The sequence below is a fragment of the Arthrobacter sp. HMSC06H05 genome (assembly GCF_001807395.1).
GTDB lineage: Bacteria > Actinomycetota > Actinomycetes > Actinomycetales > Micrococcaceae > Pseudoglutamicibacter > Pseudoglutamicibacter albus.
Window position 1 is genome coordinate 1 of record NZ_KV788980.1, and the last position, 90,782, is coordinate 90,782.

Annotated in this window: 81 protein-coding genes and 1 tRNA gene; 29 read left to right on the forward strand and 53 right to left on the reverse strand. The window is 59.9% G+C overall.

The window, feature by feature from the left end; all coding sequences use genetic code 11:
- Positions 1-104: 104 nt before the first annotated feature.
- From HMPREF3160_RS09610 to HMPREF3160_RS04165, 4 genes are all read right to left on the reverse strand, one after another.
- Entirely contained in the window at positions 105-203 is a 99-nt protein-coding gene (locus HMPREF3160_RS09610) for a 30S ribosomal protein bS22 (RefSeq protein WP_009882927.1), read from the reverse strand.
- 145 nt (positions 204-348) lie between these two features.
- Complete coding sequence (locus HMPREF3160_RS04155) at positions 349-576, reverse strand: helix-turn-helix domain-containing protein (RefSeq protein ID WP_070492015.1); 228 nt, start codon at positions 574-576, stop codon at positions 349-351.
- Positions 577-793: 217 nt separating this feature from the next.
- Positions 794-1,339 (reverse strand): ArsR/SmtB family transcription factor, encoded by a 546-nt coding sequence (locus HMPREF3160_RS10065; protein WP_083285410.1) that lies wholly within the window; start codon positions 1,337-1,339, stop codon positions 794-796.
- Positions 1,340-1,443: 104 nt separating this feature from the next.
- Positions 1,444-2,631 (reverse strand): acetoin utilization protein AcuC, encoded by a 1,188-nt coding sequence (locus tag HMPREF3160_RS04165; protein WP_370977438.1) that lies wholly within the window; start codon positions 2,629-2,631, stop codon positions 1,444-1,446.
- Positions 2,632-2,736: 105 nt separating this feature from the next.
- Here HMPREF3160_RS04165 and HMPREF3160_RS04170 point away from each other — a divergent pair, with 105 nt between their 5' ends.
- Both HMPREF3160_RS04170 and HMPREF3160_RS04175 read left to right on the forward strand, forming a co-directional pair.
- Positions 2,737-4,161, forward strand: coding sequence for a TrkH family potassium uptake protein (locus tag HMPREF3160_RS04170; RefSeq protein ID WP_070507225.1), 1,425 nt, complete (start codon positions 2,737-2,739; stop codon positions 4,159-4,161).
- Positions 4,154-4,825 (forward strand): potassium channel family protein, encoded by a 672-nt coding sequence (locus HMPREF3160_RS04175; protein ID WP_070507227.1) that lies wholly within the window; start codon positions 4,154-4,156, stop codon positions 4,823-4,825. The genes HMPREF3160_RS04170 and HMPREF3160_RS04175 overlap by 8 nt, the downstream gene beginning before the upstream one ends.
- Positions 4,826-4,838: 13 nt before the next feature.
- Here HMPREF3160_RS04175 and proC read toward each other — a convergent pair whose 3' ends face one another.
- From proC to HMPREF3160_RS04205, 6 genes are all read right to left on the reverse strand, one after another.
- Entirely contained in the window at positions 4,839-5,663 is an 825-nt protein-coding gene (gene proC, locus HMPREF3160_RS04180) for a pyrroline-5-carboxylate reductase (protein WP_070507228.1), read from the reverse strand.
- On the reverse strand, positions 5,660-6,499 hold the full coding sequence (locus HMPREF3160_RS04185; protein WP_035757839.1) for a sugar phosphate isomerase/epimerase family protein: 840 nt from the start codon (positions 6,497-6,499) through the stop codon (positions 5,660-5,662). Before HMPREF3160_RS04185 ends, proC begins: the two co-directional genes overlap by 4 nt.
- A gap of 8 nt (positions 6,500-6,507) precedes the next feature.
- Positions 6,508-7,524 carry a Ppx/GppA phosphatase family protein gene (locus HMPREF3160_RS04190; protein WP_035757837.1) on the reverse strand — a complete coding sequence of 339 codons (1,017 nt, stop codon included), beginning with the start codon at positions 7,522-7,524 and terminating at the stop codon, positions 6,508-6,510.
- Between the two features lie 8 nt (positions 7,525-7,532).
- Positions 7,533-10,370 carry a type I DNA topoisomerase gene (gene topA / locus HMPREF3160_RS04195; protein WP_070507230.1) on the reverse strand — a complete coding sequence of 946 codons (2,838 nt, stop codon included), beginning with the start codon at positions 10,368-10,370 and terminating at the stop codon, positions 7,533-7,535.
- A gap of 173 nt (positions 10,371-10,543) precedes the next feature.
- Positions 10,544-11,353 (reverse strand): winged helix-turn-helix domain-containing protein, encoded by an 810-nt coding sequence (locus HMPREF3160_RS04200; protein ID WP_256173951.1) that lies wholly within the window; start codon positions 11,351-11,353, stop codon positions 10,544-10,546.
- A 129-nt stretch (positions 11,354-11,482) separates the two neighbouring features.
- Positions 11,483-13,114 (reverse strand): DUF7059 domain-containing protein, encoded by a 1,632-nt coding sequence (locus HMPREF3160_RS04205; protein WP_070507231.1) that lies wholly within the window; start codon positions 13,112-13,114, stop codon positions 11,483-11,485.
- Between the two features lie 98 nt (positions 13,115-13,212).
- Between HMPREF3160_RS04205 and HMPREF3160_RS04210 the strand changes: the two genes are divergently transcribed.
- A complete protein-coding gene (locus HMPREF3160_RS04210; protein WP_052048754.1) occupies positions 13,213-13,911 on the forward strand; it encodes a GNAT family N-acetyltransferase in 699 nt (232 codons plus the stop codon).
- Positions 13,912-14,117: 206 nt separating this feature from the next.
- Positions 14,118-16,517, forward strand: coding sequence for a DEAD/DEAH box helicase (locus tag HMPREF3160_RS04215; RefSeq protein ID WP_070507378.1), 2,400 nt, complete (start codon positions 14,118-14,120; stop codon positions 16,515-16,517).
- Positions 16,518-16,552: 35 nt separating this feature from the next.
- Here the strand turns inward: HMPREF3160_RS04215 and HMPREF3160_RS04220 are convergent, their stop codons facing one another.
- From HMPREF3160_RS04220 to nth, 9 genes are all read right to left on the reverse strand, one after another.
- Positions 16,553-17,014 carry an Rv3654c family TadE-like protein gene (locus tag HMPREF3160_RS04220; protein WP_083285412.1) on the reverse strand — a complete coding sequence of 154 codons (462 nt, stop codon included), beginning with the start codon at positions 17,012-17,014 and terminating at the stop codon, positions 16,553-16,555.
- Positions 17,001-17,600 carry a TadE family type IV pilus minor pilin gene (locus HMPREF3160_RS09615; RefSeq protein ID WP_083285413.1) on the reverse strand — a complete coding sequence of 200 codons (600 nt, stop codon included), beginning with the start codon at positions 17,598-17,600 and terminating at the stop codon, positions 17,001-17,003. The genes HMPREF3160_RS04220 and HMPREF3160_RS09615 overlap by 14 nt, the downstream gene beginning before the upstream one ends.
- Positions 17,601-17,632: 32 nt before the next feature.
- Positions 17,633-17,878, reverse strand: a complete 246-nt coding sequence (locus HMPREF3160_RS04230; protein WP_035757832.1) for a DUF4244 domain-containing protein — start codon at positions 17,876-17,878, stop codon at positions 17,633-17,635.
- Between the two features lie 255 nt (positions 17,879-18,133).
- The gene (locus HMPREF3160_RS04235; RefSeq protein ID WP_070491994.1) at positions 18,134-18,784 is read right to left on the reverse strand and encodes a type II secretion system F family protein; all 651 of its coding nucleotides are present in this window, start codon (positions 18,782-18,784) and stop codon (positions 18,134-18,136) included.
- The gene (locus HMPREF3160_RS04240; protein WP_141742513.1) at positions 18,781-19,461 is read right to left on the reverse strand and encodes a hypothetical protein; all 681 of its coding nucleotides are present in this window, start codon (positions 19,459-19,461) and stop codon (positions 18,781-18,783) included. The genes HMPREF3160_RS04235 and HMPREF3160_RS04240 overlap by 4 nt, the downstream gene beginning before the upstream one ends.
- Before the next feature lie 188 nt (positions 19,462-19,649).
- Positions 19,650-20,858: a TadA family conjugal transfer-associated ATPase gene (locus tag HMPREF3160_RS04245; RefSeq protein WP_070507237.1), complete on the reverse strand. Its 1,209-nt coding sequence runs from the start codon at positions 20,856-20,858 to the stop codon at positions 19,650-19,652.
- Positions 20,858-22,015, reverse strand: a complete 1,158-nt coding sequence (locus tag HMPREF3160_RS04250; RefSeq protein WP_141739827.1) for a hypothetical protein — start codon at positions 22,013-22,015, stop codon at positions 20,858-20,860. The genes HMPREF3160_RS04245 and HMPREF3160_RS04250 overlap by 1 nt, the downstream gene beginning before the upstream one ends.
- A 313-nt stretch (positions 22,016-22,328) precedes the next feature.
- Entirely contained in the window at positions 22,329-23,075 is a 747-nt protein-coding gene (locus HMPREF3160_RS04255; RefSeq protein ID WP_070507240.1) for an NUDIX hydrolase, read from the reverse strand.
- A complete protein-coding gene (gene nth, locus HMPREF3160_RS04260; protein WP_370977441.1) occupies positions 23,072-23,896 on the reverse strand; it encodes an endonuclease III in 825 nt (274 codons plus the stop codon). Before nth ends, HMPREF3160_RS04255 begins: the two co-directional genes overlap by 4 nt.
- 335 nt (positions 23,897-24,231) lie before the next feature.
- Here nth and acs point away from each other — a divergent pair, with 335 nt between their 5' ends.
- The gene (gene acs / locus HMPREF3160_RS04265) at positions 24,232-26,238 is read left to right on the forward strand and encodes an acetate--CoA ligase (RefSeq protein WP_035757826.1); all 2,007 of its coding nucleotides are present in this window, start codon (positions 24,232-24,234) and stop codon (positions 26,236-26,238) included.
- Between the two features lie 175 nt (positions 26,239-26,413).
- On the opposite strand, the gene HMPREF3160_RS04270 is transcribed toward acs, so the two are convergent.
- Complete coding sequence (locus HMPREF3160_RS04270) at positions 26,414-27,634, reverse strand: MarP family serine protease (protein ID WP_052048739.1); 1,221 nt, start codon at positions 27,632-27,634, stop codon at positions 26,414-26,416.
- A 270-nt stretch (positions 27,635-27,904) separates the two neighbouring features.
- Between HMPREF3160_RS04270 and HMPREF3160_RS04275 the strand changes: the two genes are divergently transcribed.
- On the forward strand, positions 27,905-28,582 hold the full coding sequence (locus HMPREF3160_RS04275; RefSeq protein ID WP_070491989.1) for a Crp/Fnr family transcriptional regulator: 678 nt from the start codon (positions 27,905-27,907) through the stop codon (positions 28,580-28,582).
- A gap of 13 nt (positions 28,583-28,595) precedes the next feature.
- Here HMPREF3160_RS04275 and HMPREF3160_RS04280 read toward each other — a convergent pair whose 3' ends face one another.
- Genes HMPREF3160_RS04280 through HMPREF3160_RS04290 form a run of 3 tightly spaced genes read right to left on the reverse strand, consistent with a single transcriptional unit; the run spans position 28,596 to position 30,364 of the window.
- The gene (locus tag HMPREF3160_RS04280) at positions 28,596-29,606 is read right to left on the reverse strand and encodes an NUDIX hydrolase (protein ID WP_141739829.1); all 1,011 of its coding nucleotides are present in this window, start codon (positions 29,604-29,606) and stop codon (positions 28,596-28,598) included.
- The gene (locus HMPREF3160_RS04285) at positions 29,603-30,097 is read right to left on the reverse strand and encodes a RidA family protein (protein ID WP_052048736.1); all 495 of its coding nucleotides are present in this window, start codon (positions 30,095-30,097) and stop codon (positions 29,603-29,605) included. Before HMPREF3160_RS04285 ends, HMPREF3160_RS04280 begins: the two co-directional genes overlap by 4 nt.
- Before the next feature lie 57 nt (positions 30,098-30,154).
- Positions 30,155-30,364 (reverse strand): DUF4177 domain-containing protein, encoded by a 210-nt coding sequence (locus HMPREF3160_RS04290; RefSeq protein ID WP_070491983.1) that lies wholly within the window; start codon positions 30,362-30,364, stop codon positions 30,155-30,157.
- A 152-nt stretch (positions 30,365-30,516) separates the two neighbouring features.
- Here HMPREF3160_RS04290 and HMPREF3160_RS04295 point away from each other — a divergent pair, with 152 nt between their 5' ends.
- On the forward strand, positions 30,517-32,922 hold the full coding sequence (locus HMPREF3160_RS04295; RefSeq protein ID WP_070507244.1) for a transglycosylase domain-containing protein: 2,406 nt from the start codon (positions 30,517-30,519) through the stop codon (positions 32,920-32,922).
- A gap of 4 nt (positions 32,923-32,926) precedes the next feature.
- Entirely contained in the window at positions 32,927-33,946 is a 1,020-nt protein-coding gene (locus tag HMPREF3160_RS04300) for a metallophosphoesterase (protein WP_141739830.1), read from the forward strand.
- Between the two features lie 9 nt (positions 33,947-33,955).
- Here HMPREF3160_RS04300 and HMPREF3160_RS04305 read toward each other — a convergent pair whose 3' ends face one another.
- Complete coding sequence (locus HMPREF3160_RS04305; RefSeq protein WP_070507246.1) at positions 33,956-34,903, reverse strand: phosphoribosylaminoimidazolesuccinocarboxamide synthase; 948 nt, start codon at positions 34,901-34,903, stop codon at positions 33,956-33,958.
- Positions 34,900-36,219 carry a phosphoribosylamine--glycine ligase gene (purD, locus tag HMPREF3160_RS04310; RefSeq protein WP_052048731.1) on the reverse strand — a complete coding sequence of 440 codons (1,320 nt, stop codon included), beginning with the start codon at positions 36,217-36,219 and terminating at the stop codon, positions 34,900-34,902. Before purD ends, HMPREF3160_RS04305 begins: the two co-directional genes overlap by 4 nt.
- A gap of 159 nt (positions 36,220-36,378) precedes the next feature.
- Between purD and HMPREF3160_RS04315 the strand changes: the two genes are divergently transcribed.
- From HMPREF3160_RS04315 to purM, 5 genes are all read left to right on the forward strand, one after another.
- Positions 36,379-37,446, forward strand: coding sequence for an asparaginase (locus tag HMPREF3160_RS04315; protein ID WP_070507248.1), 1,068 nt, complete (start codon positions 36,379-36,381; stop codon positions 37,444-37,446).
- A 129-nt stretch (positions 37,447-37,575) separates the two neighbouring features.
- Complete coding sequence (locus HMPREF3160_RS04320; RefSeq protein ID WP_070507386.1) at positions 37,576-37,956, forward strand: sterol carrier family protein; 381 nt, start codon at positions 37,576-37,578, stop codon at positions 37,954-37,956.
- A 75-nt stretch (positions 37,957-38,031) separates the two neighbouring features.
- The gene (locus HMPREF3160_RS04325; protein WP_052048729.1) at positions 38,032-38,433 is read left to right on the forward strand and encodes a DUF2207 domain-containing protein; all 402 of its coding nucleotides are present in this window, start codon (positions 38,032-38,034) and stop codon (positions 38,431-38,433) included.
- A 5-nt stretch (positions 38,434-38,438) separates the two neighbouring features.
- Positions 38,439-39,968 (forward strand): amidophosphoribosyltransferase, encoded by a 1,530-nt coding sequence (gene purF, locus HMPREF3160_RS04330; RefSeq protein ID WP_083285417.1) that lies wholly within the window; start codon positions 38,439-38,441, stop codon positions 39,966-39,968.
- Positions 39,969-40,018: 50 nt separating this feature from the next.
- Positions 40,019-41,161, forward strand: a complete 1,143-nt coding sequence (purM, locus tag HMPREF3160_RS04335) for a phosphoribosylformylglycinamidine cyclo-ligase (protein ID WP_070507250.1) — start codon at positions 40,019-40,021, stop codon at positions 41,159-41,161.
- Position 41,162: 1 nt separating this feature from the next.
- Here purM and HMPREF3160_RS04340 read toward each other — a convergent pair whose 3' ends face one another.
- From HMPREF3160_RS04340 to clpB, 3 genes are all read right to left on the reverse strand, one after another.
- Positions 41,163-42,176 (reverse strand): Sir2 family NAD-dependent protein deacetylase, encoded by a 1,014-nt coding sequence (locus HMPREF3160_RS04340; RefSeq protein ID WP_256173959.1) that lies wholly within the window; start codon positions 42,174-42,176, stop codon positions 41,163-41,165.
- 112 nt (positions 42,177-42,288) lie between these two features.
- Positions 42,289-42,519, reverse strand: coding sequence for a DUF3073 domain-containing protein (locus HMPREF3160_RS04345; RefSeq protein WP_070507251.1), 231 nt, complete (start codon positions 42,517-42,519; stop codon positions 42,289-42,291).
- A 176-nt stretch (positions 42,520-42,695) separates the two neighbouring features.
- Entirely contained in the window at positions 42,696-45,284 is a 2,589-nt protein-coding gene (gene clpB, locus HMPREF3160_RS04350; RefSeq protein WP_070507254.1) for an ATP-dependent chaperone ClpB, read from the reverse strand.
- A gap of 212 nt (positions 45,285-45,496) precedes the next feature.
- On the opposite strand from clpB, the gene trmB reads away from it, so the two are divergent.
- Both trmB and HMPREF3160_RS04360 read left to right on the forward strand, forming a co-directional pair.
- Positions 45,497-46,345, forward strand: a complete 849-nt coding sequence (trmB, locus tag HMPREF3160_RS04355; RefSeq protein WP_035757793.1) for a tRNA (guanosine(46)-N7)-methyltransferase TrmB — start codon at positions 45,497-45,499, stop codon at positions 46,343-46,345.
- A gap of 89 nt (positions 46,346-46,434) precedes the next feature.
- A complete protein-coding gene (locus HMPREF3160_RS04360; protein WP_070507256.1) occupies positions 46,435-48,504 on the forward strand; it encodes a BCCT family transporter in 2,070 nt (689 codons plus the stop codon).
- 114 nt (positions 48,505-48,618) lie between these two features.
- Here the strand turns inward: HMPREF3160_RS04360 and HMPREF3160_RS04365 are convergent, their stop codons facing one another.
- From HMPREF3160_RS04365 to dnaK, 4 genes are all read right to left on the reverse strand, one after another.
- A complete protein-coding gene (locus HMPREF3160_RS04365) occupies positions 48,619-49,116 on the reverse strand; it encodes a heat shock protein transcriptional repressor HspR (RefSeq protein ID WP_070507257.1) in 498 nt (165 codons plus the stop codon).
- A 97-nt stretch (positions 49,117-49,213) separates the two neighbouring features.
- Positions 49,214-50,185: a DnaJ C-terminal domain-containing protein gene (locus HMPREF3160_RS04370; protein ID WP_035757791.1), complete on the reverse strand. Its 972-nt coding sequence runs from the start codon at positions 50,183-50,185 to the stop codon at positions 49,214-49,216.
- A gap of 165 nt (positions 50,186-50,350) precedes the next feature.
- A complete protein-coding gene (locus HMPREF3160_RS04375) occupies positions 50,351-50,956 on the reverse strand; it encodes a nucleotide exchange factor GrpE (protein ID WP_083285418.1) in 606 nt (201 codons plus the stop codon).
- Positions 50,957-50,967: 11 nt separating this feature from the next.
- Positions 50,968-52,821, reverse strand: a complete 1,854-nt coding sequence (dnaK, locus tag HMPREF3160_RS04380) for a molecular chaperone DnaK (protein ID WP_070507259.1) — start codon at positions 52,819-52,821, stop codon at positions 50,968-50,970.
- Between the two features lie 213 nt (positions 52,822-53,034).
- On the opposite strand from dnaK, the gene HMPREF3160_RS04385 reads away from it, so the two are divergent.
- Together HMPREF3160_RS04385 and HMPREF3160_RS04390 are read left to right on the forward strand one after the other, a co-directional pair.
- Positions 53,035-53,595, forward strand: coding sequence for a low molecular weight protein-tyrosine-phosphatase (locus tag HMPREF3160_RS04385; RefSeq protein ID WP_083285419.1), 561 nt, complete (start codon positions 53,035-53,037; stop codon positions 53,593-53,595).
- A complete protein-coding gene (locus HMPREF3160_RS04390) occupies positions 53,571-54,194 on the forward strand; it encodes a nucleoside/nucleotide kinase family protein (RefSeq protein WP_070507261.1) in 624 nt (207 codons plus the stop codon). The genes HMPREF3160_RS04385 and HMPREF3160_RS04390 overlap by 25 nt, the downstream gene beginning before the upstream one ends.
- A gap of 5 nt (positions 54,195-54,199) precedes the next feature.
- On the opposite strand, the gene cls is transcribed toward HMPREF3160_RS04390, so the two are convergent.
- Positions 54,200-55,678: a cardiolipin synthase gene (cls, locus tag HMPREF3160_RS04395; protein ID WP_083285420.1), complete on the reverse strand. Its 1,479-nt coding sequence runs from the start codon at positions 55,676-55,678 to the stop codon at positions 54,200-54,202.
- Between the two features lie 162 nt (positions 55,679-55,840).
- Between cls and HMPREF3160_RS04400 the strand changes: the two genes are divergently transcribed.
- Together HMPREF3160_RS04400 and HMPREF3160_RS04405 are read left to right on the forward strand one after the other, a co-directional pair.
- Positions 55,841-56,806: an aminotransferase class IV gene (locus tag HMPREF3160_RS04400; RefSeq protein WP_070507263.1), complete on the forward strand. Its 966-nt coding sequence runs from the start codon at positions 55,841-55,843 to the stop codon at positions 56,804-56,806.
- Between the two features lie 10 nt (positions 56,807-56,816).
- On the forward strand, positions 56,817-57,086 hold the full coding sequence (locus HMPREF3160_RS04405; protein ID WP_070491942.1) for a DUF4235 domain-containing protein: 270 nt from the start codon (positions 56,817-56,819) through the stop codon (positions 57,084-57,086).
- Positions 57,087-57,319: 233 nt separating this feature from the next.
- Here the strand turns inward: HMPREF3160_RS04405 and mnhG are convergent, their stop codons facing one another.
- From mnhG to HMPREF3160_RS04435, 6 genes are read right to left on the reverse strand one after another with little or no spacing between them, the layout of a single operon-like run.
- Positions 57,320-57,742, reverse strand: coding sequence for a monovalent cation/H(+) antiporter subunit G (gene mnhG / locus HMPREF3160_RS04410; RefSeq protein WP_052048780.1), 423 nt, complete (start codon positions 57,740-57,742; stop codon positions 57,320-57,322).
- A 5-nt stretch (positions 57,743-57,747) separates the two neighbouring features.
- Positions 57,748-58,143: an MrpF/PhaF family protein gene (locus tag HMPREF3160_RS10300; protein WP_070507265.1), complete on the reverse strand. Its 396-nt coding sequence runs from the start codon at positions 58,141-58,143 to the stop codon at positions 57,748-57,750.
- Positions 58,140-58,793 (reverse strand): Na+/H+ antiporter subunit E, encoded by a 654-nt coding sequence (locus HMPREF3160_RS04420; RefSeq protein WP_070507267.1) that lies wholly within the window; start codon positions 58,791-58,793, stop codon positions 58,140-58,142. The genes HMPREF3160_RS10300 and HMPREF3160_RS04420 overlap by 4 nt, the downstream gene beginning before the upstream one ends.
- Complete coding sequence (locus HMPREF3160_RS04425; protein ID WP_070507269.1) at positions 58,790-60,538, reverse strand: Na+/H+ antiporter subunit D; 1,749 nt, start codon at positions 60,536-60,538, stop codon at positions 58,790-58,792. The genes HMPREF3160_RS04420 and HMPREF3160_RS04425 overlap by 4 nt, the downstream gene beginning before the upstream one ends.
- A complete protein-coding gene (locus HMPREF3160_RS04430) occupies positions 60,538-61,125 on the reverse strand; it encodes a Na(+)/H(+) antiporter subunit C (protein WP_070491930.1) in 588 nt (195 codons plus the stop codon). The genes HMPREF3160_RS04425 and HMPREF3160_RS04430 overlap by 1 nt, the downstream gene beginning before the upstream one ends.
- Positions 61,122-64,214: a Na+/H+ antiporter subunit A gene (locus tag HMPREF3160_RS04435; protein WP_070507271.1), complete on the reverse strand. Its 3,093-nt coding sequence runs from the start codon at positions 64,212-64,214 to the stop codon at positions 61,122-61,124. The genes HMPREF3160_RS04430 and HMPREF3160_RS04435 overlap by 4 nt, the downstream gene beginning before the upstream one ends.
- A gap of 102 nt (positions 64,215-64,316) precedes the next feature.
- On the opposite strand from HMPREF3160_RS04435, the gene HMPREF3160_RS04440 reads away from it, so the two are divergent.
- A complete protein-coding gene (locus HMPREF3160_RS04440; RefSeq protein WP_070507273.1) occupies positions 64,317-65,684 on the forward strand; it encodes an MFS transporter in 1,368 nt (455 codons plus the stop codon).
- A gap of 79 nt (positions 65,685-65,763) precedes the next feature.
- Here HMPREF3160_RS04440 and dcd read toward each other — a convergent pair whose 3' ends face one another.
- Complete coding sequence (gene dcd / locus HMPREF3160_RS04445) at positions 65,764-66,345, reverse strand: dCTP deaminase (RefSeq protein WP_070507275.1); 582 nt, start codon at positions 66,343-66,345, stop codon at positions 65,764-65,766.
- 218 nt (positions 66,346-66,563) lie between these two features.
- Between dcd and HMPREF3160_RS04450 the strand changes: the two genes are divergently transcribed.
- The 3 genes from HMPREF3160_RS04450 (at position 66,564) to HMPREF3160_RS04460 (ending at position 68,492) form a co-directional block, all read left to right on the forward strand.
- Positions 66,564-67,490, forward strand: coding sequence for a M15 family metallopeptidase (locus HMPREF3160_RS04450; protein WP_070491917.1), 927 nt, complete (start codon positions 66,564-66,566; stop codon positions 67,488-67,490).
- A 46-nt stretch (positions 67,491-67,536) separates the two neighbouring features.
- A complete protein-coding gene (locus HMPREF3160_RS04455; protein ID WP_070507277.1) occupies positions 67,537-68,283 on the forward strand; it encodes an SseB family protein in 747 nt (248 codons plus the stop codon).
- Positions 68,284-68,418: 135 nt separating this feature from the next.
- A tRNA-Gly gene (locus tag HMPREF3160_RS04460) sits at positions 68,419-68,492 on the forward strand.
- Positions 68,493-68,641: 149 nt separating this feature from the next.
- On the opposite strand, the gene HMPREF3160_RS04465 is transcribed toward HMPREF3160_RS04460, so the two are convergent.
- The 7 genes from HMPREF3160_RS04465 to HMPREF3160_RS04495 all read right to left on the reverse strand — a co-directional run bounded on the left by HMPREF3160_RS04465 (position 68,642) and on the right by HMPREF3160_RS04495 (position 76,992).
- Entirely contained in the window at positions 68,642-70,033 is a 1,392-nt protein-coding gene (locus HMPREF3160_RS04465) for an ABC transporter ATP-binding protein (RefSeq protein ID WP_070507279.1), read from the reverse strand.
- Entirely contained in the window at positions 70,030-70,716 is a 687-nt protein-coding gene (locus HMPREF3160_RS04470) for an energy-coupling factor transporter transmembrane component T family protein (RefSeq protein WP_035757771.1), read from the reverse strand. The genes HMPREF3160_RS04465 and HMPREF3160_RS04470 overlap by 4 nt, the downstream gene beginning before the upstream one ends.
- Complete coding sequence (locus HMPREF3160_RS04475) at positions 70,709-71,305, reverse strand: MptD family putative ECF transporter S component (RefSeq protein ID WP_035757768.1); 597 nt, start codon at positions 71,303-71,305, stop codon at positions 70,709-70,711. The genes HMPREF3160_RS04470 and HMPREF3160_RS04475 overlap by 8 nt, the downstream gene beginning before the upstream one ends.
- Before the next feature lie 36 nt (positions 71,306-71,341).
- Positions 71,342-72,934: an ABC transporter ATP-binding protein gene (locus tag HMPREF3160_RS04480; protein WP_256173969.1), complete on the reverse strand. Its 1,593-nt coding sequence runs from the start codon at positions 72,932-72,934 to the stop codon at positions 71,342-71,344.
- Positions 72,935-73,086: 152 nt separating this feature from the next.
- Positions 73,087-74,874, reverse strand: a complete 1,788-nt coding sequence (locus HMPREF3160_RS04485; protein WP_070507282.1) for an ABC transporter ATP-binding protein — start codon at positions 74,872-74,874, stop codon at positions 73,087-73,089.
- An 85-nt stretch (positions 74,875-74,959) separates the two neighbouring features.
- Complete coding sequence (locus HMPREF3160_RS04490) at positions 74,960-76,537, reverse strand: recombinase family protein (protein ID WP_070507283.1); 1,578 nt, start codon at positions 76,535-76,537, stop codon at positions 74,960-74,962.
- On the reverse strand, positions 76,534-76,992 hold the full coding sequence (locus tag HMPREF3160_RS04495) for a recombinase zinc ribbon domain-containing protein (RefSeq protein WP_256173970.1): 459 nt from the start codon (positions 76,990-76,992) through the stop codon (positions 76,534-76,536). The genes HMPREF3160_RS04490 and HMPREF3160_RS04495 overlap by 4 nt, the downstream gene beginning before the upstream one ends.
- A gap of 1 nt (position 76,993) precedes the next feature.
- On the opposite strand from HMPREF3160_RS04495, the gene HMPREF3160_RS04500 reads away from it, so the two are divergent.
- From HMPREF3160_RS04500 to HMPREF3160_RS04520, 5 genes are all read left to right on the forward strand, one after another.
- Entirely contained in the window at positions 76,994-77,182 is a 189-nt protein-coding gene (locus tag HMPREF3160_RS04500; RefSeq protein ID WP_256173971.1) for a hypothetical protein, read from the forward strand.
- A 31-nt stretch (positions 77,183-77,213) separates the two neighbouring features.
- A complete protein-coding gene (locus HMPREF3160_RS04505) occupies positions 77,214-78,134 on the forward strand; it encodes a HamA C-terminal domain-containing protein (protein ID WP_070507285.1) in 921 nt (306 codons plus the stop codon).
- Positions 78,127-80,769, forward strand: a complete 2,643-nt coding sequence (locus HMPREF3160_RS04510) for a DEAD/DEAH box helicase (RefSeq protein ID WP_218078960.1) — start codon at positions 78,127-78,129, stop codon at positions 80,767-80,769. Before HMPREF3160_RS04505 ends, HMPREF3160_RS04510 begins: the two co-directional genes overlap by 8 nt.
- A gap of 547 nt (positions 80,770-81,316) precedes the next feature.
- Positions 81,317-82,468, forward strand: coding sequence for an NRAMP family divalent metal transporter (locus HMPREF3160_RS04515; RefSeq protein ID WP_141739836.1), 1,152 nt, complete (start codon positions 81,317-81,319; stop codon positions 82,466-82,468).
- A gap of 83 nt (positions 82,469-82,551) precedes the next feature.
- Complete coding sequence (locus HMPREF3160_RS04520; RefSeq protein ID WP_070507289.1) at positions 82,552-83,382, forward strand: putative hydro-lyase; 831 nt, start codon at positions 82,552-82,554, stop codon at positions 83,380-83,382.
- Positions 83,383-83,693: 311 nt separating this feature from the next.
- Here HMPREF3160_RS04520 and HMPREF3160_RS04525 read toward each other — a convergent pair whose 3' ends face one another.
- The 5 genes from HMPREF3160_RS04525 to HMPREF3160_RS04545 form a co-directional block, all read right to left on the reverse strand.
- Positions 83,694-84,695 (reverse strand): siderophore-interacting protein, encoded by a 1,002-nt coding sequence (locus tag HMPREF3160_RS04525; RefSeq protein WP_070491729.1) that lies wholly within the window; start codon positions 84,693-84,695, stop codon positions 83,694-83,696.
- Positions 84,696-84,726: 31 nt separating this feature from the next.
- The gene (locus tag HMPREF3160_RS04530; RefSeq protein WP_070491727.1) at positions 84,727-85,530 is read right to left on the reverse strand and encodes an ABC transporter ATP-binding protein; all 804 of its coding nucleotides are present in this window, start codon (positions 85,528-85,530) and stop codon (positions 84,727-84,729) included.
- Between the two features lie 104 nt (positions 85,531-85,634).
- Positions 85,635-86,690 carry a FecCD family ABC transporter permease gene (locus HMPREF3160_RS04535; RefSeq protein ID WP_070507291.1) on the reverse strand — a complete coding sequence of 352 codons (1,056 nt, stop codon included), beginning with the start codon at positions 86,688-86,690 and terminating at the stop codon, positions 85,635-85,637.
- Complete coding sequence (locus tag HMPREF3160_RS04540) at positions 86,687-87,727, reverse strand: FecCD family ABC transporter permease (protein ID WP_083285423.1); 1,041 nt, start codon at positions 87,725-87,727, stop codon at positions 86,687-86,689. The genes HMPREF3160_RS04535 and HMPREF3160_RS04540 overlap by 4 nt, the downstream gene beginning before the upstream one ends.
- Before the next feature lie 2 nt (positions 87,728-87,729).
- Positions 87,730-88,800 carry an iron-siderophore ABC transporter substrate-binding protein gene (locus tag HMPREF3160_RS04545; RefSeq protein WP_035758110.1) on the reverse strand — a complete coding sequence of 357 codons (1,071 nt, stop codon included), beginning with the start codon at positions 88,798-88,800 and terminating at the stop codon, positions 87,730-87,732.
- Between the two features lie 339 nt (positions 88,801-89,139).
- Between HMPREF3160_RS04545 and HMPREF3160_RS04550 the strand changes: the two genes are divergently transcribed.
- Positions 89,140-90,084, forward strand: a complete 945-nt coding sequence (locus HMPREF3160_RS04550) for an AEC family transporter (RefSeq protein WP_256173972.1) — start codon at positions 89,140-89,142, stop codon at positions 90,082-90,084.
- Between the two features lie 66 nt (positions 90,085-90,150).
- On the opposite strand, the gene HMPREF3160_RS09830 is transcribed toward HMPREF3160_RS04550, so the two are convergent.
- Positions 90,151-90,782, reverse strand: a 632-nt coding sequence (locus HMPREF3160_RS09830; RefSeq protein WP_176744702.1) for an MFS transporter, incomplete at its 5' end; no start/stop codon positions are given.

Consider the following 90,782-nt stretch of genomic DNA (forward strand, 5'->3'; position numbering starts at 1 on the left):
AACCAGACACACATTTTGACCCTTAACCCATTAAACATCCCGACCGTTAAACACAACGTGGGCCACACCCACAGGGTGGACCCACGTAGAAAGCTCAAAGCTACTTACTTCTTATTGCGACGCTGGTGGCGAGTCTTACGCAACTGCTTACGGTGCTTCTTCTTCGACATACGCTTACGGCGCTTCTTAATGACGGAACCCATCGATGCTCCTTTCCGTCCCACATCGGCCTGACAAGAATCGTGGCACCGCGCGGGCACCATTCACCCTAGTTTACAGGAAGTTCATCGCGGTGCGACTCGACGCCTCAACGCTACCCCTGCGCACGAATCAGCGCCTGCGCACGAATCAGGCAGTACCCGTCTGGCGGTTCCCCTGAAAGTTCTGCGTCATGGCCTGGCCAAGATAGTGCTGCACAGCAGACTCCGGAACGCGGTAAGAGCGACCAAACTGAACCGCAGGCAACTCGCCAGAATGAACCAGACGATACACAGTCATCTTGGATACACGCATTACGTCCGCGACCTCTGCAACGGTCATGAAACGAGCATCAGAGAAGTTGCTGGGTTCAGTCATGAAGTGGACCTCTGCTTCCTAGTGAAGTGACAAAGCCGCGCCGCTGACCAAAAGAAACGAAAACGAAGCGTTCCACCAACATCAGGGCGACTCTACACAACAGTTTACGTTGCAGAAGTGCCAAGTGTGAATTCAGTTATCTGGTGTGTCGGATGAGAAAACCCTTAGAAAGCCTTCCAATCTGCGCCTGAACCCCGCGTAAACATGCGGGAATCCGCTACTTACGGCGCCCGAAGCGCTGGAAAAACGTCTGTGCCTTCTCCGTCACAGACTCGATCTGACGGCCCACATTCTGCACAATCCGGTGAGCCGCATCATCAGCAACGCTCTCGGCCTCACCCGCGGCCCTACTCTCAGCCTCAGCGACCTCAAGCTCAGCGCCTTCAGCGACCCCCGAGCGCTCGATACTCTCGGCCGACTCATCCGACCCTTCCGCCTCGCCGGATTCAGTGGCATCCGAGCCTGTCCCCGCCGCCGCACCATGAACGCTCGTCAGCCACTCCAGCGCACCCAGCAACGAATCCGGCACCAGAGAATACAAACGCCGTTGCCCGTCAGCCCGCGTCTGGACCACGCCCGCATCACGCAGCACCTTCAAATGCTTCGACACCGTCGGCTGACTCGCCTCAACCGAGGCCACCAAATCAGACACACTCAACTCATCCGCTTCAGACAACAACTCCACAAGCTGCCGTCGAGTCGGATCACTCACAACATGAAAAATATCCTGCACCACACACCCAGCATATTCCTGGGTAGGCATGGAAAAGGGAGGGCGACACGCGTGCCACCCTCCCAAAATTCAAATCACTGGGGTTATTTTCCCATCAAGTTACCCAAAAACACTGGGTTAATGGAACTGCAGGGTTAATCGAACCATGGATCCAACCCCAAGCCAGGGAACGCTTCCTTGCGAGTAGCCATGATCGCACGATCAACCGGGTCAGCCGGGTCATAGCCCATCTCCCAGCCACGCCACCACAACTCGGCCTCATCCCCCATCTTCTCCGGGGCATCAACCCCATATCGCTCCGAAATATAATCACGGAACTTCTGCGGCACCGGCGTCTGAACATCCAACGGCTTACCCGCTGCCACCGCAACCAAATGCGTCCACGCTCTCGGCACCGTCCGCGCAATGTCATAACCGCCACCACCCGTGGCAAGCCAACGGTTCTCCGTCAGCTCCTGCGCAAGGTAAGCAATCTCAATCGCTGTCTGCCGCTGGCCATCAATACTCAAACGCAGATTAGTCAACGGATCCAACTCATGCCCGTCACAACCATGCTGGGAAACAATCACCTCAGGCTCAAAAGCACGCGCAACAGCCGGAACAATCGCAGTGAACGCACGCAACCAGCCGTTATCCCGAATACCAGCCGGCAACGCGACATTCACCGCCGAATTCGGTGCATTCGGCCCACCCGTCTCGTTCGGGAACCCCGTCCCCGGAAACAGTGAACGCCCCGACTCATGCAAAGACACCGTCATCACACGCGGATCATCATAGAAAATACCCTGCACACCATCACCATGGTGAGCATCCACATCGATATACATCACCTTCTTCACACCCGAAGAAAGCAAACGCAAAATAGCGGCAGCCGCATCGTTATAGATACAGAAACCACTCGCACTGCCCGAATGCGCGTGATGCATACCGCCACCAAAATTCACCACCGGCACACCCGAATCACCCAAAACCAGGGCAGCCCCCATCAACGAAGCCCCATACAACCTCGCCGCCGCATCATGAATATCCGGGAAAATCGGGTTATCTTCCGTACCCAAACCAAAAGCCTCATCCGCGTGCCCCTCACCCGCACGCTTCACCGCCTCAACATATTCAGGCGTATGAATCTGAAAAAGCTCATCATCAGAAGCCGAATACGAAGACGAAAACCGGCCACCCACCTGCTCCATCACATCCAACTGCTCCAACAAATCAGCAGTCATCCGCATCCGTTCAGGGTTCATAGGGTGATTGTCAGAAAACCGGTACGCACTCATATGCCGGTCATAAACAACAGTCACCGAAGGGTTCGCTGAAGACATCACACTCATCACCTTAATTGTCATGGCCCAAGGTGGTTCAATGGAACCGGTAAGCACGCCTATTATGACGCGCGCGAGCGTACCGCACCCCCGCAGAAGGCCTCCATGACACCACGCTACATCCGCACCCCCCAAGACAGGCAACACAATGTCCTGTTACGCGGTATGCAACAAGCGCGGAACCACACCAACCGGCTCATCGCCAGCTCCCCCGCCCGGCTCACCATCCTCGTCTTCGCCGTCGGCATCGCCTTCTTCACGACCCTGCTATCGCTACCCATCGCATCCCGCACCGGCGAACCGACCCCACTCGCTGACGCGATGTTCACCGCCGTATCCGCGTTCTGCGTCACCGGCCTCACCACCGTCTCAACCGCCGGGCACTGGACCTTCTTCGGCCAGCTCATCATGATCATCGCCGTATTCGTAGGCGGCCTCGGCATCATGACACTCGCCTCAATGCTCTCGATGGCGGTATCCCGCAAACTCGGCGTCCGAGGCAAACTCATGGCGCAAACCGCGATGTCCCAAACCGCATCCTCAAAACTCGGCGAAGTCGGCTCCCTACTCCGCGTCGTCATCACAACAGCAGTCAGCATCCAGTTCGTGATCGCTCTCTGCCTCACCATCCGGTTCTGGGTCCGCGGCGAAGATTTCTCCCGCGGGCTATGGCACGGCATCTTCTACGCCGTATCCGCATTCAACAACGCCGGATTCACCGCCCACCTCGACGACCTCAACAGCTTCAGCCACGACCTGTGGATCCTCTTCCCCCTCATGATCGCCGTGTTCACCGGCGCACTCGGTTTCCCCGTCATGCTCGTGCTCGTACGCCACCACTTCCACGCGCGCAAATGGAACCTCCACACCAAACTCACCGTCACCACCGCGCTCATCCTCGTCGCAGCCGGCTGGATCGTGTGGGGCGGCATCGAATGGAACAACAAAGCCACCATCGGAGACCTACCGGTAGGCGAGAAAATAGTCCACGCCCTCTTCGCTTCCATCATGACCCGCTCAGGCGGCATGGCGTTGGTCAACCAAACCGACCTCCACCCCGCAACCATGGTCGTCACCGACGCCCTCATGTTCATCGGCGGCGGCTCCGCCTCCACCGCAGGCGGCATCAAACTCACCACATTCGCGATCCTCTTCCTCGCGATCCTCGCCGAAGCCCGCGGCACACAACACGTCCACGTCTACGGCCGCAGACTCCCCGAAGCCGCCCTGCGCATCGCGATCGCCGTCACCGCACTCGCCGCCACCGCCGTAACCCTCGGGATCACCCTCATCCTCTTCGCGAAACCCGACGCACCCCTGGAACACGTACTCCTCGAATCGATCTCCGCATTCGCTACCGTAGGACTATCAACCAACCTCTCCGCAGAACTCCCCGACTTCGGCAAATACGTCCTCTGCGGACTCATGTTCACCGGACGCCTCGGGACCGTAACCTTCGCAACCGCGCTCACCCTGCGGCAAAGCCGCCAGCTCTACCAGCTGCCAGAAGAAAGGCCAATCATTGGCTGACCAACAAACACCCAAGCACTCCCCCGTACTCGTGATCGGGCTCGGCCGGTTCGGCGCCGCCGTAGCCGAACAACTCGTGAGCATGGGCCGCGAAGTCCTCGCAGTAGAACGCAGCCCTGAACTCGTCCAAAACTTCGCCGACCGCGTGACCCACGCCGTCGCAGCTGATGCCACCAACATCGAAGCCCTCCGCCAACTCGGCGCCAGCGACTTCAGCTCCGCGGTAGTCGGCGTCGGAACCTCCATCGAATCGTCCGTACTCACCACCGTGAACCTCGTAGACCTCGGCGTGGAACACATCTGGGCCAAAGCCATCACCCCAGCCCACGGGAAAATCCTCTCCCGCATCGGCGCAACCAACGTCATCTACCCAGAAGCCGACGCCGGGGTACGCACCGCCCACCTCGTAGGCGGCCGCATGATCGACTTCATCGAATTCGAAGACGACTTCGCAATCGTGAAAATGCAGCCACCCAAAGAAACCCAAGGATTCACGCTCGCCCAATCACGCGTACGTGAAAAATACGGCGTCACCGTACTCGGGGTGAAATCCCCCGGCGAAGAATTCGCCTACGCCGCGCCCGACACCCTCATCACGCCCCGAGACATGCTCATCGTCTCCGGACACGTAGACCTCATCGAACGCTTCGCCGGGCGCCCCTAGCCAGCGCGCAGCTTCAGCCGGCCATGTCAGCGGCGCGGTCAGCGCACGCCTTCTGCCCTGCCACGACAGCCTCGCTGAAACCCTCGCGCCCCATCGTATTAATCGCGGCCTCCGTGGTGCCGCCTGGAGAAGTCACCGCCTGCCGCAACTGCGCGGGCTCACGCTCATCTTGGGCCAGCATCGCACCAGCACCAGCAACCGTAGCGGCAGCAAGCTCACGGGCAAACTCAGGATCCAGGCCCAGTTCCACCCCGCCCTGAGCCATAGCCTCAGCCAAGAAAAACGCGTACGCCGGGCCCGAACCCGAAACCGCCGTCAACGCATCAATGTGCGATTCCGGGATCTCAAACACCTGGCCCGCACCCTCGAAAATGCTAGAGACCAAACGTACGTGCTCATCCGTGGCGTTGGTTCCGCGCACCAAACCCACCACACCAGAACCATACTGAAGCGGTGTATTCGGCATAGTACGGATCACAGGCTGTCCCTTAGCCACGGCCGCCTCAAGCTGTTCCACACTCACCGCGGCAGCAATCGAAACCACCACTGCTTCCGGCTTGAGCTGCGGGGCAAGCTCCCCCAAAACATCAACCATCATGTGCGGCTTGACACCCATCAACACGACATCCGCGTCAGAAACCGCCTGCAGGTTAGCCCGCTCATCTTCGCGCTGGGACAACGCCTCAATGCCCTGATTCTTCCTCCACGCTTCAGCGCTCTCAACGCTGCGTGTGGTCACCACCACCGAATCCTTCGAAACACCAGCCTTCAGCGCGCCCTCAAGGATCGCGCCATTCATGTTCCCAGTTCCGATAAAAGCAATCCGCGTATCAGTCATGGGCCCAGTATGTCATTCGAGGCAGGGCGTTGCAGGTGGGTTCGCGTGAAGTCCAGACATTGGGCCAGGACCTGCTCAACACCATCGGGCTCTTTGCGCCAACGCCGCGTAGTGACCTCAACCGTGGCGGAGCCGCGCCAACCTGTTTCCCCCAGGTATTGCAGGGTCTCAGCGACCGGTTGGGTGCCCATCCCCGGCGGAAGGTGCTCATCCTTGCCGTTGTCGGTGCCATCGCACACGTGCAGGTGGGTCAACCGGGAACCTAACGCCTGGACTGCGGCCAGAGAATCCGCACCGGCAATTGCGGCGTGCGAGAAATCCCAGGTCACAAAGTCATAGTCCAACGGGACCGGATCATAATGTGGACGATACATTTTGCTGTTCTGCTGCCCCGCGGCACGCCACGGGTACATGTTCTCCACCGCAATCACTACGCCGTATTCCTCGTTGGAGCGGCGCACACCTTCGGCGAAACCCGTCGCATACTTACCCTGCCAACGGAACGGCGGATGCACAACAATTGTGCGAACCCCCAGCTCATGCGCCAACAGAACAGAGCGCTGAATTTTCTTCCACGCACCACCCCACACTTGTTGTGTGAACAGCAGCGTCGGCGCGTGAATCGCGGCGACCGGCACCTGATACCGCTGCATCAAGGCATACAGCTCGTCCCCGGTGCGGGTCGTGGAATTGCCGGTCACCAAAACCTCGATGCCGTCATAGCCAAGATCCCGCGCCAACTGGAACGCCCGCTCAGGCCCCTTCGGGAACGCGCACGTAGTGGAAAGATAAACAGGAACTCGTTCGGATGCAGATGACTTCGGGTCAACAGACATCGTAGCTCCTAGCGTGCCGGTGGGACCAGGTGAAGGTTCTCCTTGAGGGCATCAACATCACCCACACCAGCGTACTCGTCATCGATCACATCGTGATCCCGCAACAGGCGATCAAAGCGGTGCATCAAAAGGCCTTCGCGCAACGCCCACGGGCAAATCCGGACCTCCTTGACCTCCAGCTTCTCCATCACCATCTCAGCGGCGACAGCACCTGCCAACAGCTGCGGGGCGCGAATCGGAGACACACCATCCAGGTGTGCCCGCTCATCGAAGGACAACGAGACCAGCTTCTCAGCCCACTTGCGAACGTCCTTCAACGTCAAGGTGCGCACCAAGAAGGGGCCGTCCGCCTCCGATGCCGCGCCACTCATACGCGCCAACGTACGGAACGTCTTCGATGTTGCGACCACCAAATCAGGCTCGACCTGATCCGCGAACTGACGCAACGGCTCCTCGATGACCCCGGCGATATATTCGCGCAAACGCCCCACGAGCGCTTCTTTGGGTGGGTCGCCCGGCAGAAAGTCCTTAGTCAACCGAGCCGCACCCAACGGCATCGAAACCGCCAAATCAGGGAACTCGTTACGGCCGATCGCAACCTCAAACGAGCCGCCACCGATATCCAAAACCATCAGATCTCGCACACCCCAGCCGAACCAACGGCGGGCAGCGAAGAACGTCATCGCCGATTCTTCCTCCCCCGTCAGCTCCTGAAGCTTAACCCCAGACAACTGCTCAACCTGGCGAATAATGTCCGGGCCGTTCAACGCCTCACGCAGCGCGGAAGTACAAAACGCCAAAAGGTCTTCGGCCCTGTGGCGGCGGGCGAAATCCACGGCCTCATCCACGAAAGACAACAACGCCTGCCGGCCCTCATCCGTCACCGCTCCACGCGGATCAAGATAGCGCACCAACGAAAGCTGCTGCTTATAGGAGGCGAACGCCGTGGGGCGGGCACCCGGGAACGCATCCACGAGCAATAAGTGGACCGTGTTGGAGCCAATATCCAAAACACCTAAACGCACGGCGCAGCCTACTCGCTCTTCTTCTTAGCGGTCGAGGTTCGCTTGGTCGCGGTTGCCTTCGTTGCCGTGGTTATCTTTGCAGCCGTGCTCTTGCGTGCTGCCGGTTTCTTCGCCGCAGCGCCCTTCTTCGCTGCCGTCTTCTTCGTGGCAGTGCCGCCCTTCGCGGCGACCTTGGCGCGCTTCTCCATGAGCAAGTCAACCGCTTGCTCCTTGGTCAACTGCTCAACAGTGGTGCCACGAGGAATCGTCACGTTCGTCTTACCGTCCGTGATGTAATCACCGAAACGGCCTGACTTCACAACGATCTTCCCGCCCGAATTCGGGTCCTCACCGAATTCAGCCAACGGCGGCTTAGCGGCCCCGCGGCCACGCTGCTTAGGCTGAGCATAAATCTCACGGGCTTTCTCCTCAGTGACCGTGAAAATCTCTTCCTCGCTCTGCAGCGAACGGTAATCCGTGCCCTTCTTCAAGTACGGACCAAAGCGACCATTCGCTGCCACAATCTCCGAACCATCGGAATCCGTGCCCACATGCCGCGGAAGCGACATCAACTTCACGGCCTCCTCGAACGTGACCGTGGCAGGGCTCATGCCCTTAAACAAGCTCGCCGTCTTAGGTTTCTTCTTAGCCGGCTTCTTCTTAGGTTTCGGGTTCCCGTTCTTGTAATACTCGGTCGGGATCGAATCGTAATAAGCCTGAAGTTCTTCCTCCGTCATCTCCGGAATAACCTCAGTCACATACGGTCCATAACGGCCGTCCTTAGCCACAATCATGTGTCCAGTCTCCGGGTGGCGGCCCAGCTCGCGGTCCCCCTCAACCGCGGCATCCATGAGTTCCTGGGCCTTCTGCGGCGTCAACTCATCCGGAGCCAAATCCTCCGGAACGTTCGCACGCAACGGCTCCTTGCCCGGCTCAGCATCCTCAGGCAGAGACTTCTCAAGATACGGACCGAACTTACCCACACGCAACGTGATGTCATCGGTGATCTTGATCGAGTTGATCGCCCGTGCATCAATCTCTCCCAGGTGATCCACCACGCTCTTCAAACCGGCATCTGCGGTGTCACCGAAGTAGAACGAAGACAACCAGTCCTCATTCTTCAACTGACCGGCGGCAATCTTATCCAGATCGTCCTCAAGACGAGCCGTGAAATCGTAATCCACGTACTGGCAGAAATGCTCCTCCAGCAAACGGATCACCGAAAACGCAGTCCACGAAGGAACCAAAGCCCCGCCACGTTTAGTGACGTAACCGCGATCCATGATCGTGGAAATCGTTGGCGCATACGTCGACGGACGGCCAATCTCACGCTTCTCAAGCTCAGCCACAATCGAGGCTTCCGTGTACCGGGCCGGAGGCGTGGTCTTATGCCCCGCCGCCTCGACGTCCTGGCTCGTCAACGAATCCCCTTCAGCCAGCTTCGGCAACCGGACCTGCTGGCCCTTCTCCTTCGCCTCCTCGCTCTTACCTTCCTCATAAGCAGCAAGGAAACCCTGGAACGTAATCACCGTGCCCGATGCCGAGAACTCAGCCACCCGGCCATCCGCGGCCTTACCTTGAACCTTGACCGTGGCCGTCGAACCCTTCGCATCAGCCATCTGCGAGGCAACCGTGCGCTTCCAGATCAGCTCATACAAACGGAACTCATCCGGGCTCAAAACCCCCTTGACCTGAGCCGGGGTACGGAACGAATCACCTGCCGGACGGATCGCCTCGTGAGCCTCCTGCGCCGCCGCATTCTTCGACGAATACACGCGCGGCTTCGGCGCAACATGATCCGCTCCGTACAGCTCCGTGATCTGCCGGCGAGCAGCGCTAACCGCCTCAGACGAAAGGCTCACCGAATCCGTACGCATATACGTGATGAAACCGTTCTCATATAGACGCTGAGCAACCTGCATCGTCACCCTGGACGAGAAACGCAACCTACGCGAAGCATCCTGCTGCAGAGTCGAGGTCGTAAACGGCGCAAAAGGACGACGCGTGTACGGCTTCTCCTCAACCGAGACCACCGAACACGTCGCCCCAGCCAACCCCTCAGCCAAAGACGACGCATCGGCTTCCTTCAAAACCAGCACATCGGCCTTCGCCGCCGCCGGACGCAACTGGCCCTCATCGTTGAAGTCACGGCCCGAAGCCACGCGGCGGCCATCAACCTGCGTCAAGCGTGCACGGAACGCCTCACCCGTACCAGCAACGAACTCACCGGAAACATCCCAATACTCGGCCGGAACGAACGCCATCCGTTCACGCTCACGCTCAACCACCAAACGCGTAGCAACAGACTGCACACGGCCCGCCGAAAGGCCCGGCCCCACCTTGCGCCACAGAACCGGCGAAATCTCATAACCGTAGAGACGGTCCAAAATACGGCGGGTCTCTTGCGCATCCACCAGATCCATATCCAGATCCCGCAGATTCTCAAGAGCACGCTGAACCGACTCTTTAGTGATCTCTGTGAACGTCATCCGGTACACCGGCACCTTAGGCTTCAAAACCTCCAAAAGGTGCCAAGAAATCGCTTCACCCTCACGGTCAGCATCCGTCGCCAGATACAAAGCATCAGCATCTTTCAGCTCACGCTTCAGATCCGTGACCCGCTTCTTCTTATCCGGGTACACCACGTAATACGGCTCAAAACCATGATCAACGTCCACAGCGAACTTACCCACGGAGGTCTTCTTCAACTCCGCAGGCAACTCTTTAGGTTGCGGCAAATCACGAATATGCCCCACAGACGCATCCACGACGAAGCCATCGCCCAAATACTTAGCGATGGACTTACTCTTCGCCGGGGACTCAACGATCACGAGTTTTTTACCGGTTTTATTCTTAGTGGCGGGCACTGCTCTCCTTGAAACCCGACATGTTCAACACACCGAACGGTGCGCTACTCAACAGTTCCTAACCCTAGCGTGCCAAACCGATCTCGCGCTTGTCACCACACATTCACGTGTCACCACGAGTTAATCTGTAGCGCTGAATCTAGGGTTGCGGCCCTGGGTTTACGGTTGCCGCGTTAGAACCCGTCTTCACCGGGGAACGGCTGCGTGCGGTCCGGCAAGCCTGACAGTAAATAGTATGTACGCCGGCGCGGAACGGCCGGGTCATCAGCTTCACGCGAACGAGCCGTGAACTCCTTCTCTAATTCGTTGATGCGCCGCAAAAACTCTTTCTCGTTCTCCTCATCTAGGAACAGCGACCCGAAATACATGTACGCCGATGCCGGGATCTCTGAATCATGGCGGCGGTTCTTCTCCCGGAACTCGATTTCCGCGACCAGTTTCTCCCGGTAGGTATCCAAACGGGTTTGCGCATAATTAGTCAGCTGCGAGTACTGCCCACCGCGGGAGGCCGTCACCACAGAATCCCCCATAGCCCGCCAATGCCGTTCACGGCCATCACTGTTGGCCCCTTTAGGTGGTGAAACCCGCTCCACCAGACCGAAACGCTCCAACTCACGCAAGTGATAACTCATCGCCGACGGGGTGAGACCCGTCAACTCCGCAAGCTCAGTAGCCGTACGCGTAGCCCGCGAACCTATCAGCTCATCGATCACCAAAACCCGCGCCCGATGCGTCAACGCCTTAATCGCTTTCGGGTCCGTCACCACAATCTGGCGGCCACCACCAGCCTTGAGCCCTGCAGCAGGAGTCTCTGCAGCAGGGGCCTCTGTGGCAGGGGTTTCTGTGGCAGGAGTTTCCTCCCCGGTAGGCTCCGGCGCATCGGTGTTTGCTGCATTGGTGTTTGCCGCATTGGTGTGTGTCGCGGCGGTGGTTTCAGCGGGGCTCGCTGATGTCGGCTCAGGAGCTTCAGGAGTAGGTAGCACGGATATCCCCCTGGCAACAGTGAGAAAGCCAGGAAGTACCCAGCACAAACACAATATGCAGAAAGAACTACAAATTAAATAATTATCTCACATTGTGGGATGGGTCACAGAAATAGCTCCAGACTCCGCTCATTCGATCACCAAGAGCCCTTGCCGCACCAACGTGGCCGCAAAATCAACCAAGTCCCGAACCTGCCGTTGCGTGCCGTGCTGGCCGGCTGCCGCATCGGCATCGGCATCGGCATCGAGAGCATCGTCCGTCATGAGTTCAACGACAGCGGCGGCTAATGCACCCACCGGAACATCACCATCGCAGGCTGAAACCAAACCAGCCTGTTCCGTCGTCAACGCATGCGTACGCCGCAGCCCCGAGCCCTGCCGCAACACGATCATCTGCGGATGCGGATCCAAAGGCCGCCCATACGTCTCAGTCGTCACATCCTCGGCAACGACAGCGCGCGCTGAGGCCACATCGAGCCCCACCAACGCATCGGCCGCATCAATCTCACGCTTCAACCACGGCCCCAAAGGGGAATCCACCTCACGCAAAACCTCCTCAAACACGCGCCCCACACCATGCGCACGCCCCACCTCCGGGCGCCTCAACCACACATAACCGAACCCCACGCCCTCAACATCACGCGAGGCGAAATCCTCAAGATACTCACCGAAACGACGCTGCGCTGCCACCGGATCCCGGTCCTCAGAGGCATCCCGCAACCACATCTGCGCATAGTCGGCAGGCGACTCAACATCACGCTGAATCACCCACGCCTCAAGCCCCTGAGGAGTCCACTCATCCAAACGCTGAGCCCAATGAGCACCGGAAGGGATCTCCCAGTTCGCCAGCATCTGAGCCGTACCGCCCGGCGCTAGAACATCACCCAAGCCGCGCCACAAAGTCTCAACCAGCTGATCCCCCGGCAAGCCCCCATCCCGGTACGTGAAACGGTCCTCCTCCGATTCCCCCACCGTACGCGGAGTAATCACAAACGGCGGATTCGACACCACCACATCAAACTGCCGCCCAGCCACAGGCTCCAACAACGAACCCTGCAGCAAAGTGAGGCGCGCATCCATATCAGCGGGATCGATAGCCAACTGCTCATAGTTCAGCAACGCATTGAAACGCGTGAACGCCAACGCACGCTCCGAAAGGTCAGTCGCCGTGACGTGCCCGGCATGCCGCAACAAATGAAACGTCTGAATACCGCACCCAACACCCACGTCCAACGCCGTATCAACGTCACGGCGAACCGTATTCGCCGCCAACGTCAACGACGCCTGACCAATCCCCAACACATGGTCCTTACGCAAAACACCCTCACGATGATGCGCCCCAACATCCGAAGCCACCCACAGCTCAAGCCCATCATCAGCCGCATGCGGGCGAAGATCTACAGCTGCCCGCACTCCGCCACCCGGGGCCGGCTCCACCAAGCCCAGCCGCATCAAACCCTCAACGCCAACACCCGGCATCGCTGCGCTCAGCTCAGCCGACTCAACCACACCACCCAACACGAAAACCCACACCAACGCCGCCAACCCGGCATCCGTTCCGGCGGTCGGCGCGCCGGCGGCCCGGGCCTGCTCGACAGCCCAGCGGGCAGCCGCCGGCTGCTCACGAACCAGCGCATCCATCGCGTCCTCGCCCACCAACGCAACCACCGCATCGAACGTGAAGCGTGCCGCCACCAAATCAGCGCGCAAAACATCAACATCAGAAACGGAAGAAAACACTGGGAGATCCGGAGAAACCATGACAACAGTCTAGGTAAAAGCTGTGAATTATTGCCGTTCACGGGACATACATTTCAGCGCACTCCTCGTTACCTACCAGTAGGTTGTAGGCTCAACACATGAACGGTATTGCAAGCGATGAGCTCATCGGCACCTGGGTCAACGGCTGGGCCGAAGCCCGAGGCTTCGACACCTACCACGAAGGACCAGTCCACGCCTACCGCCGAACAGGTCAAGACGAAGCCCACTGGGAATACGTAGTCCACGAACCCGACAACGAACTGCTGAAAAAGCTCGCACACATGATGCGCGAACACAGCGGTCAACGCCTCACCGTCTTCACCGAAGACCCAGACAGCATGCCCGAGAAAGTCCACGAAGTCGGGCTCAAAGTCGTAGCCAACCGCGAAGTCATGATGACCAGCCCCATGGCCGCGCAAGACGTCGAACCGCCCATCACCGAAGACAGCCTCGTCTGGCATGAAAAACGCGACGGCGCCCACACCTGGGTCTCCCTCCACCGCCGCGAAGACGGAGCCGTTCTCGCCTCCGGACACATGGCGGCCATCGGCGACTACGCAGTCTTCGACCGCATCGTCACCGCACCAGACCAGCGCCGCAAGGGCTACGGAACACTCGTGACCCGCTACCTCGCATCCGTCGCAACCGAAACCGAAGCCGAATACGGCCTCCTCGTCGCCTCAACCGACGGCTACGAGCTCTACCACCACCTCGGCTGGACCCTACTCGGCGCGATGCTCGCAGTAGAAACCCCAGAAGAAGCAGACGACGCCGCACGCACCGACCACACCAACTAACACGCGTGAGCTGACCCGTTGAGCTGCGGCAATACGTTTCGGCGCCGCCCCTCCCGCACCTTGGGAGGGGCGGCGCCACGGCTTTAAGCCCACATCCGTGAAACAAGACGGTTGTTGCGCGGCTGTGGATTGGCTGGCTGTGGGTTGGCTGGCTGTGAGGCGGGTGGGGCTCTGTGACGGCGTGGCTGTGGGAAGATGCAGGGGATATGAAAGATTTCCGGACACTGGTTCCCCTGCTGGGCCGCGGCGATGAACCCGAGACGCTACGGCACGTCCGAGTCATGCCCTCCCGCGAAGCCGAATATGCGCCGTGGCCCGAATGGCTGCACCCGGATGCCCGCCATGCCTGGGGTGAGGCCGGAATCCATCAGCCCTACCGGCACCAAGTCGAAGCCGCCAACCTCATCCACACCGGCCACGACACCATCATCGCCACCGGAACCGCCTCAGGTAAATCACTGGCCTACCTCATGCCGGTGCTCGATGCGCTGACCCGCGGAGTACGCATCAACACGACGCATCACGATGCGGGAGCCAGAGCGCCCCACAACGCTGCCGCCTCACCGGCGGCCAGCGTCCTTTCGGGTGGTCGCGGCGAAGCGACCGCCCTCTATATCGCACCAACCAAAGCGTTGGCCGGCGACCAACTCACCAGCATCGAGGAACTCGGCGTACCCGGTGTCAGGGCCGCAACATACGAGGGCGACACCCCGCCCGAAGAACGACGCTGGGTACGGGACCACGCCAACTTTCTTCTCACCAACCCAGACATGCTCCACTACGGGATCCTGCCCAACCACACACGGTGGGCACCGTTCCTACGGAAGCTCACGCACATCGTGGTGGACGAGGCGCATTCTTATCGCGGGGTTTTCGGTTCCCACGTTGCCGTTCTATTGCGGCGCTTGCTCCGGATCGCCGAACATTACGGCGCGGACGTGCGGGTGGTCGGGGCGAGCGCGACGAGCGCTGAACCCGCCGCGACATTCACGCGCTTGACGGGGCGGGAAGCGTGCGCGGTAACGCAGGACACCTCGGAGGCTGGGGAGACGACCGTGGTGCTGTGGGAGCCGCCGTTGACCGATCAACGTGGTGAGAACGGCGTGTTCTTGCGTCGCTCCCTCGTCGCTGAAACCGCTGACTTGCTGGCGAACCTCGTCTCTGGGCATGTACGGACTCTGGCGTTTATCCGCTCCCGGAGGGGTGCCGAGGCGATTTCCGCTTCGACTCGCCGGCTTCTAGAAGAGGTCGATGATTCCCTGCCGGGTCGCATCGCGGCTTATAGGTCAGGGTATTTGCCGCAGGAACGCCGCGCTTTGGAAGACGCGTTACGCTCGGGTGAGCTACTCGGGGTCGCATCGACGTCCGCGCTTGAATTGGGTATCGACATCGCGGGTCTGGATGCGGTGCTGGTGGCGGGCTGGCCGGGTACGCGCGCCTCGTTCTTCCAACAGATTGGGCGTGCCGGCCGCGGCGGGCAGGAGTCTTTGGCCACGTTCATTGCAGGCGACGACCCGCTCGATGCGTTTTTGGTTCATCACCCGGAAACGTTGCTGGATTCCGGGGTTGAGGCGAGTGTTTTCGACCCCGCCAACCCTTATGTTCTGCAGCCACATTTGGCCGCGGCTGCCGCTGAGCTTCCCTTGACAGTCAACGATATGAGCTTGTTTGGGGATACCGCGCGGGAACTGGTTGAGGATCTGGAGGAACGCGGTATTTTGCGTCGCCGCCCATCGGGGTGGTTTTGGGTTCACGCTGAGTCTGCTCACGAGTTCGTGGACCTGCGTTCGGTGGGTGGCGGCCCGATGCAGGTCATCGACTCCCAGACGGGTGCCGTGATCGCGACGATGGACTCTTCACAGGCGCACTATCAGGCTCATGAGGGTGCCGTGTATTTGCATCAGGGCAAGCGCTATGTGGTTGATGTTTTAGATGAGGAGAACCACGTGGTCCTCGCTACCGCGGCTGAGCCTGATTTCTATACTCAAGCCCGCGATGTCACGAGCGTGAAAGTCCTGGATGTGACGCATGAGGAGAAATGGGGCGAGATAGGCGTCTACTACGGGGACCTACTGGTGACAACGCAGGTGGTTTCTTTCCAACGTAAAGCGTTGATTTCTAACGAGATTTTGAGTGAGGAGCCACTTGAGCTTGAGCCGCGTGAGCTGTTCACCAAAGGCGTGTGGTTCACGATCCCTGAGCCGCGCTTACATTCGGCTGGAGTTCAGGCTGGCGCTATCCCTGGTTCGTTGCATGCCGCGGAGCATGCCGCGATTGGTCTGTTGCCGTTGTTGGTCACGAGTGACCGTTGGGACATTGGCGGGGTCTCTACCGCGATGCACATTGATACTGAGTCGCCCACCATTTTCGTCTACGACGGCCACGCGGGTGGTGCGGGTTTCACCGAGCGTGCTCACGCGATGGCCCCGTTCTGGCTGGAGGCTACACGGGATGCGATCCGCACATGCGAGTGCTCTTCAGGCTGCCCTTCCTGTGTTCAGTCCCCTAAGTGCGGTAACAAGAACAACCCTCTAGATAAAGCCGGTGCGATCGCTCTGCTGAGCGAAATCCTGCGTTTCGTACCCGCTCACCGTAAACGCCGCTGAGCGCTATTTGCTCCCCCTCCGTATTCTTCCGTGTTTCATTCCGCTTCCTCGATTGTTGGTGGTCCGGCGTAAGACTCAGCTTGCATCGCGGGTAAGGGCCATCCTTTGAACCATCCGCTCCTGTGAGCTTTCGTGACGATACGAACCGTGGCCCCTTCGCCAACCAACAATGTGCATGTGGTGAGTTCGGACTCGTGCTTGGCAGCTATCGTTGCGGCGAGCGCGCACGGGTTTCCTGCTGAGATGACTCCGCGGTGTGCGTCCGCGGCGGCGAGCGCGGCGAGGTCTGCCGCGGTTTTAGCTCGCGCTTGGTCCGCTGCGGAAACAGCCCACATCGCAACGCTGAGCGCTGCCAGCAGGCCGAAGACCAAGAGGCCGATCACCAGCGCCGTAGCGGCACCGGTTTCCTGCGTCCAATCCTCACGTGGGATCTTCTTGCGGGAGCTATCTTCACGTGGCTGTTGTTCACCGGTTCTCAGCGGTTTATTTGAGCGCATCGCTGACTACCTCTTCAACGCGTGCGGTCGCGGTGGCTTGCACGGGGATTCCAGGGCCGAGGAATTTCCATAGTTTGACGGTGTTCTTCACCTCAACGGTGACCCATTCGTTGCTGCGTTGGACTCGGTGGGTCGCACCAGCCCCCGCGACTCGCGCAACATCGACGTGCGCTCCCCTGGCTTCTTCCCTGGCCGCGATTCCGGCCGCGTGTTGGGCACGCACCTGCGCAGTCCCCACCGTCGCGACGGCCCCTACAAAGGCCAGCAACAGTACGAGGGCAGGCAGGAGGACAGCGAACTCAGCTGTGACAGACCCTCGCGCCGCGCGACCGTGCCCGGAGCAGCTCTGCATGGAGTAACCCTGCGGCGGGTAACCCTGCGGCGCGTAACCCCGTGCAGGATGGTTCCGCGTTTGCCGCATCGGGGCTGGCACTCCGAGCGGTTCCAGCGGCTGCTCTACCACCACGCTGCGTGGGTGAGCGTGTGTCCCGCTCGGGTGGGCCTCTGTCCTGCTCGGGTGGGTCCCTATGCCGCGTGGGTGGATCTGCACGCCACGCTTGCGGGTCTGGTCGGATGACGAGTTCATTGTGTCCTCCTGCCTGCTTGATGTTGTGCCGTCTATGAGCCGAGGGCTTTGGAGATCAACCCCATCAACATTCCCTTGACTTGGCCTCCGCTCAAGATCGTCACCAGCAGCCCCGCAAAACCAACGGCGGCCAGCGTGACGATCGAAAACTCAGCGGTCGCGATCCCTGCTTCGGGGTCGAGAATCTGCCGAGGTTGCGTCCTTCGCTGTGACTGCGGCTGTGTGTGCCGCAGCGGTTGTGGCTGTGGCGATGCGGTTGCGGTGCGGTTCTTTTCCATGTGGTCCTCCTGACCGTTTGAGGTGTTGTGGATCGTGTTTATTACCGGGAACTACCCGGTTCTTATCGGGTGTTGCCCCGATGTTTAGAGTCTTCCGGCTGCGGTGATACTTCTGGGTTGTGGAAGAGAATCTGTGGATGGCCCCACCTGGAATTCAGAGCCGTGGATAACGGAACTGCGTCTGCACTGGCACCTGTACCTACTCGCCCGCATATCTGCCGGGCCTAGCACACGCCGTGAATGCAGAATGCTGCGTTATTGGTTCCACGGTTGGAGCGCGAGAGCTACCGGGATCACGCCGAGGCATATAAATGCGGGGAGGGCGCAGAGCCCGAGTGGGATCACCACGCGCACACCGAGGCGTTCCGCTTGGGCCTTCATCCGGTCTTCGTTCGCGGCGCGTTGATGTTTACTCGACTGTCTCAACAGTTCGGCCACGGGCGCTCCGGTGCTCCTGGAGACCTGGATGAACGAACCTAGTTGTTGGGCGTTTGGTGCGTAGCTGAACGCTTTTTCGCCTTCTATGCCCCACGCCAGCGCGGTAGCGACCCGGTTGAGCCCTAAAGCGTTACCGGTCGAGTTATCCAGCGTCGCCAACGCGTACTCGAGGGACATGCCTGATTCGATGCATAAGGCCAGGGCCTCGGCTATCAACGGCGCATATTCGGCATCCCCAAAATCATCCGCTAACGAACTCGCCGGATCGCGCGGCAAGGGATTCGCAGAAGACCGAGCCGAAGGGCTAGCAACCTGTTCGCTGCCCCTGGGGTGCGTCGTGGTTAGGCGTTGCCTCCCGTTGGATCGCGGGGCCCACGCCAGGATCGCCACAGCCAGCATCCCGGCACAGATCCATGCGCTCAGCGTCATCGTGGAACCTGGCTGCGCTGTAAGGATCAGTGTTGTCATGAGCCGGCCTCGGTGGTGTTGTAGGACATTTTTCGGATGAGGTGCCGCGACCATATGAGGGATGCGGCCCAGAGCAGGCAACCGGCGAAGAGGCACACGTGCCCTGCAGTGGTCGTGAACAGGGTCCCTACCGGGTCGGCTCCTAGTAGTTGCGCCATGAGGAGTCCACCCAGCGGCAAGAGTGCGAGAATGCGGCGGGTCGTCTGGGCCGCGGCTATCCCGGTGACTTGGCTGCGGATAGCCGCCGCCCGGGCTTGGGCGTGTGATGCCAGCGCTTCAAGCAATTCAGCATGAGCAATCCCGGTGGCTTCTGCCAACTGTTGGGCCCAGTACACGTGCCGCAGCATCGCCGGTAGTTCATGCTCATCCGGGTTCGTTCTCTTGAGGCCTGTAAGAGTCAATGGGGCGCCAAGAGCTATACGCGATGCGGTCATTGAAGCGGCGTGATGCCACGCCTCTAACTCACGTGCATGAGCCCGTGTTGAAGCGGGGCCGGCAGTTGCTTGGGTTTCAACCTCGAGTGCCGAGGTGAGGGCTTCCCACGCGTAGCGGTGGTGCGCACCTGAACGCATGAGTGACGCGAGCGTTGAGATGACCCGTTGGGCGATGTCATAGGTGACTGCGAGCTCTTCGCTGGGTTCCTCACCCGCTTCTTCTCGCCGATCTTCGCGTGGCACTGCACGCCGCGATGTAGCCGAGGGGTGTTCAGATGCCTTGCCTGTTGATGTCTCCGGGTTGATGGATGAGGTGGCACGGGAGGCCGCGCTCGTTCGGAGGGAGGTTCCTGCCGGCGAGCGCCTGGCGCCCCACCCCTTCCATGACAGTATGCTGACGAACAAGAGTGTTGCGGCAATCCACGCGTACATCACGGCCGCTCCGCCTTCCCGGGGATCCACAGCCCGTCGGCACCCAACCCAGGTGCATCCACGCGTTGAGGGGCACCGGTTTCATTGGCGACATAGTGGACGTCAATCTCGAGCGAACCTTCTTTAGTGAGCCGTAGCGAACCTAGTGCGGACGGGCCTCGTCCGCGATCTGTTCGTTCCACGTGGATCACTGTGGCGATCGCGCTCGCTGCCTGCAGTGCCGTGGTGCTCGGGCGCCACCCGGCGAGCGACCCTAACGCGATCAGGCGTGCTGGGACATCGTTGATCGAGTTCGCGTGTACCGTAGCGCCCGCGCCGGTGTGTCCGGTGTTCAACGCCATGAGGAGGTCCTGGATTTCCGCGCCGCGGCACTCGCCGACAATCAGCCGGTCCGGCCGCATACGCAGCGCCTGCCGTACGAGTTCTTGCAACGTGACCTCGCCCGTTCCTTCCGCGTTGGGTTGCCTCGCCTGCATGGAAACCGTATGCGGATGGTGGGGCCGCAGTTCACGCGAGTCCTCGATCATAATGAGCCTCTCGCTGGCCACACATTCGGCCAGCATCCCGGAAAGCAGAGTTGTTTTTCCTGCACCGGTGCCGCCGCTGATCATGAATGTTTCCCTCTGTTCAACCACCCGTTTCAGTACGGGAACCCAGGCTTGCTGCGGCCCCGCCAACATCTCGCCGAGCCGCGCTTGCGCCGGGCTAGGGACGCGGATCGATAAAACAGGGGCATCAACGATGGGCGGCAACACAGCGTGCACTCTGTAGCCGTCCACCACCGCGTCGCCATACGGGTGGGCAGTATCCAACGCACGCCCTGCCCTGCCAAGCACCCGCACCGCTATACCCACAACCTCCGCAGGTTCCAACCACACCCCAGTTCGCTCTAAACCTGCCGTTTCATCGACCCAAACACAGCCATCAGAGGTCACCAGAACATCGCTCACCCCAGGCTTCTCCGCGAACTCCGCGAGCGGCCCCAAACCAGTCAGATTCCGTTGAACCGTTTGCGCAGCCTCACGTAAAGCACCCGGCCCACGCACCACCCCGTCCGAAGACAACAGGCTCGCGATCACCGACGGATCGGCCCGCTCACCCCGCTCGAGCAACTGCTCCCGCACATGGTTCGTCACCTCGTGCGAATACCCACCCCAGCCCCCGTGCCGCAGCACCGTCCGGCCATCCCGTTCACGTGGCGCCCCCATCAGGCTGCCCTCCTCGAACCACCGGCAACCATGTGTCCAATACTTCGCCCCTCTTCCATCTGCGGGATCCACAGTTTCCGAGCCAACGCCCGGGCACCCGCAACAACCCTGCGTCCCTGAATACTCCCAGCCCACGCCGCACCCACCTTCGCGGCCTCCGTACGAGAATCACAGCCACGCGGCCCAACCCCCACAACACTCCAACCAGGACCCACCACAAGACCACCCGCCCCACCACCAGCCGCCGCCCACGGCCTCTGCAAACACACGATGCGCTCGCCGTGCCGCCTCGCGCCGCCCGCTGCGCTCAAGGCGCGCAGAGAGACCGGTCCGCGATCGACGAGCACCACGTCCACGGCTCTCGAGAACGCGGCGACGGCAAGAGAAAGGCTCTCCTCCCCCAGTTCGCCGCCCGTATCGGGTGGGAAGGTGACAAGATATGCGCCCGCCAGCCGAGGCAATAGTTCAAGCGTGCTGGCCGCTGGGCCGTCTTCGATCGCGGCCAACACCGCCGGCCAGCGCAGTCCGCCCGGGGCGGCCCAACACGTGTCCGAGGACGGATCCGCGTCCAGGATCGCAACCGACCAGCCGTGGTCCCCCATCGCTTTGGCGGTACCCGCAACGACCGCCGCGCTATTGCGCGATCCGGGGCCATCGGCGATCTCGATAACCTGCCCCATGACCGGGCCGTGCCGGCTACCCCACACGATCTTGCTCAACAGTTCAGCACCCGCAGGCATCACGATCGGATGCGCTCCCGGATGCCTGGCCGCCGCCGCATACACCGCGGCGGAATCAATCCCAACGAAACATATCTCGGCACCGCTGGCTACCGGGGGTGCCGCCGTGTGAACACCACTCACTTCCACCAGGTGCGCCACAACATCAGGGTTCCCGCGCAACGTGCACGCATCGTCTGTGTTTGCGTCGGTGAGTTCAAGCCCCAGCCCATGCACCACCACGGCCGCTTCACCCCGAACGTCACAGTTCGGACGGCCGCCGCCCAGGCCACTGTTCCTCGCCGCCACGCCACCCAGCGTCATGCTGCCCACCGCCATACCAGCCAGATTGTCCGGCCCTTTCGGCTCAGCTGCGGGATGCCACATCACGATGGGCTTGCTGGCCGGTGCACGCCGGTGCCGGTGGGTCTGAAGCATGCGTGTGGGTGCCGCACTTGTGCGCGGGTCCGCGCCAGAGGCCCGGCCTTGATCGGGGCCGGCGCGGCGCGCTTGAGACGCGCGCCTTTCCCGGGGCGGGCGGTGAGAGCGAGCATCGCCTGAGGTGTTGGTGAGAGTCCACATGCACCCAGCACAACGTATGTGCCACCCGAATGGCGCTGCACATCAAAAACTGTGGAAGAAGGGCGCTATCGACGCGCGTGTGGATTCCGGGACTAGCAGGTCCGCAGCGCCCTGCGCCCTTCACGCGAGCCCACGCCAATAACCGCCGTGGTCGCTACGTATACCTGTTTCAGGTTTTAGGCTTGACCTTCACGGGGTTGGCTGCCGGGCGCATCCACCCGGTTTCGAGCCAACCGGCATCGGTGAGGATCGAGGTGAGAACGGTCGCGGTGAAGCCCCACAAGAGGCCCTGTTGCAGGCGGTAGGCCGGCATGCGGAACGGTTTTCCGTTGCGTTCGAATTCGGTGATGCACCGTACGTCTGCGCTCAAGAGGTCGGCCACGGGTGTGCGGAAAACATCAACGGATTCATTCACATCAACGGGGGCGACCTTGCTTGGTTTCTCCCACACCGCCAATACCGGGGTGACCTCGTAGCCGGACACGGTCGGTGTTACCGGTAGGGTCCCCAGAACCGTGACTCCTTCAGGGTCCAGCCCGGTTTCCTCAACTGCTTCACGCAACGCGGTATCGACCAGTGTGGCGTCGCCTTCTTCCCAGCCGCCACCCGGGAACGCGATCTGCCCTGCATGCGAACGCAAGCCGTCGCTGCGGCGTAGCAGCAAGACATCCAGATCAGCGGGCACTACCTCGGAAGAATGCACCGCCGGCACCGAGTCAAGAGCACCAAACAACACCAGCACAGCCGCCCGCTTACGCACCGGGAACTTACCGCGCAACCGCGCATACATCGGCAACCGTTCAACATTTCCTTCTGAACCGCTTCCACCGGGCCCGCCTTCGAGGCCTGATTCACCCCCGCGCACGCCTGCATACATATCGACAACGGCCTGGAGTTGTTCGCGTACTGTGCTCATGCGTTCAGCCCGTACCCCATCGCGCGCAGCTGCCGGCGCGAATAACCTTCAACCATCAGCCGGTGCAGCTCTTCACGGCCCGGGGCGAGCTCGTACTTCAAAAGCTTCTTCGCCTCTTCCGGGTCGGTTTCCCCTTCGCCATACGATGGGCACCACTGCGCTACGGGGCACGCCCCGCACGCTGGCCGTTGGGCGTGGCAGATGCGGCGGCCGTGGAAGATGAGGTGGTGGGAAAGGTTGGTCCAGTCTTTCTTTTCGAACAGCTCCCCCACTTGGTATTCGACCTTGACCGGGTCGGTTTCCTTAGTCCACGCGAAGCGGCGGGCGAGCCTGCCAAAGTGGGTGGCCACCCTGATTCCGGGGTGCCCGAACGCGTTACCCAACACCACGAAAGCCGTCTTGCGGCCCACACCGGGCAGGGTTACGAGGTAGTCGAGATCGTCCGGGACCTCACCGCCGGTGTCTTCCATGAGGGTCCGGGCGAGGTTCTGGATGTTCGCGGCTTTGGTTTTATAGAAGCCCGTGGCCCGCACCACGTCTTCGACCTCGCTCAGGTTCGCGCCAGCCAACGATGCCGCGTCCGGCCAACGCCGAAACAGCTCCATGGTGACTTGGTTGACTTTCACGTCAGTGGTTTGCGCTGACAAGACAGTCGCTACGAGCAGCTCGAAGGGGTTCTCGAAGTCCAGTTCCGGAACCACGTACGGGTATTTCGTTGCCAGTTCGCGGTTGATTTTCCGGGCACGTCTCTTGCGCCCCAATGGGGTTTCGCGTTCCCACATCCGTTCCCGCTTCTCGGCAGGGGTGAGTCTGCGTGCCATGCCGGTGGTATCCCTTCCTTGGCATGCGCTGGCGGCATGCTCTGGTCTTGCGTTGCAGTTTCACGTTCCGGTTTCATACTCTGAGAGCATGATGCGTCTCACTTCACCCTACCGGTAGGCCACCGCTACGTCCCGCCTGATGCTCGTCTTGCACACCTGCCCGGTAACGGCCCCGTAGGCCGCTGCCTAGTGCGTTCTGTTTTGTGTCTGCTGATTTGCTCCTGAGAGAAAGCCCGTGTATCTCTATTTATAGGGTGACCTGCCTCACATAAGATGGAAGCTAAGTGATCCAGATCACCAACTGTCTTATCGCTTACTTGTCCTGAGGAGTCTCCATGTCAGAGAACACGGCAATGGATAACCTGAGCCATGAGGATCGCTCGTTCCCTCCTGGCCCGGATTTCGTGAAGAACGCCGTCGCACACGCAGACCTTTACGAGCGCGCCGCGCAGGACCGCTTGGGCTATTGGGCGGAACGTTCGCGTGAGGCATTGACGTGGGCTGAGGATTTCACCACGGTTCTCAACGATTCTGAGGCGCCTTTCTATAAGTGGTTTGAGGACGGCAAGCTCAACGCTGCGTATAACGCTGTGGACCGTCACGTTGAGGCCGGAAACGGTGATCGTGTAGCGATCTATTTCGAGGACGAGACCGGCGCGACGTCAACCTACACGTACGCCGAGCTCGCTACGGCCGTGAAGAAGGCCGCCAACGCGTTCAGTGAGCTGGGTGTTGGTTCTGGGGACCGCATCGCTGTCTACATGCCGATGATCCCGGAGGCCGTGATTACGATGCTGGCCTCAGCCCGCCTCGGCGCGATCCACTCGGTTGTGTTCGCTGGTTTCTCTGCGGATGCTTTGCGTTCGCGTGTGGATGATGCGGAAGCCAAGCTGGTTGTCACCGCTGACGGGAACTGGCGCCGTGGGAAGCCGAATCCGGTCAAGAAGGTTGTGGACGCCGCTCTTGAGGCTGATGGCCACACGGTGACTAACGTTGTGGTTGTACGTAACAACAAGGAAGAGCCTGAAACATGGGTTGATGGCCGCGATGTGTGGTGGCACGAGGTCGTGGAGAACGCTTCAGATGAGCACACCGCTGAAGCGTTCGAGGCCGAGCATCCGCTGTTCATCCTCTACACCTCGGGAACCACAGGTAAGCCGAAGGGTATTCTGCACACCACCGGCGGCTACCTGACTCAGGCCGCGGTCACCGCGAAAGACACGTTCGATCTGCACCCAGAGACTGACGTTTACTGGTGCACCGCGGACATCGGCTGGATCACCGGCCACTCGTATGTCACCTACGGCCCGCTCATCAATGGCGCCACGATGTTGATGTACGACGGCACGATGGACACCCCGGATAAGGGCCGTTGGTGGGATCTTGTTGAGAAGTACAAGGTCACCATCATGTACACCGCTCCAACCGCTATCCGTACCGCTATGAAGTGGGGCCGCGAGATCCCTGACGCCCGCGACCTCTCGTCGTTGCGCGTGCTCGGTTCCGTGGGTGAACCGATCAACCCGGAAGCGTGGATGTGGTACCGCGAAGTCATTGGCGCGAACAACGGCGCCGGTACGGATGGCGCGCCGGGCCCACGCAAGGAATACCCCGCCCCGATCGTGGATACGTGGTGGCAGACCGAAACCGGCGCCCACATGATCAGCCCGCTACCGGGCGTCACGGCAACCAAGCCTGGCTCCGCGCAGACCCCTGTTGCGGGCGTGACCGTCGATGTTGTGGACGATTTGGGCACCCCGCTCGGCAACGGCGAAGCCGGCCTGCTAGTGATCAGGGAACCGTGGCCGTCCATGTTGCGCGGCATCTGGAACGACCCAGAACGCTATAAGGAAACCTACTGGGACCGCTTTGGCGACATGTACTTTGCAGGCGATGGTGCCAAGAAGGACAAGGACGGCGACCTGTGGCTCATGGGTCGTGTGGATGACGTCATGAACGTTTCCGGGCACCGCCTCTCCACCACCGAAATCGAGTCTTCACTCGTCGCTCACGAAGCGGTCGCTGAAGCCGCGGTGGTCGGTGCCGCGGATGAGACCAAGGGCGAGGCGGTTGTCGCGTTCGTGATCCTCAGCAGAGACGCCGATTCCTGGCCTGAAGACATCACGGAACAGCTGCGCCAGCACGTCGCTACCGACATCGGCGCGATCGCCCGCCCGAAGGCCGTATTCGCAGTACCTGAACTTCCAAAGACCCGCTCCGGCAAGATTATGCGTCGCTTGCTCAAGGACGTCGCTGAAGGACGCCCAGCAGGTGATTCCTCGACGTTGGCGGACACCACGGTGATGAACCAGATTTCCGAATCGATGCGGAATAAGGGCTAATTCCTCACCGGGGTACCCCGACGCGCGTAAACGGCGTGGCTGGAAACTTCCCCGCCAGGCCACATAAAAACGATGCGGTGGACAGACGAACTGTCCACCGCATCGTCCTTTAAAACTTGCTGCCTTGTTACTCGCAGGAATCCGTCGGTTGATACTGGCAGGAACCGGCAGGAACCTACTCGCAGGTGCCTGTTGGCACGGCGGCGGTCCGGTTCGGGGCTTCGGCAACGATGGTTTTGAGTTCATCGTTGGTGATCGCATAGCCAACGTTGTCTTCATCCTTGGACTTAGCGAAGATCATTCCACTGAACTTGCCGTCATCATCCACGAGCGGGCCGCCAGAGTTACCGCGTTTGACGTCAGCGGCGAGCTGGTACACGTCCACAGAAGATGAGCCGTTGCCGTAAATGTTAGGCAACTGGGCCGCCGCGCGTTGCTTCACAGCGGCATGCGAAACCGTGTACGGGCCGCCGGCAGGGAAGCCCATGAACGTAGCGTGATCCCCAGCGCGCAGGGTTGGCCCCATCTCAAGCGGCTGCATTCCGAGCCCATCCACCGCGATCACGGCGATGTCTCTGCGTGGATCGAAGGTGACCGTCCGGCCCGTGAGTGCGCGACCATCCGGGGTCTCGACAACGGGTTGTTCGATGCCGCGCACAACGTGGGCGTTAGTGATCAAACGGTCTGGCGCGATCGCGAATGAGGTGCCTGTCTGGTTCACGCCACACGCGCTCGCGATACCGGAAACACGCGCGATGGAATCTTTCGCGGAGTGCTGCTGCTCAGTAGTCTGGGCGCCTTCCGGGATTGAGGCATGCGGTGACGCTGCAGGCGACGGATCCCCTGGGGCCGGGCCGGAAAGAGAGAGCTTCGGAACGGAGATTTCCGGCAGCTCGAGCGCGGCCACCGCCAAGCGAGCCTCGCCGAATGCGCGCTCCATAACCTCCGGCGTGGTGTCACGCACCGACTGAACCACTTTGGAATTAGCTAGCTGCGGCGAAAGCCACGGCATCCCCAACGCAGACCACGTGAACGCGAGAGCTGAAATAGTGATCCAGGTCGCCACGAAATACAACACGGAACCACCCAAGCGGTCCCACCAACGCGGGCGAGGACGGTCCATCCAACGCCGGATCTGCGCCGCCGTCGCTTCGCCGAGCCCCTGGCCGAGCGCCAACAAGACAGCGAATGTCAAGAATAGGCCGGCGGCACGCCACGCGGGGTCTTGAATCCAGCGGGCCATCAATGGGACGCAGAAAAACGCCGCGGTAGCCCCAGCCAGAAAACCCGCTGTGGCACCTAAAGAAACAAGGAACGCTTTACGCCAACCGGTCCATAACTGGGCGATGATCAGAATGATCAGAATCCAGTCGATGAGGTGCAGACCTAGAAACACCGCACCCCCTCCATGCGTCGCTACGTTCCTACGGCGCCACACGATTTCAATCGCGGCGCTCAGTAATGTGGCACGGCACGCAACTTTACACGCACCTGCCGTGCTGAACATCCTAACTAAGCACGCACGGCCAACCTCACCTTCTTTGCAGAACGTTATGTAATTGTTTTCAAAATAGTGAGGCGCGGCCGAAATCTGCTTGCAAGACGTGTCATGCGGCACAATAGTATTGAACGAAGGCCATAAATCTGCAATTTCTGAAGGAGACCCATGGACATCGAGGTCCTTCGCCGGGCGCCGCTGTTCGCGCATCTGAGCGACGAAGCTTTCAACGTTCTGACCGAAGAACTCACCCAGGTCGATCTGACCCGTGGCATGTCCGTCTTCCACGAAGGCGATCAAGGCGATCAGCTCTACGTGATCATTTCCGGCAAGATCAAGCTTGGTCGCACTGCCGCAGACGGCCGTGAGAATCTTCTGGCCCTCCTCGGCCCGGGCGAACTGTTCGGCGAGATGGCGCTGTTTGATCCGCATCCGCGTAACGCGACAGCTACCGCCGTAACCGAGACCCACCTCGCTGGCCTGCGCCACGAAAACCTGCGCCGTGCACTTGCCACCAACCCTGAGGTTTCCGCGCAGCTACTGCAGGCGCTGGCCCGCCGCTTGCGCCGCACCAACGATTCGCTGGCAGACCTCGTGTTCTCCGATGTTCCAGGACGCGTGGCGAAAGCCCTCCTGGACCTCGCGGACCGTTTTGGCCGCCCGACTGCGGACGGGATCCTCGTTCCTCACGAGCTCACCCAGGAAGAGCTCGCTCAGCTGGTTGGCGCTTCCCGCGAGACCGTGAACAAGGCACTGGCTGAGTTTGTGCAGCGCGGCTGGCTACGGCTTGAGGCTCGCGCCGTCGTAATCCTCGATGCCCAGCGCCTCCGCCAGCGTTCACGCTAGGCATCCAGGAGTCCTAGGTGTCCCGGCGCTGTTCAGGCGGATGGTCTGTCACGAGTTTTAGTCCCCACTCGAATCCGCCAACCATCCGGTGAATCAGCTCCATACGCCCGTGCGACCATGCACGCGGTTGTGACATGAACGCCACCAGACCGCGCGCGTGGTTCACTTCTTCCATGACGGCCTGGATTGGCGGGGCTACAGCCTCAGACCAAGGTGCCGCGTTCTTCGTAGCCGAGTTCATCGCAACCATGCTCGCCGTTGCTGGGCGGCTAGGGTCCGCATTGCCAGGCCATGCCGCGCCAGGCTCGATGCTGGGTGCGGGGCCGTCCGGTTCTGCGATCTGCTTGGCGGCCTCATCGCGGTCTACCGAGACCCACGCACCCCAGCCGTCGCCGCCTGGGGGTAGGGAGACTTCCTGACCTACCGGCAAAGCGATAGCGAATACGGTGCTCTCGACCCTGCGCAGAGCATAATCGGCGCTTTCCCACCGGCACACGAATCTCAACAGATCAGTGCGCAATCCCCATCCGCGATGCTCGATCCATTGAGAGAAACGCGTGCTGTCGGCCTGGATCTCAGACCGTGCCGTGGTCCATTCAGCGCTACCGAGCGAATCCACGATGTCCACATCCGAGACCCCTGCAAGCAGGATCCCTGTCTCGAGGAACAACCCCCGTACCGCGGCCATCACCGAGCGGCGCGCACCTGCAACGTCATCGGTACCGATCCTGGCGGCCCATTCGCGTGCGGAAGGCCCAAACCATCGCACGTTGTCGTCATCGACCGGCTCGACCAGCGCCGATGGCGGCGCGATCGACCCCAACGGCGAGTCCGGTTGCCGCTGCGTAAGCCATGTGACCAGGCCGTGGGATTGCTGATCCAAAACCATGACCTGGCTCGCGTGCCGCACCCTCACCGGATGCGGATGCTCAAGCTCAAACCAGTTCCGGGCCGCGGCCCTCTCCCACCGTGGAACCGGATACACCCGGCGGTTCAGCGCCAAAGGGCGATACAGACGCTTCAATCGAATGCGACGGTGACTTCGACTTCAACGGGAGAATCCAGCGGCAGAACCGGAACGCCAACCGCTGAACGCGCGTGAGTGCCCGCTTCCCCGAAGATCTCACCCAACAGTTCGGAAGCGCCATTGACTACACCCGGTTGCCCCGTAAAATCAGGAGTTGAAGCCACGAACCCGGTGACCTTGACAACGCGAGTCACACGGTCCAAGGAGCCCAGTTCCGAACGGATCGCAGCCAACGCGTTGATCGCCGCGGTACGAGCCAAGCCATACGCCTGCTCCGCGCTGACCTCGCCACCGACCTTGCCGGTTGCCGGCAACTGGCCGTCCACCATCGGCAACTGGCCTGAGGTCTGGACCGTACCGTTGAACGTCACCGCAGGAACATAAGCCGCCAACGGCTTCACAACCTCCGGCAACTCAATCCCTAACTCGCTCAGCCGCTGCTCGAAAGAGCCCTGCTTCCCGCTGCCTTCTTGGCCTGCAGATGCCATCACAATCCCCCACTCAACTCAGCTATATAGCTACGTGTTTATGTCAGTCCCGAGCGCTTACTCAGCTTCGAATGGACGCTTAAAGTAGCCCACCAAGTTCACTGCCGGTGCGGAAACAATCTCAGCGCCGGTCGCCGGAGCCGCGGAACCAGCGGCAGGCATCGAAACGACCTGTACCAGTTCCCAGCCCTGCTTGCCGAAGTTATCCAAAATAGCTTTAGTGTTATGCACCATCAAAGGTGCCGTGAAGTACTCCCACTTAGTCATGCTTCTAAGCCTAACCCGCTCAACACTTGTACGTGAGCGCTTCCGTACGCATGCAAGCTACATCCACAGGCTCTTGTGAATACATCCACAGTCTGACCCGCTTCTAAGGTCCCTCCGGTACGCTAGAGCCTATGTCCCAAGGTAAGTCCCTCATGAGCACGTCTACCTCAACCGTGCGTAGACTCATCGGATTCTTGCTCGCGAGCGTCCTCGCTGGCGCCCTCACGGCAGGCACCCTGGTGCCTCTCGTGGTATTCACTGGCACAGCGACCAACATGGCTTCTGACGCTTACGCATCGATCCCGTCGTTCCCTAAGACGACGTCGGTGCCTGAGTCCTCGGTTGTTTATGACCGCAACGGCAAGGTCGTGGCGAAGTTCTTCGCGCAAGACCGCAAGCCAGTCAAGCTCAAAAATATTTCGCCTTGGATGCAGAAAGCGATCGTCTCCGTTGAAGACGAGCGTTTCTACGAACACGGTGGTGCGGACCCGCGCGGTATTTTGCGTGCAGCTGTAGCTAACTTGGCGGGCGCCGGCGGCCAGCAGGGTGCGTCCACACTGACCCAGCAGTACGTCAACAACCGCAATATCCTCAACCAGATCGCTGACGGCGTTCCAGCTTCCGAGCTGACTATCTCCGGCAACAAGTCCGTTGCCGATAAGGCTCGGGAAATCAAGTGGGCCAACGAGATCGAGCAGACGATGAGCAAGGACGAGATCCTCGAGGGCTACCTCAACCTCGTCTTGTTCTCCGGAACCACCTACGGTGTCGAAGCCGCCGCGCAGCGTTTCTTCTCGATCCCTGCGAAGAAGCTCAGCATTGAGCAGTCCGCGATGCTCGCTGGCATGGTTCAGCGCCCGGGCTACTTCAACCCGCTCACTAACCCTGAAGCGACCAAGCAGCGCCGTGATGCCGTGTTGAGCCGTATGTTGCACAACGAGGTGATCACCAAAGAACAGTACGACAAGGCTGTCAAGAAGGACTTGGGCCTGAAGCCTTCTGACACCAAGTCAGGCTGCACGGCCGCGAAGGAAGCCCCATACTTCTGCACGTACGTGTACTGGGAAATCTTGAAGAACCCGGAGTTCGGTAAGACCCAACAGGACCGCGAATACCTGCTCCTCAACGGTGGCCTTCAGATCCACACAACCTTGGACATGAAATTGCAGAAGGCAGCGAATAAGCAAGTCCGCGAGGCAGTTCCAGAAGGCGATAAGGGCGGCTTGGGCTCCGCAATCGTCTCGCGTGACAACAAGACCGGCGACATCCTCGCGATGGCTCAGAACACGCGTTTCGGAACCAGCGAGAAGAACCCTGCCGCCTACACCGAATACAACTTCACCACTGACCGCTCCCACGGCGGCTCAGGTGGCTTCCAGGGTGGTTCTACCGCTAAGCCGTGGACCGCGATGGCCTGGATCGAAGCCGGCAAGAGCGTGAAATCCACCGTGAACGCGTCCCGCCGTAACTACAGCGGCACGTCGTGGGATGCCTCGTGCCTGCCGGGCAAGCGGTACAAGATCTTCAAAGAGTGGGATGTCGGCAACGCGATCGCGAACCAGTACAAGAACATGCCGATGAATAAGGGCCTCTACTGGTCCATCAACTCCGCGACCGTAGCTGAGGCATACCAGCTGGACTTGTGCGACATCACCTCCGTCGCTGAACGTATGGGCTTGCTCGAGGGCCAGATCACAACGCAGGGCGAACCTGCTGACGCTAAATCGCTGGCGTCCTCCGGCCCTTCGTTGGTTCTTGGCGCTCAGTCCGTGACACCTCTGGCCCAAGCACGCGGTTTCGGTGCCTTCGCTAACAAGGGCATGATCTGCAATAACCGCGTCTTCACCAAGATCAAGGGTGCTGACGGAACCAAGTACAAGGTTCCAGAGCCTGAGTGCAAGCGCGTCTTCGAGGAAAACGATGTTTCCACGCTCAATAGCATCCTCACTAAGATCGCCCGCGAACGCGTGGTCATGGGCCGGTTCAGTGCCCCCACAGGCGGTAAGACCGGTACAAACGACAACGCGACCTCAACCTGGTTTGCAGGCTACACCGAAGGCATGACCACTGTCGCCTGGATTGGCCGTAAGGACGGCACAACCCAGCTTGGCCTGAACAACGGCATCAAGCTGCGCGGTATCCCTGTTCGCAAGGGTGACTCGATGACACACGCTGGCCCGATGTGGGCTAAGTACATGGCTCAGGTGTACCAGAACTACGATCACGGTCGGATCCCGAACGAGGTCAAGCAACCGCACGCCTCTTCCTCCGATGACTCTGATGAAGAGGTAGACAGCATGCCGGCTCCATCCTCCCCGAGGCCATCCCTAGGCTCGGCGCAGGGCGAGACGGCTTCGGTTGAGTCCTCCTCATCTTCAGACTCGGCGCAGTCCTCGACGACGGCATCGTCGTCCGGCTCCTCTTCCCCTGCTTCCTCGCACAGTGAGTCACGTGGTGCCTCACGCAGTGAGAGCTCGAACCCTCCTCGTAGGAACGAGCAACCGGCTAGGGAGAACAACAACGGCAACAGGGGTAATTCTGGCCAGGAGGACGACTGATCCTGTGCCACGACTGAAACGTTGTGCCGTCTATGCCGGCGGCTCGGCAGTAGCTTTGAGCTCCGTCATCGCCGCGAAGGCCGCCTGGAATGCGCTGGATTTCCAACTCGAAGAGCACACCGTGCCCGTCCTGGAACCGGGTGCCCAGCCGATCCGTCTGCTACACATTTCGGATATCCACATGGCTCCCGGGCAGAGCGCGAAAGCTATGTGGTTGCGTTCCCTGGCTGACCTGGAACCGGACCTTGTGATCAACACGGGCGATAACCTCGCCCGCCACAACGGCGAGGGCCCGCTCATCGAAGCTCTCGCACCGCTGCTCGAGCGCCCCGGCGCGTTCGTTCCGGGTTCGCACTGCTATCACACCTCGCGGCTGAAGAACCCGCTCTCCTACCTCAACAAGAAGCGCCTAACGGGTGAAAAGATCCGTTATGCACGCAAGGACGAACTCGATTGGCGGCGGATGCATGCCGCATTCGAAGACACCGGCTGGGTCAACGCCGCGAATGCGAATGGTTGGATCAAACTCCCCGCAGCGAATACATCGGGTGTCGCGGGTTCTGAGCCGCGCTCTGGGTCAGGATTTAGGAATGCTCAGGAGGCCGCGTCGGCTACGCGCTGGGTCGCGGTCTCCGGGGTTGATGACCCGCACATCGGGCTGGATCAGCCCACGGGCTGGCCGGAGCCGACCATGGAACAGACCATCGGGACGGTCGCGTTCCGTTTAGGGCTCACGCACGCCCCCTACCGGAGGGTTCTGAATCAGCTCACGACGGCGGGCGCTGACTTGATCTTGGCTGGCCACACCCACGGTGGTCAGCTTGCCCTACCGGGTTTCGGCGCCGTGGTTTCCAACGCTGATATTCCGGCGGGCCGCGCGGCTGGGCTGGGTGTGTGGATCGCAGGCCGCAAACGCACCTACTTGAATGTTTCCCAAGGTATTGGGGCGAGCCGCTTTGTCCCGTTCCGCACCGGTTTCAAACCGGCCGCGTCCCTCATCACCCTGGTTGCCCGCGAGGTTTGATCTCGCTGCTTACGCGTAGGGATGTGACAGCGGGGTGAATTCGCGGCCGGTGAGGCGCTCGTACGCTTCGACATAGCGCCGGGAGGTCGCCTCAACAATCTCGTCTGGCAGCGCTGGTGGGGCGGTATCGCTGGCTTTGTCCCAACCGGAGGCTTCAGAAGTCAGCCAATCACGCACGAACTGTTTATCGAAGGACGGTTGCGACTGACCCGGCTGATATTCCGCGGCGTCCCAGAAACGTGAAGAGTCTGGGGTGAGAACCTCGTCGCCCAAAACCGTGCGGCCTGTGACGGGGTCTTGACCGAATTCGACCTTGGTGTCGGCAAGGATGATGCCGCGTTCGCGCGCGATCTTCTCGGCCCGCGTATAAACATCCAGGGTTAGCTCGGCGAGCTCTTCGGCTGCCTCACGGCCAACTCGGGCAGCCATCTGCTCGAACGTGATGTTCTCATCGTGCTCCCCAACCTCAGCTTTAGCGCTCGGGGTGAAGATCGCTGGCTCCAGCTTGGAGCCATCAACCAGGCCCTCGGGCAGCTCGATGCCGGTCACGGTCTGGGTCTGCTTGTATTCAGCGAGCCCCGAGCCGGTCAGGTAGCCGCGGGCGATGCACTCGATCGGGTACATATCCAGCCGCTGGCAGATCATGGCGCGATGCGCTACCGGCTCCGGCACGTCCGTGGATAGTACGTGGTTGGCAACGCCTGTGAGTTGTTCGAACCACCACAGGGACAACTGGGTCAGCACCTCACCTTTATGGGTGATGGGCGTGCTCAGCACGTGGTCGTATGCGCTGATGCGGTCGGAGGCGACCACCAGGACGCGGTCGGTGATGTCTGGGTCTTCCGGGACGTAGAGGTCACGCACCTTGCCTGAATATGTGTGCTTCCAGCCTTCCAGCTGGATCGGATTGGTCGTGTACCCGCGCGCTGCTTGATGGTTCGTGCCCGTCTCACTCACTGTGCGTCTCCTTCCTTGGATGCGCCTTGACCTACGCCGACGCTCGGGACGGTGATCTCGCCGCGGGCGGCTTTCAGCGCGATGTCGCTGCGGTGTTGCGCGCCGTCGAAGCTGATCTTGCCTACGCCTTCGTATGCGGTTTCACGGGCTTCGTTGAGGTCTTCGCCGAGCCCTACGACGGCGAGGACGCGCCCGCCTGCGGTGATGAGCTCGCCATCCTTGTTGAGTGCGGTTCCGGCGTGGAGGACGGACACGGCATCGTCAGCTTCAGCGGCCTCAACGCCGGTAATGACATCGCCTTTCGAGGAGGACTCGGGGTAACCGGCCGAGGCCAACACGACCGCCACCGCGGTGCGTTCATCCCATACGAGCGGCTCGATCGTATCGAGCGTGCCACGCGCCGCAGCGAGCAGGATGCGCCCCAACGGCGAGCGCAGCCGTTGTAGTACCGGTTGGGTTTCTGGGTCGCCGAAGCGGGCGTTGAATTCGATGACACGCAGCCCGCGGCTTGTTACGGCAAGCCCGCAGTAGAGGACTCCGACGAACGGGGTTCCGCGGTTCTTCATTGCCGCCAGCGTCGGTTGAGCGACGCGTTCCATGACCTGGTCGACAAAGTTCTCCGGTAGCCACGGCAGTGGCGTGTAGGCGCCCATGCCGCCGGTGTTGGGGCCTTCGTCGTTGTCGAAGATGCGTTTGAAGTCTTGCGCCGGTTCGAGTGGGACCGCGTTGGTGCCGTCGGAGAGCACGAACAGCGAGACCTCTGGGCCGTCGAGGAATTCTTCGATGACTACGCTTCCGCCGGCTTCAAAGCAGGCTTGGGCGTGGGCGAGCGCTTCGGCTCGGTCGGAGGTCACAACAACGCCCTTGCCTGCCGCGAGACCATCATCCTTGACGACGTAGGGGGCGCCGAAGGTATCGAGCGCATCGGCGGCTTCTTCAGCGTTGACAGCAACCCGCGCCATCGCGGTGGGGACCTCGGCCTCGGCCATGATTTCTTTGGCGAAGGCTTTGGAAGCCTCAAGTTGGGCCGCGGCCTTCGATGGGCCGAACACCGGGATGCCAGCGGCAACGAGCGCGTCGGCGGCACCTGCAGCGAGCGGGGCCTCGGGGCCAACAACCACCAGATCAACCGCGAGCTCACGCGCGAGCGCTACGCACGCATCGGGATCTGTGGTGCTCAGTTCGTGGACGGGCACATCCGCGGCGATTCCGGCGTTACCGGGGGCGGCATGCACCTCGGTAACGGAGTCATCACGCAAAAGCGCACGGACAAGGGCGTGTTCGCGGCCGCCTGGGCCAATTACCAAGACCTTCACAGTTATCCATCCTATAGATTCCGCGCCGCATATTCTCGAGGTAGCACAGTGCATTACTGCAGTGCACTATCCCGGTTGCCCAGCGCAGCCGTGCCTTAACCTGTTTGTCAGCGGAGCCGCGGCCCCGCCCCGCCGTAGCCGGTGCACTACCCTGGCTGTATGACCTCAGACGCTTTCACTCCTTCGGACCCGCATTACAGCCCAGACCGTTCGATCACTGCCAATGACACCGTTGAGTTGGCGCATGTGACCCGTAACGGTGCGGTGGAATCCAGGCACCTCGGTGTCCTTGCCGTGGTGGGTCCTGATGGCGAGCTTGCGGCTTCGCTCGGCAACCCCGAGGCTCTGATTTTCCCGCGTTCTACGCTCAAGCCGTTCCAGGCTTTCGCTTCCCTGCGTGCCGGCGCTGAGTTGGACGATGAGGAGCTCGCTTTAGCATGTGCGTCTCACCAGGGTGGGGTGCGGCATCAGGAGTTGGCTAAGCGGATGTTGGCTGAAGCCGGGCTGGATGCGGGGGCTTTGAAGTGCCCGGATGCGATGCCTCGCGATAAGGGTGCCCGCCGCGAGAGGATCAAGCAGGATGCCGGCCCGGATAAGCTCGCGTTCAATTGCTCGGGTAAGCACGCCGGGTTTTTGAAGGCAACGGTGGCCAGTGGTGCGGACACGGGGTCCTATCTTGAGCCGGAGCATCCTGTTCAGCAGGATGCGTTGCGACTTCTGGAGGTTCTGGGTGGCGCCCCGTTGGGTGTGGTGGGCGTCGATGGGTGCGGCGCCCCGGCTCCGCAGCTCACGGTCACGGCTTTGGCTCGTGCGGTTTCCCGCTTATCCTCAGGCACGTTGCCTTCGGATGAGGGTTTTACGGATGAGGATGCGGCGTTGTGGTCCCGGATTGCTCCGGCGATGCTCGCTCACCCGTGGGCTGTTCACGGCGAGGGCGAGGAGAACACTGTCACGATGCAACGCACAGGCGTGGTCGCCAAGCTGGGTGCTGAGGCTGTGTTAGTTCTGGGCACCAAGGATGGTTATGGCCTTGCGTTGAAGATGCTCGATGGTAGCGACCGTGCGAACACCCGTGTTGGCTTGGATGCGTTGGTTGCGTTGGGGCTTGCTGATCCCGATGCGGTTGCGGCCGCGCTCGCTGAGTTGGATCGGCCTGTTTTGGGTGGCGGTGCCCCGGTGGGTGAGGTCCGTAGTTCTGCCGCGGTGGCCCAATTGCGCCGGGACTGAGCGCCCGATCACTGGCTTATGTCGTGAATGAGTGCGCTCAGTCACATGAAACGCCTATGCTGGGGTTAAGGTAACTCGGTCCTGGTGGCCGCATACGGCGGTTGCCAGGGGAGCCTTGGGGAGGTTCGTGTGGCACAGAAACGTAAGATCTCGGTTGAGCAAGGCGAAACTGCTGTTGCTGCGTGGCGCAATGACCGTCAGAGCCTTGATAAGAAGACGGAAGCGATCGCTGTCCGTTATGTTTTGCAGCTTCTCACGGAGAAAGCTCCGGGCGGTTCGGTTGAGGTGCGCATTCCACCGCATGGGGCCGTCCAGTGCATCGAAGGTACCTCGCATAAGCGTGGGACCCCGCCGAATGTTGTTGAGATGACCCCGGATACGTGGCTTCAGTTGGCGACTGGTTCGCTCGAATGGGCCGATGCCGTTGACCGCGGGCTCGTGGATGCATCCGGTACCCGTAGCGACTTGAGTGAGTTCCTGCCTTTGTGCGAGGCCTCCCTCAGCAACTAGCGTTCCTGGCTGCGGCGTTGCGGTTACGTGCACTCCCAACGCCGCATGCACGCACAACTGGGTAGGCTTGTCTTTATGACTGAAAAGCCGATCGAGAACCCTGCATCTTCCGCGCGCCCAGCTGATACCCAAGGTGCCGGTCCAGCCGACGGTCCAGCTGAGGCAGGCTCCGCTAGTGAGGCTCAGCAACCGGTTGAGTTTGAGGTTCGTGTTGCGCCCAAGCCTGGCGCGTTCATGCTCACCGGCGGTGTGCTCGGTGTGATTCTCGCGTTGATTTCGGCGTGGTTGCGTGGCGGGACCGAGGACCATTCGATGGGGGCTGTTTTCGGTTTCCTCGCTGTTTTGTTCGCGATCATCGGCGTGGGGGTCGGTGCGATCGTCTTCTTGATCTTCGACCGTGTGGGCCGTAAGCGCACTCAACACATCTACGCAGTCAAGGAAACCGACCAAGAAACCGGCAGTGGTGTGACAAAATAGGCCGCATGGCTCGTGGCAACGGAATGCTCAATCATGACCTCCTCCCTGATGAACGCCCCGCACAGGAAGAATGCGGTGTTTTCGGCGTGTGGGCGCCGGGTGAGGACGTAGCGAAACTCACCTATTACGGCCTCTACGCTTTGCAGCACCGCGGGCAAGAGTCCGCCGGTATCGCGGTTTCCAACGGCGAGCGCATCAATGTCTATAAAGACATCGGCTTGGTTTCGCATATTTTTGATGAGAACACTCTCAACGCGTTGTCGGGCCACATGGCGGTGGGTCACTGCCGGTATTCGACGACGGGCGCGAATAAGTGGGCTAACGCTCAGCCCACACTCGGGCCGACCCCGTTCGGTACGGTTGCCCTGGCTCACAACGGCAATATCACGAATACGCGTGAGCTCTCCCGCTTGATTGGTGAGCTGCATGGTGAGGAAACACGCGGCGAGGTCCGGGCGGGTAACACGACTGATACCGCGCTGATCACCTCGCTGTTGGATAACAACGCCCACGATTCCCTTGAGGCTACGATCGCTGAGCTTTTGCCTCGCTTGCGTGGCGCGTTCTCTCTTGTGTTCATGGATGAGCACACGCTGTATGCCGCGCGTGACCCGTGGGGTGTTCGCCCACTGGTTTTGGGGCGTCTTGAGCGCGGCTGGGTTGTCGCGAGCGAGCAGGCCGCGCTGGCCACGGTGGGTGCCAGCGTGATCCGGGAGATCGAGCCAGGCGAGATGGTGGCGATCGACGCCAACGGTGTTCGCACGACCCGTTTCGCTCAAGCCGACCGTGCCGGATGCATCTTCGAATACGTGTACCTCGCCCGCCCGGATGCGACCATCCAGGGGCGCAACGTGTATGAGTCCCGTGTTGAGATGGGCCGCGTCTTGGCGCGCGAGAACACCGCTGATGCCGACATCGTGATCCCGGTCCCGGATTCCGGAACCCCTGCCGCGATCGGTTACGCGGAAGCCTCCGGCATCCCGTTCGCACACGGTTTCGTGAAGAACGCGTATGTGGGACGGACCTTCATCCAGCCGACACAGACGCTGCGTCAGCTGGGTATCAAGCTCAAGCTCAACGCGATGGAGTCCGTGATCCGCGGCAAACGCGTAGTGGTTGTGGATGATTCGATCGTGCGCGGCAACACACAGCGCGCAGTGGTGCGTTCGCTACGTGAAGCCGGTGCGGCGGAGGTCCACGTGAAGATCTCTTCCCCGCCGGTCAAATGGCCGTGCTTCTACGGGATCGATTTCGCGACCCGCGCCGAGTTGATCGCCAACGGTGCCGATGAAAAACAGATCGCGCAATCGATCGGCGCTGACTCACTAGCCTATATTTCAGAAGAAGGCATGATCGCCGCGACTGAACAGCCACGAGAACAGTTGTGCACCGCGTGCTTCACCGGCGAGTACCCCATCGCGCTTCCTGACTATAAAGACCTCGGCCCGGAGGTCAGCGAACGTGACCCGGGCCGCCACCCGGAAATCGCAGAGAAACGTGCGCAGGCTCGCGCGCAGGCTCGCGCGCAAGCCTAAGCCCTAGCCCAGAGCCCTAGCCGCCCTTCAAACAAAGGAACTGAAACCCCATGAGCTCCCTTGATCAGCAACCCATTACCTATGCCGATGCTGGTGTGGACGTTGAGGCCGGCGACCGTGCGGTCGAGCTGATGAAGGCCTCCGTCAAAGCGACCCACTCCCCTGCCGTAGTGGGCGGTGTGGGTGGTTTCGCGGGCATGTATGACGCGTCTGCTCTGTTGAAGTACAAGCGTCCACTGTTGGCGTCCTCGACCGATGGTGTGGGCACCAAGGTCGCTATCGCTCAGGCGATGGATAAGCATGACACGATCGGTTTCGACCTGGTCGGGATGGTTGTTGATGACATCGTGGTGGTCGGCGCTGAGCCGCTGGTCATGACTGATTACATCGCGTGCGGCAAGGTGGTTCCTGAGCGGATCGCGGCGATCGTATCCGGTATCGCGGAAGGCTGCCGCCTGGCTGGCACCTCGCTCGTTGGCGGCGAGACCGCTGAACACCCTGGCCTGCTGGGCCCGGATGAGTACGATGTGGCAGGCGCCGCAACCGGTGTTGTTGAGGCTGATGCGATGCTCGGCCCGGAACGGGTCAAGGCTGGCGACCGCGTGATCGCGATGGCTTCCTCCGGTATCCACTCCAACGGCTATTCGCTGGTACGCCGCGTGATCCACGCCGCCGGGTGGGACCTGAACCGTGAGGTCACCGAGCTCGGCCGCACCTTGGGTGAGGAGCTACTCGAGCCGACCCGGGTCTATGCCGGGGACTGCCTCTCGCTCATGCGTGCCCTCAACACCGAACCAGAGTCCCCAGAGGCGCCGTTGCGCGGCTTCTCCCACGTGACCGGCGGCGGCCTGGCAGCGAACCTCGCCCGTGTTCTACCAGCCGGGCTCGCCGCGACTGTAGACCGCGGAACGTGGGAGCTTCCGCCGATCTTCTCGCTCATCAGCGAGCTCGGCAAGGTTCCACAAGATGACCTCGAACGCACCCTCAACGTCGGCGTCGGCATGGTCGCGATCGTCGCCCCCGACGCCGCGGCGGACGCGATCGCGCACCTCAACGCTCGCGGTGTGCAGGCGTGGGACATGGGTCAAGTCACCGAACTCACTGACGAGATCCGCGCGGATGAAGCCACCGTCCAGGGAGCTAAGGGCGTCGACGGCGGCGCAGTACGGCTCGTCGGCAACTACGCGGCCTGACTCACTCTTGTGAGCGCAACAGCCTAGCTTCGACCTCAAGCAAAGCCGGGGTGGCAAGCGTTCGCCACAGCACATCGACCTTGTCGTCGGCGCGGCCTGGGCCCGCGGTGATCGTCGCCGTGGGCTGGCCGCGCTTGATCGCATCAAGCACAAAACGGTATCCCGACATCACAGCCAGCGAGCTACCGACCACCAGCAACGCATCCGAGTCCGCTTTGAGCTCTTCAACCCGCTCGCGGCGCTCCTTCGGCACGTTCTCACCGAAATACACGACCGAAGGCTTCATCCTCTCCGAGCCGCACACAGCGCACGCGACCGTGGTGAAGCAAGCCACATCCGCATCGGACAACGTCACGTCACCGTCCGGGTTCACGTGCGCATCACGTACCGTGACCGTCTCCCGGTACCCAGGGTTAGCCGCCTCCAAACGAACCTCATAGAGTTCGCGCGGCTCGGTGGCGCCACAGTCGAGGCATTCGACCTCGCTCATATCGCCGTGCAAAGCGATCACATCCGCGGCACCGGCTTGTTCGTGCAAGCCATCCACGTTCTGCGTCACGATCCCGGAGAGCAGACCGCGGCGCTGCCATTCGGCTAGAACACGATGGCCCAGGTTCGGGCGGGCCTGATTCATCAAACGATGCCCAATGAAAGCCCTCGCCCAGTACCGCTTCCGGGCCGCCGGGTCAGCACGGAACTCCTGGACCGTCATAGGGCGGGTGCGGCGCAACGAACCCTGCGGGCCACGGTAATCCGGGATACCTGAATCAGTAGAGACACCCGCACCCGTCAAAATCAGGACCTTGCCGCCGCGGACCATGCGCGTCACGGCCTCGCGGGCTTCAGCGTCCGGGGTCGGCTCGGCGCTATGCCCCACGGCACGCTCAAGGGAACGCAACGCAGCCTTATGCGCATCGGCAACGCGAGGATTATCCGTAAACACCGTCTGCTCCTCGCTCCAGCGAGGCAACGGCGTCACACCCTGACGGCCAGCATGACCAGCGTTATCAGGCACTCAACCCTCCCTGCCTTTCAAACACGAAACGGGAACGCGAAAGGCCGCTGAACCCAACGGGTTCCAGCGGCCTCTCACACGACGTGTACCCACTCACGAGCGGGAGCAACGATCAATATCGGCGATCGTTCTCGTCTTCGTCATCATCATCAAAGGCGCCATAGCGGGCTGCAAGATCCGCGTATGGGTCATCCTCGTACTGCTCTTCAAGCTCGTCCCGAGAGTTCTGAGAACCCCCGATACCTAGCTCGCGCTCGAGAGCACTCAAATCGGTGCCCGGGGTGAAGTACTTCATCTCCCGGGCCTGACGTGTTGCCTTAGCCTTCTGACGGCCGCGCCCCATGGCGTGACCCCCTCTTCCGCTCTTCACCTGGGGAAGTCCCGATAACTGGAAATCCAGCACACGAGAGGCCCCAGTGGATGATCTACAAATGTTTCGTGAGACTGATTCTACACGTTCACCCCTATGCACTGCGAAGCGAGCCGCAGTGCATAGGGAGCGGGACGAAACAGTGCGGTTTAGCGTTCAGCCTCAACCGTGAGGCCATCGGCATCCTCAGCTGCACGATCCACGCGGACCGTCTCGCCATCGAGCACCTCACCGGCAAGGATCTTACGAGCCAACTGGTCGCCGATCTCCCGCTGAACCAAGCGGCGCAACGGGCGGGCACCATAAGCCGGGTCATAGCCCGTCAATGCAAGCCACTCACGAGCCGCAGGCGTGACATCGAGCGTCAAACGACGATCAGCCAACCGCTCATCCAACTGCCGCACCTGAAGATCAACAATCTTCGACAGATCCTCAAGCGAGAGCGGATCAAACATGATGACCTCATCAAGCCGGTTCAAGAACTCCGGCTTGAAGGAGGCCTCAACCACATCCATGACCGCCTTCTTCTGAGCCTCAGCCTCCATGGTCTGATCAACCAAGAACTGCGAACCCAGATTCGAGGTCATCACCAAGATCACGTTCCGGAAATCAACCGTGCGACCCTGGCCATCCGTGAGCCGGCCATCATCGAGGACCTGCAGCAAGATATCGAAAACCTCAGGGTGAGCCTTCTCAACCTCATCCAGCAAAACAACCGAATAAGGCCTACGGCGCACAGCCTCAGTCAGCTGGCCGCCCTCGTCATAGCCGACATAGCCAGGAGGAGCACCGACCAGGCGGGACACCGCATGCTTCTCGGAATACTCCGACATGTCGATGCGCACCATCGAACGCTCATCATCGAAGAGGAACTGAGCCAAAGACTTAGCAAGCTCAGTCTTACCCACACCCGTAGGCCCGAGGAACAAGAACGAACCCGTTGGACGGTTAGGGTCAGACAAGCCAGCACGGCTACGACGCACCGCATCAGAGACCACCGCGACAGCCTGCTTCTGGCCGATCAAACGCTTCCCAACGTTCTCTTCCATATGCAGCAGCTTCTGCGATTCACCCTCAAGCATGCGCCCGGCAGGAATACCGGTCCACGAAGAGATCACCTCAGCGACGTCATCGGCGGTAACCTCCTCAGAAACCATGCGGTCCTGACGGTCATGCTCAGCCTTCTCTTCGGCCTTGGCGAGCTTTGCCTCCAGTTGCGGGATCTCGCCGTAGAGAATCCGGGAGGCCTCCCCCAGATCCCCCTTACGTTGAGCTACGTCAGCCTGGCTGCGCAGATCATCGATCTGAGCGCGAATATCGCCCGCCTCGTTCAGGGAGGTCTTCTCCTCTTCCCATCGCAGAGTCAGCGCTTCGAGCTCTTCCTTCTGATCAGCCATCTCCTCACGCAGAGCAGCCAATCGTTCAACCGAGGCTGGGTCAGTCTCATCCTTGAGCGCCAGCTCCTCCATCGTCAAACGGTCAACCGAACGGCGCAGCACGTCGATCTCCTCCGGCGCGGAATCGATCTCCATACGCAGACGCGATGCCGCCTCATCCACAAGGTCGATCGCCTTATCAGGAAGGCGACGGCCCGTCAGATACCGGTCCGAAAGCGTTGCCGCGGCAACCAGCGCGGAGTCAGCGATCGCGACCTTATGGTGCGCCTCGTAGCGTTCCTTCAAGCCACGCAGGATCGCAATCGAATCATCAACCGACGGCTCACCCACGAAAACCTGCTGGAAGCGACGCTCCAGAGCAGCGTCCTTTTCGATGTTCTCGCGGTACTCATCCAGGGTCGTCGCACCGATCAAGCGCAACTCACCGCGGGCGAGCATCGGCTTGAGCATGTTGCCGGCGTCCATCGAGCCTTCGGAGGCACCAGCGCCGACCATCGTGTGAATCTCGTCGATGAACGTCACGATGCCGCCCTCAGCCTGCTTGATCTCCTCAAGCACAGCCTTGAGCCGCTCCTCGAACTCGCCACGGTACTTAGCGCCGGCGACCATCGCCCCAAGATCCAGGGAGATGAGCTTCTTGCCGCGCAAAGACTCCGGAACATCCCCGGCAACCATACGCAACGCAAGGCCTTCGACCACCGCGGTCTTACCCACGCCCGGTTCACCGATCAGAACCGGGTTGTTCTTGGTGCGGCGTGAAAGCACCTGAATCACGCGGCGGATCTCCTGGTCACGGCCAATCACCGGGTCAAGGTCACCCTTGCGGGCAACCTCCGTGAGGTCCGTACCGTACTTCTCAAGCGCCTGGAAGCTACCTTCCGGATCTTGGGAATCAACCTTCCGATCCCCGCGCACGCTCACCATCGCGGCCTTGAGCGCCTCAATGGACGCGCCGTTATCACGCAACGCGACACCGGCCTCGCCAGCGTCCGCCGCCAAACCGAGCAACAGGTGCTCAGTCGAAACAAACTGATCCCCATTAGCCTGAGCCGCCTGCTGCGCCGCAGAAATAACCTGCAGCATCTGCCGCGAAGCCTGCGCCTGAGCAACCGAGGTGCCCGAGGCCTTCGGCAGCTTGCGGATCGCCGTCGATGCGGCAACCGAGACCGCATCAGGATCCGCCCCGGCCGACTTCAAAACGGCAACAGCCACCGAATCCCGCTGATCCATCAGCGCCTTCAAAAGGTGCACCGGCTCAAGATTCGGGTTACCGGCAGTCGCAGCGTTCATGCTCGCCGCAGAGACAGCCTCCTGGCTTTTAGTCGTCAAATTCGTGTCCATGCCCTACCCCTTTCCTACTCCTATAAGAGCCATTGAACTTAAAGTTGAGTCTACCTAACTCAACTTCTGTTGGGTAGAAATTATTCCCAGGGATGAACTCTTTTCTTGAATCTCTTGCTGTCCCCCAAGCAACAACCGGCCAGCGGGCCATTGCAACTGGCGCCCCCACTTGGTTTCGCACCTAACAGCGGCCGCAGATTAGGGTTAAAGACATGAGCCCCAAACCTCAGCCCCGCCCGGGCCTTGCAGAAACCGACCCAACGTACTTCCGCGCCGAACCCGTCTCATTCGTCCGCCGCGGAGAACGCATGACGAACGCCCAACAACGGGTTTGGGACACACTGCGCGAAACCATCCTGATTGACGTACCTCGCCACCACGCGGCAACCTCGATCCACCCGGACGCGACCATCGACGTCCCATCCCACTTCCCGCACCCTGAGCGCCCCCTCATCGTGGAGATCGGAACCGGGCTCGGCGAAGCCATCGCGCACGCGGCACACAACAACCCCGAGACGAACTTCCTCGCCGTAGAGGTCTACACCCCCGGGCTAGCCAAACTCATGGAACGGATCGAAAAACTCGAACTCACCAACGTTCGCGCAATCCAAGCGAACGCACCCGAAGTCCTCGATGTAGCGCTCACCCCGGAATCCGTGGACGAACTCTGGATCTTCTTCTCCGACCCGTGGCATAAAACCAAACACCATAAACGCCGCCTCATCACCGATGCTTTCGCCGAACGCGCCGCCCGCGTCCTCAAGCCAGGCGGAACCTGGCGGTTAGCGACCGACTGGTCCAACTACGCCGAACAAATGCGCGAGGTCATCGACAACAGCCCGCAGTTTGAAAACCTGCACGCCGGCGAGCGCAGCGGCGAAGAATCCCCGCTGACCGCGATCCGCCGCATCGATGCGGAAAAACACGAGGCAGATCCGGAGTTCACTGACACTCGCGGCGGGTGGGCTCCACGTTTCGAAGGACGCACACTGACGAGCTTCGAAGCTAAAGCCCACAAGGTCGGACGCAAGATTTTCGACCTCGCCGCGCGCAAGATTTGATGACATTAACCACACATCGCGTCAGAATCGGGTAGCCTGTGAGGTTGCACATACGCAACCTAACTGAGGAACCGTTTTACGGATTTGGCATGAGTAATAAACCCAGCCCCGAAAATAACCAGCGTCCGAGTGAGGAAGCTTCCCCAGCGGACACTACCCAAACGGCCACCAAGAAAGCCCCGCAGAAACGAGGAAACCCCCTCACCCGCGGACGCTCCTCACACGTAGGCCTCTACCCTCACAACATCCACCCGGGGCTGGTTCCCGGAATCGGCGTTGACGAACAGCGTCACGTCTTCAAACTCGACAAGCTCGTCTTCGGCATCACCGCGGCCCTCATTGTCGCGTTCGTCGCGTGGGGCGTCATCAACCCGGCATCCGTTGGCGAGGTCTCCTCGGTAGCGTTCGCGTGGACCATGAAGAACATGGGCTGGCTGCTCAACATCACCGTCATGGTTTCGATCGGTGCGATGCTGTTCATCGCGTTCTCCCGCTACGGCCGCATTCGCCTCGGTAAAGACGGCGAAAAACCAGAGTTCAGCCGCTTCGCATGGGTCGCCATGATGTTCGGTGCCGGAATTGGCGTTGGTATCTTCTTCTTCGGTCCATCCGAGCCGCTCTACTACTTTGTGTCCCCGCCGCCGCAAACCGGTGTTGAAGCAGAAACCCCGGGCGCGATCCACATGGCCGTAGCCCAGTCCTCCTATCACTGGGGGCTCTCCGCGTGGGCGATGTACGCGCTCGTCGGCGGCGCTATGGCCTACTCGAGCTACCGCCGCGGCCGCGTAACCCTCATCTCGAGCGTGTTCCGTTCCCTGTTCGGCAAGCAGACTGACGGCTTCGCAGGACGCCTCGTGGACATGTTCGCGATCATCGCGACCCTCTTCGGTACCGCCGCTTCCCTCGGTCTTGCCGCGATCCAGCTCGGCAAAGGCGTGGAGATCGTATCCGGTGCTGGGCCCATCGCCAACAACGGGCTGATCATCATCCTCGCGATCCTGACCGCCGCGTTCATCATCTCCGCGGTCTCCGGTGTCTCCCGAGGCATCCGCTACCTCTCCACGACCAACATCGTGCTGACACTCAGCCTCGTATTGTTCGTGTTCTTCGCAGGACCAACCCTGTTCCTGCTGAACCTGTTGCCATCCGGTGTCACCGAATACGCCAACGAGTTCCTCGCTATGATGGGCAAGTCGCTGTCCTGGGGCGCTGACGTGGTTGAGTTCCAGGCCGCCTGGACCGCGTTCTACTTCGCATGGTGGGTCGCCTGGACCCCATTCGTTGGCGCGTTCATCGCCCGCATCTCCCGCGGCCGCACCCTGCGTGAATTCTCGCTCGTGGTGATCGCTGTTCCTACCGCGATCCTGATCTTCGCGTTCACGATCTTCGGTGGTGCCGCGATGTGGATGAAGCGCGCCGGCGTGGAAGGCATCAGCGCAGACGACTCGCCGCAGACGATCCTGTTCCACCTCTTCGACAAGTTACCGTTCGCTAACGTCACGCCGTTCCTCATCATGATCGCGCTCGCGATCTTCTTCGTGACCTCAGCGGACTCGGCATCCGTGATCATGGGTACGTTCTCCTCCCGCGGCAACCCAGCCCCAAGCAAGCTCATCGTGATCTTCTGGGGCCTGGCGATGATGGGCATCGCAACCGTGATGTTGCTCTCCGGCGGCGAGTCCTCGCTGACGGGCCTGCAGAACCTCACGATCCTGATTGCGATCCCGTTCTGCATCATCCTGTTGCTCATGATCGTCGCGTTCATCATGGACTTGCGCACCGACCCGGCCTCGATCCGCAGCGACTACGAATCCACGATGCTCTCCAACGCGGTGGTTCGCGGTATCGAGAAGTACGGCGACGACTTCGAGCTGACCGTGCGCCACTCCGGTGACGGACGCGGCGCAGGTGCGGACTTCGACTCCACCGCGGAGAAGGTCACCGAGTGGTATCAGCGCCACGACGAGACTGGCGCGGAAGTCGGCTACGACTACGAAACCGACACATGGGACGACGGCTACGAGCCAGAAACCCCAGGCCCAGTCACCGAGCCGAAGGTCGGCGAGCCAGGCGCTGGCGACAAAAAGCCTGCCGCCGATGCCGGCAAGAACGCTGACGGCGACGCTGAAGCCGGCAAGGACACGGCACCGAAGGAATAGGCGCCTTGAGCAAGTGCGATTAAACGGTCGTGGGCCGGAGAAATGTTCTCCGGCCCACGACCGTTTAATCTCTCTGAAGCGGCTAGCCCCCAGTTGCACTAGCTCTCAGTTGGTCTAGTCCTCGGGTGGCATGAGCTGGAACTGCGCCCACGCCTGCATCGTGCGTTGCTGCAGACGGTCGGTATCGCGCCCCGTCCGGGTGATCGCGACCTCGCCTGACGCGCCGGCCGCGAAAATCCGCTGCGCCGCGATCGCGACACCTTCGGCACGGCCACGCCACCGCTCAACATCCTGCTCCAACTCAGCCACACGTTCCATGAGCGTTTCTACACGCTTCTCCAAGCCGATCATCCGGCGGATCCCCTCAAGTGAGACCCCCTCGGAAGACAGTTCCTGCACTCGACGCAAACGGTCGATGTCCCGCTGCGAATAGCGGCGATGCTTACCCGCCTGACGCTTAGGCACAACCAGACCTAAACGGTCGTATTGCCTCAAGGTCTGCGGGTGCATCTGGGCGAGCTCAGCGGCAACGGAAATCACGAAAACGGGCGCGTCCCACTCGCCGTCCCGCCCGGAACCAGGCTCGAATCGTTTACTTGCTGACGCGTTCATCCACGCCTCCTTCCGTTACCTCGAAACATTCACCACAGCGCTGTGTTCAGACCTACTCCGTGTTCAGAGCTGTGCCGTATCCACAGCTTCGCAGTGTCTACAGCTTTGCTTGGGAAGCAATGCTAGCCCGCGGGTCCTCGCCGGCTGTAGCCTGCGCATAGTCCTCGATTGCTTTCTTCGCTTCCTCCGAGAGGTCCTTAGGGACCACTACGTTGAGCACAACGTACATGTCGCCTGTGCGTTTAGACGTCTTCACGCCGCGGCCGCGCAAACGCATCCGCTTGCCCGATGGGCTACCGGCTGGAACCTTCATCCGTACGTTCTCGCCGGAGATGGTTGGAACCGAGATCGTTGCACCTAAAGCGGCCTCGTTGAAGCTCACAGGGATCTCAACCGTGATGTCGTTGCCCTCACGCTTGAAGAACGGATGTTCATTCACGCGCACCGTGACCATCAGGTCGCCGTTGCCGGCCGGGCCTGGTTCGCCCTTGCCTTTCGCGCGGATCGTCTGACCATCACGCACCCCGGCAGGTACGCGGATCTCGATCACTTCACCATCGCGGGTACGCAAACCGATCGTGGTGCCCTCAATGGATCCCTTGAAAGAAATCGTGGTTTCAGCCTTACGGTCGGCACCACGCTGCGGACGTTGCTGGAAGCCGCCAAAGCCTCCGCCGCCGCCTCCGAACATGCCGCCCAGCAGATCCTCAAACCCGCCTGCGCCGCCACCGCCGGAGGAGTAACGGACTCGCTGCCCGCCACCGCCACCGAACACGTCCCCGAAGATGTCCTCGAATCCGCCGCCGGAACCACCGGCGCTAAAGCGAGCACCCGAGCCCATAGCGCGGATCGCATCGTACTCTTTACGCTGCTGCTCATCACTAAGCACCGCATAGGCTTCCGAGATGTCCTTGAACTTCTTCTCAGCCTCAGGGTTGTCCTTATTCGTATCCGGGTGATACTTGCGGGCCAACTTCCGGTAGGCCTTCTTAATATCGGCCTCACTGGCGTCCTTGGAGACGCCCAGCGCCGCGTAAAAGTCTTTTTCGACCCAGTCTTGACTGGCCATCGTGACGCCTCCTAGCCTCACTCAAAATCTATAAAAAATCTATACCTACAACTATCGAAAACAGGCGACGGCGGGCTCAATAGACCTACCGTCTAGACCCGCCGCCGCACTGAATCATTTCACGCGATCATTTCCCGCGATCATTGCACGCGATCACGTCACGTTTTATTCGCCGGTGGAAACCATGACCTGCGCTGCACGCAGAACACGGTCACCGCGTTGGAAACCGATCCTGAAGACCTGCCCCACGTGATCCTCCGGAACACCCTCAACGGGTTGGCGGAGCATCGCCTCGTGGATGGTTGGGTCAAACTCGACACCGGTTTGATCGATCCGTTCAAACCCGATGCTGGCCAGGGAACGCTCCAACTTATCGGCTATCGCCGCGAACGGTCCCTCTTCCAGATCACCGTGAGCACGAGCCGCATCGATATCATCCAGAACCGGAATCAAGCTAGCCACGGCCTTGTTGAGCCCCTCGTCGTGAGCGTTCTTCTTATCCCGCTCTACACGGCGGCGGTAGTTCGTGAACTCCGCCTGCAACCGCTGGAGGTCCTCCTTGTATTCGGCCGCGAGGCCCTCCGCATCCATGTCGCCGGATGCGGAGGCCTCTTCGGCTCGTGCGGCGTCGTCGAGGATCTGCTGGGCTTGGCCCAGTGCATCGGTGTCAGCGGTGCCTTCCTCCGGGGCGGCAGGGGCTTGTTCCTCACCCGCTGCTGGCCCGGTTTCTTCAGGCTGCTGATCGCCTAGATTCTTCTCCTCGTTCGACATGTGCCACTACCTCACTTCTGGTCTTCGTCTTCGTCAACGACCTCGGCGTCTACAACGTCGTCATCATCCGAGCCGCCGGCGTTAGCCGCACCCTCAGCGCCAGCCTCAGACTGAGCCTGTGCGTAGAGAGCCTCGCCCAGCTTGGTCTGGGACTGCTGCAGCTTCTCGAACTTGGCCTTGACCTCGTCGTCGTTGCCCTCAGGGGTTTCAAGTTCCTTCTTGAGCGCATCGACATCAGCCTGGACCTCGTTCTTGACGTCCTCCGGCAGCTTGTCAGCGTTGTCCTTGATGAGCTTGTCCACCGAGTAAGCAGCGGACTCTGCAGCGTTGCGGGTCTCGGCCGCCTCGCGGCGTGCCTTGTCCTCTGCGGCGTGCTCTTCAGCTTCCTTGACCATGCGGTCGATGTCCGACTGATCCAGCGAGGTGCCGCCGGTGATGGTCATGGACTGCTCGGTTCCGGTGCCTTTGTCCTTAGCGGAGACGTGCACGATGCCGTTGGCGTCGATGTCGAAGGTCACCTCGATCTGTGGCAGGCCGCGTGGTGCCGGGGCGATGCCGGTGAGTTCGAAGGTGCCCAGTGGCTTGTTGTCGCGAGTGAATTCGCGTTCGCCCTGGAAGACCTGAATCGACACGGATGGCTGGTTGTCTTCCGCGGTTGTGAAGGTTTCGGAACGCTTGGTTGGGATAGCGGTGTTGCGTTCGATCAGCTTGGTCATGACGCCGCCCTTGGTCTCGATACCGAGGGAGAGTGGGGTCACGTCGATCAGCAGAACGTCCTTACGTTCACCTGCGAGCACACCTGCCTGCAGTGCCGCGCCCATCGCGACAACCTCGTCTGGGTTGACGCCCTTGTTCGGCTCCTTGCCTGCCATTTCCTTCACGAGCTCTGCAACAGCTGGCATGCGGGTCGAGCCACCCACGAGAACGACGTGGGAGATGTCGCTGACCTTCACGCCGGCTTCCGCGATGACGTCATTGAATGGCTTGCGGGTCCGCTCAAGCAGATCTGCAGTCAGTTCCTGGAACTTAGCGCGGGAGAGGTGCTCGTCCAAGTGGACCGGACCCTCTGGGGTCACCGAGAGGTACTGCAGCGAGATATTGGTGCTGGTTGCCGAGGACAGCTCGCGCTTTGCCTGCTCTGCGGCTTCACGCAGACGCTGGAGAGCGATCTTGTCGTTGGACAGGTCAGCACCCTTGCTCTTGGCGGATTCGAGCAGCCAGTCGACGATGCGCTGGTCCCAGTCGTCACCACCGAGACGGTTGTCACCTGCGGTTGCGCGAACCTGAATGGTTGCGAAGCCGTCTTCATCCTTGCCAACTTCGAGCAGTGAGACGTCGAACGTACCGCCACCGAGGTCGTACACCAGAATGAGTTCGTCTTCCTTGCCCTTATCCAGGCCGTAAGCCAGGGCTGCCGCGGTTGGCTCGTTGACGATGCGGGACACCTTGAGGCCCGCGATCTCGCCGGCTTCCTTGGTTGCCTGACGCTCGGCGTCATTGAAGTATGCAGGGACCGTAATCACGGCGTCGGTGACCTTTTCACCGAGGTAATCTTCCGCATCGTGCTTGAGCTTCATCAAGATGCGTGCAGAGATTTCCTGCGCGGTGTACTTCTTGTCATCGATGTCGATGGTCCAGTCAGTGCCCATGTGGCGCTTGACGGAGAAGATGGTGCGGTCAACGTTGTTGACGGCCTGGCGCTTAGCGATGTCACCCACCAGGACCTCGCCACCCTTCGAGAAGGCAACCACAGATGGGGTGGTACGCGAACCTTCAGCGTTAGCGATCACGGTTGGCTCGCCAGCTTCAAGGATGGAGAGCACCGAGTTGGTAGTACCGAGGTCAATACCTACAGAACGTGCCATTGAATTCCTCTTTTCCGGCCGCTTGATCAACGGCCTTCATTTGTCTATTCGACTCAACGCTTGGGCTTCGCCCTTGATAGTTCACCGTCCGATGATTCACCAACCGAAGCCCCAAACCTGAGCCATCTGTACTCAAGTATGTAACATGAGCCGACTCTTGTCAACTTATCCTGAGTCACCTCAGCTCAACTTTGGTTTAGCTAGTCTGGACTCATGTTGGAAAACGACTCAACCACCGCCGGCCAGCCCGGCACCACAACGGAAAAGAACACCGCAGACCATGCCCCGTTCACAATCCTTGTGGTGTGCACCGGCAACATCTGCCGCTCCGCGATGGCCCACTACATGCTCCAAGACGCACTCGCCAACGCAGGCATCACCAACGTTCGCGTGGACTCGTGCGGTACATCGGATGAAGAAGCCGGCAACCCAGCCGACCCACGCACCGAACGCATGCTCAACGAACTCGGCCTCACAGCGAAAGGGCACGTAGCCCGCCAACTCAACGACAACGACTGGGCAGCAACCGACCTGTTCCTCGCAGCCGACGTCCGCCACATCGAAACCCTGCGCGCACTCGCCCCTGCGGAAATCAACCGCTCCCGCATCCGCATGCTGCGCTCCTTCGAACCAGGCGCGGCCCACCAAGACGAAAGCAGCCTGCGCATGGCAGACCCCTGGTACGGCGACATCAGCGACTTCGAAATCACGCGCGAGCAAATCACCGCCGCGATCCCGGGAATCATCGAATGGGTACGCGAAGCAAGCCACTGATCATCGCGCTCGACGGCCGTTCAGGGACAGGGAAAACACACCTGAGCTTGCGGTTGGCCGAATGGGCCCGGGACGCAGGGCTACACGGCGAGCGCCATAGCGTCGATGTGCTCCACCTCGACGAGCTCTACCCCGGCTGGGACGGCCTCGCCGCAGGCCTTGAAACCTACACGCAACAGGTCCTGCCCGCTCTCGTGCGCGACGGCAAGGCGATCTGGACACCCTGGAACTGGCACACTTCACGCCACGGTGCGCCCCGCACACTCGGGCCCGCGGACATCATCATCATCGAAGGAGTCGGCGCCGGACATCCCGCCGCACGCCCCTTCCTCGCCGGAACACTCACACTCACACTCGAGACCGCTGCCCGCAAAGAACGCGCACTCGCCCGCGACGGCGCAACCTACGCACCCCACTGGGACACCTGGGCCGCACAAGAAGATCAGCTACCCGCCGCAAGCGACGGCCCCAACGACATCAGCATCAGCGTCAATGAAGGCGACAACGTCGATGTCAGGCACAACGGCAAAGCAGGCGCCAGCGACGTGCTCGCCCAGGCCCGCACCTGGCTCACCGCGCTACTGCACGACTTTAGCTAGCGCGCTTACTGCACGACTGCAGTGAGGCGGGCGACGTTATCCAGCCAGCGTTCGATGCGTGAACGCGAAGCCCACGCTTCTTTCGTGAGTAGCTCCGATTCGGCTTTATACGAATCCATGATCTCGTTGAGAGAGGCCACACATTCACTGCCCAGCGTCAACACGGTGATCTCGTTGTTGAGACTGAAGGAGCGCATGTCCATGTTGGAGGAACCGAACACACCCACCGTGTCATCGACCGTGACGCACTTGGAGTGCAGGACATCCGGTGACGGGTACCGGTAAATCTCCACGCCCGCCTCCAACAGGGTGTCGTAGTAGGACTGTTGCGCGTGGTTGGTGATCCTGTTATCGCCCTCGCGGCACAGATACAGTTCCACATCCACCCCGGCTTGTGCGGCAGTCGTCAACGCATATAGCAGCGAATCGTCCGGAACCAGGTACGGGGTAGTGATGCGCACCTGCCGTCTGGCGTTATAGATGAGCGTGTTGAACATGCGCAGATTGTTCTCCTGCGGATAGCCCGGCCCAGAAGGGATCATCTGCGCGAGCGTGTCCGCGGGACGGTCGTGTTCGGCGAACTGGAGCTGATCGAACACTTTCTTACCGGATTCGAGATACCAGTCTGTAGCAAAGATGAGGTCGAGGTGGTCCACCATCGGGCCTTCGATGCGGGCCATCATGTCGATCCATTCACGCCCCTTTCGGTGCGCGGAACGGCGCAGGTAACTTGGTTCGATCAGGTTGATCGAACCGGTCATGCCCACCCGGCCATCGACCACCAGGATCTTGCGGTGGTTACGTAGGTCCGGGCGGCGCCAACGCCACTTAGACGGCGCGATAGGCAGCATGCGGTACCACTCGATGCCTGCCTCAGTGAGGCGTTCCTTCATCTTCCGGTAACCGGGCAAGCGCCAGCTGCCGATCTGATCGAAGAGGAAACGCACCTTGACCCCGCGAGCGGCAGCCCGCTCGAGCGCTTGGAACACCGGCTCGGTGTATTCCTGATCAATACCGGCGATATAGAACTCGACGTGCACGTAGTCGTTGGCGGAGTCGATGTCCTCGGCCATCGTCTTCAGGATGTTCTTATAGTCGGCGTCGAAGCGGAACCGGTTACCGCCAGCCAGCGGGTAGCCGGTCAGGTTCTGGTTAAGTTCGGAAACACTCGTGACCCAGCGCGGGAAATGGCCGGGAACTCTATCGAGCGGGTCCGGGCCGACCGCCGTCATGATCTCCCGGTTGACGGCCTCTTGGCGTTCACGCCGCGGCCTGTTGAGCCGGTGCGAACCGAACAGCAAGAAAACAATCAGGCCGACGTAGGGCAACAGGAAGATCGCAAGCAGCCACGCCATCGCGGTGGTGGGGCGGCGGCCCCCAGGCACAATACCGAGCATCGCGATACGGATCAGCAAGTCCACCGTGAGCAACGTGTACGTGAGCCACTCAGGCCAATTCGCTGGCAAAAGCCAGATATCGCCCATCCGGGAGTCCTCTCGCGTTCGTTCCCTGTCGTCGCCGCATCAACCGGCCCGCATGTGAGCCGCCTCAATAAATACCGATACGTGTAACTCTATCTGTGAACGCGCTGTACACCGGTACGCTGAGACAATAATCCTTTGTGGCGGCCTACACGCGGAGGGCTCATGAGCCAGCAGAAGAAGCCGAATTCGATGGTCGCGGTGTGGATCGAGCCCTGTACCGCAACTGTGCCAGAGCCAGCAGCCTCCGATGCGCCGGCGGCTATCGATGCGGGCGCGGGTTGGTCTGTTCGTTGCGTTGATCCTGCGGCGGGCTGGCTGCGGCTTGACGATGCGGGCGTGACCCGCGGTGACGGCGTATTCGAGACATTGCTGTACCGGCGCGGCAGGATCCGGTCTGTGATCGAACATTTGGCGCGGATGGAGCGCTCGGCAGCGGCGCTTGCTCTCGAGATTCCGCCGGCCGCAGTGTGGGAGCGCGCAATCGCGTTGGGCCTGGATGCGTTCTTAGGTCAGGATGCGGATGGCGAACCCGAGGCGTCCATCCGTTGCGTCGCAACCCGCGGAGCTCCTGGCACAGGCCCCGCGTGTTTTGTGACCCTCTCCCCCGTCCCTGCGAGGGATCCGGACCCGAAACCGATCAAGGTTCTGACCCTTGATCGCGGATACGATTCGGGCGCGGCACAGCGCGCCCCGTGGCTGCTGTTGGGCGCTAAGACGCTGTCTTATGCGGTCAACGTCGCCGCGTTGACGTACGCGAAGAAGCACGGCGCCGATGACGCGATCTTCGTGACCAGCGACGGTCTCATCCTCGACGGCTTGACCGCCTCCGTGGTCGCTTCGTATCGCTCTGGCGAAGGCTCCGGGCAGATTGTTGTGCGTACACCGAGCGTCGAGGCTGGCGGCTTGGCGGGTACGACGGTCGCGGCGGTTTCTGAGGCCGCCCGCGCCCTCGGCTGGGAGGTCGTTGCGGTTCCGATGCGGCCTGCCGACCTGCTCACGGCGGATGCGTTGTGGCTTGCGAGCTCGGTCAAGATGCTACGCCCGGTCTCGCATGTGGATGGGGTTGAAGTCGGTGTGGATGCGCAATTACATCGGATTCTTTCCCACGCGCTCGAACAAACGCTGTAGTGTGGAACCCGTGAATGCTTTGAACAAGATTTTCGCGTCCATCTTTTCGCTCGTTGCGGGAATCGTGGGTTCCCGTGTTCTGGAGAACGTATGGGCCCAGGTCACTGGTGCCGACGCTCCAACGAAGAAGAACAAGGAAGCCCGCGAAGAAGCCTCCGCTACCCGCGTTGCCCTGTTTGCGGCGATCTCCGCTGGCATGATGGCTTTGATCCAGACCTCGATCGAGCAGGGCTCTAAGAAGGCCGCCAAGCGCTCTAAAGACAACCCGGAAGAAATCTAAACCCTCCCGGACAAACATAAACTGCTCCCCATGAGTTGGGCTGTGTCAACAGCGCCCAACTCATGGGGAGCAGTGCTCGTATCAGCGAAACCGCCGAGGCCCCAATACGTGTACGGAACGCCTAATTCGTCAGCAGTGACATCGACGCGAGGCCACTCAATATTGCTCTAGCGCTGTCAGTTGTGGCGGTCATATCCGCCTCGTGATCACTGCTCAACTCACTGATCACTGCCCTAGTGATGGCCGTCGACTTCCGCCTGGACAGCCGTCGGGTGGTGCAACGCTTCACCTCGCGGCGTGCGGTGGTCTTCCGCGTCCTCGGCGGCCTTCACCACGGCCTCAAGGTCGTCCTCGATCAGCGTCGCCCGCTTCAGATGCTTAGAACGGTACGCGGCACGCCCCACCATATGAGCCGAGACCGGGTTGGTCAGAAGCATCATGAGCCAGATCAACGCCAAAACCGGGATCCACTGCCACACCGTGGTTTTGATCGCTACCGCAAGCAGCATCATCAACAGCCCCAAAACCTGCGGTTTAGCCGCCGAGTGCATACGGGAGAGCACGTCAGGGAACGTGAGCATACCGATCGCCGCAGACAAGCTCATGAGGCTGCCGCCGATCATCAAGACCGCGGCGACGATGTCCCAAAACAGCATCCAGTTCACGCCGAATCACCCCGCTCAGCCGGCGCCTGCGCTGCCGGAGCCTGCGCTGCGCCCGGCGTCGCGTCCCCGGCGGCGTCCGTGCCCGTTCCTTCAACGGGCATCTGAGTCGCAGCAGAAGAGGCCGTGACGCGGGCGACCGTCACCGAACCTAAGAAGCCGATCACCGATGCCAAGAAGACCATCGGCAACGAAGAGAAATCACTCGATACTGCCATCCAAATCAACAGGCCGCACGAGATAATCACCAGCAAAACATCCGAGGCGATAATCCGGTCCAGAAGCGAAGGCCCCCGCACAATACGCACCACCGTCAAGATGGCGGCCAAACCCAATATGACCGCAGCCACCATCGCGGCCCAGCCGAACCAACCGTATTCAGTCCACCACATCATCGGGCGTCACCTCCCTTACCGCGCTGAGCATCGACCGCGGCATCAACCGAATGCCAGCCATCAGCTTCACGACGCGCAGCGACCAGCTCACGCGCCACACGTAGCTCCTCTTTACGCAACAGATCCAGCTCCGCGCGCGAACCCATCACATAGATCAGCCGTCGCTCGATCTCCAGGACATCGGCCCGGAACCTGTTCGCGTCTTCCGTGTTCCTGATCCCCAGAACATGCAGGTACAGCGTCCCGTGGCGGCGATCAACATCAACCACGAGTGAGCCCGGGATCAGCGAAGCCACATGTCCCACCGCGGTCATCAGCAAGTCGTCACGGGTACGCAACGGAACCTCAACCACGGCGTTCGTGACGTCCTTGCCCTGCCTCCAGGAAACCCACGTGACCTGGAGCGAACCAGAGACAATCTGTCCCACAAACCAGCCGAGGAACGCCAACCCACGCACCGGCGAGAAACGGCCCGAAAGCACCACCGGCGGCAAACGGAACACGCGCACGATCAGTAGCGAGAGCGCCAACCCGAACAGTATGTTCGCCAACGCGAAGGACTGCCACAGGATGCACCACAGCACCACGAGCCACACCAGCAGGGGTAGCTCAACCAGGAGGCGGCGCGTCACTTTCCCGAAACGCTTCACTTGCCTGCACCACCTTCACCGGATGGGTTGGATACCCCGGATGACTTGGATACCCCACTCGGGTTCTCCAGCGTGCGCCGTTCACCATCTGTTGGGCCGCCGCGTTCCGGTTCCGCGCGGTTCGAGGCCTCGTACACGGCCACGCGGTACTCCTTGCCCTCGACCATCGCGGCTGATGCTTTGTCAGTCAGCTGGAACAGTGGGCCCGCGAAGATCGTCAAAGACAACGATGCGCACACCAGCGCCGCTGTCGAACCGACCATGATGCCTGGCAGGACCTTGACATCGCCGCGGTCTGAATAACGGGAATCCGGGAACTGGGCTACCGCCTCGTAGGTGCGTACGCGGCGGAACTTCTTGTTCATCGCCTCAAGCAGCATCGGGTCCGCGTCCTCAGCGTCCTCGGCACGCCGCCAGAACGCACGGTTCCATACGCGAGCCACCGCGACCAGCGTCAGCAAGCTCGTCAGCAGCGAGGCCGCGATGTTGACCCACGCCATCGCCGTACCGTCCTCGACACCTCCGATAACCAAGCCGACCTTCCCGATGAAGCCTGAGAACGGCGGGATACCGGCAAGGTTCATGGCTGGGATGAAATACAGGACCGCCAAGAACGGAGCGAGCTTAGCGAGCGAACCCAGCCTCTCGATGTTCGAGGTGCCGCCGCGCCGCTCAATCAACCCCACAACCATGAACAGCGAAGTCTGAACCAAAATATGGTGCGCCACATAATAGATCGCGGCAGCGTAACCGGTCTGCGTGCCCAGTGCGATGCCGAAAACCATGTAGCCGATGTGGCTGGTGAGCGTAAACGAAAGCATACGTTTGATCTCGGTCTGGACCAGCGCACCCAGAATTCCGACGATCATCGTCAGCACCGCGACCCACATCAGAAGAGCCGAAAGATCGTTGTCCCGGAACAGCAGCGTCTCGGTACGCACAATCGCGTACACGCCCACCTTGGTGAGCAAGCCCGCGAACACCGCCGTGACCGGCGCCGGAGCGGTCGGATACGAGTCCGGCAGCCAGAAACTCAGCGGGAACACCGCCGCCTTGACACCGAACGCGATCAAAACCATCAGATGCAGCAACGTTTGGGTTGTCGGACCGAGCTGAGCGATCTTATCCGAAACATCCGCCATCGAAACCGTGCCCGTCGCCGCATAGATCACACCGATCGAAATCAGGAACAGCATCGAAGACACAACCGAAACAACCACATAGGTTGTGCCGGCGCGGACACGCTCAGCCGAGCCACCCAGCGTGATCAACACGTAGGAGGCCGTCAGGAAAATCTCGAAACCCACATACAGGTTGAACAAGTCACCTGCGATAAACGCGTTCGAGACACCCGCAACCAAGAACATGTAGGTCGGATAGAAAACCGAGATCGGTCCATCACCGTTCTGGTCCGTGTACCCCTGCCCCGTCGCATAAATCAGCACCGCAAGCGAAACCACATTCGAGACCACCAGCATCAATGCCGCGAACTCGTCCACTACGAGCGTGATACCAAACGGTGGAGCCCAGCCACCCATCGTGACCGCGGCAGCACCCAACGAATAAGACCGCAACAGCAACACGAAACCGATCAGCAACGCAAGCGACAGCGTTGTGATCGAAACAAACCGTTGAGCACGCGGAGAACGCTGAAACACGAACGTCAACCCTGCACCCAGGATCGGCAGCACAACCACCAGCGGAGTCAGCGAAACAACATCGAAAGGCAACGCATCCCAATTCATCAGCGCTCACCCTTCTCTTGCTCTTCGCGTTCAGCTTCCCGCGCCTTCTCGGTCATATATTCATCAACAACCCTGCGTGCCTCCGCACGCGTCCGAGCAGCCTGCGCCGGTGTGCAGTTCTCAGGGTCCTCCCCCAAGCCGCCATCGTCATCGGAATCAACTTCATCCTGGGTAGCGAACTCGGAGTCCTCAACGGGCATCTCGCCGTCTTCCTCAGGGTCGTGCACAATGCCTTCCTGCGAAACACGCACGTCTTCGGCGTCAGCCTGGATCTCATCGGCACGCGAAAGCCACCACGAACGGTAGATCATGCCCAGCAAGAACGCCGTGACAGCGAACGAAATCACAATCGCGGTGAGGATCATCGCTTGCGGGAGCGGATCCGAATAATCCTCCGCAGGCACTTCTCCACCCACAATCGGGGCCAAGCCGCCCGGCCCACCGGCCGTCAGAATCAAAACATTGACGCCATTGCCCAACAAGAGCGTGCCCAACAAAACTCGGGTCAGTGTGCGTTCAAGCATCAGATAGATGCCCGCGGAGACCAACACCGCGACCATCAACAGCATCGTCACATCGATCGTCATCGACTCACCTCCGGGCTTGCCCCGGTTCCTTCAGCTGTGTCATCGCTGAGGCTGCCTCGCATCATGTTTTGGCCGCGGACCGCTTGCCCCTCGAAGCCCACCAACGCTTGTTTCGCCTCATGTACGTGATGAATTTCCGCGTCCAAGCGCACATCAAGCTCCGAACCGAGGGATTCCAGCACATCCAGAACCAGGCCCACCACAATGAGGTACACACCGATGTCGAAGACCGTTGAGGTCACAAAGTGGTGTTCCCCGAAGAACGTGAAGTCGATGACCGCGGATTGGAAGATCTGCCCGCCAAAGAACAGCGGCACAACACCGGCGATGACCGCGAGCGTCAAACCCGTGCCGAGGAGCGCGCCCGGACCCACACGGATCGCTTCAGCAAGCTCAACACGGCCCCCAGCGAGGTAACGCAGCACGAGCGCAAGGCCTGCCAGCAACCCGCCTGCGAAGCCACCGCCTGGCGAATTGTGACCCGCGAACAGCAGATAGATCGAAAACAGAACGAACGCGTGGAAGATCAGGCGGGTAATGACCTCAATAATGATCGAGCGGCGCTCCGGGGCGAGCGTCCGGCCAGCCACAAGCCACGCCGAGGAGGAATCCGGACGTTCATCATCGAGGAACACGCTCGCGACACGCTGACGCACCGGCGAGGCATACACTGTGCCGATCGAACCGGTAGCCACGCTACCGACCCTCGTCCTATCCGCGCCGCGCGCCACTACGAAAATCAGCGATGCAACACCGGTTGCCGCGATCGCGAGCACCGTGATCTCACCGAAGGTATCCCACGCACGAATATCAACGAGCGTCACGTTCACGATGTTGTGGCCATGCCCGCCACCGACTGCCAGCTGTGGATACTTCAACGAGATCGGGTCCGCGGTCCGAGCCGCCATCGCGAGCCCTCCGGCAACCGCAGTGAACACGCCGAACGCGACCGCAACCAGAAGCTGCATGCTGCGGCGTCTCCGCGGGCGAGCCTGCCACACCGAAGCCGGCAAAACACGCAAAGCGAGCAGGAACACGATCAACACGATCGTCTCAACCAAAAGCTGAGTCACAGCCAGGTCCGGTGCGCCGTGGAACGCGAACAAAGCAACCATGCCCGAGCCGGTCAGCGAAACCATGAGCACGCCCATGAAACGCCGCCGCGAACGCATCGCGGCGACCGCGCCAACCGCCATCACAACCAGGATCAAGACGTTGACGAGCTTGGTGGTGAACACCAGGGTTGTGGTTTGCTCGCCGCGATCGAAGGAGACGCCTCCGCCGATGAGGACCCCGACGGTCGGCACCAGGAGCGCAGTCACGATGATCACGCCGAGGTAGTAGGACAGCTGGCCGCGTTGCAGCGCCGCTGTTACGCGGTGGGCGGTCCAGTCGATCCCGCTGATGATGTAGCGGTAGGTGCGTTCACCGTCGATGAGCGCCGGTACGCGGGCCTGTAGCTTGGATACAGGTTCCCGGGCGAAGAACATGATCAAACCGAGCGCGACGATCCCTGCGGTGATCGCAAGCTCGATCGTGAACCCGTGCCATAGCTCAAGCGGCGCGGTGTGCGGTTCCGCTTCCGGGAAGACGTTGGCGGCTGGGCTCAGCAGCGCATCGGCAGGCCCTGGGAGGAACCCGAGTGCCGCGCTCGCAAGCGTCAAGACAGCGATGGGCACCGCCATGGTCGGTAGTGTCCAGCTGATCGGGGTCGGCTCAACCCCTGGCTTGGTAGCGAAGGAACCCCACACGAAGCGGGCGGCGTATGCGAAGGTGATGACCGCGCCAATCGCGAACACGAGGGTCACGAAAGTACTCGCGCTGGTTGGCGCATCGATGAGTGCAGCGAGCGCGGTTTCTTTAGCGATGAACCCGAACGTGACAGGAAGCCCAGCCATCGACGCCGCGGAGATCACGGCGCACACGAACAGGACGGGGCGTGCCTTCCACAGCCCGGAGAGGTTCCGTAGATCGCGGGTACCGGTTCCGTGGTCGATCGCACCGACAATGAGGAAGAGCGCGGATTTGAACAGACCGTGCCCGAGCATGAGGGCGAGCCCACCGAGCATCGCTGATGGGGTACCCATCCCGATGACCGCGATGATGAGGCCAAGCTGGGACACGGTCCCGTAGGCGAGGACGAGCTTGATGTCAGTTTGACGCAGTGCGCGCCAGCCACCCAGCAGCAACGTATAGAGACCGAAGCCGACGGTGAGCAGCGTCCAGCCCGGAACGTCCGAGAACCCGGGCGCCAATCGAGCCACTATATAGACGCCGGCTTTGACCATTGCGGCCGCGTGCAGGTAGGCGGAAACCGGGGTTGGAGCGGCCATAGCGCCCGGAAGCCAGAAGTGGAACGGGAACAGTGCGGACTTAGAGATCGCACCAACCAGGATCAGGATGATCGCCGCGGTGACTACAGCGTTGGATGGGGTGATGGGGTTGGGGCCGGTGAGGTCCCCGGTCATCATGAGGATCTCAGAGAGCCGGAAGGTTCCGGCCGTTACTCCGAGCATCACGAGCCCACCGAACATCGCAAGCCCACCAGCGGTGGTCACGATGAGCGCGGTGAGTGCGGAACGGCGTGCTGAGAGCCTCGAGCGGGCGTAACCGATCAGCAGATAGGACAAGATGGTGGTCATCTCCCAGAAAATAAAGAGGGAGATCAAGTCATCTGAGGTCACAAGGCCGAACATCGCGGCCGCGAACGCGGTGAGTTGGGCTGCGAACGGGCCGATCGAGGCGTCTTCAGATTTGAAATAGCGGGCGCAATACAACAACACGAGCGCGCCCACGCCGAGGATCAAAAAGCTCAGAACGGCAGCCAGCGGATCCAAGCGGAAAGCGAATTCCACATCGAACGTAGGAATCCACGTATATTCCTCTTGATGAATAAGATCTTGTCCGACGGTTCCCGGGGCCAGCACCCCCAGTTTTCCGGGCATTCCACGCACAGCCACCACAGTGAGCCACACGAAGCCCGCTGCCGGAACAAGAGCCAAAAGATAGAAGGCATTCCTACCGATCCAGCGCACTAAAAACGGGGCTATAAACGCCGCTAGGAACAGTGCAAGCAGGACCGGAAGCACGGTGTCACCTTACATATAGAAGTGCGTTACACGCCGGGACTGCCCAACCAAACAGTCCACAATGCTCTTTCATTCTACGGAACACCGCCATAGGCTCTTCACATGAACACAAGACCGGCTGCCCCATACACGTATGGCCAGGGGACTAAAAAAAAGGTTTTCACGTGGTCCTTATGGGACTGGGGCGAGGGCGTCACCAACGCCATCATGCTCACGTTTGTGTTCACCGTTTACCTGACATCTTCGGCGTTTGGCGACCCGGATGCCAACGCATCCTCACTTGCGTTAGCGGTCGCGCTCACGGGCGCGGTGATCGCTCTCACGGCACCAGTCTTGGGGCAACGGGCCGACCGCAGCGGTAAACGCAAACACTGGCTTGGCTTCCACACCGCGGTAATTGTGCTCGCGACCGCCGCGTGTTTCTTCATCAAGCCAGACCCTGCATACCTATGGCCGGGTATCTTCCTGATCTGTGTCGCGACGTTCTTCAGCGAGATCGCGAGCGTGAACTATTACGCAATCCTCCCCCAGATCGCACCGAAGGAAAAGATCGGCCGGATCTCCGGCATTGGCTGGGCTTTCGGCTACCTGGGCGGGATCGTATCCCTCGCCGTGGTCTTGTTCGTGTTCGTCCAGCCTGCGACCCCTTGGTTCGGTTCAAACCCCGACGAGGGCTTCAACATCCGCCTGGTCGCTGTATTTTGTGCCGTGTGGATGGCGGTGTTTTGCGCACCGATGTTCTTCACCATCCCGGAGATCCCCGCAACGCCGGGACCTAAAACGAGCTGGCGTGAGTCTTATGTATTACTGTGGCGCAGCGTCAAGGGCTTGTGGCATAGGGACCGACCGACGTTGTGGTTCCTGTTGGCTTCTGCGGTGTACCGGGATGGTTTGGCGACTGTTTTCACGTTCGGCGGGATCATCGCGGGAACGGTGTTCGGGATGAGCACGGCCGAGGTGATCATGTTCGCGCTGGTTGGCAACATGGTCGCGGCAGCTGGCGCGTTCATTGGCGGTTGGCTCGACGACGTTGTGGGCCCGCGCGCGGTGATCATGACTGCGCTGTTCGGGCTGATCGGTGCCGGTCTGGGCGTGTTGTTCGCTCAGCACAGCTGGCAGTTCTGGATTTTCGGGCTCGTCTTGTGCCTCTTGGTGGGCCCCGCGCAGTCCTCTTCCCGCGCGTTGCTCGCCCGCCGTACCACCGAACACACCGCGGGCGAACTCTTTGGTCTCTACGCGACCACGGGCCGCGCCGTCACTTTCCTCGGCCCGGCACTGTTCGGACTCTCAAGCTTCGTTGCGTCGAACATCATGGACAGCGCAGGTGTGACCGGTAGCGCTACCCGCTACGGCATCGTAGGCATCCTTGTGATTTTCGTGGTCGGGATCGTGTTGTTCTCGCTCGTGCCTGGCATCAAACGTGAAGACACCACTGTCCATGAGGACGCATCCGCGCGCGTTGCGAAATAGCCGGCACTAGGCGGCGCTAGGCGGCATGGAAACGCCGCGGGCTGCCTAGTATTCGATGCCGCCTAGTCTTCTATGTTGCCTAGTCTTCGATGCGGGTGCGGTGGAAGTTCAGGTGTGAACGCGAGGCTGTAGGGCCGCGCTGACCCTGGTAGCGGTTGAGGTATGGGCCGGTTCCGTATGCGTGTTCGGCGGGTGAGGAGAGCTGGAAGAAGCACAGCTGCCCCACTTTGGAGCCGGGCCACAGCATGATCGGCAGGGTCGACATGTTGGATAGTTCCAAGGTGACGTGCCCGGAGAAGCCTGGGTCGATGAACCCTGCGGTCGAGTGGGTCAGCAGACCGAGCCTGCCGAGTGAGGATTTACCTTCGAGACGGGCAGCGATATCGCCGGGGAGGGTCACTTTTTCGTACGTGGCGCCCAGCACGAATTCACCGGGGTGCAAGATGAACGGCTCGTCCGCATCAACTCCAACCAGGCGGGTCAGTTCCGCTTGCTCTGTTGAGGGGTCGATGTAGGGGTACTTGTGGTTGTCGAACAACCGGAAGTAGCGGTCCAGGCGCACATCCACGCTGGAAGGCTGGACCATGTCCTCGCCTCGTGGTTCGAGCGCGATCTTACCGGAATCTAGGGCCTTACGAATATCACCATCTGAGAGCAACACAGGCCCAGAATATCGCGTGTGCACGCTCGCCGGCGTGAGGGTTGCATTCCCGCAAGGAATTTCGGAACCTCGGCAGCTGCATCGGCGGCATTAACCGGCGCCCTTTAATCTGACATAGTAAAGAGGTGCGTAGCGGGTGCGGCGTTTCCGACCGAACGCGTTCACGTTGCGCCCATTCAACCGGCACTAAACCAGCACTTAACCAGGAGGATCAGCTCGTGGTAGGCAGGCATGCTGCGGCGTCGACACAGCGCATCCCGCGCTGGGTTATTCCTGCGGGTGCGATGCTGGCTGTTCTCGCGCTGGTCTTGGTGTTCGTTCTCCCCCGCTTCACATCTGGCCCTACCAACGATGCTTCGGGCACCTCAACCGGGGCGTTCAGCGACACGAAGCAGCGGGCCGGAGCGAACGCATCGGGCACTGATAGTGATGGGCGTGGCGCTGACGATGATCGCGGCAGTATCGCAGGGCCGGAGGTCACCGCCCCGGCTTCAGAATCTGAGTCAAAAGAGCGCGAGAAGAAACAGAAGCGTTCAAAGAAGCCGAACGATAAGGACTCGAAAGACTCCGCGGGAGGCAGCCCCGAGATCCCGAGTGACCCCAAGAACATCGAGGTTCTGGCGAATAAGAAGCGCCCCATAGAGCCGTTGACGTACGCGCCGACCGACCTCGTGAGTATCGGTAGCGGGCAGAGCCTGCGTAGCGAGGCGGCGAAGGCGTATAAGAAGATGCGGGACGCCGCGGCGGCCACGGGCGTGAGGTTCCATCCCATCAGCGGTTACAGGTCATACAGCCAGCAGGCGGCCACATATAACCATTGGAAAGCGACATACGGGCAGCAACACGCGGATTCGGTTTCCGCAGCACCCGGCACGAGCGAGCACCAACTAGGGCTGGCCGTGGACGTGACCGATGGGATCTGTAAACTGCGGCGATGCTTCGGCAACACGGAGGCCGGCCAGTGGGTCGCCAAAAACGCGCACAAATATGGTTTCGTGATCCGATACCCGGAAGGTAAAAGCGACATCACCGGCTACTGGCCCGAGCCGTGGCATCTGCGCTACGTAGGGGTGGACCTCGCTAAAGAGCTCACAACGAAAGGGCTAACACTCGAGGAACACTACAAATGGAAGCCTGATAAATAGTGCGTCGTTTGCTCACGGTGGGGTTGAGCTCCGGTAGGTTGGAACTATGAGCACACATGAGCCAGACTCACACGAGAACCAACAGCCTGAGCAGGTAGAACAGCCTGAACAGCTGGATCAGGTGACCCCGGCTGAACAGCCAGTGCAACAAGAAGAAGCCGAGCACGCTGAGGAAGCCGCGCAGACGGAAGAGTCCGTGCCAGCTGAAGCGGCCGCGCAGGTTGAAGATGTTGAGCCGGTTGAGGATGCTGGACTTGCTGAGGACGCTGGGCTTGCTAAGGATGAGGAGCCGGCGGAGCAGCTCGAGGATACTGAGTCTGCCGAGCAGGCTGAACAGTTCCAGGGTGATGAGCACGCTGACGAGACGGAAGCTGCTGAGCCTGAAGACGGTGAGCGTGTTCTGGATGCGAGCGAGCTTGAGCCGTTCAATGACATTGAGCGTGTGATTCTCGAGGGTTCTGAGGGCAAGCTGGCTAGCAACGAGGTGCTCTCCAAGATCGCCGCCGCGAACCTGTTCTTCCTCACCGAGGAAGAGGTTACGGATGAGCAGCAGGAAGTTCAGCCGCTGCTGTTGCAGGGCCCCAACGAGAAGACCGTGCTCGCGGTGTTCACTCACCCTGCCCGTGTTGCCCAGCAGTTTGTTCACATGGCGCCGTACGCGGTCCGCATGCCGGGTTTGCAGGCGTTCCAGCAGGCTGTAGGCGTGGGTATCGCGATCAACCCTGGCCACCCCATCGGGCTCGTGCTGGATGCGGAGTCTGTTGAGAATATCCGCGAGGTCCTCAACAGCTAACCCGCGGCAAGGCTTCTTGTCCTGGCGCCGGCCGTCTTCCTCCACGCTTGAGTTACGGTTGTGGCCGCAACACGTTTTGGAAAACGATGCGTGCCGTGCCAGAATCGGAGAGTTCACCGAGTCAGGTGAACGCACGCGGGTGTAGCTTAATGGTAAAGCTCTTGCTTCCCAAGCAAGCGACGCGGGTTCGATTCCCGTCACCCGCTCCACTTAGACGTCGGATTTGATAAGTACCCTTTTGCGTTAGCGAGTATCGCTTAGGGGGGTGTGAAAAATCGCTTGCGTTAGCGAGTGTATAGCGCGTTTGCCCTGACCTGCGGAAATGCTTTCCTCTCTTTCGACTGAGCGAGCGTTTGCGTTAGCAGGCGTTGATTTGGTCGAGGCGGACGCTATGGTCGGCGGCTTCGGTAACGAGTTCAGCGTCGTGGGTGATGACGATGACGACGGCACCGGTATCAGCGAGTTTGCGCATCACTTGTGAGATCGCGACGAGGTGCTTGTAGCCCACACCTGATGTCGGCTCGTCGAAGATGTAGACCTTCTTGTTCGCAGCAAGTGCTGTGACGATGACAAGGCGTTGGCGTTGCCCACCAGACAGTGCTTGCGGATGATCGGACTCGTGGTCGGTGAGGTCGAGTTCTTTAAGGATCGCGTGGGCGTCGATGTGTTGTTTTTCGACTCTGGTTGCCCCGAGCGTAACTTCGTCAATGACTGTGTCTGAGAATAGCTGCCGGGTGGGATCTTGCATGACAAGGTATGCGTCCCGGCTGGTGAATTTTTGCCCATTGAGTGTGATGGATGCACCTTTGGCTTTTTCGAGTCCGCAGATGATGCGTGCCAGTGTTGATTTGCCTGACCCGCACGGGCCTAACAGTGCGGTGATTTTCCCTGCCGGGAAGAGCAGATGGCCGATGTTGAGAACCGTGTTTCCGTGGCGGTAGGCGAAGGTGAGGTTGTCAATCTCAAGCCCATCTCCTGCCGGTTCCGGAAGTTGTGGCATAGGCACAGTCACTAGGGATCGCAGCCCAAGCTGTTTACGCTCCTCATCTGGCATGGCATAAAACTCCTCGCCGGTTGCGGTGAGGGCGATGTTGCCTTTGTCGAAGCAGTAGACACGGTCAGCAATCCCGGAAAGGAAACTTAGCCGGTGTTCAGCAATGATGATGGTGTGTCCGTCTGCTTTGAGCCTGGCGATGAGTGTGGCGAGTTGGTCGATAACGTCAGCGGACAAGTTCGCGGTCGGTTCGTCGAACACGATCAGCGACGTGTTGTTGCACATGGCGACGGCGCAGGCCACGCGTTGCATCTGCCCACCCGACAGTTGTGTGACGCGGGATTCCAACAGGTCGGCGATACCTAACTCGGCTGCAACCTCGTCAATGCGGGCACAAATCTCTTGAGGGTCGCGGCCGAGGTTTTCTGGGCCGAAGGCGAGTTCTTGGCGCACGTGGGTGGTGTAGAACTGGGTGCGCGGGTTTTGAAACACTGTCGAACAGTGGTGGGCAAGCTCTGATAGATCTACTCGTGCCACGTCAATGTCGTCGACTGTGACGCTTCCGGTAAGGTCGCCGTCGTGGAAGTGCGGGATGAGCCCGTTAAACAGCCGCAACGCGGTGGTTTTCCCCGACCCTGACGCACCACACAGCAAGGTGACGGTTCCAGGTGTGATGGTGATGGTTACGTCATTGATTGAGGGGTGGTCTGCTCCCCGATAGGTGAAGGTGACCCCAGTTGCTTGGGCTGTTGTCATAGGACGATTCTCCATATCGCGAAGCTGATAACGATGAGCAGAATGACCGCGTCGATCACACGGAATTTCACGACCGTGACTGAGGTGGGCTTTGCGGTTCCGCCCAGTCCGCGTACAAGGGCAGCAGATGCCAGTTCGTCTCCGCTGCGTACCACGGTCGATAGCAGCGGGATTGTGAAGTACTGGGCCGCACGCAGGGAAAGCGCGGACATGCCGCGTAATTTCATGGCATCTGAGATCGCTTTAACCTCGTGGCCGATCACGGGCAGCACACGTAACGCGACTGAGATCGGGATCGTGAAACAGGTCGGGATTCGTGAGCTGGCGAGTGCTTTTTGCAAGGTGGCAGGTCGGATCACACCGATCGCGTAGGCTCCCATTCCTGCGCTGACACTGAATCGCCACATCCACTGCAAAAACAGCACGAGGAACGCGCTGGCCGTTGACTTCCACACCAGTGGTATCACGAAGACGAGTGTGCCGAGAGCCGCAAACGTGGCCAGGTAGACGGCAACCCAGCTCGGGCGCACGAGCGTGTTGGGGTTGATCGTAGCGCTCGCCAGCATCACGGCGGCGAATCCGCCCAGAGCACACACGAACCACGGCGAGTAGGCACTGTAGATCGTGGTGGAGACGATGACGAGCGCTACGATAATCGTGCGCGGGTCGGGAAGTTTAGACAAGACCGGCCCGTTCAAAGTGTTTGCGCGCCACCCGGGTTCCCAACAGACCAGCAAGCCAGCCAACGATGAGCATCACGACGAAGAAGCCCAACAGAATCGGAATCGTGACAACCTGCGCCATCTTCGCGGCATACTCGGCACCCATTTGTTCGGCGATCTGCGACATATATGCGTCTTGGTTCATAAATAGCGGAATCCACGGGGAAACATAGATCGGCAGGATAAACAGTGCATATGCCAGCGGGACACGAACTTTCACGCTCTTCGGCCCCTTGGTGATCACCAAGTCAGCGAGCAGGCCGAACACAGCGGCGATCGCAATTCCTCCCACCCAGTGACCCGTTACGAAGAAGAGGACTTCGATGAGGATCAGCATGATTGTCAATGCCCCCATCTTCGGAGTGCGGGCAGTAAACAGCGCGAACACGGTGCCGTTGACGAGAATGGAGAGTAAGAAACCGGCATACATGGCAGCCGGAATGAACCCGAGCATTCCGAATGCAAACACGATGACAAACATCAAAGCGGTGAAGACGCCGATATTGATGAAGTCGCGCGTGTTTAGGCGCGAGGACGTGGGTGTGGACATAGTTATTCCTTTCATGATTGTGAACAGTGCTGTGTTTTAGACGAGTTGCCATCCGGCGGCGTTGATGCGCTCTTGCCAGAAATCGCGGTATTGACCTGGCTGGTTGACCAGCTCGTCGTGGCACCCGCGCTGGGCGATACGCCCACCGTGGGAGAGCACAATGATTTGGTCAGCTTGGCGAATGGTTTCAAGTTTGTGGGCGATCACGATCAGTGTGGAGTGCTTGCGTAGCTCGTTCATCGCCGCAACAATGTTGGCTTCATTTTCCGCATCCAACGCGCTGGTGGCCTCATCGAACAGCGCGATCGGGGCCTTCTTCACCAAGGCGCGGGCGATAGAGACGCGTTGGCGTTCCCCACCTGACAGTGCGCGCCCGCCAGCACCCGCCAATGAATTCCAGCCGTCTGGGAGCCGGTTGACGATTTCGGTCACGCCCGACAGGTCAGCGGCCCACCTGATTTCTTCATCGGTAGCTTCTGGGTTGCCAAGGCGAATGTTGGCTTCGAGCGTGTCATTGAATAAATAGACGTCTTGGAAAACGAGAGACACCTGGCGCATCAAATCTTCGGTGGTCTGCTCGCGCACATCAACCCCGCCAACGTATACGCTGCCGGACTGCACATCCCAGAAACGTGCAACCAACCTCGCGATTGTGGTTTTTCCGCAGCCGGAAGGGCCAACCAGGGCACACATGCCGCCTTGCGGGACATGGAAGGAAATATCACAAAGAACCGGGGTGTCCGGATCGTAGCCGAAGGCGACGTCCTCGAAACGAACATCACCAGGAGCGCTCACCGGTGTGGAGACATCGGGTTCGGACAGTTCGGGAGCGTCCATGATCTTGTCGACGTGATTCATTTGCTGGCGGCGTTCTTCCAGCCCGGTCATGCAGCCACCGATGTCTTGGAGCATGGTGGTGAACCGCAGGCACATGCCGATGGTGACCACAGCGTTCAACGCATTCATCTGCCCGCCGAGGGCGAGTTGGGCGGTCAGCCAAATCATTACCACGACAAGGGCTTGGACGAACATTCCGTTTATCAGGTTCGCTAATGTTTCGATCCACAGTGCTTTGCGGCTTTTGCGGTCAGCCTGTTTGAATGCCCGATCAAGGGCCGGGTAGTCGTCGGCGACATGGCAGGAGCGCAGCGCGCCTTGGCAGGTGGAGAATTCGACCATGCGAGCCGCCAGCTCCGATTCTGCTGGTTCGGAAACCTGTTTGCCCTTATCGAGAAGCACACGGGAGATATGAAGGAAGGCGAGCATGATCGGGAAGGCGATCGTCAAGGTCAGTCCCAGTCGCCAATCCCAGAACCACGTGCCCACAGTGATCACCAGCACGGCTGAGAGTTTTTGGACGAGGGAGAAAATGAAATGTGCCGCCGACTCGCCCAAGTTCATCATTTCCTGGGTGACCATGCGCGACAGCCGTCCAGAACTACCCGAATCAAACACTCCCAACGGTAGGCGGGCTACCTTGTTGCCGACCGCTTGGTGTACGTCGTGAATGAACCCGAGCGCGCCGATATAGCCGGTGCGCATGCCATAAAACTCCGTGCCCACGCCCAGCATCGCGATTACCGCCAAGGCGATGAGCCAGCCCCAAAACGACAGCCCCCACACCGGCATTCCGGTCGCTAGGGCGCTTGCTGCGGGAAGCAGAGTCAGCAGGGCAAAGCCGTGACACAGTCCTGAGACCGCACCCCACGCTTGACCGACCGAGAGGTCTCGCCACGAGGCGGGTTCCATCAAACGCTTAAAGCGTGGCAGCAATAGTTGATTCATCGTGTCATCTCCTCGCATGCACCTTGGGCAAGAAGTGCCTGATAGTGCGCATTACCCAACAGCTCGTCGTGTTTACCGACCACAGCAATGCGCCCGCGTTCCATGACGACAATCTGATCCGCGCCCCTGATCGAGGCCAGTCGGTGGGCGATCACAATCACGGTTCTGCCTTTGGCAAGAGTCGAGAGAGCTTGTTGGATTTTCGATTCCGATTCCGGGTCCGCCATCGCCGTCGCCTCATCCAGCACCAACACTGGGGCATCAACCATGAGCGCCCGGGCGATCGCGATACGGGCTGCCTGCCCGCCCGAAACGTGGGTATCCTCACCCAACACAGTGTCGTAACCATCTGGCAGGCTCATGATGAACTCGTCGATCTGCGCCGCCCGCGCCGCCTGCCGCACCTGATCCAAGGTTGCGTCTGGCGCGCCAAGAGCGATGTTGTTTCGAATGGTGTCGCGAATAAGCTGTGCATCTTGCAGGACGAATGCGACCGTCGAATACAACACATCCTGGGAAATGCTCTTTAGATCAACCCCGCCAATAGTGATCGTGCCAGCATCTGGATCATCGAAGCGGGCAATCAAACTCGCCAACGTCGACTTTCCCGCGCCCGAAGGCCCAACCAGCGCGGTCACCGTGCCTGCCGGAATGCTCAAACTCACCTCGTCTAACGCTTGGGTCTCGTCATAGGCATACGACACACCCCGAATCTCGATACCATGACCCTTTGGCGTCTGCGGCATATCTGGCTGAGGCAATGCCGGTAGCTCCATGACGTTCACCAGCCTCACTGCCGCAGACCCTGCGAGCTGGTACGACCAGGCGATGGTTGCGACTGCCATCAACGCTCCCGGCAACACCAAGGCGATCAACGTCGTCGTTATCACCTCGTAGATGCTCACCCAACCGGCGTTCATCATCAACGCGCCACCGCCAAGGTTCACGATCAACAACACCGGGATCGACACCCACGAAAATGAGGCGACCGACATCGACACCAGCGGCATGCACCACGCCCGGTAGAACTTAGAAAACTCGTTAGCTGCATCTAAATAGGCTTTATGTGCTTGGCCGACCTTGCCGAACGCTTTCACCACTGAGATACCGGCAACGAACTCGGCCATCGTTGCCGAAACCTGAGCGAGCTTGGTGTCCATTTGTGCGGTCTTCTCATTCATCCCACGCATCGACATGCCATACATGCCCACATAGATCGGAATCGTCGCGATCGACAGCAGAGCGAGTCGCCAATCCACCACGAACGCATAGGCCAACAAGGCGAGCGGGGATACGATCGCGTTCAGTTTCTCAATCGGCCCGTGCGCGATCACTGTGTGCACCGTGGCCGTATCATCCTGAATGGTCTTGCGGATCTTCCCCTCACCCTCGCGGGTAAACCACGACAACGGAGCAGTCGACATGCGGGCGGCAATCTGGCGGCGCATCTGGTTACGCAACGACAGGTCAATAAAATGCGTCACGCCCAACGCAACAAAATACAAAGTCAACCGGGCCATGTAAGCAGAAACAAGGAGCATCACGATCCAGTTCACCCGCGCCGGGTCCACCCGGTCTTGCATCAGCGCAGCTCCCAGCTCCACCAAAGCCACATAGGGTGCGATAGCCAACACACCAGAGGCGAACGCTAAGACCTGCGCGACAAACAGCTTGCCTTTCACCGGCTGCGATAGCTGACGAATCGCGTTCTGGCCAGCGACAGATTTTTCCTTCGCCGACCCATACTCGCCTTCAACAACCTGATCAATTACACTATCGTCCACGCAAACACCATCCTTATTAGGTAAGGGTAACCTTACTTTATTTCTGGGAGGTGTACCTAACCGTGCACGTCAACTGATATGAGCATCACCCTTTCAGGGCAATCCTCACCTGTTCACCGGTGCGGAACACGAACCGGATCCCGTCCTCGTCTACGATGGCGTGGTCGATGAGAGCGCTCCACTGTGAGGGGCGGAACTCGCTCACAGGTTCGCCCGTCAAATCGCCTAGGGCTGTGGTGATGGCGGCGTGCTTGGCGGTGTTCGCTGCGATATCTGCTTCCAGGCTTGTTTTACGTGCGAGCGTCTTACGGTAGATAGTATCGAGTTCGGTGTAGCGGGCTTGGTAGGCGTCCTGGTTGAGCGCATACCGCTGGTTTTCCGCAATCAGCGCCTCGATCTGCTCGGTCAGCTCCACGATTTTTGTTTGGCAGGCAGCGGCCTGTTCTTCCAAACGGCTCGTACCGAACATGTCGCCAAGCACCTGCGGTAGCTGGCCTTGCTGCGGACGGCGGGCGATCAGTTGATTGAGCGCTTGCACGAAAGAATCCTTGATCTGCTCGTCTTTCACCGTCGCGCTGCTGCAGGGATGTTCGTCTGTGTATTTGTGGTTGCATTGCCAGACTGTGTACTTGTATTTCGTGTTCGACGCCCACGTCTTACGCCCATACCACACCCCACACCGAGCACATTTGAGCCGGGTGGAGAACAAGCCGACTTTCGCTGACGATATGTTGCCATGCCTGGTGGCGAGCTCGTATTGCACTTGATCCCAGATGCGTGGAGCAATAATCGGCTCGTGGTTGCCTGTTACGTAGTATTGGGGTACTTCGCCTTCGTTGACCTTCATCTTTTTAGTAAGGAAATCGGTGGTGAACGTCTTTTGCAGCAGGGCGTCGCCTTTGTATTTCTCGTTCGACAGGATGGAGCGCACTGTCGATGTCGACCACACTTCTTTCCCGCGTGGGGTGAGGATCTTGCGGGCAGCGAGTTCGGTTTTGATTTCGCTGATGGCCATCCCGTCAAGGAACAGCTGGTAGATCAGCCTGACGGTCGGAGCTTGGGTTTCGTCGATGACGAGGCTGCCGTCTGCTCCTTTCTTGTATCCGAGTAGGGATTTGTAGGGCACCATGACTTTCCCATCTTGAAAACGCTTCCTGTGCCCCCAGGTGACGTTCTCGGAGATCGAGCGGGATTCTTCTTGCGCCAGTGAGCTCATGATCGTGATCAATAGCTCGCCTTTGGCGTCAAAAGTGTAAATATTTTCTTTCTGAAAATAAACCTCGACGCCTGCGTCTTTGAGCTTGCGCACGGTAGTGAGCGAGTCGACGGTGTTGCGTGCGAACCGGGACACACTCTTGGTGAGGATCAGGTCGATTTTGCCTGCCAGGGCGTCATCGATCATGGTTTGGAAACCTTCGCGACGTTTCATGGAGGTGCCAGAGATGCCCTCATCGCAGTACATGCCCGCGAACTGCCAATCATTACGGGAATGAATGTAGGTGGTGTAGTAGTCGATTTGAGCCTCGTAGGAGGAGGTTTGCTCTTCCATCTCGGTGGAAACTCGCGCATACGCGGCCACCCGCCTGTGTGCTGGTACACCAGATGAGGCTGCGGCAGATCGAAGCTTCTTTGTTGCGGGTATCGCTGTGACGGTGCGACTCATGCCAACCTCCCCTCACTGGTTAACCCCACCGGCGTCATGGTTCCATCCGCGAGGTGGAATGTGAGCTGATGCTCGAAGGCCTCGATCATCACGACCTGCTCAGCAACATGGACAGGATCGAAACCCTGGGTGTCGAGCATGTCTGCGCAGGCGTGTTCGAGGAGTGTTTCGCGCAGGTTGTGCCCCCTACAGGGGTTGCCGTTCCCGGTGCAGGCACTCCAACAGCGCCAAAACTTATACGAGGTTCCAGACTTGTAGGTGCGGGTTTTGCGTTGATAGTTCTTCCCGCACGCGCCGCAGCAGATCCGTCCGGTGAATACGCCCGTGTTCTTTGACGGGGTCGCCGCCGGACCCACCTCACGCCTGTGCGCGATTTCTGCCTGCACCGCGTCAAACATCACCTCATCAATGATCGCTGGGAGGGCTTGCTCAACCCAATATCGCGGCAGCTCCATCGTGGTTATCGAGACCAAGGGCGAGCATTTGAAGAACGACGATTCTAACCGCAAGATCAGGCTCGGGCGGGCGTGGGCGAACATGTCCGGCAATGGCTACCGCTACTACATGGTCTTCGAAGACAATGTCACCCCACCCGACGGGGCGGTCACTTTGTCGGAGCTCGTGCGTATCCTCGAAAAGCTGTAGGCGGGAAGGACACCTCTTGGGAGAAGACGAGATGGCACATGCGACAATCGCGCCAACGCTGCGCGGTGACACGTTTGCGTCCACGTTCACCGAGGTGCATCATTCGAACACGTTAGGGCTTCGAAACGACGAACAGTTACGCCTGTTCCACCTGTCTGTCCAAAACAACCGCTTCGACCACACAGCCCTCGTCAAGTTCCTCAAACGCAACGTTGGACGCTACGTCTTCTCCCGCGCCGAATACGAAGGCTATAAGCAACGAGACGATCTCGAAGAGGTCGCTCTCGACGCGGTGAACCGGATGCGTTCACAACAAGACGGCATGGGGCTGGGCGAAATCTTGCTCTACGTCCTGCTCGAACAAATCCTCGAAGCACCCAAAGTGCTGAGCAAGATCGAGCTCAACCAAGCCCAAGGCAAAATCCGTAGTCAATGCGATGCCATCCACCTACTCACACCAGACGGTCAGCGAACCACCAGCAGTATCGTGTTTGGAACCTCCAGCGTGGTCGGCAACATTGGGGATGCTATCACTGCAGCATTCGACCGCGTTGTAGATATAGAACAGAATCGCTCAGACGAGGTTCAGCTCGCCGAGCAGACCGTGTTCACCAAGACCCTCGACCCAGCAACAGCAAGCTACGTGAAAGATCTGCTAATCCCGAAGCCGGGTGGGGCACCCGTGTTCGATACTGCCTATTCGATGTTCCTGGGCTACGACATCGGTTTAGATCCAAAGAACTATGGCAACCAGCAGTATCGGTCTGCACTCGATCAGAAAATGCAGGGTGATATCGCAGCGCACGCCCAAATGATCGCCAACGAGATCAACACCCGAAACCTAGATAACTACTCGTTCTACATTTACGTTTTGCCCCTCAATGAAGTAGACGTTGACGCGGTCGCAATCATGGATGGGCTCGTGGACGGGCCAGGTGGTAGCCATGTCTGACAAGCAAGTAACCGTCGGCGATCTCGTATTTTCCGACATCGACTCCAACGAATTCCTCAAACAGCTGTACGCAAACCTGCTCCACAACTACGGCTTACATCGATTAGGGCTGGCGAATCGTCAACCATACGACGTGGATCTTGAAGCAGCCCTGCGGTTCGCAGACCTGCTCTCGAAATCAACCCACCCCACCAACCGTGACCAGCATAGGGTATGGGCGCAAGAAATCGCACTCCTCTGCCACATCCTCTACCCACAAGATGCACAAACGAAAGCATACGTTCCTGCAATCTTCACCACACTAGGCAACTACCCAGGCCTGAAGCAGTTGGGCGTGACTTCCGATGCAGGCATCCTCGACGCCGCATTCAACGCCTACCAAGCCGAATACCTCACCGTGCCCGGTGACAAAACGATGAAGTTCTTCGCGCCGCAAAAGAAAATCTACGACCGCCTCACCGACGGCAAGTTTTCCTTCTCAGCCCCAACATCCTTGGGCAAGTCCTTCATCATGCGCACCTTCATCACCAACCAGATCAAATCCGGGGTGACAGCCAACTTTGCGATCATCGTGCCGTCAAAAGCGCTGATTAACGAGACCCGATCGAAACTGATCGCTGACCTTGGCGAAGACCTAGAACGACACAACTACCGAATCGTCAGTGCCGCCGGTGACATCGTGCTCGAAGGCGATCACAACTTCATCTTCGTACTCACCCCAGAACGTCTGCTTTACCTTCTGATCGGCAAACCTGCGATCGAATTCGAGTACGTCTTTTTCGACGAATCACACAAACTCTCATGCAAGAACAGCCGCGCCCCGTTCTACTACCAAACCGTGACAATCCTTCAACACCGCCACAGGCCACCGCACTTCGTCTTCGCTTCACCCAACATTCCCAACCCAGAGGTATTCCTAAGGCTGGTTGATCCTAACTCTGACGAGAATGAGACCAACGCGGTCGCAACGCAGTATTCGCCAGTCGCGCAGTTCAAATACCTCGTCAACCTGCACGAGAACACCATTTCCAGTTACAACGACCACACCCAAGAATTCACGCACCTAGCCTCGCTTCAAGCTCAGGACGCTACCGCACAGGATGTAACCCGATTTGTTAGTGAATCATCACGAGGTTCAGATCATCGTGGGCAAACCATCGTGTTTCATGCTGCCCGACATCACGCAGTGCAAGCGGCGCGTGACTATGCCCAGGGTTTGGCAGACCTCAACGATAAAGACTTGGACGCTCTCGCAAAAGATATAGAACGCGACGTCCACGAGGACTACTACCTCAGTGGTCTCATCCGTAGAGGCGTCAGCTACCATATCGGCTACCTTCCACCAGCAATCCGCGAACGCATCGAAGGTCTGTTCCGCGAAGATAAAATCTCGACACTATTTTGTACCAGCACGCTTCTACAAGGAGTCAACCTTCCCGCCGACAACCTCGTCATCACAACCAACAAAATCGGCAGAGCAGGAATGACAGCAGTCGACTTTAAGAACCTGATCGGCCGAGTCGGGCGTATCGAGTTCAACCTCTACGGCAACGTATTCATCATCGTGGGCGACCAACTTGCATCCGAGCGACAGGCCAAGGAACTCCTGCAAGCGAATGTTCCTGCACAGAAGCTATCTGTGCAAACTGACTCACAAATTATCAGCAAGAAAATGAAGCAAGGAGTCGTTGCTGATCTTCAAGAAGGACAGATTGAGTTCGCCAAGGGAGATGAAAGCTACGAGCGCTACAACATGAAGCGCAAATTCGGCCTCATGCTCTTGCGCGACATCACCACAGGACGTCAAAGCCTAGTGCGTGAAGAATTCTCCGACTACCTCGACGACCAAACCGTCAGCCAAATCCGCGAATCCTTCGCGCACCGAGAAGGGCAACAAGACGACGACATCAACGTATCTGTCGACCAAGCAGAATCCTTAACTCAAGCTGTCCGAGCCGGACTCAAATACCCACACATCTCCCCGGACGGGAAGTTCAACTACGACGAAACTCTCGCGTTTCTCCAAAGGCTCGCCTCAATCTTCAAATGGCGCGTCTACGACCCCGAAACACTCGGAAAAACAGATAAGTACAGCAACCAACTCACGATGCTGCGCTGGTACACCGTATTACTCACACAATGGATGGAAGGTCACGGACTCCGTTCGATCATGAACCGTGCCCTCCAGTACCGCCTGCAACAAGGAACGCTCTACATCAAAGGGCAAGGAGAGATCCGTTACGAGAACACGCTCCAGCACCGCAACATCGTTATCAGTGAAATCCTGAAAGTTCTTGAAGATGTCATCCTCTTCAGTCTGTCGAACTACTTCCTCAAATTCTCCAACGAATACAAGAAGGTCCACGGAGTAGAGCAGTTCGACAATGACTGGTACGAGTACATCGAGTACGGCACAACAAAGCAGGAAACTATCCTTCTCCAACGGCTAGGATTCACCCGCGAGAGCGCCACCTACATTCGAACCAACGTCTCCAATGCAATCTTCCTTCACGAAGAAAAGCCTTACCTGAACCCGATTCTCCTCGAAAGCTCGAACATCAACGTCCGCAAAGAAGCCAACGAAATCAGATACAACGTGCCAGAAGCCTTCTCGATGCCAGATTTTATGTTCTAACCCCCGCACTAGGTACCCGCTAACGCAACCCCACCAGCAGACCCCCTCAACCAGAAATATGCACCAAACCAACGAACCGAACGGCGATGAGTACCCTATAGCTGAACCTCCAGCACGCCAGCGAACAGCCCCAGAAGCAACAAACTCCCTGGTCAAAAGGGGTTCAGGAACTCACGCGGCTTTTATCATTTTCGACGTCTAAGTATCTAGAAAAACGCCGGCTTTTCAAAGCCGGCGTTTGCGTTAACGGATACTTCCTGCGGGAGGTAGTGTGTAGGTAATCGTTCAGCCCGCCTCGACTCCGGTCGAGAGTGGGCTGGATCTTTTCTATCGAAAAGCCATCCCGGGACACGGTGGCGCGTTCCTTTAGGTCAGCTGTGTTTCTCCTCACGGTTTACTGCTAGCATTCTCGAAATACTCGTTCTTTTTCTTCTAGCCTCGAGGACGCACCATGGCTACACATCATGAGAATAGCGGCGACGCAGTTACCACCCCGGCGGGCAAGCCGCACCTGACAAAGGGCAACCGTACCGCGCTGATGGGCGCCATGTTCTTGATGGCGACCTCCGCCATCGGGCCTGGTTTTATCACTCAGACCACCAATTTCACGGTCCAGCTGGGCGCTGCGTTCGCGTTCGCGATCCTCGTGTCCATCCTCGTGGACATCGCGATGCAGTTGAACGTGTGGCGCATCATCGGCGTATCCGGCCTGCGCGCGCAAGAAATCGGCAACAAGGTCCTGCCCGGTGTGGGGTGGGTCCTCGCGATCCTCGTGTTCATCGGTGGACTCGTGTTCAACATCGGCAACATCGGCGGTACCGGCCTCGGCGTCAACGCGATGTTCGGCTGGGATCCGCGCATCGGCGGCGGGATCTCCGCGGCGATCGCAATCCTCATCTTCCTCTCCAAGCGGGCAGGTATGGCCCTGGACCGCATCGTGGTTCTGCTCGGCGCGATCATGATCCTGCTGATGCTCTACGTCGCGATCGTCTCCGCCCCACCCGTCGGCGAGGCCCTCAAGAACACCGTGATGCCTGAGCAAGTCGATTTCCTGGTCATCACGACGCTCATCGGCGGGACGGTGGGCGGCTACATCACGTTCTCGGGCGCGCACCGCATGATCGATTCCGGCATCAAAGGCCCCGACGCTGTACGGCAGATCTCCGTGAGCTCGGTGCTCGGCATCATCGTGACCGGCATCCTGCGCGTGCTGTTGTTCCTCGCGATCCTCGGAGTTGTTGCGACCGGCGTGACACTCGCGCAAGACAACACTGCCGCGGACGCGTTCTACCACGCCGCCGGGGAGATCGGCCTGCGGATGTTCGGTGTGATCCTGTGGGCGGCCGGCCTCACCTCCGTGATCGGCGCGTCCTACACCTCGGTTTCGTTCATCACTAAGCACGATTCGAGCCCTCGCCTGCGCAACATCCTCACCGTCGCGTTCATCGCGGTCTGCGCGATCGTGTACCTCATCATCAACCAGGCGCCACAGACCCTGCTGATCTTCGCTGGCGCGTTCAACGGCCTGATCCTCCCTATTTCGATGACGGTGTTGCTCTACGCTGCGTGGTTCCGCCGCGATCTGCTCAACGGCTACAAGTACCCGGCGTGGCTGTTGTTGATCGGCGTGTTTGCTTGGCTGCTCACGCTGTTCCTCGGATGGAACTCGCTTGGCGGGCTCGCCAAGCTCTGGGCATAAATAGCTAGGGCCTGATGCGTGAGAGCATCAGGCCCTACGCTTGTACTAAGCGGAGGAATAAGCAGGCGGACGAAGGAGAACAGATGAACCCCACGGCGGTGAACAGCGCTGACCCACACAACGGAGCCGGCGACGATGTGGCACGCTTGAGCCCGGCGGAAGCTCGCGCGCGCTTCCGCGCAGGCTTGCGACGGCCTACCGCGGGCTTCAGCGACGGTTGGGCGCAAGCCAACCTGCTTATCGTGCCGCAGGATCTGGCGTTCGATGTTTTGCTGTTCGCGCAACGCAACCCGAAACCGTGCCCCGTGCTCGGCGTCCTGGAGGCCGGCGCCACCTCGGGGCCGTTGCTGGCCGGCGGCGACATCCGGACCGACGCACCCTCCTACACCGTGTACCGGGATGGCGAGCTCGTGGACACTCCTTCGGATGTGCTGGATTATTGGCGCGATGACCTCGTGACATTCATCATCGGGTGTTCTTTCACGTTCGAGGCGCCGCTGCTGGAGGCGGGCATCCCGGTGCAACACATCGCGCAGGGCTGCAACGTGCCGATGTACCGCACGAACATCGCGTGCGAACCTGCAGGCCGGATGTCGGGGCCGCTCGTGGTTTCGATGCGGCCCATCCCCGCGGATCGTGTGGCCGATGCGGTGCGGATCAGCTCCCGCTACCCGGGCGTGCACGGCGCGCCAGTGCACGTGGGGCATCCGGAAGCGATCGGAATCAAGGACCTTGGGGCGCCGGACTTCGGGGACCCCGTGGAGATCCCTGACGGCACGGTTCCGGTGTTCTGGGCGTGCGGTGTGACCCCGCAGGCGGCCGTGATGGCGTCGAAACCCGAGTTCGCGATCGGCCACGGCCCAGGGCACATGCTCATCACCGACCTCAAGAACACAGACCTGCAAGTTCCCTAGTGGGCGGGGACCCGTAGTAGGCAGGAGTCCATCCGAGGCAGGAAACATAACCCCTGTCCCTCTGAGGACAAAAGTTTCGATCTCCAGTTTCGTCTCATTCATCCAATGGCTCATACGTTCTCAACGTACCGTGGATAAAACTGCACAACGTGCCCCTTGGACACCGCAGGCTTATGTTTGACACCGTTATATGCTCCTGAGTTCCACAACGCATGACGGATTGGCGGGGTCATTACATAAGTAGCTTGAGAACAGCTTGGGCTCCAACCACTCTCAGCCTCTGTTAGCTGGCAACCCAACAGGTCTAATAGTTATCCTTTCGCGGCGTAGCCCCGCTTCCAATACCCCATGAATGACACCTGATTTCTCGGAACTTGGCATTCCTTCACCAGTAGCCTCCGCATCCGAACCACCACGGAAGACTCACCTGCAATCCAGAAGTAGGTCCCGGCTAGCGTCGGATCTAGGGGCTCTGTGTTGGCCTGGTCTTCGCTTCTGCCATAGGAAATATCTTCACCGGACTGCGAAAAGCTTGGGGTCTCCCACACCAGAACGCTGGCGTCATTTTCGCCTGCCGGTGTGGTGGTTGGCGATGCATTCCTTTCGAGAACGTTTGACGGCGATTCTCGCGGGGCCTGGCTTAGCGCATTGTCGACAATCTTCACCAGACTGGAGTACAGCTGCTCGCCCGAAGAGTCGCGCTCATCTTCCGCTCGCGCCAGCCACTGTACTGAGACTCCAGGCGGTACTTCTAGTTGCTGAGCATCGCTTGTACATGGAATCTCAACAAACACGTCTCCCTGTACTCCCTCAGGCCATTCCTCCAGAGTCTTGGCAATTGCCGGCAAGGCAGTTTCGTCTCCAAGCATCACGATGCGGCTACTAGTTCCAGGGGCGAATTCGATGCCGTGGCCGGACTCATCGTCTCGTGTCGGTGCGATGATGAGCAGCTCGTCACCGACCTGTGCCTTTGTAGCCCAAACAGACGCTGGTCCAGCGGCATGGGGGTGCAACACGAAATCGATGTCGAGTTCATCAGGAGTGTTGTTTGACAAGTCGCGTCGAAAAGCGCGGATTGAATACGTGCGGATATGACCGCGAGTTTGGGGGTCAAGGTCTTTCCATGCAGTGAGCCAGTTCTCCTCAGGCAGGTCTGGAAGCTGACCCTTGGTTGGGATAAGGACTTTGATACGGACGTCTCGAATCGTGTCCTTTGGCCCGACATTCTCCACGCCGTGAAGTGTTAAGCGCTGAAAGTGCGGGGAAATCTGTCGGGTGCGGGCAACGCGAACGCGATGTGGCTGGTATCCCATAGGAATCCTTAATCTGATGAGTTGTTTACATCTACTGAGCTAGTTTTGAGTGATGTCGCCCAATGGGCGTAACCGTGGGTAGCCCTGAGACCGGATCGGTAATAATCCGCGATTCGAGGTCGAACGCTTCTCTGGTTAGCTCTTGTGTGAGCACGTCGACAGGCGCGCCTGCGGAATGCAGTCGGCCGTCGCGCATGGCGACGAGAACATCCGAATACCGGGCAGCCAGGTTGAGGTCGTGCAGCACCATGATGATGGTGGTGCCATGACGATGATTGAGATCAGTTAGTAAATCGAGGACTTCTAATTGGTGTTTTAGATCTAGGTAGGTTGTAGGTTCGTCGAGAAGCAGCACATCGGTTTGTTGCGCGAGTGCCATTGCGATCCATACACGCTGACGCTGGCCACCGGATAGCTCTTCGAGGCACCGCCCAGCGAGGTCTGAGACTCGGGTAGCTTCCATAGCTTCGGCGACGATGTCGTAGTCGGCTGAACTCCAGCGACCGAGAATTCCCTGGTACGGGGTTCGACCACGGCCGACTAAGTCTGCAACAGTGATGCCGTCAGGAGCGATGGGCGTCTGTGGAAGCAGCCCGAGCCGCTTCGCCAATTCCCGGGAGGAATAGGAACTTAGCTCCTTGCCATCCAGCTCAACGACTCCAGCTGATGGTCGAATCAATCGAGCTAGCGTCCGTAGAAACGTTGACTTGCCACAACCATTTGGTCCGACAATCGAAGTAATCTTTCCTGTCTCGAATGACAAAGTCAGGTCTTTCACGATGGGTTTTTCCCCATATCCAGAAGCAAGGGACTGAGCATTCAGTTGTGCGGCCACGGTGAGTGACTCCTTGGTTTTAGGTGTTGCTGACAGGGATGGTTGCAGCCATCAATACGCCGGGAATGAAACGGTGTTCATGCAATGTGATGAACAAAGTAGAGCTATCGAGATGCTCTGACGAGCAGATAGATCAAAAAGGGGGCCCCGAATGCACCGGTAATAACGCCGACGGGGTAACGCGTACCGAAGAGGTATTGACCGGCTAAGTCCGCGGCAAGTACTAAGAGGGCTCCGACCAATCCTGATGGCACTATGAGGTTCGCGCCGGGCCTGAAGATCCGAATCGCGATGGGGCCTGCCATGAATGCGACAAATGAGATTGGTCCGGTTGCGGATGTCGCCACTGCGATGAGCATGACGGCTCCGACAACTAAAGCCCCACGAAGCAAGTTCACGCGCAGTCCGAGTGAGGTGGCAACGTCGTCTCCAAGCTCCAAGATTGATAGCTTATGCGCGCCAATCAATAGCAACGGCGTCACGGCTAGAACCGTAATAACTAGCGGAAATCCGCGCTCCCAGGACATGTTATTCAACGATCCAGTCAACCAGCGTGTTGCCGTCGGCAGGTCCCACGCGGAAGCCTTCGACAGTACGTAGGTGGTCCACGCCTGCAACATCGCGGCAATGCCAATTCCCGTCAGAATCAGGCGGGTGCCAGTAAACCCCGATTTCAACGCCAGCAGGTAGGTCAGCGCAGCCACGCCTAACGACACCATTAGCGCCACCGTTGACACGGCCGCCTGAGAGGCATGAAATAGCACAATCATGGTCGAACCGGCAGCGGCCGCACCAGCGGAAATACCGATAATGTCCGGTGAAGCTAACTGGTTTCGGAGCATCGTTTGGAAGATGATTCCTGATACGCCAAATGCAAAGCCGGCGACAATTGCAATCGTGGCGCGTGGTAGACGTAGTTCGCCCACTGCGAAGGATGCACCGGGAACAGTGTCACCCTTGATGACGCTGACGACGTCGGCAAGGGTATAGAAGGAATCTCCAAACATGAGGCTCAGCATCCACAGCGCGGCCGTAAGCGTTGCAAGAACCACTAATGTGAGCGTAAAGCGAATTCGGGCTCTGCCACGTTGTTCTTGGATAGAGTTCGCTAGTTCGCTGACCCTGTTCCGCGGGCGCATGTCGGGAACGAGGTGTGTCATAGGTCCCGCATCCTTGTCCGTCGCACGATCCAAATAAACAGTGGGGCTCCGATGAGAGGCATGATGATGCCGACTGCGATTTCGGATTGGTCACCGACGAGGCGCCCAACGGTGTCAGCAAGCGTGAGTAATAATGCTCCTGTCATGGCGCTTGCTGGGATGAGAACGCGGTGGTCGGTCCCAAGGACCATCCGTAGAACGTGGGGGACGATGAGACCGACGAAAGCAATCGGGCCAGTGACGGCAGTGGTGGTTGCGCAGAGCAGCACCGCGCCGAGTGTTGTCAGGACTCGCGTACGGGTTAAGTTGATGCCGAGGCCGGTGGCGACATCATCGCCAAGAGAGAGCGCGTTGAGCCCGCTGCTGTTTAAAAAGACGATGACGAATCCGAGACCAAGCAAAGGAAAGGCGATCTTCAGTGATTCCCACTGCGCACCGCTGACGGAGCCGATTTGCCAGTTGCGGAACGCGTCCATGACATCGGCTCGTGGCAACAGAATGGCACTGGTCAAGCTGGATAGGGCGGCGGCCGTGGCAGCTCCGGCAAGAGCTAGTTTGAGTGGAGTGGCTCCGCCGTGGCCGATTGATCCCACGCAGTAGACAAACACTGCAGCCGCGAATGCACCGATTGATGCAATCAGCATTGTCGGCATCGTGCGAGTGATGTTGAAGAAGGTGATACCGATAACAACTGCTAATGAAGCGCCGGCAAGAACGCCGAATATTCCGGGGTCTGCGAGTGGGTTTCGAGTGACAGCTTGAAATGCTACGCCCGAGGTGGCGAGCGCTGCACCCGCGCACAGTGCTAGCACTGTGCGCGGGATGCGTGTCCATGCTGCTGCCTCTCCCGCGGTGTCGGTAGATCCACCTAAGGCGGAAAGCGCCTCGGTTAACGTAATACTGCGTACGCCAAACATCACCGAGACGACCACCGATATCAGTCCAAGTATCAGCAAAAAACCGAATACAGCTGACTTGGTGGTAATCGAAGGCCGGGGAACGGACTTTGCTGAAACAGCGTGGACTGAGGTTGGCACTGTTACTTCTTCAACCCTTCGTTAAGCGCTCCGAAGTAACGGTCGATGCCCCAAGGGATAGCGAGCGGTGAGGGGTTCGCGGAGGCTCCTAGTGGGCCATCTTCAAGGAAGGCAATGTTGCCGTTCTTCACCGCTGGAATCTTGGAAAGCAGTGGATCTGCCTGCATATCCTTGACCTTCTTTTCCTCCTTGGCTTTATCGCCCGAGGAGTAGGAGATGATGAGATCGACATCATCGAATTGCTCCGGGTTCTCAGTAGAGACTTCTACCCTGAAATTGTCGGCAGTCTTGGACTTTTCCTCGACGATCTTCGGCGCTGCAAGACCGTGGTCCATGAGGAATCCCATACGAGGATCTTCTGTGGAGTAGAAGCTAAGCTTGGATGGGTCTGAGCCGTTGCCGGGGGTGGTAAAGAGTGCCTTCTTACCCTTGAGGTTCGGGTATTTCTCAAGCGCGTCGGCGATAGTGGCATCCAGGTTCTCAGACAACTTCTTGCCTTCATCGGCCTTACCGATCGCCTTGGAGCTAATCAGAACCATGTCTTCCAATGATGTGCCCCATGCCATGTCTGGGTAGGCAATGACGGGTGCAATCTTGGAGAGTGTTTCGTAGTCCTCCTTCGAGATTCCGGAGTAAGTGGCAAGAATAATGTCGGGCTTTGTTTCTGCGACTTGTTCAAACGGAATGCCGTCGGTTTCATCGAAGAGCACCGGTTTCTTGTCGCCGGAGTCTGCGCCGAGTTCCTTCAGCTTGTCTTCAACCCATGGAAGGATGCCATTGTCGTCATCGTCGCCGTAGGTGGCCTTGGTCATACCAACGGGTACCTGTCCCAGAGCAAGTGGGACTTCTTGGTTCGCCCAGCCGACACACGCAATTCGCTGCGGAGCCTCTTTGATAGGGGTCTCCCCGAACCGGTGTTTGATGGTTATAGGGAACTGCGTGGTGGAATCCGAGGCGCTGACGCTACTGGTGTTGTTTTCGCTACTCGCCTCGTTGCTTCCGCAGGCTGTCATAGTGAATGCAATAGCACCGCTGGCCACCGCGGCCGTCAGGGTTTTAAAGATTTTCTTCACGTCGGTCCTTTGTTGTGTGCGGAGAGTTTCGGTGGGTGCCTCCGAGTCCAGCAGTTCGCTGTACTTCGGAAAGAGTAACATAAGGTTAGGCTAACCTAATAAGAGAAGCAACGTCGGACTTAAATTGTCGATATGTGTTGAAGTGACCCTTAGAGGTGCTGCAAAGCACGCCCACGTCAGACCTTCACCGCACGAACAACAAGTCTGAGCCTGCCTGGCGAAGGTCGGGGCCACTGGCTGTTTCGCTGCAAACAGATAGGTTTAGATGAGGCCTCCGCCGAGGCCTCCGCCGAGGCCTCACAGTGGATCTACCTGGCTGCCTGCGGAAGGAGACGCTGAATGGGCAACGTTTCGGCGATGCTTGGTGTACTGTCCGGCTTCACAGCTATCTGGGTTGTGATCGTGGTCGGCTACATTGCCGGAAGGCTCAACGTCTTGGGCCCCGAAGGCCGCTACGTCCTCAGCCGGCTCACGTTCCTCATCGCAAACCCTGCCCTACTGTTCCAAACGATCGCGCGAGCCGACGTCGCTGTCATCTTCGGGCCGCAAGTGTTCATCGCCGCGATCAGCGCGTTCACCGTCATGACGCTCTACGTGCTGATCGCATGCCTAGCCCTCAAACGCAGGTCAGCTGAACTTACCGTGGGCGCGCTTTCAGCCGGCATGGTCAACTCGGCTAACCTCGGCATCCCCATCGCGATCTTCGTGCTCGGCGACGCCACCTACTCCGTGCCGGTCCTGCTGTTCCAGCTCGCGATCCTCCAGCCGCTCTCCCTCATCTGCCTCGATGTTCAGACCCAACGCGTCGGCTCCGGCGTGGTCGGCGCGCTCAAAGGCATCGCAACCAACCCGCTGATCCTCGCCTCACTCGCCGGCGTCATCGTAGCCACCACCGGAGCCACCATCCCAGAAACCGTCATGAACCCCATCGAAATCCTCGGTGGCGCCGCGGTCCCGGCGATGCTCATGGCGTTCGGAATCTCCCTCGTGGGTTCCAAGCCGCTCCAGCACGGCAACGGCCGCCGAACCGACGTCATGCTCGTGCTCACCTTCAAACTCATCGTGCACCCGCTCATCGCGTGGCTGCTGGCCGCCTTCGTTTTCCAGCTCGACTCCGCCGGCATCTTCATGGCCGTAATCCTCGGTGTGCTCCCCACCGCCCAGAACGTGTTCGTGACCGCAACCCACTACAACCAGGGCATGGTCACCGCGAAAGACACCGTACTGCTCTCCACACTGCTCGGGGTGCCGCTCATGTTCATCTGCGCGATGCTGTTCGGGTGAGCGCCCGTCCCACGCAGTCGGCGTACGATGCGGCAGCGGCCCAGCAGGCCATGTAACTGTTGGTGCTCAGCGGCCCATGAAGCGGACCCGGATGCGGCGCACACGGCGCCGCAACTCGCCTTGCGGTGCGTGCCGGTTCCAATGCCACAGGCCCCACAAACCAGCCACCAACGAAATCAGCCCCGCCAAGAAAACAGACGCGCGGGCACCCAAGATCTCGGCCAGCCACCCCATCAAAGGCGCACCAAGCGGCGTGCCACCCATGACCAAAACCATGTACAGCGCCATCACGCGTCCGCGATACCGCGGGTCCACCGTCATCTGCAACGTCACATTGCACGAATTCAAGAACGTCACGGCCGCCCAGCCGGTCGGGATCAGCATGATCGCATACAGCCACAACCACGGAGCCGCACACGCGGCGATCACAGTGATACCGAAACCGATCGCGCCACCCACCACAAACTTCAGCCGCGAACCCTGCCTCCGCGCCGCCATCAACGCGCCAGCCAACGTACCGCACGCCTGGATTGTGCCGAGCAAACCGAACACCTCGGCATCCGCATCGAACACCGTGGTAGCCATAACCGAATTGAACACCGGGAAATTCAGCCCAAACGAACCCACCACAAACGCGAGCACCATAATCATGATGAGCGTAGGCCGCTGCGCAACATACTTGATGCCCTCAACAACCT

What these genes read in the sequence shown, in the direction of transcription:
- HMPREF3160_RS04275 (WP_070491989.1), top strand. Translation starts at nt 27,905, where the DNA reads ATGGACATCGAGGTCCTTCGCCGGGCGCCGCTGTTCGCGCATCTGAGC.
- HMPREF3160_RS04345 (WP_070507251.1), bottom strand. Translation starts at nt 42,519, where the DNA reads ATGGGGCGCGGCCGTCAGAAGGCTAAGGCAACACGTCAGGCCCGGGAG.
- cls (WP_083285420.1), bottom strand. Translation starts at nt 55,678, where the DNA reads ATGGGCGATATCTGGCTTTTGCCAGCGAATTGGCCTGAGTGGCTCACG.
- HMPREF3160_RS04170 (WP_070507225.1), top strand. Translation starts at nt 2,737, where the DNA reads ATGACACCACGCTACATCCGCACCCCCCAAGACAGGCAACACAATGTC.
- HMPREF3160_RS04185 (WP_035757839.1), bottom strand. Translation starts at nt 6,499, where the DNA reads ATGTCTGTTGACCCGAAGTCATCTGCATCCGAACGAGTTCCTGTTTAT.
- HMPREF3160_RS04365 (WP_070507257.1), bottom strand. Translation starts at nt 49,116, where the DNA reads ATGAACGCGTCAGCAAGTAAACGATTCGAGCCTGGTTCCGGGCGGGAC.
- HMPREF3160_RS04245 (WP_070507237.1), bottom strand. Translation starts at nt 20,858, where the DNA reads ATGGGGGCGCCACGTGAACGGGATGGCCGGACGGTGCTGCGGCACGGG.
- HMPREF3160_RS04550 (WP_256173972.1), top strand. Translation starts at nt 89,140, where the DNA reads ATGGGCAACGTTTCGGCGATGCTTGGTGTACTGTCCGGCTTCACAGCT.
- HMPREF3160_RS04495 (WP_256173970.1), bottom strand. Translation starts at nt 76,992, where the DNA reads ATGGAGCTGCCGCGATATTGGGTTGAGCAAGCCCTCCCAGCGATCATT.
- HMPREF3160_RS04215 (WP_070507378.1), top strand. Translation starts at nt 14,118, where the DNA reads ATGAAAGATTTCCGGACACTGGTTCCCCTGCTGGGCCGCGGCGATGAA.
- HMPREF3160_RS04425 (WP_070507269.1), bottom strand. Translation starts at nt 60,538, where the DNA reads ATGAATTGGGATGCGTTGCCTTTCGATGTTGTTTCGCTGACTCCGCTG.
- HMPREF3160_RS04210 (WP_052048754.1), top strand. Translation starts at nt 13,213, where the DNA reads ATGAACGGTATTGCAAGCGATGAGCTCATCGGCACCTGGGTCAACGGC.
- HMPREF3160_RS04525 (WP_070491729.1), bottom strand. Translation starts at nt 84,695, where the DNA reads ATGGGATACCAGCCACATCGCGTTCGCGTTGCCCGCACCCGACAGATT.
- HMPREF3160_RS04235 (WP_070491994.1), bottom strand. Translation starts at nt 18,784, where the DNA reads ATGACAACACTGATCCTTACAGCGCAGCCAGGTTCCACGATGACGCTG.
- HMPREF3160_RS04220 (WP_083285412.1), bottom strand. Translation starts at nt 17,014, where the DNA reads ATGCGCTCAAATAAACCGCTGAGAACCGGTGAACAACAGCCACGTGAA.
- HMPREF3160_RS04255 (WP_070507240.1), bottom strand. Translation starts at nt 23,075, where the DNA reads ATGAGCACAGTACGCGAACAACTCCAGGCCGTTGTCGATATGTATGCA.
- HMPREF3160_RS04250 (WP_141739827.1), bottom strand. Translation starts at nt 22,015, where the DNA reads ATGCTTCAGACCCACCGGCACCGGCGTGCACCGGCCAGCAAGCCCATC.
- clpB (WP_070507254.1), bottom strand. Translation starts at nt 45,284, where the DNA reads ATGGACACGAATTTGACGACTAAAAGCCAGGAGGCTGTCTCTGCGGCG.
- HMPREF3160_RS09615 (WP_083285413.1), bottom strand. Translation starts at nt 17,600, where the DNA reads ATGAACTCGTCATCCGACCAGACCCGCAAGCGTGGCGTGCAGATCCAC.
- HMPREF3160_RS04400 (WP_070507263.1), top strand. Translation starts at nt 55,841, where the DNA reads ATGAGCCAGCAGAAGAAGCCGAATTCGATGGTCGCGGTGTGGATCGAG.
- HMPREF3160_RS04205 (WP_070507231.1), bottom strand. Translation starts at nt 13,114, where the DNA reads ATGGTTTCTCCGGATCTCCCAGTGTTTTCTTCCGTTTCTGATGTTGAT.
- purF (WP_083285417.1), top strand. Translation starts at nt 38,439, where the DNA reads ATGGCTCGTGGCAACGGAATGCTCAATCATGACCTCCTCCCTGATGAA.
- HMPREF3160_RS04475 (WP_035757768.1), bottom strand. Translation starts at nt 71,305, where the DNA reads ATGTCCACACCCACGTCCTCGCGCCTAAACACGCGCGACTTCATCAAT.
- HMPREF3160_RS04385 (WP_083285419.1), top strand. Translation starts at nt 53,035, where the DNA reads ATGTTGGAAAACGACTCAACCACCGCCGGCCAGCCCGGCACCACAACG.
- HMPREF3160_RS09610 (WP_009882927.1), bottom strand. Translation starts at nt 203, where the DNA reads ATGGGTTCCGTCATTAAGAAGCGCCGTAAGCGTATGTCGAAGAAGAAG.
- HMPREF3160_RS04455 (WP_070507277.1), top strand. Translation starts at nt 67,537, where the DNA reads ATGAGCACACATGAGCCAGACTCACACGAGAACCAACAGCCTGAGCAG.
- nth (WP_370977441.1), bottom strand. Translation starts at nt 23,896, where the DNA reads ATGGCACGCAGACTCACCCCTGCCGAGAAGCGGGAACGGATGTGGGAA.
- HMPREF3160_RS04430 (WP_070491930.1), bottom strand. Translation starts at nt 61,125, where the DNA reads ATGACGATCGATGTGACGATGCTGTTGATGGTCGCGGTGTTGGTCTCC.
- HMPREF3160_RS04325 (WP_052048729.1), top strand. Translation starts at nt 38,032, where the DNA reads ATGACTGAAAAGCCGATCGAGAACCCTGCATCTTCCGCGCGCCCAGCT.
- HMPREF3160_RS10300 (WP_070507265.1), bottom strand. Translation starts at nt 58,143, where the DNA reads ATGATGTGGTGGACTGAATACGGTTGGTTCGGCTGGGCCGCGATGGTG.
- HMPREF3160_RS10065 (WP_083285410.1), bottom strand. Translation starts at nt 1,339, where the DNA reads ATGCCTACCCAGGAATATGCTGGGTGTGTGGTGCAGGATATTTTTCAT.
- HMPREF3160_RS04285 (WP_052048736.1), bottom strand. Translation starts at nt 30,097, where the DNA reads ATGGCATCTGCAGGCCAAGAAGGCAGCGGGAAGCAGGGCTCTTTCGAG.
- HMPREF3160_RS04465 (WP_070507279.1), bottom strand. Translation starts at nt 70,033, where the DNA reads ATGACAACAGCCCAAGCAACTGGGGTCACCTTCACCTATCGGGGAGCA.
- HMPREF3160_RS04370 (WP_035757791.1), bottom strand. Translation starts at nt 50,185, where the DNA reads ATGGCCAGTCAAGACTGGGTCGAAAAAGACTTTTACGCGGCGCTGGGC.
- HMPREF3160_RS04535 (WP_070507291.1), bottom strand. Translation starts at nt 86,690, where the DNA reads ATGACACACCTCGTTCCCGACATGCGCCCGCGGAACAGGGTCAGCGAA.
- acs (WP_035757826.1), top strand. Translation starts at nt 24,232, where the DNA reads ATGTCAGAGAACACGGCAATGGATAACCTGAGCCATGAGGATCGCTCG.
- HMPREF3160_RS04490 (WP_070507283.1), bottom strand. Translation starts at nt 76,537, where the DNA reads ATGAGTCGCACCGTCACAGCGATACCCGCAACAAAGAAGCTTCGATCT.
- HMPREF3160_RS04440 (WP_070507273.1), top strand. Translation starts at nt 64,317, where the DNA reads ATGAACACAAGACCGGCTGCCCCATACACGTATGGCCAGGGGACTAAA.
- purM (WP_070507250.1), top strand. Translation starts at nt 40,019, where the DNA reads ATGAGCTCCCTTGATCAGCAACCCATTACCTATGCCGATGCTGGTGTG.
- trmB (WP_035757793.1), top strand. Translation starts at nt 45,497, where the DNA reads ATGAGCCCCAAACCTCAGCCCCGCCCGGGCCTTGCAGAAACCGACCCA.
- HMPREF3160_RS04375 (WP_083285418.1), bottom strand. Translation starts at nt 50,956, where the DNA reads ATGTCGAACGAGGAGAAGAATCTAGGCGATCAGCAGCCTGAAGAAACC.
- HMPREF3160_RS04360 (WP_070507256.1), top strand. Translation starts at nt 46,435, where the DNA reads ATGAGTAATAAACCCAGCCCCGAAAATAACCAGCGTCCGAGTGAGGAA.
- HMPREF3160_RS04480 (WP_256173969.1), bottom strand. Translation starts at nt 72,934, where the DNA reads ATGCCGGTGTGGGGGCTGTCGTTTTGGGGCTGGCTCATCGCCTTGGCG.
- HMPREF3160_RS04515 (WP_141739836.1), top strand. Translation starts at nt 81,317, where the DNA reads ATGTTCTTGATGGCGACCTCCGCCATCGGGCCTGGTTTTATCACTCAG.
- mnhG (WP_052048780.1), bottom strand. Translation starts at nt 57,742, where the DNA reads ATGCTGTTTTGGGACATCGTCGCCGCGGTCTTGATGATCGGCGGCAGC.
- dnaK (WP_070507259.1), bottom strand. Translation starts at nt 52,821, where the DNA reads ATGGCACGTTCTGTAGGTATTGACCTCGGTACTACCAACTCGGTGCTC.
- HMPREF3160_RS04315 (WP_070507248.1), top strand. Translation starts at nt 36,379, where the DNA reads ATGACCTCAGACGCTTTCACTCCTTCGGACCCGCATTACAGCCCAGAC.
- HMPREF3160_RS04155 (WP_070492015.1), bottom strand. Translation starts at nt 576, where the DNA reads ATGACTGAACCCAGCAACTTCTCTGATGCTCGTTTCATGACCGTTGCA.
- HMPREF3160_RS04295 (WP_070507244.1), top strand. Translation starts at nt 30,517, where the DNA reads ATGAGCACGTCTACCTCAACCGTGCGTAGACTCATCGGATTCTTGCTC.
- HMPREF3160_RS04505 (WP_070507285.1), top strand. Translation starts at nt 77,214, where the DNA reads ATGGCACATGCGACAATCGCGCCAACGCTGCGCGGTGACACGTTTGCG.
- HMPREF3160_RS04230 (WP_035757832.1), bottom strand. Translation starts at nt 17,878, where the DNA reads ATGGAAAAGAACCGCACCGCAACCGCATCGCCACAGCCACAACCGCTG.
- HMPREF3160_RS04165 (WP_370977438.1), bottom strand. Translation starts at nt 2,631, where the DNA reads ATGTCTTCAGCGAACCCTTCGGTGACTGTTGTTTATGACCGGCATATG.
- HMPREF3160_RS04290 (WP_070491983.1), bottom strand. Translation starts at nt 30,364, where the DNA reads ATGACTAAGTGGGAGTACTTCACGGCACCTTTGATGGTGCATAACACT.
- proC (WP_070507228.1), bottom strand. Translation starts at nt 5,663, where the DNA reads ATGACTGATACGCGGATTGCTTTTATCGGAACTGGGAACATGAATGGC.
- HMPREF3160_RS04390 (WP_070507261.1), top strand. Translation starts at nt 53,571, where the DNA reads ATGGGTACGCGAAGCAAGCCACTGATCATCGCGCTCGACGGCCGTTCA.
- HMPREF3160_RS04510 (WP_218078960.1), top strand. Translation starts at nt 78,127, where the DNA reads ATGTCTGACAAGCAAGTAACCGTCGGCGATCTCGTATTTTCCGACATC.
- HMPREF3160_RS04520 (WP_070507289.1), top strand. Translation starts at nt 82,552, where the DNA reads ATGAACCCCACGGCGGTGAACAGCGCTGACCCACACAACGGAGCCGGC.